Consider the following 105,764-nt stretch of genomic DNA (forward strand, 5'->3'; position numbering starts at 1 on the left):
GAGCCCGGAATCCAAAACCACAGGCGGATGTGGCAGCCGTTCACTATCAGCGTGCCCGTTGCCACGGCCTGTGGTGATGGATTCCGGGCTCGGCGCTTTGCGCCGCCCCGGAATGACGGCGGGAAATGTGTTTGGAGAAGGATGGGTCCCGGCTCTGCGCGCGCTTGGGGCGCGCTTGTCCGGGACGACAGCTGTTATGTGGCGATTGCTACTTCTTGAAAAAATGATCCGCCGCATCGCGCGAGGCGCGCTTTTTGGTGGCGGCTTCCTCCAGTCGGCCGATCTCGGTCTTGAGCAGCGTCACGCGCTCGGCCAGCTCCTCCACGGACAACAGTGAGAGATCCTGACCGATTTCGTGGCTGATCTTCTTGCGCGGGCGGTCGTCGTCTTCCGTCGCCATCCTCGTTCCTCCTCTCGTCCGCGGACCGGACCATACGGCTGAGGCAGTTGCCAGTCCGGACCACGCTGGCTAAGCAAGGGCCTCGTTCATCCCGCACCTTTGCTCAAGGACACATCATGGACAAGCTGCCCGCGCAAATGACCGTGGTCGCCATCTCCAAGCCCGGCGGACCGGAGGTGCTGGTTCCGGAACAGCGCAGCGTTCCGCAGCCCGGTCCCGACGAGATCCTGGTCAAGGTGATGGCGGCCGGCGTCAACCGGCCCGACGTCGCGCAGCGCTCCGGCGCCTATCCGCCGCCGCCCGGCGCCAGCGACCTGCCGGGCCTCGAGATCGCAGGCGAAGTGGTGGCGGTCGGCAGCAATGCCAAGCGGCACAAGATCGGCGACAAAGTGATGTCGCTGGTCGCCGGCGGCGGCTATGCGCAGTACTGCATCGCCCAGGACGCCCAGGCCATGAGCGTGCCGCCGGCGCTGTCGATCAAGGAAGCCGGCGCGCTTCCGGAAACCCTGATGACGGTCTGGCACAATGTGTTCGAGCGCGGCGGCCTCAAGGCCGGCGAGACGCTGCTGATCCATGGTGGCTCCTCCGGCATCGGCACCATGGCGATCCAGCTCGCGAAGGCATTCGGCGCGAAGGTGTTCGTCACCGTGGGATCGCAGGACAAGATCGATGCTTGCCTCAAGCTCGGGGCCGACCGCGCCATCAACTACAAGACCGAAGATTTCGTCGCCGTGGTCAAGGAAGCGACCAACAAGGAAGGCGTCAACCTGATCCTCGACATGGTCGCCGGCGAGTATGTCGACCGCAATTATGATGCCGCCGCGGTCGATGGCCGCATCGTGCAGATCGCGACGCTCAACGGGCCCAAAGTGAGCGTCAACATCGCCAAGGTGATGGTCAAGCGCCTCACCCATACCGGCTCGACGCTGCGCCCCCGTAGTAATGCGGACAAGGCGGCGATGGTGGCCGCGATCGAAGCGAAAGTGATGCCGCTGTTGCGCGAAGGCCGGGTCAAACCGCTGATGGACAGCACTTTCCCGCTGGAAAAGGCAGCGGACGCGCACCGGCGCATGGAGACCAGCGCACATATTGGCAAAATTGTGTTGGAGGTCTAGGCCGCTGACCCACAGGGCGAGGCGGAAACCCTTTGATTTTCCTCGCTTTCGTGGCATCTATCGCGACGCACCGAACCACTTCCGTTCGGTCTGAAATCGTCTTCACCGAAGAGTTTGCGTCGAACGCGGAGAACTGACCTTGCGTCTGATCAGGTGCCTCGCGCCCATCGCGCTGGGCCTCATGATTCTCGTCGCCGCGTATCCCGCGCGCGCGCTCGACGCCGTCAGCGTCCGCAGTGACGCGCCCGCGATCGACCTCACCGGCGTGCTCGAGCATCAGCGCAGCGATGCCGACCGCATCCAGGTCTCCACCGCGCCCGGCACCGACGGCATCGTCCGTCGCATCGAGGTGCGCGCCCGCGAAGGCGGCCAGAACTGGGTGGTGTTCGCGCTCGCCAACAACACCGACGACCAGCTCGACCGTTTGATCGTCGCCCCGCATTACCGCATCGTTTCCTCGGGGCTGTTGTGGCCCGACCTCGGCCTGTCGCGCATCGCGACCATCACGCCCTCGACCGGCGACCGGCCGGAGCGGCAGGAAAGCCCGACCGCCGACGTGTTCCGCGTCACACTCGATCCCGGCGCCGTCATCACCTTCGTCGCGGAGCTGCGCACCGACAAGCTGCCGCAGCTCTATCTGTGGGAACCGGAAGCCTACAAGGACAAGGTCAACTCGTTCACGCTGTACCAGGGCATCGTGATCGGCATCTCCGGTCTTCTCGCCCTCGTGCTCACCATTCTCTTCGTCGTGAAGGGCAGCATCATGTTCCCGGCCGCCGCGGCGCTGGCCTGGGCGGTGCTGGTCTATATCGGCGTCGATTTCGGCTTCTGGGGCAAGGTGCTCGACATGTCGAACAACGCCGAGCGCATCTGGCGCGCGGCGGGTGAGGCGATCCTGGCGGCGACGCTGCTGGTGTTCCTGTTCGCCTATCTCAATCTCAGTCGATGGCACGTCCGCTATTCGCACATCACGGTGGGCTGGCTCGCCTTCCTGGGCTCGCTGGTGGCGCTGGCTCTGTTCGATCCGGCTGTGGCCTCCGGCATCGCGCGCATTTCGCTGGTGCTGATCGCCTTCGCCGGCTTTGCGCTGATCGTCTATCTCTCCACCCACGGCTTCGACCGCGCCGTGCTGCTGATTCCGACCTGGTTCCTGCTCGTGGTCTGGGTGGTCGCGGCCGGCATGACGGTCGCCGGCTCGGTCACCAACGACATCGTCGGCCCTGCTTTGCTCGGCGGGCTCGTGCTGATCGTGATGCTGATCGGCTTCACCGTTATGCAGCACGCCTTTGCCGGCGGCGGTGCCACCACCGGCGTCGTCTCCGACATCGAGCGGCGCGCGCTGGCGCTGGCCGGCTCCGGTGATTTGATCTGGGACTGGGACGTCTCCGCCGACAAGGTTTTCACCAGCCCCGAGACCGAGGCCCTGCTCGGCCTCAAGCGCGGCACGCTGGAAGGCCCGGCCGCCTCGTGGCTCGAGGTGCTGCATCCGCTCGACCAGGACCGTTTCCGGGCCGCGCTCGACAGCGTGCTCGACCAGCGCCGCGGCCGGCTGGTGCAGGATTTCCGCCTGCGCACCCCCGACGGCCATTTCATGTGGTTCGCGCTGAAGGCGCGCCCGGTGGTCGGCTCCGACGGCGAGGTCTCGCGCGTGGTCGGCACGCTCACCGACGTCACCGAGCTGCGCAACGCCGAGGAGCGCCTGCTGCACGATTCCGTGCATGACAATCTCACCGGCCTGCCCAACCGCAAGCTGTTCATGGACCGGCTGGGCGCCGTCGCGCATTTCGCCAAGACCATGCCGACGCTGCGGCCGACGCTGATGGTGATCGATCTCGACCGCTTCAAGCAGGTCAACGATTCCGTCGGGATCGCGGTCGGCGATTCCATCCTGCTGACGCTGGCGCGCCGCCTCACCCGCATCCTGAAACCGCAGGACACGCTGGCGCGCATGGCCGGCGACCAGTTCGGCCTGATCCTGCTGTCGGAGCAGGACCCGGCGCGGATCACCAATTTCGCCGAGACCATCCGCAAGACCATCCGCGCGCCGATCGCCTTCAACGACCGCGAGATCTTCCTCACGGCCTCGATCGGTCTCGCGCTGTCCGATCCGCAGACCCAGCTCACGGACGAGATCATCAAGGACGCCGAGCTTGCGATGTATCATTCCAAGCGCATCGGCGGCGACCGCATCGACGTCTACAAGCCCGCGATGCGGGCGCGGAAGACCGACCGCCTGACGCTGGAGAGCGAGCTGCGCCGCGCCATCGAGCGCCAGGAGCTCACCATCCTGTACCAGCCGATCGTGCGGCTGGAGGATCGCTCCGTCGCCGGCTTCGAAGCACTGGTGCGCTGGGATCATCCGAAGCTCGGCCGCATGGCGCCGTCGGAATTCATCTCCATCGCGGAAGAGACCGGCCTGATCGTGGATCTCGGCATGTTCGTGCTCGACCAGACCGCAAAGCAGCTCTCGGTGTGGCAGCGCGCGATGCGCTCGCGCGAGCCGATCTTCGCCTCCGTCAACGTCTCCTCGCGGCAGTTGCTGCGCCACGACCTCATCCACGACATCCGCACCGTGCTGTCGCGCTCCTCGGTGGCGCGCGGCACGCTCAAGCTCGAGCTGACGGAATCGCTGGTGATGGAGAATCCGGAGCACGCGGCGCAGATGCTGACGCGGATCCGCGAGCTCGGCACCGGACTCTCGCTCGACGATTTCGGCACCGGCCATTCCTCGCTGGCCTATCTGCAGCGCTTCCCGTTCGACACCATCAAGATCGACCAGTCCTTCGTGCGCACCACCAACCGCGGCACGCGTCCGGTGATCCTGAAATCGATCATCGCGCTCGCGCACGACCTCGGCATGGACGTGGTGGCCGAAGGCGCCGAGACGGATTCGGATGCGGTCGAGCTCTACCAGATGGGCTGCGAATACGCGCAGGGCTTCGCCTTCGGCGAGCCGATGGACGCGGACGCGGCGATGCGGCTGCTCACGGAAGTGCGGCTGGAAGCGGCGAGCTAGCCTCTTACCCTCCCTGGAGGGTGGCAGCGTGCCGCTGCACTACCGCCGCCGCTCGTTCTTCTGCTTCGTGAACCGCACGGTCTGGCCGTCGGGCATCCGCGTCGCCTTGAAACCCGCCGCGATACAGGCTTCGCGCTGCGGCATCTGGATATCCGGACTACGCGAAGTGTCCCACCATGAGGCACGGTTGGCGGCACGCGGCAGGGCCGCGCCGATGATCTCCTCGATCTGCTCGAAGGTCAGCACGAATTCGGCCTGCTTGTGCCGCAGCAGATAGTCCCGCAACGCGTCGTAGTCGTTCACATCAATCCTCTTGTCCGAAACCGGATCAGCTCCCGCAAGGCCCGGCCAAAACCGGGAGCGATGTAAACCGATCCTTAACTCATTGCGGCAGCGCCGTCCTGCCTTAAACACTACTCAAGATTTCGGGCGCATCCACTAGGGGTCGGAGCAAACGATGCTTTCTGGATGGCGCGACATCACGGCCCGCCGGCCGTGGCGGATTTCGGCGAAGCTGCTGATCATCTCGTCCGTGGTGACGGTGATCGGCTTTTCCGCCATTTGCGTCAACGTGATGCTCGACATGCGCCGGGGCGAGGAGGCGCTCGCGCGCCAGACGCTGGAGAACCTCGCGACGACCATTCAGTCCGACGTCAGCCGCAACGTCGAGATCTACGATCTGTCGCTGAAGGCGGTCGCCAGCAACATGCTGCTGCCCGAGCTCGTGACAGTCTCCAAGGCGATCCGCCACCTGATCCTGTTCGACCATGCGACAACGGCCAGGCATTTCGGCGCGATCCAGGTGTTCGATTCCGAGGGCAGGCTCGCCATCGACGCCTCGACGCTCGACCCGCTGCCGGAGAACCGCAGCGAGGAGGAGTACTTCAAGGTCCATCGCGACAATCCCTCGGCCGGCCTGTTCATCAGCCGCCCGATGCTGTTCCGCGGCGCCTATTCCATCGTGCTGAGCCGGCGCATCAGCGACACCGACGGCGGCTTCCTCGGCGTCGTCGCCGGATCGATCCGCTTCAGCTATTTCCACGAATTGTTCGAGCGGCTCAACCTCGATCCTGAAGACACCATTACCGTGCTCAAGCGCGACCGCACCATCATGATGCGGCGCCCGTTCGATCTCGACATCATCGGCACGAACCTCAACGACCGCCGGGCCTGGAAACCCGAGAATCTCCCGATCGGCGCCGCCTATTCGGGACAGGGCCCGGTCGATCCGACGCCGCGGCTTTATGTCCGCAGCGGCGACAGCGGTCCGCTGTTCGTGGTGGCGGGCAAGCCGCTGGCCGCCGTGTTCGCGCTCTGGCAGAAGGAGGCATTCCGCATCGGCGCCGTGGTGCTGGTGCTCGCGCTGTTCGTGCTGGGATCGACCCTCGTGCTCGCGCGCGAGATCGGCCGGCGCGCCGAGGCCGAGCGCAAGCTCGAGGAGATGGCGACGACCGACGCCCTCACCGGGCTGAAGAACCGCCGCAAGTTCGATTCCGTCATCGACGTCGAATGGCGGCGCGCCATGCGCCAGAAGGCGCCGGTCGCGCTGCTGATGATCGATGCCGATCACTTCAAGGCCTATAACGACACGTTCGGCCATCAGGCCGGCGACCAGGTGCTGGTCGGCATCGCCATCTGCATTTCCGATTCGGTGAGCCGGGCCGGCGACTGCGCCGCGCGTTATGGCGGCGAGGAGTTCGCCGTGCTGCTGCCGAACATTTCGGCCACCGACGCGTTCAAGGTCGCCGAGGCGATCCGCACCAAGGTGCAAGGCTGGTCGGACGAGGAGGTGATCTCGACGGTGTCCTGCGGCGTCGCCAGCCTCGTTCCCAGCGCCGGCATGGACTGGACGGTCCTGGTCGCCGCCGCCGACAAGGCGCTCTACGCGGCGAAAGCGGGCGGCCGCAACCAGTCGGTGGTTGCGAGCCTGCCGAAGCTGTCGCTGGTGGCGTGAGTTTGGTCATCGTCGCCAGGCGCGACGCAATCTGCCACAGCATCGCTGTCGTCCCTGCGAACGCAGGGACCCATACCGCGGAATCTATCGATCGTGGGAGGTAGCAGTACCGAACTCATGATCTTCGCCAAACTACTCCCTGGGGTTATGGGTCCCTGCGTTCGCAGGGACGACAGCGGCGACTACTGCCCCAGATACTTCTTCATCTCCGCGATCAGCCCCTCGCGCAACTCCGGGCGCTTCAGGCCGTAGGCGATGTTGGCGCGCAGGAAGCCGGGCTTGGAGCCGCAATCATGGCGCTCGCCCTCGAACTCGACGCCGTAGAACTTCTGCGACTTGGCGAGGCCGATCATGGCGTCGGTGAGCTGGATCTCGCCGCCGGCGCCGCGCTCCTGGGTCTCCAGGATCTTGAAGATCTCGGGCTGCAGGATGTAGCGGCCGGTGATCGAGAGGTTGGAGGGCGCGGTGCCCTTGGCCGGTTTCTCGACCATGCCGTCGACCTCGAACATCTTGCCGCTGCGCTTGCCGACGCCGCAGATGCCGTATTGATGAGTGAGATGGTCCGGCACGGCCTCGACCGCGACCAGATTGGATTTCTCGCCGAGTGAGGATGCCATCTCGATCATCTGCTTGAGGCAGCCCGGCGTGTTGAGCACGAGCTCGTCGGGCAGCACCACGGCGAACGGCTCGTTGCCGACGATGTCGCGCGCGCACCAGACGGCGTGACCGAGACCGAGCGGCGCCTGCTGGCGGGTGAAGCTGACGGCGCCGGCTTCGGGCTGGTTCTGCGCCAGGATCTCCTGCTCGGCCTTCTTGCCGCGCTGGCTGAGCGTCGCATCGAGCTCGTACATCCGGTCGAAATGATCTTCGATGACGTTCTTATTACGGCCGGTGACGAAGATGAAGTGCTCGATGCCGGCCTCCCTCGCCTCGTCATAGACGTACTGGATCAGCGGCTTGTCGACGATGGTCAGCATTTCCTTCGGCATCGCCTTGGTGGCGGGCAGGACACGGGTGCCGAGGCCGGCGACGGGGAATACGGCTTTGCGAATTTTCATGGCAGCGATCGAATACCTGAGGAGATACGTGAAGGGAGCAATGGCATCTTGCTAGCCTGTTTGCAGCCGCCAACAAAGGCGGATGTGGGGCCTCATCCGCGCAGAGTTAAGAAAAAGGCCGCCACCAAAATTTCACCTTTGTTAAGCTATTGGCAACCGTAACCAGGCCTCCTGATGGCGGATTCTTGGAGCCGGCGGATAGGGCATGATGCAATCGGTAGCAGGGCGGGCAAGACGGACGGTATTTGCGACCGCGATGGTGATGGCGGCCGCGCTGCTGTTGCCCGGCGATGCGCATGCCCAGGCGCAGAACGGCCTGTCCAACCTGTTCGGCGGCATCTTCTCGGGTCCGAACGCCGCGCCTCCGCAAGCCCCGCCCGGCCCCGGGGGCGCTCTGCCCTGGAGCGGCGAGGACGGCGCCTCCGGCCATCCCCTGATGACGGCCGCAGCGATCCGCGAGGCCGCCTCAAACTTCAACAATTGCGTCGCCGGGATGTGGCCCGATGCCGCGCGGCGCGGCGTCACGCAGGACAATTTCCAGCGCTTCACGGCCGGGCTCTCGCCCGACCTGCGCATCATGGACCTGATGGACTCGCAGCCGGAGTTCACGAAGTCGATCTGGGACTATCTCGACATCCTCGTGAACGACAACCGCCTCGCCAAGGGGCGCGAGGTGCTCGCCAAGTACAAGGCGCAGTTCGACGCCACCGAGAAGGCCACCGGCGTCGACCGCTACATCATCGCCTCGATCTGGGGCATCGAGTCCAACTACTCGACGCAGATGGGCGACCGCAGCGTGCTGCAATCGACGGCGACGCTCGCCTGCATCGGCCGCCGCCAGGCCTATTTCAAGGACGAGTTCCTGTCAGCACTGGAGATCCTCAACCGCGGCGATCTCAGGCCGGAGCAGATGCGCGGCTCCTGGGCCGGCGCGTTCGGTCCGACCCAGTTCATGCCGACCGCGTTCAAGCGCTTTGCGGTCGACGGCGACGGTGACGGACGGCGCGACGTCGTCGACAATCCCACCGATCTGATCGCCTCGACCGCCAACAATCTGAAGAAGGACGGCTGGCAGGCCGGCCAGACCTGGGGCTTCGAGGTCGTGGTGCCCCAGGGCTTCAACTACATGCTGGCCGACCGCGCCAAGGCGATGCCGATCGCGCAATGGGAGAAGCTCGGGCTGAAGCGGGCGAGCGGCCAGCCGTTCCCGCACCCGGCGGAGAAGGCCTATTTGCTGGCGCCCGCCGGCGCGCAAGGACCGGGCTTCCTGATGCTGCAGAATTACCGCGTCATCATGAAGTACAACCCGGCCGAGGCCTATGCGCTCGCGATCGGTCATTTCGCCGACCGCCTGCGCGGCGGACAGCCCTTCGTGCAGCCCTGGCCGCGTCAGGAGCGCGAGCTGTCGCGCAGCGAGCGGCTGGAACTGCAGCAGCTCCTGGCCCAGCGCGGCTTCTACAAGGGCACCCCGGACGGCCAGTTTGGCGGCCAGACCCGGGAGGCGCTGCGCAATTTCCAGGCCTCGATCGGGGTCCCCGCCGACGGCTTTGCCTCGTCCGACGTACTGGACCGGCTGCGCGGACGGTAAAATCGGCCCGAAAGTAACCCTGAACAGGGATTTTGCCTGATAACCTTGACGGAGGCGGCTGTTCCCCGGTGTATGGGCTTAAGAATCTGCAACGGAATTTGCCCGTTTGGCGCCCGATTCCGTTATTATATTCAGACCACTCCCGATCCCCATTGCGCGTGCCCGAGATCGCATGTCGAAGCCAAAGTCTTTCTTCAAGGCGCTGACCGAGACCGGCCCGTTGATCGCGCTGGGGACGGCGCTTGCGATTCTGGTCTCGGTCGCGGGACCCGCTTCGGCGCAGTTCTTCAACTTCCCCGGCTTCGGCGGTCCGCCGCAGCGCTCGGCGCCGCCGCCTCGCCATGGCGGAGGAGGTGGCGGCGGCGGCTGGTTCGGCGGCGACTTCTTCGCGCCGTTCCAGCAGCAACAGCCGCAGGCGCCGCGCCAGGATTTTTCGCGCGCGCCGGGGCCGGCCAAGCGCGACACCGTCCCCGAGAAGAACGTGCTGGTGCTCGGCGATGCCATGGCCGACTGGCTCGCTTACGGCCTGGAAGACGCCTACGCCGAGCAGCCCGACATGGGCGTGATCCGCAAGCACAAAACCGTTTCAGGCCTGATCAAGTACCAGCCGAAGGGTGAGCCCTCGGACTGGGCGGCGGCAGCCAAGGGCATCCTCGAGACCGAAAAGCCCGACGTGATCGTCGTCATGCTCGGCCTCAACGACCGTGCCGCGATCCGCGAGCCGGCGGCGGAGAAGCCTGCGGACAAGGACAAGAAGAACGACAAGGGCGCGCGCGCCAAACAGCCAGCGAAGCCGGGCGACGCCAAGCCCGGTAACGACACGGCCGCCAAGCCCGACGACAAGCCTGCCGATGCCGACCTGCCGCAGGACGACGCCGACAATGCCGACACGCCTGCGGCCGCGCCCGAAAAGACGGCCCGCCATCCGAACGGCCTCTACGAATTCCGCGACGAGCGCTGGGTCGAGCTCTACGGCAAGAAGATCGAGGAGCTCGCCAATGTCCTGAAGTCCAAGGGCGTGCCGGTGCTCTGGGTGGGCCTGCCCGCGGTTCGCGGCCCCAAGGGCACCGCCGACACGTTGTTCCTGGACTCGCTCTATCGCGAAGGCGCGGCCAAGGCCGGCATCACCTATGTCGACGTCTGGGACGGGTTTGTCGATGAAGCCGGCCGCTTCCTGCAGAAGGGCCCGGACTTCGAAGGCCAGATCCGCCAGCTCCGTAGCTCTGACGGCGTCTATTTCACCAAACCCGGCGCGCGCAAGCTCGCGCACTACGTCGAGCGCGAGATCACGCGCCTTTTGGCCGGCCGCTCCGGCCCGATCGCGCTGCCGAGCGAGCCTGCGACGCCGGACACCAGCGCCGAGCCGGGCAAGCCCGCGCCGCGGCCGCTGGCGGGACCGATCGTGCCGCTAATCGCGGCCTCGATCTCGACCGATCAATTGCTGGGCGGTCCGGGCTCGCGGCCCGCCGCCGTCGATGCGCTCGCGGCAAGGACGATGGTGAAGGGCGAGCCGCTGGCCGCTCCAGCCGGCCGCGCCGACGATTATGCCTGGCCGCGCCGCGAAGTCGGCCGCGAGCAGGCCAAGGGCGATACGCCGATGGCCGCGACGACGCCTGACGGCAACGTCGCCTCTCCCGGCGTACCGGGAGCGGCTGCCGCGATCGCGCCGCCGAAGCCGAAGAAGCCGCCCGCACCGCCGCAGCAGCCCGCACAGGCCACCCCGTCATTGCGTGATTTCTTCGGCTTCGGCTCTCCGCAACCAGCGCCGCCGAGACAACTGGCGCCGGCGCCCGGGCCGCGCAATCCGAATTCCAATCCAGGGGTTCCGCGTCCGCCAGGTAACGTCGGACGCTCAGCGGAAGTGCTCCGGTAATTGCTGACGTGTCCCGGACGCGGCGCAGCACCTTGCAGAGCCGGGACCCAGCTCTCTCACTCCAACTCGCCTACAAAACAATGGGCCCCGGCTCTCCGCAGCAGCGCTCTGGCACTGCTGCGCGTCCGGGGCACAAGATGAGTATTTGTCGCGTGGACGTCAATAACGCCAGCGCGGCGGCGGACGGCGTGCGGGGCGCGACATCAGCAGCGCCAGCGCGAAGCCGATACCGCCGGCGACCATCAGCGCGCCGAGCGGATTGTCCTGCACCTTCTTCGACAGCGCCTGCGTGCCATCACGGAAGGTGTCGCCGCTGTTGTCATAGGCGTCCTTGGCGTAGCTCGTCGCGGTGTCCGCGGCATCACGCACGGCGTCCTTGGCCTGACCGTAGAGATTCTGCACCGTACCTGCAGCTTCGCGCGCCTTGCCTGAAGCCTGCGTCTTGGAATCGCCTGCCATGTCTCCGATCGCGCTTTCCGCCTTACCTGCGTAGTCCTTGGCCGCGCCAACAATCCGATCCGTATCCATGATGCTCCTCCTCGGGTGTCAGCCCAAGTAACCGATCAGGAGCGGCGCAGTTCCAACCCATGACGAAAGTGTAGTCCTACAAAATCAGCCCGCCATCGACGACCAGCGTCTGGCCGATGATGTAGGAGGACAGCGGCGAGGCCAGGAACAGCGCGGCGCCCGCCATGTCGGCCGGCGTGCCCAACCGTCGCAGCGGGATGCGGGCAAGCGCGCCTTCGAGCCGCTTCGGATTGTCGGTCGTCACTTTCGTCATCTTGGTGTCGACGAGCCCAGGCGCGATGCCGTTGACGCGGATGCCGTCCTCGGCCCAGGCCTCGCCCAGGGTCCGCGTCAATCCGACCGCTCCGGTCTTCGAGGCGTTGTAGGCGGGATTGCCCATGGTGGAATGATAGGCCGCGGTCGAGGACACCATGATCAGCGCGCCCCTGGAATCCCGCAACATGGCATGAAACCGCGTCGCGCAGGCCATCAGGCTCATCAGATTGACCTCGACCACCTTGCGGAAGCCGGTCATCTCGAACTCGCCGCGGCGATAGAGCACCGCGCCCTGCGCGAGCACGAGCACGTCGAGCCGGTCGAAGGTCGGCTTGAAGACTTCGATCGCAGCGGGGTTACTGACATCGAGCTGCGCGTAGGCGAGGCCGTTGAGATCGGAGCCCTCCTCCGCCGAATATTCCGTTGCGTGAGCCCGCGTGCCGCACACCGCAACCTGGGCGCCCCTGGTGCGAAACGCCTGCGCGATGCCGTTGCCGATCCCGCTCGATCCGCCGACGACCAGCACCTGCCTGCCTGAGAAATCGAGCTCGTTCGCCATCGCGGCCTCCCTTTTGTTTTGCTTGTTTGACCTGTCTGCGGATCGGTGCCAGCCTTGTCAATCATAACAAGAACAAGCAGCCTCCGAGGAAACAGCATGTCCGAGTTCAAACAGCTCAGCCGGTCCGTCACGGGCCTGACCGTTCTCGTTACCGGCGCGGCGAGCGGCATGGGGCGCGCGACCGCCCGCGTGTTCGCGAACGAAGGCGCAAACGTTGCCGTCACGGATTACGACGAGCAGGGCGCACATGCGGTTGCGAAGGAGATCGCGGCGAGCGGCGGAGCGGCGAAGGCGTGGAAGCTTGATGTTGCCGACGGCGATGAGATCAAGCGCGTCGTGGCTGAAATTGCCGCGCATTTCGGCGGCCTCGACATCGTCGTCAACAATGCCGGCATCTCCGTGCGCGTGGCAATCGACGACGAGACTTACGAGGACGCGTGGGCCAGGGGCATTGCCGTGATGCTGACGGCGCATCCGCGCATCATCCGCGCCGCGCTGCCGCATCTGCGCAAGTCGAAGTCCCCGCGCATCGTCAACATCGCCTCCACCGAGGCGCTCGGCGCCACCGCGTTGCACAGCCCCTATTCGGCAGCGAAGGGTGGCGTTGCCAGCCTCACCCGCTCGCTCGCCGTGGAGCTCGGCCGCGAGGGCATTACGGTCAACTGCATCTGCCCCGGTCCGATCCGCACCGCGATCACCGACCGCATCTCGGAGGAGCACAAGACGATCTACGCCAAGCGCCGCACCGCACTCGGCCGCTACGGCGACCCCGAAGAGGTCGCACATATGACGCTGAGCCTGTGCCTGCCCGCAGCGTCGTTCCTCACCGGCGCGGTGATTCCGGTCGACGGCGGCTTGATGGCGCGGAACGCGTGAGGGGCATGCGTTCGAAGCGTTGACAAGCACGAGCGCGGGAGTAGCTTTTTCGCCGACAGAGCGGACCAACCGCTCGCGACCTGTGGGAGAAACGCCATGACGATTGCCATCCGGCAGCTTCAGAAGCATTTTGTCGGCGAGGTTTCCGGCCTCGACTTGCGAAAGCCCCTCACCGAGGCCGAGGCGCGCGAGGTCGAGGCCGCCATGGACAAATATGCGGTGCTGGTCTTCCACGACCAGGACATCACCGACGAGCAGCAGATGGCCTTCGCGTTGAACTTCGGTCAGCGCGAGGACGCGCGCGGCGGCAACATCACCAAGGCCAATGAATACCGCCTCACCTCGGGCCTGAACGACGTCTCCAACCTCGGCAAGGACGGCAAGCCGCTGCCGAAGGACAGCCGCGCCAATCTGTTCAACCTCGGCAACTGCCTGTGGCATTCCGACAGCTCGTTCCGGCCCATCCCCGCGAAATTCTCGCTGCTGTCGGCGCGGGTGGTGAACCCGAAGGGCGGCAACACCGAATTCGCCGACATGCGCGCGGCCTATGACGCGCTCGACGACGAGACCAAGGCGGAGATCGAGGATCTCGTCTGCGAGCACTCGCTGATGTATTCGCGCGGATCGCTCGGCTTCACCGAATACACCGACGAGGAGAAGGCGATGTTCAAGCCGGTGCTGCAGCGGCTGGTGCGGACGCACCCCGTGCATCGGCGCAAGTCGCTCTATCTTTCATCGCATGCCGGCAAGATCGTCGGCATGAGCATGCCCGAGGGACGGCTCATGCTGCGTGATCTCAACGAGCATGCGACGCAGCCGGAGTTCGTCTACGTCCACAAATGGAAGCTGCATGACCTCGTGATGTGGGACAACCGCCAGACCATGCACCGCGTCCGCCGCTACGACCAGTCCCAGCCGCGCGACATGCGCCGGGCGACGGTGGCGGGCACGGAGCCGACAGTGCAGCAGCAGGCGGCGGAGTAGCGGCATCGGCTTAGCCAAGAATTCCGCTGTCGTCCCGGACAAGCGCAGCGCTGGGCAGCGCGTAGCGTTGTCCGGCGCGAAGCGCCGATCCGGGACCCATAACCACAGGGAGTGGTTTGGCGAAGACTCGTGGTGACCGGCCTGCCTCGAACTCCTCCCTGGGGTTATGGGTCCCGGATCTACGCGCGCTTACGGCGCGCTTGTCCGGGACGACAGCGGAGGATAACCCACGGCAGTGGAGAGTGTGGCAATAGCGGCGGATGACGCTACGCGTGCCCGGCCTCGTTCGAGAGCATGCCGGGATCGATACCGATCTTCTGCAGGGCGCGGTTGTATTTGTCGTCGACGTCGTCGCCGAAAATCAGATCCGCATCCGCATCGCAATGCAGCCAGCCGTTGCTCTGGATCTCGGTCTCGAGCTGGCCCGGCGCCCAGCCGGCATAGCCGAGCGCGAGGATGGCGTGCTTGGGGCCGGAGCCGTTGGCGATGGCGCGCAGGATGTCGACGGTCGCGGTGAGGCAGACGCCGTCGTCGATCCGCAGCGTGGCATTCTCGATGTAGAAATCGCTGGAATGCAGCACGAAGCCGCGGCCGGTGTCGACCGGGCCGCCGCGCAGCACCTTCATGCTTTCGGCATTCTCCGGCAGCTTGATGTGCTCGCCCTTCTTGATGATGCCGAGCTGCTGCAACAGCTCGGGAAAGTCGATACTGCCAGCCGGATGGTTCACGATGATACCCATCGCGCCCTCCGCCGAATGGGCACAGAGATAGATCACCGAACGTTCAAAGCGGGAATCGCCCATCACAGGCATGGCGATCAACAGCCGGCCGTCGAGATAACCGGCCGAATTGGGGAGCGCGGGGCCCGCTCTGCGGGTGCTTTCGCCCGTTCTCTTTCCTGTGGGAGCCATCGGTGAAGCACTCCGGTTTCAATTCCTATCCTGATGTCGGCCCGAGCCGCTGTCAAATCAAGGCTTGCAGAGACTCGATTCAAGTGCATCCATCACAAGCAATTCAATGGTTTGCCCCGGGGCGACCCTGTAAAGACGTGCCATGCTGACAAGAGTTCCCCTGCGTGCGGCGATTGGCGTCGCGACAACCCTGTTTGCGTCGTCTCTGGCCATCGCAGCCCACGCCGATGACGCTTCGCCGTGGCAGCGCGACGGGCATTCCGCAGTGCGGCTGTTGGCGGGATCGCGCAGCGGCGCCGTGCTGCTCGGCGGTATCGCCTTCCAGCTCCAGCAGGGGTGGAAGACCTACTGGCGCATCCCCGGCGACTCCGGCGTTCCGCCGCGGTTCGACTTTTCGAAGTCGGACAATGTCGAGGCGGTGACGGTGATGTGGCCGGCGCCGCTGAAATTCGACGACGGCGCGGGCGGCCATTCGATCGGCTATCACGACCAGATCGTGCTGCCCTTGCGCATCGTCGCCAAGGCGGCCGACAAGCCCGTGACCTTGCGCGCCGAGATCAATTACGCGGTGTGCGAGAAGCTCTGTATTCCGGTCGACGCCAGAATCGAGCTTGGCTTCAACAACGTCGCCTCGACCGAGGATGCGAACCTGCGTGCCGCGCTCGACACCGTGCCCAAGCCCGCCAATATCGGCGATCCCAATCCGCTCACCATCCGCGACGTCAAACGCGACGGCCCGAAGAATGTGGTGGTCGACGTGGTCACGCCCGACAGAAGCAATGTCAATTTGTACGTGGAAGGGCCAACGCCCGACTGGGCGCTGCCGATTCCGGAGCCGGTCAAAGACAGCCCGGCCGGCGTGAAGCGCTTTTCCTTCGAGCTCGACGGCCTGCCGCCCGGCGCCAAGCCCGACGGTGCAGCACTGAAATTCACGCTGGTCGGGCCCGAGAAGTCGTACGAGTTCAATACGAATCTCGAGTGATGGTCGACCCGAACGGCGAATGAGTTGCGCTGCCGGCACTCCACATTCCGCTGTCGTCCCGGACAAGCGCCGCGCAGCGGCGTGCAGATCCGGGACCCATAGCCACAGGGAGCAGTTTGGCGAACACTCGAGTGACCAGCTCGCGTAGCTTCTACGCCCTGTGGTTATGGGTCCCTGCTTTCGCAGGGACGACATTGCGATTGAGGCGACAGCTCCTCTCATCCAACCGAATCTTAACGAATGGTTGCTAAGCCCCAAGGCCACCGCAGCAAACCTGCGGCGGGCGGAAGACTGGGGACTCGTCGTGGCCGTGATGGATGCACAACCCGCAACGACCGGACCGGCCGGGCTGATCGCGCGGCTGCGGGCCAGGATGACGGGCGGCACGAGCGAGGCTTCGCTGACGCGGCGGCTCGCCGGCACCATCTTCGTCATCCGCGTGATCAGCGCAGGCATGGCCTACGTCTCGCAGGTGCTGCTGGCGCGCTGGATGGGCACCTCCGATTACGGCATCTACGTCTATGTCTGGACCTGGGTGCTGCTGCTCGGCAGCATGATGGATTTCGGCATCTCGGCCTCCGCGCAAAAGATCATTCCTGAATATCGCGCCAGCGGCGACCAAGCACTCTTGCGAGGCTTCCTCGCCGGCAGCCGCTGGCTCACCTTCGCGGTCTCGACGCTGATGTCGCTCGGGCTTGCCGGCATCGTCAAGCTGCTCTCGCCATGGCTCGATCCGTCCGAGGTGCTGCCGCTCTATATCGGTTGCATGACACTGCCTGCCTTCGTCGTCGCCAATACCCAGGACGGCATCGCACGCTCGCATGACTGGATGCAGCTCGGCCTGATGCCGCAATTCATCATCCGCCAGGCGCTGATCATCGGCATCACGGGCGCTGCCTTCCTGCTCGGCTATCATCTCGGCGCGGTCGCCGCGATGGCCGCGAGCGCGGGCGCGGTGTGGATCGCGATGACGGGGCAGATGGCGGTGCTCAACCGCAAGCTCGCCGATCATATTCCGTCCGGCCCCAAGACATACGACATCCGCGGCTGGCTCGCGGTCTCACTGCCGATCCTGCTGGTCGAGAGCTTCTACCTGCTCTTGTCCTACACCGACGTGCTGGTGCTGCAGCAGTTCCGCCCCTCCGACGAGGTCGGCGTCTATTTCGCTGTCGTGAAGACGCTGGCGCTGGTCTCGTTCATCCACTACGCGATGTCGGCGACGACCGCGCATCGCTTCGCCGAATATAACGCCAGCGGCGACAAGGCGCGGCTATCGGCCTATGTCGCGCATGCCATCAGCTGGACGTTCTGGCCGTCGCTGGCGGCGACGATCGTATTGCTCGCGCTCGGCAAGCCGCTGCTCTGGCTGTTCGGGCCGCAATTTGTGGTCGGCTACGACATCATGTTCGTCGCCGCGATCGGGCTCGTGGTGCGCGCCGCGATCGGGCCGGTCGAGCGGCTGCTCAACATGCTCGGTCAGCAGAAGATCTGCGCGCTGGCCTATGCACTGGCCTTCGTGATGAACGTCGTGCTCTGCATCGCGCTGGTGCCGCACTACGGCGGCCACGGCGCCGCAGCCGCGACATCGATCTCCCTCACCTTCGAGACGGTGCTGTTGTTCTGGATCGTGCGGCAGCGTCTCGGCCTGCACGTGCTGGCATTTGGCAAATAGGCGCTCCGCGCGCCTCGATGCTTGCTGCCGTTGGGGAAGGGCTCTGTCAGCGCAGCCCCGGGAACGAGGTAAAAAGCCTCCGCCTCCTCAACCTGCGGCAAAATTTTTCTTATTCTGCCCAAGTGGTTGCGTGTTAGGGGAACTTTATTCTACGTCGTATTGCCTAACCGACGAGATCAACCTAAGATTCCCCTGACATGTTTGATCCACTCTACGTCGCCTCCGGATTTGGCGTCGGCCTGCTTGTCGGAATGACCGGCGTGGGCGGCGGCTCGCTGATGACGCCGCTCTTGATCCTGCTGTTCGGCGTGCATCCCTCGACCGCGGTCGGAACCGACTTGCTCTATGCCGCCGCCACCAAGACCGGCGGCAGCCTGGTGCATGGCTGGTCGCGCAGCGTGCACTGGCCGGCAGTGCTGCGGCTGGCCTGCGGTAGCATTCCCGCGAGCGCAATGACCCTGCTGGTGCTGTGGAAGCTCGACCTCAAGAGCGATTCCGAGCGCAGCCTGGTCAATCTGGTGCTGTGCTTCGCGCTGCTGCTGACTGCGACCTCGCTGATCTTCCGCAAGTCGATCATGGAGCGTTACCGCGGCAGGCTGGAGCGTCTCGACGATCGCACCACCGTGATTGCAACCGTGATCACCGGGATCGTGCTCGGCGTGCTGGTGTCGATCTCGTCGGTCGGCGCCGGTGCGGTCGGCGTCACCGTGCTGCTGCTGCTCTATCCGCGTCTGCCGATGGTGAGCATCGTCGGCTCCGATATCGCCCATGCGGTACCATTGACACTGGTCGCCGGCATTGGGCACTGGGCACTCGGCGACGTCGACTGGGCACTGATGGGCGTGCTGCTGATGGGTTCACTCCCCGGCATCATCATCGGCAGCTACAGCGCGACCCGCGTCCCCGAGACGGTGTTGCGGCTGACGCTGGCCTGCGTGCTGTTCCTGGTCGCCGGCAAGATCATGTTTGCCGAACTCAGCCTGTCGTCGGCGTTCGCGACGGCGCTGGCCTGGGGGCATTAGCGGGAAGCTGCCGCCTCACTTTCGATGCCGTAGGGTGGGCAAAGCGAAGCGTGCCCACCTTCTCTCAATCGCGAAAAACGGTGGGCACGGCGCTACGCGCCTTTGCCCACCCTACGGCTACGGCCGCGCCGCCTTACGCCGCGGTCCAGCCGCCGTCGATCGACAGATTGGTGCCGGTGATCTGCGCGGCGTCGTCGCTGCACAGGAACAGCGCCAGCGATGCGACCTGCTCGGAGGTGACGAACTCCTTGGTCGGCTGCGCAGCCAGCAGCACGTCGTTGATGACCTGCTCGCGCGTCAGGCTCCGTGCCTTCATGGTGTCGGGGATCTGCTTCTCCACCAGCGGCGTCCAGACATAGCCCGGGCTGATGCAATTGCAGGTGATCTTGTGGGTCGCAACCTCCAGCGCCACGGTCTTGGTGAGGCCGGCGATGCCGTGCTTGGCCGAGACATAGGCCGACTTGAAGGGCGAAGCGACCAGCGAATGCGCGGACGCCGTATTGATGATGCGGCCCCAGCCCCGCTTCTTCATGCCGGGCACGACGGCGCGGATGCCATGGAAGGCCGAGGACAGGTTGATCGCGATGATCTGGTCCCACTTCTCGATCGGGAACTCCTCGACCGGCGAGACGAACTGGATGCCGGCATTGTTGACGAGGATGTCGACCGAGCCGAACGTCGTCTCGCCGAGCGCGATCATGCCGGCGATCTCGGCGGGCTTGGTCATGTCGGCCGGCGAATAGATCGCCTTCACCTTGAAGTCCTGCTCGATCTTGGCACGCTCCTTCTCGATGTCCTCGGGCGCGCCGAAGCCGTTGATGACGACGTTGGCGCCGGCGCCGGCGAACGCGCGTGCATAAGCGAGTCCAATGCCGCTGGTGGACCCGGTCACGACGGCGTTCTTGCCTGACAGACTACCCATTTGATTCGCTCCTTTTTGCCGGGGGCGCGGAGACGTCCCCCGTGAGATCGTAGGTCACCATGGTCTCGCCGGACTGCGGCCGCTCGAGCCAGTCCTTGTGGCGCATCGACAGATGCACGTCGTTCACGCCGGCCCCCCAATGCTCGACCATGGCGACGTGCGAGAAATCGTAATCCTTCGACGAGGATTCGTAGTTCTTGCTGCGGTAGATCAGATGCACCACGGTGACGGTGCTTTCGCGCGACACTTTCGCGAGGAATTCGACGGAAGGATCGTTTTTCAGATAGTCCGGCAATTTGCCGATCAGGTCGCGCACCGCCCTGCGGGCGTTGTGCAACTGCTTGTTCTTGTCGGTGTTCATTCGCGTGCGACTGGAATAGCGAATGTCCTTCTCGCGCTCGGCTGCCTCCAGCAGCGAGGTCGGCAGGTCGCCGCGTGCGGAAAACAGGTCGACCTGGAAGATCAGCATGTCGCGATCGACCTCGGCGTCGAGCACGTAGTCGAGCGGCGTGTTGGAGGCAATGCCGCCGTCCCAATAATGCTCGCCGTCGATCATCACCGAGGGAAAGCCGGGCGGCAGCGCGCCGGAGGCCATGATGTGTTCGGGGCCGATTGTCTTGCCGAGCTTCTTGAACTCGTAATTGTCGAAATATTTGAAGTTGCCGGAGGTGACGCCGACCGCGCCGACCGACAGGCGCGTCTTCAAATCGTTGATACGGTCGAAATCGACCAGGCGCTCCAGCGTCTTCTTCAACGGTGCGGTGTCGTAATAGCTCTCGGCCTCGGGATGCCCCGGCGGCCAAAGCGGTGCCGGCGGGACACGGGGCACGAAGAAGCCGGGCACGCCGAAGGTGGCGATCAGCGCGGCACTGGTCGAGTTGAAGAGCTCGCGGCTGTGGTCGCTTTTGCCGATCGGTTTCCATGGCACCGGCGCCGACACCATCTCCCAGAATTCTTTCAGCCGCTTGACCCGGATCTGCCCCTCGTTGCCGGCGATGATGGCGGCGTTGACTGCGCCGATCGAGATGCCGGCGACCCATTCCGGCTCGAAGCCGTGGCCGCACAGCGCCTGATAGGCGCCAGCCTGGTAGGAGCCGAGCGCACCACCGCCCTGCAGAACCAGGACGCGTTGCGCATTCGCGGGGATGCTGGCGGATTCCGGGCTACGATCGGTCATGGGGGAACAATAGCAATGGCGCGCCACCGTGGCGACACTCTGCCGCGGCGTCAATGCATGCCGAGATCAAGTCTGGCTTATCGCTCGGTCGAGGCCAGGATCATGGTCCAGAACACCTTGTATTTGGTGCCGGGAGCATAGCTCGCCGCGATGCCCAATTTTGTGACACCGCTCTTGAGCATGTTGGCACGGTGCGGGGGCGAGTCGCGCCAGCCGGAAAACGCTTCCGCCAGCGTATGATAGCCGGCCGAGATGTTCTCGACCGCGACGGTCGCGGGATAGCCGCCGGCGGCAAGGCGCTTGGCCAGGGGGGCGCGCACGTCATGGTCCATCTTGTTGGCCGCCGCCATGGCATTGGACTGGGATTCGGCGAGCCGCATCAGATCGGGGTCGACCACGACGGTGCCGAGCATGTTGTTCTGGCGGTATTGCGAGATCATGATCGCGGCCGCCTGCGCATCGAGCTTGGAGCCCGGGGCGGCCATGTCGGTATACATCGACGGCTGCTGGACCGGCGCTTCGTTGCCGGCGCAGCCGGCAAGCAGCAAAGTCATGAGAATTGCGGCCGCAGCGCGCATGTTTGGAGGCCCCCGAATGAGGGGCCGTTGTTGCATACCAACAATGGCTGAAAGGTGAATTTTGAAGAAAATTCGACCTGTCAGGGTAGCTCAGGCACCCGCAAATATCCGGTAACGGCGCGGCTGAAGGCCGATGGTGTCGCCGACGCGCAGTTCCTTGTCGCGGGGGGCGTCGATCTCGATGGTCTTGCCGCCCGACAGGGCGATCTCGGCCCGCTGCACGGGACCGAAATTGCGAACGTGCTGCACGGCGCCCTCGAAGGCGCCGCTGCCGGGCGGTCCGACCAGCATGTCATGTCGCCGCACGAACAGCTTTGACGCGCCAGGCGCAGCCCCGCCTGCCGCAAGCGCGAGTGGCCGGTCGCCGAGCCTGACCGCACCCCCTTCGACCTGAACCGGCAACTCGATGGATTCACCGATGAAGCCGTGAACGAACGCGCTTGCCGGGGTCTCGTAGACGTCGTCGGGCGAGCCGATCTGCTCGATCCGTCCCTTGTCCATCACGACGACGCGGTTGGCGACTTCCAGCGCCTCCTCCTGGTCGTGGGTGACGAAGATCGAGGTCAAGTTGATCTCGTGATGCAGCGAGCGCAGCCATTTGCGCAGCTCCTTGCGCACCTTGGCATCGAGCGCGCCGAAGGGCTCGTCGAGCAGGAGGATGCGCGGCTCGATCGCAAGTGCGCGGGCGAGCGCGATGCGCTGGCGCTGGCCGCCGGACAGTTGGCTCGGATAGCGGTCGGAAAGCCAGTCGAGCTGCACGAGATCGAGCAGCTCCTTGACGCGCGCGCGGATGGCCGCTTCGTCCTTGCGGATTGCGCGCGGCTGCACGCGCAGACCGAAGGCGACGTTCTCGAACACGCTCATGTGGCGGAACAGCGCGTAGTGCTGGAACACGAAGCCGACATGGCGTTCGCGCGCGCCCTGCGCCAGCGCATCCTCGCCGTTGATGAGGACTTCACCGGAGTCGGGCCAGTCGAGGCCGGCGACGATCCGCAGCAGCGTGGTCTTTCCGGACCCGGAAGGTCCGAGCAGTGCCACGAGCTCGCCGCTGTCGACCTTGAGGTCGACGCCGTCGAGGGCCTTGAAGCTGCCGAACGTCTTGACGAGATTTTTGACTTCAATGGTCACTTGCCTGTCCCTCGTCCAGATGCCGTTCCAGAACGGTCTTGGCGATCAGCGTGATCAGCGCCAGCATCGCGAGCAGCGATGCGATCGCGAAGGCGGCGACAAACTGATATTCGTTGTAGAGGATCTCGACCAAGAGCGGCATCGTGTTGGTCTCGCCGCGGATGTGGCCGGAGACGACGGAGACCGCGCCGAACTCGCCCATCGCCCGCGCGTTGCAGAGCAGCACGCCGTAGAGCACGCCCCATTTGATGTTGGGCAGCGTGACGCGGAAGAAGGTCTGAAGACCCGAGGCGCCGAGCGAGATCGCGGCTTCCTCCTCCTGGGTGCCCTGCTCCTGCATCAAGGGGATCAGCGCGCGCGCCACGAAGGGGAAGGTGACGAAGGTGGTGGCGAGCGCGATGCCGGGCACCGCGAACAGGATCTGGATGTCGTGGTCGCGCAGCCAGCTGCCGAAATAGCCCTGCGCGCCGAACAGCAGCACGAAGACGAGACCGGAGATCACCGGGCTGACCGAGAACGGCAGGTCGATCAGCGTGATCAGGAAGGTCTTGCCCGGGAAATCGAATTTCGCAATCGCCCAGGCCGCGACGAGACCGAACACCAGATTGAGACCGACCGAGATCGCCGCAACCAGCAGCGTCAGCCTGATCGCAGCCAGCGCCTCGGGCTCCGCGAGCGCGGCGAGATAGGCGGCGATCCCTTTCGAGAACGCGTGGGCGAACACCACGACAAGTGGCAGCACGACGAAGACGGTAAGAAACGTGATCGCGATCGTGATGACGGCAATGCGCACGGCCTTCGGCTCGGTGCGGAGATTGTCCCGCGCGAAGGCTTCACGTGCGCGGGTCTTCTCGTTGGACGAGGTGACCGGGCCCGAATGGACAATCTGCATCGTCATGGTCCGCCCCTCAGCGCGCCGGGATCCGGCTCTGCGCCCAGCGCTGGAGCCGGTTGACGGCGAAGATGATGACGAAGGAGACGACGAGCATGACCACCGCGATGGCGGTCGCATCGGCGTAGCGGAACTCGGAGAGGCGGATCACGATCAGGAGCGGGGCGATCTCGGAGACGTTGGGCAGATTGCCGGCGATGAAAATCACCGAGCCGTACTCGCCGACCGCGCGGGCGAAGGCGAGCGCGAGCCCGGTGAGCAACGCCGGCGCCAGCGAGGGCAGGATCACGCGAATAATGGTCTGCCAGCGGCTGGCGCCCAGGCTGCCCGCGGCCTCCTCGATCTCGGGATCGAGGTCCTGCAGTACCGGCTGCACCGTGCGCACCACGAAGGGAATACCGATGAAGATCATGGCGACGAAGATGCCGACGGGCGTAAACGCCACCTTGATGCCGAGCGCCGCGAGCGGCGCGCCCAGCCAGCCCTTTTCGGCGAACAGCGCGGTGAGCGCGACACCCGCAACTGCCGTCGGCAGCGCGAAGGGCACGTCGACGATGGCGTCGAACAGCCGGCGGCCGGGGAAGCGGTAGCGCACCAGCGCCCAGACGATGACGCTGCCCATGACGAGATTGACAGAGGCCGCCGCAAAGGCGAGGCCGAAGGAGACGCGCAGCGCATTCAGGGTGCGCCGACTGGTGAGGATGTCCCAGAACTGCTCGGGGCTGAGCTCGAGCGACTTCAGGAACAGCCCGGCGAGCGGAATGAGGATGATGACGGACAGCCAGGACAGCGTCAGTCCCATCGTGAGACCGAAGCCCGGCAATGTCCGGCGTCGTGCTGCGAGTACGCTCACCAGGTTCCCTGCTAAGCCTCTTAAGACTGCGCCCGATCAGTTCTTGTAGATCTGATCAAAGACGCCGCCATCTGCGAAATGTTCTTTCTGCGCCTTGGTCCAACCACCGAAAACGTCATCGATCGTAAACAATTCGACCTTGGCGAAGGCGTTTTCATGTCTCTTGGCGATCTCGGCGTCGCGCGGGCGGTAGAAATTGCGCGCGGCGATCTCCTGACCTTCCTTCGTGTACCAATATTGCAGATACGCGTCGGCGGTGTTGCGGGTGCCTTTCTTGTCGGCCACCTTGTCGACGATCGCGACCGGCGGCTCGGCGAGGATCGACTGCGGCGGTGCCACGATCTCGAGCTTGTTCGCGCCGAACTCCTTCAGCGCGAGGAAAGCCTCGTTCTCCCAGGCAAGCAGCACGTCGCCGACGCCGCGCTCGACGAAGGTCACGGTCGCGCCGCGTGCGCCGGTATCCAGAACCGGCACCTGCTGATAGAGCTTTCCGATGAAATCCTTGGCCTTCTCCGCCGACCCGTATTTCTTCTGCGCAAAGCCCCAGGCCGCAAGATAATTCCAGCGCGCACCGCCTGACGTCTTCGGGTTCGGCGTGATCACCGCGACATCAGGCTTGATCAGATCATCCCAGTCCTTGACCGCCTTGGGATTGCCCTTGCGCACCAGGAACACGATCGTGGAGGTGTAGGGTGATGAATTATTCGGCAGCCGCTTCTGCCAGTCGGCCGCGGTGAGACCCTTGCTCGCGATCGCATCGATGTCGTAGGCGAGCGCAAGCGTCACCACGTCGGCCTGCAATCCATCGATCACGGCGCGCGCCTGCGAACCGCTGCCGCCATGCGACTGCTTGATCTCGACGCTCTTGCCGGTCTCCTTCTGATAGGCGTTCGCAAATGCCTTGTTGAACTCGACATAGAGCTCACGCGTCGGATCGTACGACACATTCAAGAGGCTGATGTCAGCGGCGAGAGCCGAGCTTGCCAAGAAACCCGTCAAGAGGAATCCTGCAGCGAGCGGAACGATACGGCGCATCATGTCCATCTCCATTCACTTCGCCGACGTCGTTGTCAGCGAAGACATGCAGGCGAAACTCGCGGCGAAACGCGCTCAAGTCAACGAAACCGGATTTTCTTGTTCGCTAGCTCGCAGCGCGGCTGTGCTACGAAGTCTTCATCGTATGGATGCCGCATTCTGTCTTGGCTCGGCCGCGCCAGCGACCGGCGCGCTCATCCTCGTCGTCGGACGTTCTGCTCGTGCAAGGCATACACCCAACCGACCGGAATCCGGAGGCGACCAGAGGGTGACGCGGCAATTTGGCGCGGACGAAGATCGCCTCGAGTTCCTTTCGCGAGACGTTGGCGAAGGGGTTGAACTTCAACCGCGCACCGTCGTCCTCGACGACGGCAATGTCGGCACGCGCGTTGCCCTGAAAGCGCTTGCGGCCGTTGAGCCAGCCCGAGAACGGCTTGAGCGCACGCGCCAGCGGTTCCACCTTGCGGATGCGGCAGCAGGCGTCTGGATCGGAGAACCAAAGCTCGCGATCGGGATCTTGGCGCAACAAGGCTTCCTCGGCAGGCTTGATCGAGCGGACGTCTTTCAGGCCCAGCGTCGCGATCAGTGTGTCGCGATAGGCGAGCGTCTCCTCGAACAGCCAGCCGGTATCGAGGAAGATCACGGGGATCGCCGGGTCGACGTCCGCCATGACCTTCAGCAGCGTCGCCGATTCCGTGCCGAAGGATGACACCAGCGCCAGCTTCTCGCGCCCGACCGTCTTCAGCGCTGCAGCGATGATCTCGGCGGGCGAGGCATCGCGTAGGCTCCGATCGAGCTCCTTCGCCGAAGGCAGCGCAGAACCAGATACCGGAGTGAGCTGGGACGCAACGACGTTCACGTGCCGACACCCTCGGAATGACGCAGCTGCATGCGCCGGTGCAGCGCGGTGATGCGGCCGTCGCCGGTCGGCTGGTAGAACACCGAATAGCGCTTGGCGGTCTGCATGAACGCTTCCGCGTCCGCCTGCTTCTTGACCTCGAAGGCATCGAAGCCGGCACGCAGCATGAACACGAACTGGTCACGCAGCACTTGGCCGGTCGCGCGCAACTCGCCGCGATAATTGTAGCGCTCGCGCAGCAGGCGGGCCTGGCTGTAGGCGCGCCCGTCGCGGAAGGTCGGGAAGACCAACGCGACGGCGGCGATCTTGCCGAGATAGGGCGCGATCTCGGCGATGTCGCGATTGTTCGGCCAGATCACGCCGACCTTGCCCGAACGCCTGAGCAGCACGTCGGCTTCACCGATGAAGCGCTCGGCCGGCACCAGGATGTCGCCGCCCTCGGGCAGCGGTGTGTCGACGGCCAGCTTGACGAAGCTGTCGTCGGCGATCTTTCCGCCGTTAACGAGTGGCATAGACGCGCTCCTTGAAGGGTTCGACGCCGAGGCGCTTCACCGTGTCCATGAACAATTCCTCGGGCCGCTCGCGCAGCGCCAGATAAGCTTCCACGACGTCCTCGATGACGTCGGCGACCTCGTCGAACTTCACGCCGGGCCCGATCAGGGTGCCGAGTGCGGCGTTCTCGTCGGCGCGGCCGCCGATGGTGATTTGGTAGACTTCCTCACCGTTCTTCTCGACGCCGAGAATGCCGATATGGCCGACATGGTGATGGCCGCAGGCATTGATGCAGCCGGAGATGTTGATGTGCAGCCGGCCGATCAGATTGGCGAGCTCGTGATTGGCGAAGCGCCGCGTCAGCTCCTGCGCGATCGGGATCGAGCGCGCATTCGCCAGCGAGCAATAGTCGAGACCCGGGCAGGCGATGATGTCGGTGATCAGGTTGACGTTGGGCGTCGCGAGGCCGAGCTTTTCGAGTGCCTTCCACAGCGCCGGCAGGTCGCGCTTTGCGACGTGGGGCAGCGCCAGGTTCTGCTCGTGGCCGACGCGGATCTCGCCGAAGGAGTATTTGTCGGCGAGGTCGGCCAGCGCATCCATCTGCTCGGCGGTGGCATCGCCCGGAGGCGCGCCGATCGGCTTCAGCGAGATCGTGACGATCGAATAGCCCTGCACCTTGTGCGGAGCCACCGAGTTCTTGCGCCACGCCTCGAACTCGGGATCGGCCGCGGCCTGCCGCAGTTCGTCGGGCATGTGCGGCAGCTTCTCGTAGGCCGGATAGGTGAAGCGTGAGCGGATGTCCTCGATCACCTCGTCGTCGATCTGGAGCGAGGAATTGCGGATATGCTGCCACTCCTCCTCGACCTCGCGCGAGAATTTCTCGATGCCGAGCTCGTGCACCAGGATCTTGATGCGCGCCTTGTAGATGTTGTCGCGGCGGCCATACTGGTTGTAGACGCGCAGGATCGCCTCGATGTAGCTGAGGATATCGCGACCGTGCACGAAGTGCTTGATGGTCTTGGCGATGAACGGCGTGCGGCCGAGACCGCCGCCGACCAGCACCTCGAAGCCGGTCTCGCCCTTCTCGTTCTTGATCAGGCGCAGGCCGATGTCGTGGATCTTGATCGCGGCGCGGTCGTGATCCGAAGCGGTGATCGCGATCTTGAATTTGCGCGGCAGGAACGAGAATTCCGGATGCAGCGTCGTGTGCTGACGGATCAGCTCGGACCAGATGCGCGGATCCTCGATCTCGCCCGGCGCGACGCCGGCCCACTGATCCGAGGTGACGTTGCGCATGTTGTTGCCGGAGGTCTGCATCGCATGGATGCCGACCTTGGCGAGATCCTCCAGCGCGTCCGGCAGCTCGGCGAGCTTGATCCAGTTGAACTGGATGTTCTGCCGCGTGGTGAAATGGCCGTAGCCGCGGTCGTACTTTCGTGCGACGTGCGCGAGCGCCCGGAGCTGGTTCGTCGCCAGCGTGCCGTAGGGGATCGCGACGCGGAACATGTAGGCGTGCAGCTGCAGATAGACGCCGTTCTGCAGGCGCAGGATCTTGAACTCGTCCTCGGTGAGCTCGCCGGAGAGGCGGCGCTTCACCTGGTCGCGGAACTCCGAGACGCGCTCGTTGACGAGCGTGCGATCGATTTCGTCGTAAGCGTACATGGGTAAAGTGCCTTAAGCCTGGGCCGACTGTCCGATGGTGACACCGGTGCGACGGATCTGTTCGCGCAGATTGCCTGGTTCGATCTTGCCGTGCGCGCCGACCTGCACCGGGGCGATATAGGGTCCGATCGCGCCGACGTCATCGGCGACGGACTCCGCTAGCAACGCCTTGGCCTCGTCGGAGTTGCGCACGATTGCGGCTTCCGACAGGTCCGCAGACCAGCTCTTGGCGGCAGTGCGATAGACCACGATGCCATCCCAGGTCCGGTTGGCGGTCACGATCGAGGGGCCGGCGATCTTGATCTTCTTCTGTTCGAGCGGAGAGGTCATTCGGCTGCATCCAATAGGTCAGAGATGATTTGGTGGGGTGTCTGGCGGCGAAGCGAGCCGGCATGCCGGACCACCTCGCCGATGATGAGAATGGCGGGACCGCCATCGGCCCGCCGGGCGAGCTCGGGCAGGTCACCGAGCGTACCGATGGCGCCTTGCGCATCGGGCCGCGTGACGCGGGCGAACACGCCGACCGGCGTCTCCGGCGGACGGCCGGCAGCGAGCAGGCCCGCACGCACGGCAGGAGCAGCTGATACGCCCATGTAGACGACGATGGTCATCCGCGTGTCGGTCAGCGTCGACCAGTCCACGGCTTCGGCGTCGCGCGCCTTGTGCGCGGTGAGGAAAGTGATGCGGGTTGCTTCGTGACGGTAGGTGAGCGGCACCTCGAAATCGGCGGCACCGCCAAGCCCTGCGGTGATGCCGGGAATGATGGAATAGGCAACGCCGGCGGCGCGCAGCGCTTCGATCTCTTCACCGCCGCGGCCGAATACGAAGGGATCGCCGCCCTTCAACCGCACAACACGCAGGCCGGCTTGCGCGGCCTCGACCATGCGCTGGTTGATGGCGTCCTGGCCGATGCCGGGCTTGCCGACACGGCGACCGACGGCAACGCGCGTGGTGTCGCGCCGGATGCGGTCGAGAATCTCGGACGAGACCAGCTCGTCGTGGAAGACGATGTCGGCGTCCTGCAAGGCACGCAGCGCCTTGATGGTGAGAAGATCGGGATCGCCGGGGCCGGCGCCGACCAGCGCGACGGAACCTTGCGGCTTGTCCGCGCGCGCGAAGTCGGCGGGATCGGAAATGGCCTTCAGGGCCGCGTCAGCTTCGCTCCTGCGTCCCGAGAGCACGGCGGCGCCGATCGGGCCGTCGATCACACGCTCCCAGAAGCGCCGGCGCAGCGGAAACTCGGCGATGCGCTCGTTGATGGCTTTGCGGAAGCCGCCGATGAACTCGGCGAGCTCGCCGATGCGAGCGGGCAGCAGCGCCTCGATCTTCTCGCGCACGCGCCGCGCCACCACCGGCGACGTGCCGCCGGTGCCGACCGCGACCACGACATCGCCGCGGTCGACAATCGCCGGGAAGATGAAGCTGGAGTGCTCGAGATCGTCCATGACGTTGACGGGAAGGCCGAGCGACTTGGCCCGAACCGACATCGCTACACCGACGTCCCCGGCGCCTGCGCAGACGACGGCAATGACGCCCGAGAGATCGGCCGTGAGCGGATCGGCCGTCGCGATCTCGATATGCGCCGCGCTCTCCGTGCTGAGACCCAAATCCTGATTGCCGTCGATCGCATGCACGCGGATGCGCGCGCCGGCGGCGGCGAGCACGCGCAACTTGGCGCGCAAAAGCTCGCCCGTGCCGATGAGAACCACCGGACCGGCCTTGAGATCGAGAAATACCGGCAAGAACCGCATGCGATACTCGCTTCCCCACATCCGGGGTTGACTGGAATTATTTTCTATATATGTGTCATTTCTGGCGCGCAAAGAGAAATTTTTTCTTCTCTTCCGCGTCGCGACTATAGAATTTTCGCCTCCAAACGCAAAGTGGCAGAGATGCATCTTCTCAGGGACGATTCCGCAGCTATCGGAATGAGCAGCAAGGCCCCCCTCGCACGCGCGGGCTCGGAAGAATTTTCCGCCGATGTTGCGCCGAGCATGGACCATCTCGACCAGCTCGAGGCGCAGAGCATCTACATCTTCCGCGAGGCCTTTGCCCGCCTGAAGAAGATCGCGCTGCTGTGGTCGCTCGGCAAGGACTCCAACGTCATGATCTGGCTGGCGCGGAAAGCGTTCTTCGGCCGCATGCCGTTCCCGGCGCTCCATGTCGACACCGGCAAGAAGTTTCCGGAGATGTATCGCTTCCGCGACCACTACGGCAAAGAGTGGGATCTCGATCTGCGCGTCGAGCCCTGCCCGCCCATCGATGCCGTCGATCCGACGCTGCCGCCGGCGGCCCGTTCCGCCGCGCGCAAGACCGAAGGTCTCAAGATGGCGCTCGCCAAATACGGCTTCGACGGCCTGATCGCCGGCATCCGCCGCGACGAGGAGGCGACGCGCGCCAAGGAACGCGTGTTCTCGCCGCGCGGCCTTGAGGGCAATTGGGACGTGCGCGACCAGCCGCCGGAGTTCTGGGACCATTTCAACGCCTCGCCGCCGCAAGGCGCGCATTTGCGCATCCATCCGATCCTGCATTGGACCGAGGCCGATATCTGGGCCTACACCAAGCGCGAGAACATCCCGATCATCCCGCTTTATCTCTCGCAGAACGGCAAGCGCTATCGCTCGCTCGGAGATCAGGACATCACCAACCCCGTGAATTCGACGGCGTCGACCATCGACGAGATCCTGATCGAGCTCGAACAGACCAAGGTGCCGGAGCGCGCAGGGCGCGCGCTCGACCACGAGACCGAGGACGCCTTCGAGCGCCTTCGCGTCGCCGGCTATCTCTGATCCTCAAGGACGCGAGCGCGACATGAACATGATCGTCACCCCAACCTCGCCCGCCACGCCGAACGGCACCACCCGTCCGCAGGTCCGCATCGTCATCGTCGGCCACGTCGACCACGGCAAGTCGACGCTGGTCGGCCGCCTGTTGCACGAGACCGGCAGCCTGCCCGACGGCAAGCTGGAAATGCTGAAAGCCGTCAGCGCCCGGCGCGGCATGCCGTTCGAATGGTCGTTCCTGCTCGACGCGCTGCAGACCGAGCGCGACCAGGGCATCACCATCGACACTACCCAGATCCGCTTCCGCACCAATTCGCGCGACATCGTGCTGATCGACGCGCCGGGCCACGCCGAATTCCTGCGCAACATGATCACCGGCGCTTCACAGGCCGACGGCGCGGTGCTGATCATCGACGCGCTCGAAGGCGTGCGCGACCAGACACGGCGGCACGGCTATCTGCTGCATCTGCTCGGCGTGAAGCAGGTCGCCGTCGTCGTCAACAAGATGGATCGGGTCGATTTTTCCGCTGACCGCTTCAAGGCGATCAGCGACGAGATTTCCGCCCATCTCAACGGCCTCGGCGTGACGCCCACGGCGGTGATTCCGATTTCGGCGCGCGATGGCGATGGCGTCGCCGAGCATACCGATCGGATCGGCTGGTACAAGGGGCCCACCGTGGTCGAGGCGCTCGACGCCCTCGAACCGGCGCGGCCGCTGGAATCGCTGGCGCTGCGTCTACCGGTGCAGGCGATCTACAAGTTCGACGACCGCCGCATCGTCGCGGGGCGCATCGAGTCCGGCAGCCTCGTCGCCGGCGACGAGATCGTGATCATGCCGGCCGGCAAGATCGCCAAGATCAAGACGGTCGAGAGCTGGCCGGTGACGCCGGTCGCGGGACGGCAAGGTGCCGGACGCTCGGTCGGCATCACGCTCGACCGCGAATTGTTCATCGAGCGCGGTGACATCGTCGCGCATGCCGCCACCGCCCCGCGCGAGACGCGGCGGCTGCGCGCGCGCATCTTCTGGCTGCATGACAAGCCGCTCGCCAAGGGCGACCAGTTGCTGGTCCGCTGCGGGCCGAAGGAAAGCCGCGCGACCGTCGTCGCCATCGAGAAGGCTGTCGATCCCGGCGAGCTCGCGAGCAGCGAGAACAAGGCGATCGGCCGCAACCATGTCGGCGAGATCGACATTTCTTTGTCGAACCCGATTGCCACCGATCCCTACACGGAAAACCCGCGCACCGGGCGCCTGGTGATCGAAGTGTCCGGGCGTATCGCAGGCGGCGGCCTCGTTCTGTCGGTCGACGCCGGCCAGCGCGCCGTGCCCGTCGACATCGTGCCGGTGGAATCAGCGCTGCGTCCCGACGAGCGCTCCGCGCGCTATCAGCACAACGGCGCCGTGGTCTGGCTCACCGGCCTGCCCGCTTCGGGCAAGTCGACGCTGGCCAAGGCACTGGAGCGGCGCCTCTTCACCAATGGCGGCTCGCCGATCCTGCTCGACGGCGACACGTTGCGCGCCGGCCTCAACGGCGATCTCGGCTTCTCCGCAGCCGATCGCAGCGAGAACATCCGCCGCCTCGCCGAAGTCGCGACGCATCTCGCCCGCAACGGCCACATCGCCATCGTCGCCGCGGTCTCGCCCGCGCGCGAAGACCGCGCCACCGCGCGCCGCATCGCCGACACCACCTTCCGCGAGATCCATGTCGCAACGCCGGCCGAGGTGTGCGAGGAGCGCGATCCCAAGGGCCACTACAAGAAGGCGCGCGCCGGCGCGCTGGCCTCGTTCACCGGCATCGGCAACGATTACGAAGCGCCGCAGGCGGCCGAGCTCGTGATCGACACCTCGACACGGACGGTCGCCGAGGCCGCCGACGAGATCGAGCGCATGCTGAAGACATCAGGCGTGCTGTTCGACGAGGTCGTGGACCTCGCCGCGAATATCTAGCGCGTACTTCGCGGGTTCACGCGCCGCCGCCGCACAGGCAGTACGTTCCCTCCCCTCTTGCGGGGGAGGGTTAGGGAGAGGGGTCCACCCGGGGATTCTCTCCACCAGAAGCATTCCGCTCCGTCGATCTCAAACACACCTTTTCCTGGGCTACCCCTCTCCCTCGCCTTCCCCCGCAAGGGGGGAGCGCAGCGGTGTGCGCGGCGGCGAGCCGGGCCTAACCGCTTGTAAAAGGCGTCAGTCCCGCCCCCTCTCCTTGACATTTTGACAACTTATGGAGGTCTTCTCACCGCCCCGGTTTTGGGGCTAATAGGGCCCCGAAAGCCGCCCTCGATGGGCGCATTTTGCTGCTGTTGGGTCAAAAGCAGCCAAAAAACAGCCATTTCCAACAAGAAAGCCCATCATGAAACGCGTCGATGCCCACGGATTGAAGATCGCCCCCGTCCTGTTTGACTTCATCGCCAAGGAAGCGGCCCCGAAAACGGGGATCGCGCCGGACGCGTTCTGGGCCGGGGTTGCAGGCATCATCAAGGATCTGGGACCGAAGAACCGCGCGCTGCTGGCGGTGCGCGACACGCTGCAGGCCAAGATCGACGACTGGCACCGCGCCAATAAGGGCAAGGCGTTCGATCTCAACGCCTATACCGCCTTCCTCAAGGAGATCAGCTATCTCGTCCCGGAGCCGGCGACGCAGAAGGTCGAGACCGCTAATGTGGACGAGGAAATCGGCAAGATCTGCGGTCCGCAGCTCGTCGTGCCCCTCACCAATGCGCGCTATGCGCTGAACGCTGCGAACGCGCGCTGGGGTTCGCTGTACGACGCCTTCTACGGCACCGATGCGATCCCGCACGATCCGTCCGAGGGCGGCAAGGGTTACAACAAGGCACGCGGCGACAAGGTGATCGCCAAGGCCAAGGCGTTCCTCGATGCCGCCGCGCCGCTCGCCACCGGCAGCCACACCGACGTCACCGCCTATAGCGTCGTCGCGGGCCATCTCGCGGTGAAGCTGAAGAGCGGCAACGCCACCGCGCTGAAGGAAGCCGCGCAGTTCGCGGGCTTCCAGGGCGATGCGGCTTCCCCGTCCGCCGTGCTGTTCGTCAACAACGGCCTGCATGTCGAGGTGAAGATCGACCGCAGCAGCGCGATCGGCAAGGACGATCCGGCCGGCGTCGCCGACATGATCATGGAATCCGCGGTCTCGACCATTCTCGACATGGAAGACTCGGTCGCCGCCGTCGATGCCGAGGACAAGGTGCTGGTCTACCGCAATACCCTCGGCCTGATGAACGGCACGCTGTCGGCTGACTTCGAGAAGGGCGGCAAGACGCTGACGCGCTCGCTCAACGCCGACCGCAGCTACAAGACTCCCGACGGCAAGGGCGAAGTGAAGCTGCACGGCCGCAGCCTGCTGCTGATGCGCAATTGCGGTCACCACATGTTCACCGACGCGGTGCTGGACGAAAAGGGCGAAGAGGCCCCCGAGGGTTTGCTCGATGCCGCCGTCTCGGGCCTGCTCGCGATCCACGACCTCAAGGGCAACTCCAAGGTCAAGAACAGCCGCACCGGATCGGCCTATATCGTCAAGCCGAAGATGCACGGCCCGGACGAGGTGTCGCTGACCTGCGAGATCTTCGACCGCGTCGAGAAGATGCTCTCGCTGCCCGAGAACACGCTGAAGGTCGGCATCATGGACGAGGAGCGCCGCACCACCGTCAACCTCAAGGCCTGCATCCAGCGCGCCTCCAAGCGCATCATGTTCATCAACACCGGCTTCCTCGACCGCACCGGCGACGAGATCCACACCTCGATGGAAGCGGGCCCGATGATCCGCAAGAACGAGATGAAGGCGCAGGCCTGGATCAAGGCCTATGAGGACTGGAACGTCGACATGGGCCTCATCGACGGCCTTCCCGGCCACGCCCAGATCGGCAAGGGCATGTGGGCCGCACCCGACAAGATGGCAGACATGCTTGCCCAGAAGCTCGGCCACCCGCAGGCCGGCGCCACCACCGCCTGGGTGCCTTCGCCGACCGCGGCAACGCTGCACGCGCTGCACTACCATCAGGTCAACGTGACCGCGCGCCAGCAGGAGCTGACCAAGGGCGGCCCGCGCGCAAAGCTCTCGGACATCCTCACCATTCCGGTGTCGAAGTCGAACTGGGCGCCTGATGACGTCAAGCAGGAGATCGACAACAACTGCCAGGGCATCCTCGGCTACGTGGTACGCTGGATCGACCAGGGCGTCGGCTGCTCCAAGGTGCCCGACATCCACGACGTCGGCCTGATGGAAGACCGCGCGACCTTGCGCATCTCCAGCCAGCATCTCGCCAACTGGCTGCATCAGGGCGTCATCACCGAAGCGCAGGTGATGGAATCGCTGAAGCGCATGGCGGTCGTCGTCGACAAGCAAAACGCCGGCGATGCCATCTACAAGCCGATGGCGCCCGCCTTTGACGGCGTTGCCTTCAAGGCCGCCTGCGACCTCATCTTCAAGGGCCGCGAGCAGCCGAACGGCTACACCGAGTACATCCTCACCGCACGCCGCCGCGAGGCCAAGGCGCTTGGCTGAGGCCAGTCACGGCAATGTCAAAAGCCCCGGCGCGAGCCGGGGCTTTTTTGTTTGAGGAGTAACCCGGATAGGCGGAGCGAAATCCGGGACCTTTGTTGCTGCTCACGGATATCGCTTCGCTCGTCTGGGCTACGATACCTTCACTAGAACACCGCGAGATATTTCAGCAACGACACGATGCCAATAATGATGACGATCACGCGCGCGATCTGCTTGGCGCGCCCGTCCATCGGCAGCATGTTGATGAGATAGAGAACGAGAATAACGACGAGAAAAGTAACGAGCACGCCCACCAGCATCGCGGGACCCCCTTCAGGCAAATTGCGATCCCTTCTCTAACGCCCGTCACTCGCGCTGGTTCCACGCAGGCAACCCGTTGCAACTTCTGGTAATTCCGTATTTCTACAGGCACACGGGCTGCCTAAAACTTTACCCTTTTGCTCTCAGATGCCGAGACCATGCGGGTCTTGCGCCCGAATGGCATGCGATTGCCGACCTGCCGCGCCCAATGTCTCGATGTTTGCCGGGCGTCTTTTTACTTTGGACATGGGACTTGAGGGGACTTCGATGCTCAATCGTCTGACCGTATCCGCGCTGCTCAAGGCGGTGATCGCGATCACGTCGGCCTGTGTGGTGATCGCCCTCTCGCTCACCGCCTATGAGTCCTGGGATCGGTTGAGGACCGCCACCCGCATCTCCCAGATCACGGATGCGTCCGCGGATTTGTTCAAGGCGATGCACAATCTGCGCACCGACCGTTCGACCACCAACCGGCTCCTCAACTCGACCGAGCCGATGGATGCCGAGATCGAGAAATATCTGCGTGCGATCCGCGACGCCGAGATGCCCGCGATGGCGCACGCGCTGGAGCTGCTGCCGGCGATGGACTTTCCGCAATCCGCCACGCTGGTGCCGGAGTTCGCGCGCCTCTACAAATCGGCGACCGAGCAGCAGAAGCAGTTCTGGGAGGACGTCGCCAAACCGAAGGACCAGCGGCGCGCCGGCCTGCCGAAGGCCTATATGGAGACGACGCAGGGCCTGCTCGACACGCTCGACAAGCTTTCGAACGCCCTCGCCGCCACCGTCAACCACCAGGACGCCACGATCGACCAGCTGCTGTCGATCAAGCAGAATGCCTGGCTGCTCCGCAACACCGGCGGTGAAGCCTCGCTGGTCGTCTCGACCGGGCTCAACGCCGGCCGCGTCGCGCCGGAGGCCCGCCTCGCCTACACCCAATTCGTCGGCGGGACGGCCGCGACATGGAAGGCGCTGGAATTGTCGACTTCGGGCATGCAGCTGCCGCAGGCGCTGTCGTCGGCCATGGCCGCGGCCAAGACCGCCTATTTCGATCCGCAATATCTGGCCCTGCGCGATCGCCTGGTGGGCGCGCTGGCCAATGGCGAAAAGGCCGAAATGACCGCGAACCAGTGGACCCCCGTGACCGTGGGCCGCCTGTCGAGCGCAGTTGCCGTCGCCGAGGCGGCACTCGACGCCGCCAAGAACCATACGCTGGAGCAGCGCAGTGCCGCGCTGCGCGCGCTGATCGTGCAGCTCGTGCTGCTTGCGCTTGCCCTCGGGCTTGCCGCGGGCGCGATCATGCTGGTCAGCCGCCGCGTGATCCGTCCCCTCAACACCATCCGCGACGCCATGCTCAAGGTCGCGGGCGGCGACCTTGCCGTCGACAGCGGTTATCTCGATCGCCAGGATGAGATCGGCGCACTTGCCGGTGCGCTGGAAACCTTCAAGCAGCAGGCCACCGACAAGCTCAGGATCGAACAGCAGGAGCGCGAGCGCAACGCGGGCGCCGCCGCACGCCAGCGCGCCGTCGAGGCCTATGTCGGCGAGTTCGAGGGCGCCGTGCGCAAGACGCTCGGCGAATTGGGCGAGGCCTCCGGCGAGATGCGCAAGACATCCGGCGACCTCTCCGCCGTGTCGCGCCAGACCAACGACCGGGTGCAGATCGCCGGCAAGGCGTCCAACGACGCCTCGATGAGCGTCGACAGCGTGGCCGCCGCCGCCGAGGAGCTCTCGGCCTCGATCAACGACATCAGCCAGCAGGCGGCCCATGCCGCCGGCATCGCCGGCCGCGCCGTCACGCAGGCGCGCGAGACCGACGGCACCGTTCAGGGCCTGGCGAAGTCGGCGGGCCGCATCGGCGAAGTCGTCGGCCTCATCAACACCATCGCGGCCCAGACCAACCTGCTTGCGCTCAACGCCACCATCGAGGCCGCGCGCGCCGGCGAGGCCGGCCGCGGCTTTGCCGTGGTCGCCTCCGAGGTGAAATCGCTGGCAAGCCAGACGGCGAAGGCGACCGAGGAAATCTCCGAGCAGATCGCCGACATCCAGAAGGTCGCGGGCGATGCCATCAACGCGATCCAGACCATCGGCGGCATCATCGGCGAAGTGAACGAGGTGGCCACCGCGATCGCCGCCGCCGTGCAGGAGCAGGGCGCGGCGACCCAGGAGATCACTCGCAGCACCCAATATGCGGCTCAGGGTACCAAGAACGTGTCGGACAACATTACCGGCGTCAAAGCCGACGCGGATGCCGCCGCCGCGGCCGCCGACAATGTGAAGCAGGCTTCCGAAATGCTGGAAACCCAGAGCCGCCAACTCGGCCACGAGGTCAGCGACTTCCTCGGCAAGATTCGCGCGGCGTAAGCACGGATCGCGGAGCACTTCGCCCCCCGTAATTTTACGGCGGGAACACTGCCTAAGTCTTTACCCTTTTCGGGCCAAATGCGTCTCACGCGCTCGCCTCCGGCGGGCGCGTCTGTCGCGTGCATCCCCTGGTCTTTCGAACTTCGTGGGCTGCCGTTCAGGGCCACGAACTCGAACTGCGTATCTTGGGGTCTCCGATGCTCAACCGCTTGACCGTATCCGCGCTGCTGAAGACGGTGATCCTCTCCACCGCACTCGTCGTCGTCATCGGCTTCTCGATCAACGCTTGGAGCTCATGGGGCCGGCTGCAGCAGGCCAACCGGATCGTCGCGGTTTCGACCGCCTCGGCCGAAGTGTTCAAGGCGATGGCCAACATCCGGGCCGACCGCTCGACCAGCAACCGCCAGCTCACCTCCGATGTCGCGATGGACAAGGACATCGAGAAATACATCCGCGAGATTCGCGGCGCCTTGATGCCGGCGCTGGCCAGCACGCTCGAGATCCTGCCCACGACCGATGTCGCCCAACGCGAGGCGTTCATCGCTGATCTTGGCAAGCTGAACAAGACGCTGCTGGCCGCACAGGCCGAGTTCTGGACCGAGGTCGTGAAGCCCAAGGCCGAGCGCCGCGCAGGCCTCGCCAAGGAATATGTCGCGACCGAAGACGCGCTGATGGCGCAGCTCGAAAAGCTCTCGGGCGGGCTCGCCGCCAGCGTCAACCACCAGGACGCCACCATCGACCAGCTCCTGACCATCAAGCAGATGGCCTGGCTGCTGCGCAACACCGCCGGCGAGTCCTCGCAGCTCGTCGGCAACGCAATCAACGCCGGCAAGATCGCGCCCGAGGTGCAGCTCGCCTATACCAAATTCGTCGGCGGCACAGACGCCGCCTGGACCGCGATCGAGCTGGCCGCCTCCGGCATGCAATTGCCGCCGGCGCTGGCGGCGGCGATGACCGAAACCAAGTCGACCTATTTCGATCCGCAATACGCCGCCACACGCGACGGCATCATCACGACGGTCGCCAAGGGCGAGAAGCCGTCCATGACCGCCAACCAGTGGAGCCCCTATTCGGTGCCCCGCATGATGACGGCAGTGAGGCTGGCCGACGCCGCCCTGCAGACCGCCAAGGACCACTCCGCCGCGCAGCGGGCGGCCGCCGTGCAGTCACTGATCGTCAATACCGCGCTGCTCATCGCCGCGATCGTCCTGACCGGCGCTACCATGCTGGCCGTCAGCCGCCGCGTGATCACGCCGCTGCACCGGATTCGCGACGCCATGCTCGAGGTTGCCGGCGGCGACCTTGCCGTCGACAGCGGCTATCTCGACCGTCACGACGAGATCGGCTCGCTCGCCGGCGCGCTCGAAACCTTCAAGCAGCAGGCCATCGACAAGCTCAAGATCGAAGAGCAGGAGCGCGAGCGCAACGCCGGCGCCGCCGCGCGCCAGCGCGCGATGGAAGCCTATGTCGGCGAGTTCGAAGGCGTGGTGCGCAAATCACTCGGCGAGCTGAGCGAAGCCTCCGACGAAATGCGCAAGACCTCGGGCGATCTGTCCGCCGTATCGCGCCAGACCAATGAACGTGTCGAGATCGCCGGCAAGGCGTCGCACGAGGCTTCGACGAGCGTCGACAGCGTCGCGGCTGCCGCCGAGGAGCTCTCGGCCTCGATCAACGACATCAGCCAGCAGGCCGCCCACGCCGCAGGCATCGCCAGCCGCGCCGTCAATCAGGCGCGCGAGACCGACGGCACCGTGCAGGGGCTGGCGCAATCGGCGGGGCGTATCGGCGAAGTCGTCGGGCTGATCAACACCATCGCGGCACAGACCAACCTGTTGGCCTTGAACGCCACCATCGAGGCCGCACGTGCCGGCGAAGCCGGGCGCGGCTTTGCGGTCGTCGCCTCCGAGGTGAAGTCACTGGCGAGCCAGACCGCGAAGGCGACCGAGGAGATCTCCGAGCAGATCGCCGACATCCAGAAGGTCGCGGGCGATGCCATCAACGCCATCCAGGCCATCGGCGGCATCATCGGCGAAGTCAACGAGGTCGCCACCGCGATTGCCGCCGCCGTGCAGGAACAGGGCGCGGCGACCCAGGAGATCACCCGCAGCACGCAATATGCGGCCCAGGGCACCAAGAACGTCTCGGACAACATCACCGGCGTGAAGGCCGACGCCGACACGGCCGCAGGTGCTGCGGAGAACGTCAAGCAGGCGTCCGAGACGCTGGAGACCCAGAGCCGCCAGCTCGGCCACCAGGTCAGCGACTTCCTGGGCAAGATCCGCGCGGCGTAAGGGCTGCGGGTTGGAGAGAAGGCTGTCGCCACAATCTCCCTGTCATCCCCGCGAACGCGGGAATCCATAACCACAGGGAGTGGCTTGGCGCGAGCCGATCGCTCCGAGTCTTCGCCAAATGCCCGCCCGTGGCTATGGGTCCCGGATCTACGCGCGCCTTTCGAGGCGCGCTTGTCCGGGACGACGGCGGAGATAGGACGAAAGCTTTCCGCCCCTACTCCTTCGCCACCACCGGGACCTGACGGAACTTCGCGCGCACCGAGTCCGGCAGCGGAGAGAAATTCATCGCGACGCCGCGGCGGTCGTTGGCATTGCGGTTGGCAACCACGAGGCCGTCGGCGCCCGCGACGATGTCGCCCTTGCGCATGGTGGGATCGTCCTCGACCTTGACCTGAGCAAGCCCGACCGGGTCCTTGCCGTTGCAGGTGCAGCCCGCGACGATCTCGTTGCGATAGCGATACGCGTTGGGCAATTCGGAATAGGATTTTCCCTTATCCGAGGTGGCGTCGTCGATGTTGCCGCCATAGACCAGCGAGGTCTCCGACGCCGGGCAGAAGCTCTTGCAGGATTGCGCCTTGCTCTCGGCATCGTTGCCTTGCGCCGGGAAGTAGCGGCCGTCGCAGCCGCGCACGCAATAGGCGGTGCCGCCGCCATAAGACGCCCGCTGGCGCGGCGTGTCGTATCGCTGCATGTCGTCATTGGGGAACGGCACCCGGATTTCCGGGGGCGGCCGCATGCGGAAGCCGCCAAACAGAGCCGAGAAGAAATCCTCCGCATGTGCCGCGGGCGCCAATGCCAGCCCGGCGGAGGCGACAACCAGGATCGCCGTTCCGCCAGCCACTTTGCCAATCAGGCCTCTGCTCATGTGACCTCACTCGATCCGACTTAGTTCACGGCCGATGGCGCCGAAATATTCAGCACCTGCCGCCCCGAGGGCAGCGTCGTCACGGCCGGACGCTTGCGCACGGGGTCGCCGCCTCTGGCCATCAGCGGGGCGTTCTTCGGCAGCACCACGACCTTGGCGCCGACATTGACGCGGCCGAACAGGTCGATGACGTCCTCGTTGGTCATGCGGATGCAGCCGGAGGAAACGAATTTTCCGATCGTGGAGGGATCGTTGGTGCCATGGATCCGGTATTCGCTGGAGCCGAGATACATCGCACGCGCACCGAGCGGGTTGCCGGGACCGCCGGCGACGAAGCGCGGCAGATAGGGCTGCCGCGCGATCATTTCTGCCGGCGGATGCCAGTCCGGCCATTCCGCCTTGCGGCTGACGCTCTGCACGCCGGACCAGGTGAACCCTTCGCGGCCGACACCGACGCCGTAGCGAATGGCACGGCCGTTGCCGAGCACGTAGTAGAGATAGGTGCTGTTGGTGTCGATCACGATGGTGCCGGCCGGCTCGCTGCGATCGAAGCCGACGATCTGCTTGCGCAGGCGATCGGGCAGCTGGGCATCCTCGTCGACCGCTTGCGGTGCCTCGTTGACCGTGCCCTGCGAATACGCCTGGTCCTGCGGGTAGGCCTGTGGCTGCATCGGCGCATAGCCGAACGTCTGCGCGCTCGCGCCGCCGAACGGCACCGCGAGAAGAGCGGTTGCAAAAGCGAATGCGGTGACGACGCGCGGCGAAAAGCTGCGACGGACTGCAGAGAACTTTGTCATGTGCTGCCCCGTGAAGTGTGTGCATCAGGGTGATGCGCTGCCCAATGAACTCCGAAAGGGCGCCCCAAGTTCCGGTGCAGCGAGCGGCAGCCATGTCACAGTCAAGCGAGCACGGCTTCACGATGCCGCGATGGAACCGCAGCGGGGCTCGCGCATTATCGGTCGTCAAATGGGCGCGCGGACGAGGCCTCCGTGCGGGAGAGAGATTGTGCGCGTCCTTCCGAGTGAACGTCTGAGTCCCGGCAATAGCGAAGGCGACCCGCTTCCCGACAGCCGTAGTGAGCTGCCGCCGGTCATCCGCCGCACGGAGTTCGTCGCCTTCGCGCTTGCAGGCCTGCTGCTGATTGCCTTCGTCACCGTGCTCTACGTTGGAAGGGCCTTCTTCCTGCCCGTGGTGATGGCCTTTGTCACCGGCACCATGCTGTCGCCGGCGGCGGGCTTTCTGGAGCGGTACAAGGTGCCGCGCGGACTGGGCGCCGCTCTGATCGTGGTCGCGGGGACCGCGGTGGTCGCTTTCGTGGTGGCGCTGATCGCCTCCCCGGTGATGGAGTGGAGCACGCGCCTGCCGGAGCTGGGCGCGCAACTCAAGGACAAGATGCATGTGTTCGACCGGCCGCTTGCGCTGTGGCGCGAGACGCAAGCCATGATCGGCGGCTCGGAAGGGTTGCCGAGCTTCCAGATGCCCAAGGTCGAGTGGGTGCAGCCGACCTTGGAATTCCTGTCACCGACCTTTACCGAATTCCTGCTGTTCTTCGTCACCCTGATCCTGTTCATCGCCAGCTGGCGCGACCTGCGGCGCGCCATGATCATGACCTTCAGCGATCATGACGCGCGGCTTCGCACGCTCCGGATACTCAACGAGATCGAGGTGCATCTCGGCAATTATCTCCTGACGGTGACGCTCATCAACGTCGGCGTCGGTGTCGGCACCGGTCTCATCTGCGCGCTCACCGGAATGCCCAATCCGGCCGGGCTCGGCGCGCTCGCAGCAACGCTCAACTTCATCCCGATCATCGGGCCGGTCGCGATGTTCGCGGTGCTGGTCGTGGTGGGTTTGGTCGCCTTTCCGACCATCAGCGGCGGCCTGATGGCGGCACTTGCCTTCGGCGGTCTTACTTTTCTGGAGGGGCACTTCATCACTCCGACCATCATCGGCAGGCGGCTCGCGCTGAATGCCCTCGCAGTCCTGCTTGCGCTGGCGTTCTGGACCTGGATGTGGGGCCCGATGGGTGCCTTTCTGTCGTCGCCGCTCTTGATCGTGGCCCTGATCGTCAAAGAGCATCTGTTGCCGGCGAATTCGCCGCAGCTGCCGCGAGCCTGACCGGTTTCCACGAACGGAACTTCCCCGACCACGAAACGTTCTCCGGCTATCTCAGCCGTCAACAGTTTGGAGCTCCCGATGTCCGCGACCAGCACCGAAGCCGGGATGAGAGACTGGACCGACAAAGCCACCAGAGAACGCCTCGAAAAGGATGTAGCAGCCGTGAAAAGCGATATCGCCGCCCTCACCGACCAGATCACCGACGCGCTCAACACCTTTGCCAATTCCACGAGCAGGCAGGCCCGCCGCGGCTACCGCCAGGCCCGCGAGAACATGGACACCGCGATGGACGACATGTCGGAGCGCGGCAGCGCGATGATGGGCGCGGCCCAGGAAGCCTACGGATCGATCGAAGAGACGCTCGAAGACGCCATCACCCAGCGGCCGCTTGCGACGGTCGGCCTCGCGCTCGGGATCGGCTTTTTGATCGGCGCCGCCTGGCGCCGGTAGGACGCACAAACTGATGTTGAGACGGCGGCGCGGCCTGCGCCGCCGATACGGCTTGTTGGGGATCCGAGGAGCAAGGCCATGTTTCAGCGCATCATCGATGGACTCAGTGCATCCACCGGAACGACTGTGCGCCTGACTTCCTTGGCCGCAGGTGCGGCGTTCGCCTTGTTCATCACCACCTGCTTCCTTTGTGCGGCAGCCTTCATCTCCGTGCTCGACAAATATGGTCCGGTGCAAGCTTGCCTCGCCGGCGCAGGCGTCTTCTTTCTCCTGACCTTGGCCGCAGCTGTGAGCTATTGGGCCTACAAGCGGGAGCTGCGCAAGCAAGCCCAGATCGCGGCCGAGCGTGCCGCGAAGTCGGCGGCGCAGAGCATGCTCGCGGACCCCATGCTGCTCGCCACCGGGCTCCAGATCGCGCGCGCCATCGGGATCAAGCGGCTGCTGCCGATCCTGGCGATCGGCGGCGTTGCCCTCGGCATCATGGCGAGCCGTGCCGGCGTGTCCGACGAGGTATCGGCCGAACCGGCCGAGTAAGGGCCGGGTCGCGTTAAGAAAATTTCGTCCGCAAGACCAGCGCGGCGCGTGGGGGTAATCATTGGCCGCTCTTGCGCAATTTTGAGAACACGGCCTCCCCTCACGCAAACGCTACTCGGATGGGCAGGCGGTTGCCGCTAAAAGCAGCATCCTGATTCTCAAAGCTATTTTACTCAATGAAACCGTCCGTCCAGGCGAATCTTGCCGCATTCCACCATGACGCCAGGCTCTATTTGACGCTCGGCATCGCCAATTGGTCGGTGTTCGTCGACCACATCCCGAACAACGTCGTCAACCTGCTGACGCTGCGTAACTTCGGCTTCAGCGGCGCCGCCGACCTGTTCGTGTTCGTGGTAGGTTACGGCGTCGCGATCATCCACGGCCGGATCGCACTGGAGCGCGGCTATCTTGTCGCCGCGACGCGCATCTTCCGCCGCGTCTGGCGGCTCTATGCCGCCTATGTCGTGCTGTTCGTGATCTACATCGACACCATCGCCTACGTCGCCTCGCAGTCGATGGCTCCGGAAATCATCCACGAGTACAATATTTCCGGGATTCTCGAGCATCCGCTGCGCATCCTTGTCCGCGGCCTCATGCTCCAGGAGGAGCCGCTGAATCTCGATCTCCTGCAATTGATGATCCCGCTGATGGCGTTTTTCCCATTCGCACTGTGGGGCCTGTTGCGGCGGCCGAACGTGACGCTGGCGGCGTCGGTCGCGCTCTATCTCGCCGCGCGCTGGTTCGACTGGAATTTTCGGGTCTACCCGGACCAGGAATGGACCTTCAATCCGCTGTGCTGGCAGATGCTGATGGTGCTCGGCGGCTGGTTCGCCGTGACAGGCGCATCGGGACGCGTGCTGCGCGAGATGAGCTGGCTGCGGATACTTGCGGGGACCTATCTCATCTTCGCGATGGCCGTCACCTTGTTGCGCCATTCGCCCGAATTGTCCGCCTACCTGCCGGATTTTCTACTCGGCAGCATAGCGCCGACCGACAAGGAAAACCTCGCGCCCTATCGCGTGGTCCACTTCCTCGCGCTTGCGCTGCTGGCGACCCATCTGATCCCGGCCGATCACCCCGGCCTGCGGCTGAAGCCGCTCCAGGCAGTCATCAAATGCGGCGAGGAATGGCTCGCCGTGTTCTGCGTCGGCGTGTTCCTGTCCTTCGCCGGCCACCTCATCCTGATCACCAGCGCCAATCTGGTGGTGATGCAGATCGTGGTGAGCCTCGTCGGCTTCGCGGCAATGACCGCGGTGGCCTACTATATCGCCTGGTCGAAATGGCAGGACCTGCCCGCGGCCTTGCGGCAGCAGGCCTAGCGAACGATCGAATTCCCTAGGCCGGCCGCCGCGGCTACGCTATCCCGGAGTGGAAGCGGGTTGCGCGAGGAGACCGGGCGTGGTGATGGCAAATGGCGGGGGTGAAGGGGCGGAGGGTGCCCCCCGGCGCGGCCGGCCGCGATCGGTCGAGACCAGCAACGCCATTCTCGAAAGCGCCTATGTGCTGATGGCCTCCACGGGCCTTGCCGCCACCACCATCGACGCGGTCGCCCGCCATTCCAGCGTCTCCAAGATGACGATCTACAAATGGTGGCCGTCCCGCGAGGCGCTTCTGATCGACGCCTTTCTTCAGCATGCCGCGCAGATGCTGCCGCTGCCGCCGGAGAGCTCCGGCAGCCCGGCTGCGCGCGCCCGCCGTCACGCCACGGCCTATGCCGAGGCGCTGCAGGGCGAGTTCGGCAAGGTCCAGCTCGCCGTCATCTCCGAATGCATCTCCAAGACCGGATCCGCCGAACTGTTCTATGCCCGCTATCTGCAATTCCGCCGCGACGCCCTGGTGGAGATGATCGCGGCGGGCCAGCACGACGGCAGCATTTTGGCCGAAGGGCCGGCCGAGGATCTCTACGACGCAATCTATGGCGGCTTGTTCTATCGTTACGTCTTCGGCATCGCGCCGATCACGCCCGGCTACGCCCGCAATCTGGTCGACCTGGTGCTGCGGCCGAAGGGATAGCTATCGCGCTGGCCGCACCGGCGCCGAGATCTTGTCCGTGCGATCGCGTTCGGTCATGTCGACCACCGTCTCCATCGGCGCAGTCAGTTCATAGACGTAGGAGACGTCGGTGAAATAGCGCTTGGCGGTGCCCCCCAACGCCTCGGGGGCAACACGGTCGAGCAGGATCAGGCCGAAATCGGAATCGGGACGGCGGGTCGCCTCGCTGGTGTTGAACTCCTCCCAGCGGAACTGGAAGACCTCGTCGGGCTCCTCACCCGTCACCGTCCAGCTTGCGGTGATGTGCGGATGCTTTCCGACCAGCGACAGGCCCTCGTCGGAATGCGAGGCGAGTTCGAAGAACAGCAGCGAGAGGCTCTGCGCCGCGCGTGCGCTGACCGCGATATCGGGCCCGGTGACGGCGATGCGGTCAGCATGCGGGATGGCCCGCGCCTCGAACAGGCCTTTCAACTTGACGCCCTGCCACTGGCTCTCGCTGAGCAGCGAGACCACGTTGGACATGGCATGGATGCGCCCGATCAGAAGCTCGCGGGCGACATCGATGTCCGCGCCGTGGCGCAAGGTGCGCGTCACGATCGACTGGATCACCGCCAGGATGTTCTTGACCCGGTGGTTGAGCTCGTCGATCACGGCGGTCAAGCGGCGCTCGAAGCCGATTCGGACCTGGATTTCCCGGCTGAGCCGCAGATTGTTGTAGGCGACATAGCCGAACAGGCCGCACACCATCGCCGTGATCGCAAAACCGATCGCCGCCACGATGATCGCGGTCTGCTCCGCGCGTCGCACCGAGTTGGTCTTGGCGTAGTAGCCGAGCTGCCAATCACGGCCACCGAAGCTCACCGTGCGCGTCGCCGACGGCGCCGGCCCGTCCGCCGCCACCCTGCGCGTCGAGACCACGCCCTGGTCGTTGGCGATCAGCTCGCCACCTTCCTTGCGGGGATCCCTGAGCGCGACCGAGAACAGCGACATGTCGTCATTGGTCAGCATCAGCGAGGCGAGCTCGTAGGAAAACGTGACGAAGCCGGCCGGCTCGGTTGCCCCCTCGGGAATGACGGGCGCAGCCACGATGACGCCGATGGGCCCGTTCTCCCGCAACAACGGAATCGGGTCCGAGGCGACCGATCTCTTCTCGACCCGGGCGCGCGTCAGCATGGCGCTGCGAACCGGGTCCTGGTCGTAACTCCGGCCCGGCAGAGTCTTGGTCTCGTCGCTGCGCGGCTCGAGATCCAACAGCACGTCGATCGGCTCGGTGATGTCAGCGGGATTGATCGACTTGTCGTCAAAGGTGCGGATCTTCGGGTTCGGGAAGCCGGCGCCCCCGATGGCAGCCTGCGCCGCAGTCAGTTCGTTCGGCTTCAGCCGGGCGATCCAGCCGGCCACCACGAAATCCGTCTTGAACGCGTAGATGGCCGAGCGCAGCGGCTCCAGCATGTTCGGCTTGATCACGGATGGCGCGCGGAACAGGCCTGAGGCGACACGGGCGAGCAGTTCGCGCTCCGTGAGCCGATCCTGGACCAGGCTGGCGTGAACGTCGATCGCACGGGCGAGCGCGATCCGGTCCAGCGCCAGCTCCTGGTCGTGGACGCGATAGGCCGCAAGCCCGGAGAGCAAGGCCCCGAGCAGAGCGATGAAACCGATGATGAAACCCAGCCGGACCACGCGACTACTCAGGCGAAGGCAGGAGGTCGGCAATAAACAGGGAGCATATGAACGCCGCTCGAACGGCCATGTGCCGAAACAGGGTGGACCCCAGTGGCAGAGATAATGGAGGAGGAGGCATCAGTACGCAACTTGGGTCGCCCGAAAAGCTTAATCCGCCCGGCCAATGGTCTGGCCGGGATGATTTGCCCGGGCACCGGAGGTAATCAATCGCCGTGTCCGAAATTTGTTCCGTCGTCGCGGCCCGGACCCCAAGGTTAATGGCGAAAAACGCATGCGCCAGTTCGTCGCGCCGTCAGCCCGCCCGTTTCAAGCCGCCTTTGGCCTCGATGAAGCCGACGATGCGGTCGAGCCCCTCGCTTTTCTTCAGGTTGGTCATGACGAAAGGACGCTCGCCGCGCATGCGCCGGGCGTCCGTGTCCATCTTCTCTAGGGAGGCGCCGACATGGGGCGCAAGGTCGATCTTGTTGATGACCAGAAGATCGGACCGGGTGATGCCGGGGCCGCCCTTGGACGGGATCTTGTCGCCGGCGGCCACGTCGATCACATAGATGGTGAGGTCGGCCAGCTCCGGGGAAAAAGTGGCAGCAAGATTGTCGCCGCCGGACTCGATCAGCACGAGGTCGAGCCCGGGAAACTTGGCGCGCATGTCCGCGACCGCGGCGAGATTCATTGAGGCATCCTCGCGGATGGCGGTGTGCGGACAGCCGCCGGTCTCGACGCCGGCAATGCGGTCCGGCGTCAGCGAGCCCGACCGCACCAGGAATTCGGCATCCCATTTCGTGTAGATGTCGTTGGTAATCGCGGCGATGTCATAGCGCTCACGCATGGTCTTGCAGAGCAAATCCATCAGCGCGGTCTTGCCCGATCCGACCGGGCCGCCGACGCCGACACGCAAAGGGCCGTGAGATTTCGACATGTGATTCGCTCGCTCTCGATGGGTTGAGGGCCGCCTCGCTCTCACGAGCGGAACAGCCGCGTATATTGTGTCTCGTGCCGCAGGCTGGCGAGGTCGGCGCGGAAGGTCGCGCTGCCGAGATCGTCCAGTGTCGCATGCAGCGCACGGTCGGCGGTGGCAGCCACAGCAGCCTCCAGCCTCACCAGCACGCGCTGGCTGTCGGTCTGGCCGAGCGGAATGAGGCGGCTTGCCGCGGAAATCCAGTTCGAGACGACGGCATGCAGGAAGGCGTGCAGCGTCGGCGCCAGCGGCACACCGTGCAAGGCAGCGACGACACCGACCGCGACCGGATAAACCAGTGGCGTGTGGCACGCCGAAACCATGGCATCCAGTCCGTCGGCATCCCACGCGGCGCGGGCGATGTCGATGAAGGCGCGGCCCTGCGAACTCGTCTCCAGCTGCCGCTCGCGCGACGGCACGAAGGCGGTGGCAAGCTCGGCGATCTCGCTCAAGGTCGTCTTCTCGTCCACCTCCGCAGCGCGATAGGCGTGGACTAGAAACGTCGCGTCACAAAAACCGGAACCGTCGCCGAGCATCGCGTCGAGCCAGTCGGCCAGCGTGGTCGTATCGACGATGTCGCCCGCCTCGACCGCCCATTCGATGCCGCTGGAATAGGAGAAGCCGCCGACCGGAAATGCTGGCGACAGCCAGGTCATCAGCCGGTACAGCGCCGCCGCCTCGCCCTCGTCGAGACCGTCGGCGCTGACCGACTCACTTGTGGTCATGAGCATGCTTGTGGCCGTGGTGATGGTCGGGATGGTCGCAATGCTCGTCATGGTGATGGTGATGATCATGCCCATGGTCATGTGAGGCATGGTCATGGTGGTGATGATCGTGGTCGTGGTGATCATGATGATCGTGACCGTGGCGATCGTGGCCATGATCATGATGATGCCCGTGATCGTGATGGGCATGATCGTCGTGCCCATGGGCATGGCCCGCATCGGCATAGGCACCGCCTTCGGGATCGAACGGCGCCTCGATCTCGATCACGCGCGCCCCGAGGCCCTTCACCATGGCCTCGATGACGTGATCGCGGCGAATGCGCAGGGCCTTTGCCATGATCTGGGTCGGCAGATGGCGGTTGCCGAGATGCCAGCCGACGCGGATCAGGTGGTGTGGATCGCGGCCGCGGATTTCGAGCAGCGGCTCGGGCGCCGCGACCACCTCGACCAGCCGGCCGTCCTCCAGCACCAGCGCATCTCCGCCGCGGAGCGCGACGGCATTCTCGAGGTCGAGCAGGAATTCGAGCCCCCGCGTCCCCGTCATCGCCATGCGACGGCGGTGCCGATCATCGAAATCGAGCACGACCGTATCCGCCGGCGCTTCCGCGAAGCGGTGCTGTCCCTTGACCTGCGTCGCCCGGATCATGCTCTACCTCGTTACCTTGTCTCGACCTTCTCGGGCGTGATCACCTCGATCTTCGGCGGCGCCGTGAAGCACTTCACGGCGACACGGCCGAACGTCTTCATATGCTCCATGGCGCGATGCGGCACCAGCGCCTCGGCGTTTTCCCACTGCTCGACGAACACCATCTTGGCGGGATCCGTGACGCTCTCATGCAGGTCATAGGCGATATTGCCGGGCTCTTTCCGCGTCTCCTTGATGCAGGCGGTGGCCGCTGCAATGAATTCAGCGCGCGTTTCGGGCTTGATGGTCAAGGTGGCAACGACGTAGATCACGAGAAATCCTCCCGGCTTTTCTTCTAAAGGGTTCAATACCGGGCGGGACATTAGACCAGGCGGGACCGAACGCAAAACCGCAAAAGGCCGTCCCCGGACCGCGCCGGGGACATGCGTCAAGGCGCTATTTCAGTACATGAAATATCGCTGCGCCATGGGCAGCACCTCCGCCGGAGCGCAGGTCAGTAGCTCGCCGTCGGCGCGCACCTCGTAGGTCTCAGGATCGACCTCGATATTGGGCGTCGCGTCGTTATGAATCATGCTCTTCTTCGAGATCTTGCCGCGGGTGTTCTGCACCGCATAGAGCTTCTTCTCGATGCCGAGCTTGCGCGCGAGACCGCCGGTGATCGCGGCCTTCGAGGTGAACACCACGGAGGATGCCGTGCGCGCCTTGCCGAAGGCGCCGAACATCGGCTGGTAATGCACTGGCTGCGGCGTCGGGATCGAGGCATTGGGATCGCCCATGGGCGCTGCGACAATCGTGCCGCCCTTGACGATGCAGTCCGGCTTGACGCCGAAGAAGGCCGGCGACCACAGCACGAGATCGGCCATCTTGCCCTTCTCCACCGAGCCGATCAGCTTCGACACGCCGTGGGCGATCGCGGGGTTGATGGTGTATTTGGCGATGTAGCGCTTGACCCGGAAATTGTCGTTGTCTTTGCCCTTGTCCTGCGGCAGCGACCCGCGCTGCTTCTTCATCTTGTCCGCGGTCTGCCAGGTCCGGATGATGACCTCGCCGAGGCGGCCCATCGCCTGCGAGTCCGACGACATCATCGAGAGCGCGCCGAGATCGTGCAGGATGTCCTCGGCCGCGATGGTCTCTTTCCGGATGCGGCTTTCGGCGAAGGCGAGGTCCTCCGCAATGGAGGGATCGAGGTGGTGGCACACCATCAGCATGTCCAGATGCTCGTCGATGGTGTTGCGCGTGAAGGGCCGCGTCGGATTGGTCGAGGACGGCAGCACGTTCTTCAGGCCCGCGACCTTGATGATGTCAGGCGCGTGACCGCCGCCGGCGCCTTCGGTGTGAAAAGCGTGGATGGTGCGGCCCTTGAAGGCCTTGATAGTGTCCTCGACGAAGCCGGATTCATTCAGCGTGTCGGTGTGGATCATCACCTGGATGTCGTGGGCGTCTGCCACCGACAGGCAATTGTCGATCGCGGCCGGTGTCGTGCCCCAATCTTCATGCAGCTTCAGCGCGCAGGCGCCACCCTTGATCATCTCGATCAGGGCTGCGGGCCGCGAGGCGTTGCCTTTGCCGGAAATGCCGAGATTGACCGGGAACGCGTCGAAGGACTGGATCATCCGCCCCATGTGCCACGGCCCCGGCGTACAGGTGGTTGCAAAGGTGCCATGCGAGGGGCCGGTGCCGCCGCCGAGCATCGAGGTGACGCCTGACATCAGCGCGTGCTCGATCTGCTGCGGACAGATGAAATGGATGTGGCTGTCGAAGCCGCCCGCGGTGAGGATCTTGCCCTCACCCGCGATCACGTCCGTGCCCGGGCCAATGATGATGGTGACGCCCGGCTGAATGTCGGGATTGCCGGCCTTGCCGATCGCGGAGATCATGCCGTCCTTGATAGCGACGTCGGCCTTGACGATGCCCCAGTGATCGACGATCAGCGCGTTGGTGATGACCGTGTCGGCCGCGCCCTGCTTGTTGGTCACCTGCGACTGCCCCATGCCGTCGCGGATCACCTTGCCGCCGCCGAACTTCACCTCCTCGCCATAGATGGTGAAATCCTTCTCCACCTCGATGATGAGATCGGTGTCGGCCAGCCGCACCTTGTCCCCGGTGGTCGGACCGAACATGTCGGCATAGACGGAACGCTTAATTTTGACGGACATCACAAGCCCCGTTTGCGTTTGAATTTCTGACTGTTCACAGCGAAGCCCTCGCTGCCCTCACGGCATCGTCGAATTTCGTATCGAGCCACCGATTGCCGCCGCGGCAACCGGCAACGACCTGCTCGGCCCAGCCGGTATAGTCGGCGAGATCGCCGCGCTCCTCAGTGGTCGGGTCGGCATGAACGCGCGCACCGATATTGCTGATCTTGTCGGCGATCTTGATCAGCTTGGCGCCCGGCGATTTGTGCGGAGCGTCCTCGATCTGTTTCTGCCGCCGCGTTGCCCTCGGCAGGCTCATGTCGTCGGTACATTCGACGACGAGCGAAGCCACACGCTCGGAGAACTTCTGCGCGAGTTCCTCGCGCGTGGTGTCGGTGTCCTCGATCGTATCGTGCAGCCATCCGGCCGCGACCAGCTCGGCATCGGCGCCATCGGTCGCGGTAGCCAGCAGGTTCGCGACTTCCGCGAGGTGATTGATGTAGGGCTCGTTACCGCGCCCCTTCCGCGCCATGCCATTGTGCCGGCGCGCGGCCAGCCCGGCGGCTTCGGAGATGAGGTGGACGGCAGGCAGCATGCTTCACGCCTCCTCGATGCGGCTGGACGCGTCGTTCACTGCGCGAGCGCGATCGTCGTCGAAAGTCATCGTTGAGCCCCTGTCCCGCCTGAGGTGCCAGTGATGGCGGGCTGCAGGCATTGCGCCTGAAATTCGGCAACTTTCTTCAAGCCGGACTTCGCGATCGGATCCTTTCCATAGTCTGCGACCACGGATCCAAACTTGAATCCGATCCGGCCAGTTTGCTTGAACTTGTTGAACCAAGCGCCGTCGGCACTCATCCGAAAACGATATTCCCAGCCGCCGGCCTCCGAAAACGACGGCTCGACGATCGACGCTCCACCTTCGAATTCCACCTTCGGATAGGTGTTCGATCGAACGAAGTCGGCGAGGACCTTGCGCTCCTTGTCGTTGGCCGCCCCAAAAACGTCGACCATGCCGGACGCCGGCCGACAGTAGAACCACACCGTTCCCAATTCGTCGGTAGCCTCAGTCTCAGTGAAAGCGAGCAGCAGCCGTCCGTCGCTGACCTTGTTCACTCGCCACTGCCAGCCGTCTTCGCTGTAGCCAATGGATGGGAAGGAGAGAACAAGGACGATGGCGGCGAGGCCTCGATGGACCGGCCAAGCGGACGCCCGGCTCACCGCCGTTGGCGCTGCTCGTCCTTGGGGCTCCGCACGCTTCGAAAACATCGCTTCACAGCTTGCCCATGACGTCGCCGCGAAAGCCGTAGATCGTCTTCTTGCCACCAAGCGCGACGAGCTGGATGTCGCGGGTCTGGCCGGGCTCGAAGCGGACGGCGGTGCCGGCGGCAATGTCGAGGCGCATGCCGCGGGACTTCTTGCGGTCGAACTTCAGCGCGGGGTTGGTCTCGAAGAAGTGGTAGTGCGAGCCGACCTGGATCGGGCGGTCGCCGGTGTTCGCCACCGTCAGCGTCACGGTCTTGCGGCCGGCATTGAGCTCGATCTCGCCGTCCTGGATGAAGAGTTCGCCGGGGATCATGTGCTACCTCGTCTTGCTCCGCTGCGTCATGGCCGGGCTTGTCCCGGCCATCCACGTGGTGCCACTTGGTTCGAAGGTCGTGGATGCCCGGGTCAAGCCCGGGCATGACAGTGGTGATGTAGTGTCGTGCTTCACCGGATCGGTTCGTGCACGGTGACGAGCTTGGTGCCATCCGGAAAAGTCGCCTCGACCTGGATGTCGTGGATCATCTCGGGGATGCCCGCCATCACCTGATCGCGGGTGAGCACCTGCGCGCCGGATTGCATCAGCTCGGCGACGGTGCGGCCGTCACGCGCGCCTTCGAGGATGAAATCGGAGATGATCGCGATCGCCTCGGGGTGGTTGAGCTTGACGCCGCGATCAAGCCGCCGCCGCGCCACGATCGCCGCCATCGAGATCAGAAGCTTGTCCTTTTCGCGGGGAGACAGGTTCATGCGAAATCTCTTCCGTTCAGCACGTCAATTCAGCCGGTCAGTTCAACCAGAGCCGCGGCAGCGCGGCACCGGTGCGCGCCAGCACGGCCATCATGTCGGCGCGCAGGCGCGCCGCATCTTGGGCACAGAACCGCGCCATTGCAAAGCCATTCCACGCGGAGATTCCGACCTCGCCGGAGAAGGACTCCGACGCCTCGCGAATGCGCTCCACCAGGGCCTCGTCGCCGGGCACGATCAGGGCCGTGCCGATCGCGGCTCCGCCCTTGGCAACGGCGGATCGCCCAAGCTTTGCGCCGATATTGCCGTCGAGCCGGACGGTCTCGGCGAATACGAGCTTGCCGCCACGGCGCAGCCGCCAGCGGTCGACGAATTCGCCCTGCTCCATCCGCTCGCCCATCGCGGTGCGGCCGAACACGACGATCTCGCAAAGCAGGAGCGAGGCGGCCTCATCGAGCTCGATATCGAAGCGGCGGTGGACCCGGGCGCGATCGAACAGGATCGTTTCCTGGGGCAGCCATGCGAGATGCGCGCCTGCGGCAACCTTCAGGTCGATATTGAGCTGCGCCGCGGCGCCGGGCGCACGGTAGACCTTTTCGGCAGCCGCCGTCGTCAGGGTCAGGCGTGCGCCCTCGGCCGCCGCGATCCCGATATCGAAATTGTCCCCGCCGGCGACGCCACCTGCCGTGTTGACGAACACGCCGGACAGGCCCTGATCTTCCGGCGAGGGAAAGCGGACACGGAGCGAGCCGGATTCATGCAAGGTCCCGCGCCGCGTCACGCCATCGCGCGCATGCACGTCGAAGCGCACCGCGCCACGGGCACGGTTCGCCTCGAAAATCGTCGACTCAAGGTCGGTAGAATTAGCTGATCGTTCGCTGCGCATCCGCCTCCCCAGCCGGTCGCGGCAAAATGGCTTACAGCGCCATCTGGCGGCTGATCTCGCTCGCGTCGAGATTGGCGCGGTCGCAGGTGAACTTCACCGCGCCGCGATCCATCACCGCGAAACTGTCGCCGAGTTCGCAGGCAAAGTCGAGATATTGTTCGACCAGCACGATGGCGATGTTGCCGAGATTGCGCAAATAGGAGATGGCGCGGCCGATGTCCTTGATGATGGAGGGCTGGATGCCCTCGGTCGGCTCGTCGAGCAGGAGAAGCTTCGGCCGCATCACCAGCGCGCGGCCGATCGCGAGCTGCTGCTGCTGGCCGCCGGAGAGATCGCCGCCGCGCCGCCCGAGCATGGATTGCAGCACCGGAAACAGCGAGAACACGTCGTCCGGAATGTGCTTGTCCTCGCGCTTGAGCGGACCGAAGCCGGTCTTGAGGTTCTCCTCCACCGTCAGCAGCGGAAAAATCTCGCGGCCCTGCGGCACGAAGCCGATGCCCTTGCGCGCCCGCTCGTAGGGCTTCAAGCCCGTGATGTCGCTGCCGTCGAGCACGATCGCGCCCGACGAGATCGGGTATTGCCCGACCATGGCGCGCAGAAGCGAGGTCTTGCCGACGCCGTTGCGACCGAGCACGCACGTCACCTTGCCGGGCTCCGCCGCGATGGAGACACCGCGCAGCGCCTGCGCCGCGCCGTAGAACAGGTTGATATCTTTGACTTCAAGCATCGGAAACACCTTTGCGGGCGAATAGCGAATGGCGAGTAGCGAATAAGAGAAACGGCCAATCCATTCGCCACTCCCTATTCACCACTCGCTACCTACCCAGATAGACTTCGATGACCCGCTCGTTGGACGAGACCTGGTCGATGGTTCCTTCCGCGAGCACCGTGCCTTCGTGCAGGCAGGTGACCTTGACGCCGAGCTCGCGCACGAACGTCATGTCGTGCTCGACCACCATCACGGTGTGGGTCTTGTTGATCTCTTTCAAGAGCTCGGCGGTGAGATGCGTCTCGACGTCGGTCATGCCGGCGACGGGCTCGTCGACCAGCAGCAGCTTCGGGTCCTGTGCCAGCAGCATGCCGATCTCGAGCCACTGCTTCTGGCCATGGCTGAGGCTGCCGGCGAGGCGGTTGCGGGCCTCCGTGAGCCGGATCGTCTCCAGCACCTTGTCGATGCGCTCGGACTCGGCCTTGCTGCCGCGCCAGAACAGCGTGCCCTTGACGCTGTGGTCGACATTGAGCGCGAGCAGCAGATTGTCCTGCACGGTCTGGCTCTCGAATACGGTCGGCTTCTGGAATTTGCGGCCGATGCCGAGCTCGGCGATGCGGGTCTCGTCGAGGCGCGTCAGATCCGTGACGCCGTCGAACAGCACGGTGCCTTCGTCCGGCTTGGTCTTGCCGGTGATGATGTCCATCATCGTGGTCTTGCCGGCGCCGTTCGGGCCGATGATGGCGCGCATCTCGCCGGGCTCGAGCGTCAGAGACAGATTGTTGATGGCGTGGAAGCCGTCGAACGAGACGTGCACGCCGTCAAGATAGAGCATTGCGGAGGTTGCGCGGTTGTCCATGACGTTCATGACCGCCTACTCCGCCATCTTCGGTTGGGTGACGCCGTCTTCGGCGGCAGCGCTCACCGAGGCAGCGGCGCGCTTCTCCTTCAAGGAATCCCACCAGGCATTGAAGGTGCCGACGATGCCCTTCGGCAGCAGCAGCGTCACCAGGATGAACAATGCACCCAGCATGAACAGCCAGTACGGCGCCAGCACGCCCGAGGTGAAGAACGTCTTGGCGTAGTTGACGACGATGGCCCCGAGCGCGGCGCCGACCAGCGTGCCGCGGCCGCCGACCGCGACCCAGATCACTGCCTCGATCGAATTGCCCGGCGCGAACTCGGATGGGTTGATGATGCCGACCTGCGGCACGTAGAGCGCGCCGGCAACGCCGGCCATGCAGGCCGACACCGTGAACACGAACAGCTTGTAGGATTCGACGCGGTAGCCGAGGAAGCGCGTGCGCGATTCCGCGTCACGCACCGCGATCAGCACCTTGCCGAGCTTGGACGAGACGATGGAGCGGCAGATCAGGAAACCGAGGATCAGCGCCAGGCAGCTCAGCGCGAACAGCGCTGCGCGGGTGCCCTCGGCCTGGACGTTGAAGCCGAGGATGTCCTTGAAGTCGGTCAGGCCGTTGTTGCCGCCGAAGCCGAAATCGTTGCGGAAGAAGGCAAGCAGCAGCGCATAGGTCATCGCCTGCGTGATGATCGAGAGGTACACGCCGGTGACGCGGGAGCGGAAGGCGAGCCAGCCGAAGCAGAAGGCGAGCAGGCCCGGCACGACCAGCACCATCAACGCAGCGAACCAGAACATGTCGAAGCCGTACCAGTACCAGGGCAGCTTCGAATAGTTCAGGAACACCATGAAGTCCGGCAGAACAGGATTGCCGTAGACGCCGCGGCTGCCGATCTGCCGCATCAGATACATGCCCATGGCATAGCCGCCGAGCGCGAAGAAGGCACCGTGGCCGAGCGAGAGGATGCCGCAATAGCCCCAGATCAGGTCGATCGCGAGCGCGAGGATCGCGTAGCAGACATATTTGCCCCAGAGCGCGACCAGATAGGTCGGCACCTGCAGGAACGAGCCCGCGGGCAGCAGCAGGTTCGAGAGCGGGATGAGGATGCCGCAGGCCGCGACGACGGCAAGGAAGATCGTCGCGCTGCGGTCCAGCGATCGGGTCAGCATGTGAGGGGTCATGCTTCCACCGCACGGCCCTTGAGCGCGAACAGGCCGCGCGGGCGTTTTTGAATGAACAGGATGATGAGAACGAGGATCGCGATCTTGCCGAGCACGGCGCCGGCGACCGGCTCCAGGAACTTGTTGGCGATGCCGAGCGTGAAGGCGCCGACCAGCGTGCCCCACAGATTACCCACACCGCCGAACACCACGACCATGAAACTGTCGATGATGTAGCTCTGGCCGAGATTGGGGCTGACATTGTCGATCTGCGACAACGCCACGCCGGCGATGCCGGCAATGCCCGAGCCGAGGCCAAAGGTCAGCGCGTCGACGCGCGAGGTGGCGATGCCCATCGACGCCGCCATGCGGCGGTTCTGCGTCACCGCGCGCATCTCGAGACCGAGCGCGGTGTAGCGCAGCATCGCGAGCAGGATCGCGAACACCGCGAGCGTGAAGACAAGGATCCAGAGCCTGTTGTAGGTGATGGTGATCTGACCGAGTTCGAACGCGCCGCTCATCCAGGAGGGATTGCCGACCTCGCGGTTTGTCGGGCCGAACATGGTGCGCACTGCCTGCTGCAGCACCAGCGACAGGCCCCAGGTCGCCAGCAGCGTCTCCAGCGGACGGCCGTAGAGGAAGCGGATGATGCTGCGCTCGATCAACACGCCGATGGCGCCGGCGACGAGGAAGGCGAGCGGCACCGCGATCAGCAACGAGTAGTCGAACAGAGCGGGGTAGCGGGTGCGGATCACCTCCTGCACCACGAAGGTGGTGTAGGCCCCGATCATCACCATCTCGCCATGGGCCATATTGATGACCCCCATCACGCCGAAGGTGATGGCGAGCCCGATGGCGGCGAGCAGCAGCACCGAGCCGAGCGAGAGGCCGTACCAGGCGTTCTGCACGCCGGACCAGACCGCGAGCGAGGACTGGATCGAGCTGATGGCACTGGCCGCAGCCTTGGTCACCGAGGCCGGCTGGTCGCCCATGCCGGTGAGCAGCGCCATCGCTTCCTGGTCGCCGCGCGCCTTGAGGGTCGCGACCGCCTCGAGCTTCTCGACCTCGGTGGCGTCGGACTTGAACAGCAGGATGGCGGCGCGGGCGTCGCCGAGCGCAGCCTTGACGGACCTGTTGGTTTCCTTGGCGAGCGCGGCGTCGACGGCCTCGAGCGCAGTCTCCTCATGCGACTTGAACACGGACTGCGCAGCTTGCAGGCGCGTTCCGACATCCGGCGACTGCAGCGTCAGGCTGCCGAGCGCGGCATCGACGCTGCGGCGCAGGCGGTTGTTGAGGCGGACCGCGCTCGCGCTGTCGGGAACGCTGGCGACCGCCTCGCCGGTCGCGGCATCGATCGACTTGCCGTCGGTGCCGGTGACGTAAACCTTCTTGCTGTCGGGGTCGGCCATGAGGCGGCCGTCCTGAAGCGCGCTGATGATGGGGAAAGCCAGCTTGTTGCCGCTGCTCGCGACTACGCCGATCGCCTCTTCGGTGTCGGAGAAATCGTCATTGGCAAATTTGGCGACCCCGTCCTCGAACGGACCGGCGAAGGCCGGCAGCGCGAACGCGATCAGGAGTAACGAGAGCGCAAGCGCACAGAGGCGCGCGGACAAATGGGCTGGCACTGTGAAAGACCCCGGCAGAAATGGGCGGAGAAGGCGGCGGGATCGCCGCCTTCTCCGATCGTGCAATGGAGCGTCAGATCGAGATCAGGAACCCGAACCGAGGCACTTGTTGGTCTTGGTGTTGAAGTTGCCGCACTTCTTGCCGACCCAGTCGCCGATCAGGTCCTTGGAGCCGTCGAGTTCCTTCGACCAGGCGTCGCCCGGAACGAGGCTCGGGGTCTTCCAGACCACGTCGAACTGGCCGTTCGCCTTGATCTCGCCGATGAACACCGGCTTGGTGATGTGGTGGTTCGGCAGCATCTTCGACACGCCACCGGTCAGGTTCGGCGCCTCGATGCCGGGAAGCGCATCGATCACCTTGTCCGGATCGGTCGACTTCACCTTCTCGACCGCCTTTACCCACATGTTGAAGCCGATCACGTGCGCTTCCATCGGATCGTTGGTCACGCGCTTCGGATTCTTGGTGTAGGCCTGCCAGTCCTTGATGAACTTCTCGTTCGCCGGGTTCTTGATCGACTCGAAGTAGTTCCACGCGGCGAGATGGCCGACCAGCGGCTTGGTGTCGATGCCGGCGAGTTCTTCTTCGCCGACCGAGAACGCCACCACCGGGATGTCCTTCGCCTTGATGCCCTGGTTGCCGAGTTCCTTGTAGAAGGGAACGTTGGCGTCGCCGTTGATGGTCGAGACCACCGCGGTCTTCTTGCCGGCCGAGCCGAACTTCTTGATGTCGGCGACGATCGTCTGCCAGTCGGAGTGACCGAACGGCGTGTAGTTGATCATGATGTCTTCCTGGGCGACACCCTTGGACTTCAGATAGGCTTCCAGGATCTTGTTGGTGGTGCGCGGATAGACGTAGTCGGTGCCGGCGAGCACCCAGCGCTTCACCTTCTCTTCCTTCATCAGATAGTCGACGGCGGGGATCGCCTGCTGGTTCGGCGCAGCACCCGTGTAGAACACGTTACGCTCGCTCTCCTCACCCTCGTACTGCACGGGATAGAACAGGATGCTGTTCAGCTCCTTGAACACCGGCAGCACGGACTTGCGCGACACCGAGGTCCAGCAGCCGAACACGACCGAGACCTTGTCCTTGGTGATGAGTTCGCGGGCCTTCTCGGCGAATAGCGGCCAGTTCGAGGCGGGGTCGACGACGACGGCTTCGAGCTTCTTGCCGTTCACGCCGCCCTTCTTGTTCTGCTCGTCGATCAGGAAGAGGATGGTGTCCTTCAGCGTGGTTTCGCTGATGGCCATGGTGCCGGAAAGGGAGTGCAGCACGCCGACCTTGATGGTGTCGTCGGCAGCCTTCGCGCCAGTGAATGAAGCCAGACCGAGCATCAGACCGGCGGTCGCGGCGAGCACGCCGCGGCGGCTCAATGACGCCGCTATATCGTGAGTAGATTTGCTAAACATGAGTGTCTCATCTCCCTGACGCAGACGTGAAAAACGCTGCGAAACGGCCCCACGGCCGCCTGCGATTAACGGATTCGCAAGAACCGTGCCATGCAATGAGCACCCATCAAGTCATTGATTGTCCTCAAGTAATCCGCCGAAAACAAAGTTTCGCCGCAGCGGCGGAGCCCAAATCTTAGGCATATGAAATGTATGCCAAAGCGGCAGGCGGGTTAGTTTTTGAGCAAATCGTCTCCTCTGGCTAAATTTCCGGCATAACTATTTTTGCACTGCGATCGCCAATTGGCGCGCGTGTGCCTTGAAAGCGCCCCCTCGATGTTCCATATGAACGGCCGAGACCTCTTGCGAATCAAGGGGTCGTAGCGAGCCGCGTGTTCTTAAGCCCTCTACGGGCCTCTGGCTTGCCCCATATCTCCCAAGCCATCCGACACCCCAAACACGCAGGTGTCTTCACGACACCCTTTTGCGCGCGCCGCGCTGATGCGCCGGGCGCTCGCTTTTGACATGGAAAGAACCCCTCTTTTGACTTCGTTTCAGGACTTCGGCCTCGCCGAACCCATCGCGCGCGCTCTTCAGGAAGAGAATTACGTCACCCCCACCCCGATCCAGGCCCAGACCATCCCGCTGGCACTGACCGGCCGCGACGTCGTCGGCATCGCTCAGACCGGCACCGGCAAGACCGCGTCCTTCGCCCTGCCGATCCTGCACCGCCTGCTCGAGAACCGTATCAAGCCGCAGCCCAAGACCTGCCGCGTGCTCGTGCTCTCCCCGACCCGCGAGCTGTCCGGCCAGATCCTCGACAGCTTCAACGCCTATGGCCGCCATATCCGCCTGTCCTCGACGCTGGCCATCGGCGGCGTGCCGATGGGCCGCCAGGTCCGCGCCCTGATGCAGGGTGTGGACGTGCTGGTCGCCACCCCCGGCCGACTGCTCGACCTCGTGCAAAGCAACGGGCTGAAGCTCTCGAGCGTGGAGTTCCTCGTGCTCGACGAGGCCGACCGCATGCTCGACATGGGCTTCATCAACGACATCCGCAAAATCGTCGCGAAGCTCCCGATCAAGCGCCAGACGCTGTTCTTCTCGGCCACCATGCCGAAGGACATCGCCGAGCTCGCCGACGCCATGCTGCGCGACCCCGCCCGCGTCGCGGTGACCCCGGTCTCCTCGACCGCCGAGCGGATCAACCAGCGCATCGTCCAGGTCGACTTCTCGGCCAAGCCCGCCTTCCTGACCAAGATCCTGAAGGACGAGCCGATCAACCGCGCGCTGGTCTTCACCCGCACCAAGCACGGCGCCGACAAGGTGGTGAAGACGCTGGCCAAGGCCGGCATCGCCGCCAACGCCATCCACGGCAACAAGTCGCAGAACCACCGCGAGCGCACGCTCGCCCAGTTCCGCACCGGCGAGATCCGCACCCTTGTTGCCACCGACATTGCCGCCCGCGGCATCGACGTTGACGGCATCAGCCACGTCATCAATTTCGACCTGCCCAACGTCCCCGAGACCTATGTGCACCGCATCGGCCGCACCGCCCGCGCCGGCGCCGACGGCACCGCGATCTCGCTGGTCGCCGGTGGCGAGGAGCTCAGCTATCTCCGCGACATCGAGCGGCTGATCCGCGTGGCCCTGCCGCGTGAAGATCACCGCACCGACGCCGGCCGACGCGATGCCGGTCCGCCGCCGCAACAGCAGCGCCAGGGTCGGCCGGGCGGTCGCCCGGGCCAGCGTCCGCAGGGCGCCCGGCACGGCGACGGACGGCGTGGCGACGACAGGCATGCCGACGGACGGCATCATAGCGCCGGCAGGCAGGGTGACGGACGGCATGCTGACGGAAGGCATGCTGACGGAAGGCATGGCGAAGGACGCCAATTCGAGGGCAGACCTGTTGATGGCCGCCCCGGTGAAGGCCACAAGGCCTCCAAGGGGTCTCGCCGCCGCCGCGGTAACGGTGGTAAGGTGAACTCCTCACCAGCCGATCGGTCGGAACAGCGTCCCGCGCATAGCGCCGGCAAGCCTGATGGAATACAAGGCGTTGCCTTTTTGCGTCGCGAGAGTCGCCCCAACGGCCGACCGAACCGCAATCCTCATTCGAACTAACAGTCCACGACTGGAGACACCCACATGGCTAAGGAAGAGCTGATCCAGTTCGAAGGACTGGTCACCGAAATCCTCCCCGACGCCCGCTACCGCGTGCAGCTCGACGCCGGACACGAGATCGTCGCCTATACCGCCGGCAAGATGAAGAAGAACCGCATCAAGACGCTGGCGGGCGACCGCGTGACGGTGGAGATGTCGCCCTACGACCTCGAGAAGGGCCGGCTGATTTTCCGTCACAAGGACGAACGTCCCAGCGGCGTGGGCGGACCGCCCCGTCCCGGTCAGCGCGGCGGCCAGTTCCGTCGTCGCTAACCCATCGCTGGCGGGCAGGCGGCAGCTGGAATTCCGACCTGGATGCGGATCCGCCGTGGAACGCCACGGCGGATCAAAAAATCGTGTGCGTCCGGATTGTTTTGAGGCCCCAATTCCGATAAAAGGAAATTATCGATTTTCGGCCGGACGACATTAGCATCCACCGGTACAGCCGGTTCAGACACGCTGACGACCCTTCCAAAAATTCGATCCAACCGGCCCGCGCGAGCGGGCTCTGACACTGTGTTATCTGAGAAGGGACTACCCCCGTGAGCATGGGAACCGTGAAGTGGTTTAACGCAACCAAGGGCTTCGGCTTCATTCAGCCCGACGATGGCGGCCAGGACGTGTTCGTCCACATCAGCGCCGTCGAGCGTGCTGGCCTCGGCACGCTGCGTGAAGGCCAGAAGATCTCCTACGAGGTCGTGGCCGACCGCCGCTCCGGCAAGTCGGCAGCGGACAACCTCCGCGCCGCAGGCTGAACCTGTCGGGCCCCTGGCCCGATCGGCTCGCGAGAAAGCAAGAAGGCCGTGCGCAACGCACGGCCTTTTTCATTTCAGGTCCGGACCATGGGCCTCAGCACGAGGACGGCACGCCGTTATAGGGCACGCAGGCAACCTGACGCGGCCGCGTGTAGGACAGATCGCTCAACTGGATACTCGACTTCAACACGTAGCCCACGGTCGGCTTGTAAGTGTAGCTCGCCTCGCTGAGGATCAGGTAGGTCGAGGGAACGAGCAGGGTCGCAGGAATCTCGCTGGTCACCTTGTCCCCGGCCTTGCGACCCGAGGTCGCCAGCGTCGCTTGCGTGGCGCCGCTGGCGATGGTGCCGGCCTTGCTCCACTGCACCGTGGCGATCTTGTCGGCATCGATATAGATCTGGGAGATCGAGCCTTTCACGAGAGACGCATCGTAAGGCATGATGATCGAGATGCTCGCCGTGAATGAGTTCTGCATGTCGGAATCGGCAAGCGTCGTCGACTGCGACGTCAGATCGGACAGCGTTCGCGCAATCAGCGTGACCTTGCGATCGATCGCAATGGCCGACGAGAATTCGACCGTGCCGAAGAACATCACCAGCATCAGCGGGACGATGACCGCGAATTCGGTCGCCGCGAGCGCGCGCTTGTCGGCGAGGAAGTCGCGCACCGAGCGACGGGCCTTCCTCGAGAAATTTGCAATGGCCTGCATTGGTGCGCCCGGATCCATCTGCGTCAGAACGGTTCGTTCTTGAAGGCCGCGGTCGCCACCAGCAGCCGCTTGCTGCTGCAACCGATGTTGTAACCGAGGCCGGTGACGAAGAGCGGCCACTGATAGAACATCCGGACCACGACGACCTGGCTGGCGCTGCCGGGATTGTATTGCACGCCGGCCGGGTTGAAGCTGCAGGAATCGCCGTAACTGGGCAGGCTCAGCGTCGTGAAGGACGTGGTGCTCACCACGTCGACGTAAAGCTTGCTGCAATCGAACAGCGCCGGGATCTGGGTGCAGACATAGGCCTTGAACGTCGTCTGGTCGCACGCCGAAATCACATTGGGCGTGGTCTGGCAGGCCGCCACCGAACCTCCTTGCGCTTGCGCCTGGCCGGTCAAAATGGCGCGCGCGGAATTCTGCGTGACGGTTTCGAGCACCTGGCCGGCGAAGAACACCATTGCCGTCTCGATGATGGCGAACAGCAGCCCGAAGAAGATCGGAGCGACCAGCGCGAACTCGACCGCCGCGGAGCCGCGGCGGCTGCCGCGAAACCGCCATAGCGCTTTGCGGAGCGTGAACCTGGTCGATGGAGGCGATGGCATCGCGTCAATTCCTGAAGCAGCGGCGATTATCTGCGATCAATAGCTAAAACTGATTGTTTAAGTGTTGCAGGCGATTCACGCTCCCCTGACCGCACCGTTAAGGATGCGTTAACCGCGCAGACCGCGAGACTACGGGAGAACGCGCGCAAACAGACGTCGCCCTGGCGTCCGAAACGCCAAGGCGCGATCAGGTGCAGACGATCCGGCTAATTGGTCTTGGCGCCCGCTCCGGCATTGCCGCTGGCATTGTTGCTCAGCGAACCGGCCTGGCTCATCGTGTTGTTGAAGTAGGCGTCGCTGTCGCCCAGCGTCACGCGCCGCTGGCAAATCGGCACGCAGCTGTAGGACTCGCGCTCGACCCCACGATAGACCGTCACGAGCCGGTCGCTCGGACCTTCGACCTGGATCTGGCGGTCGACCAGGATCTCGCCGGCCCGGTCCAAAGCGATGAAATTGGTGGCCCCGTAGCCCTTGCCGGTCACGACGATCATGCCGCCGGGCTGGAGCGTGACGTCGGCGATCAGGGGATTGCCGACCACGATGGTCGCCACCTTGCCGGGCAGCCGCACCAGCTTGGCCTGGTCGACGCTGACGGCGATGGTATCGACTGTAGGTTCGGCCAGGCCGGCCGCCGGCGATGCCAGCACAGCGGCGGCAACCAGAAGACAGACGCGCGCCTGACGGCGCAGCAACTCTTTACGCATACTCTTACCCCCGGGACGTCACAAACCGGCAGAAGCGAACAGATGACAGCGGAGCCGGTGCCCGACCCGGCTAACCTGCCTTTAATTCATGAACGTTCCGCAAATTCGCCGGCGATTGTTTGAACGGACCGGCTATTTGCGGCCCCAAATTCCGCCCTATTGGCGGAACGGATAGGCCAACTGGCCCCCGAACTCCCTCGGCATGGTCGCTTCGTCCTTGCCGTAGTCCTGAGGCAATTGCCCTTCCGGCATGCGGAAGGTGCCGAACAGCACATCCCAGATCGGAAACGTGCCGGCGAAATTGGTGTCACCGCCCTCCTGGAGCGAGGTGTGGTGCCAGCGGTGAAACACCGGCGTCGCCAGCAGGTATTTGAAGGGTCCGAAGGTCCAGTTCAGGTTGGCGTGCACGAAGGCCGAATGGAAGGTGGTGAACGGGCCGACCCAGATCATGACGTTCGGGGAAATGCCGGCCATCAGCAGCACCACGTCGACGCTGATCGTGCCGAGCACGAGATTGACGGGATGGAAACGGGCCGCCGAAATCCAGCCGATCTCCACCGACGAATGATGGACGGCGTGATACTTCCAGAAGCCGCCGCCGTGAAACAGCCGGTGCACCCAATAGAGCATGAAATCGGACAGCACCAGGAACAGCGCGCCCTGCACCCACAGCGGCAGCTCCGACAGCGGACCGTGGCCGTTATCGTAGAAGGCGATGAGCCCGTCGGCGTCATGGATGTTGAACACGACGCCGGCGCCGACGATCAGAAGTCCGATCCGCATCGTCCGGGCGAACACCGGAACAAAGAACCAGTAGCAGATATCGGTGATGATCTCCCGCTTGCGCCACCACGGTGCGCCGGGATTGCAGGCCCAGAAATGCTCGAGCACGGTGAAGACTGCCGCGAGCACGAAGGTGACGGGGATCACCTTGATGATGGTCTCGCCAATCATCAGAGCGACTAGCATGGGCAGGCTCGACATCGTCGCCTCTCTCCGCGGATTCCGTGCTCTTATGCGTACTCCGCTAAATTTAAGGGAGGATGAAGCCGCCGCCGCGCCGACGCTGCATCTGGAACCGGGACGATTTGCAGGTGCCGTCTTAAGGCGAAATTCACTCTGCGCCAAAGCATCGCCCCAGAACCGGGTTTGCTCGATCGAATTAACCCCGCCGAAAGAGCTCGGCTCTCATGGTCATCGGGTCAAAGACGGCGCCGAACGAGGCGATCTCACCCCAGATGGAGTTTTGTTCATGAAGAACTTGATTGCGCGTTTCGCGAAGGATGAATCCGGCGCCACCGCTATCGAATACGGTCTGATCGCCGCCGGCATCGCGCTGGCCATCATCACCGTCGTCAACAATCTCGGCACCACGCTGAACACCAAGTTCACCTCGATCAGCTCTTCGCTGAAGTAAGCAGGTCAACGAACGACGGCAAAAGCCCCGGACCTCCGGGGCCTTTGTTTTTCTGAAGACGGCGAGTTCCAGTGGCGTTGCGCAAGTACAGTACCGATGCCGCAGTCGCGGCGAACGAGGCAGGAGCGCAGGCCGCATCGCCGGTCTATTGGGTCTGCCTTGCCTTGCTGCTTGCAACGGTCGCGCTCGCCGCACGCATTGCCAGCCTCTGGTGAACACGCGTTCCGCCGGCTTCGGCCCCCGCACGTCCCTTCGGCCCGTTGTCGGTTTGTTTAGCACTGCGGGCTAGCATTCGCCGACGCCAGTTCCCGCGGCAAACCCAGGCCTCAAGACGCAGCCCATGATCCTCGACCTTGCGCGCCTTCTGCTCTTCCCGGCCCTGATGGCGTTCGCCGCCGCGAGCGATCTCTTCACCATGACGATCTCGAACCGCGTCTCGCTGGCGCTGGTCGCAGGCTTCTTCGCCCTCGCCTTCGCCGGAGGCATGCCACCTTACGAGATGCTGAGCCATGTCGGTGCCGGCGCGCTCCTGCTGGTCGTGGCCTTCACCTGCTTTGCGATGGGCTGGATGGGCGGCGGCGACGCCAAGGTCGCGGCCTCCGTCGCGCTGTGGTTCGGCTTTACCCCCTTGATGGACTTCCTGCTCTACGCCTCGCTGTTCGGCGGCGCGCTGACCCTGCTCCTGCTCCAGTTCCGGCAGTGGCCGCTGCCCTACGGACTGGCGGGCCAGGCCTGGCTCGCACGGCTGCACGACAAGCAGAGCGGTATCCCCTACGGCATCGCGCTCACGCTCGGCGCGCTGGTGGTCTACCCGGAGACCGAATGGGTGAAGGCGATCGACCTCGCCCACCTCGCACTGCGCTGAACGCACGGGTAACCCTGCGTTAAGGCGATTTAGATACGCCTCATTAACCATGCTTTGACGAATAGCTGGTCAACTGCCGATTACGGCGGCGGCAGCGTCGCGGCGTCTTGTGGAAAGTGAAGCGTATGAATAGGGCACGCATTGTCGTCCTGACGGTCGCCATCTGCGCCGGCGGCGTCGCCGCGTACCTGGCGAGCGGCTCGGACAATTCTGCGCCGCCCCCAGTGGCTCCGGTCGCGCAGCTTCCCACCGTCGACGTTCTCGTGGCCAAGAACGACATCGGCCTCGGCCAGACCGTGAAGCCGGAAGACGTGCAATGGCAGACCTGGCCGGCCGCGACCGCCAGCGCCACCTTCATCCGCCGCAACGAGCGTCCCGAGGGAGCGACCCAGGTCACCGGTTCGATCGCGCGCGCCCCCTTCATTCAGGGTGAGCCGATCCGCGACCAGAAGCTGGTCAAGCCTGAGGGTTCCGGCTTCATGGCGGCGATCCTGCCTACCGGCATGCGGGCGATCTCGACCGAGATCTCGCCGGAGACCGGTGCGGGGGGCTTCATCCTGCCCAACGATCGCGTCGACGTTCTCCTCACGCGCCGGCTGAAGAATCCGGACCAGGCCAACGGCGCCCCCGACATCGTCACCTCCGAGATCATCCTGTCCAATATCCGAGTCCTGGCCATCGACCAGGCGCCGAAGGAGAAGGACGGCCAGAACGCGGTGGTCGGCAAGACCGTCACCCTCGAGCTCAATCCCGCGCAGACCGCAACGCTTTCCGCGGCCCGCCAGAGCGGCACGCTGTCGCTGGCGCTACGCAGCATCGTCGATATTAAGATGAGCGAAGTCACGCCCGATGAGTCCGCACAGAAGCGGGACGGCATTTCGATCATTCGCTACGGCATTCCAAGTCAGACGGCGAAAGCACGATGAAGACAGTCGATATGAAAAACAGGGTGAATCTGGCGACGCTGCGAACCTCCATGGTTCGCGCCCTGTCGTTTTCGGCCGCTCTCGCGCTGGCGCTCAACCCGGTGCTGACCCCCGTGGTCGCTGCCGATTACCGCCCCATGGCGCCGGCCGTGTCGGACGGCCAGATGAACGCGCGATTCCTCTCGCTCGGCGTCGGCAAGTCCATCGTGATCGACCTGCCGCGCGACATCAAGGACGTGCTCGTCGCCGATCCCAAGATCGCCAATGCGGTGGTCCGCTCGGCCCAGCGCGCCTACATCATCGGCGCCACGGTGGGCCAGACCAACATCGTGTTCTTCGATTCCGCCGGTCAGCAGATTGCGGCCTATGACATCGCGGTCAAGCGCGACCTCAACGGCGTGCGGGCTGCGCTGAAGCAGGTCCTGCCCAATTCGGACATTCAGATCGACGGACTGGGCGAAGGCGTCGTCCTGACCGGCACGGCGGCGAACCCGCTGGAGGCGCAGCAGGCCAACGATCTCGCGGCGCGCCTGGCCGGCGGCTCCGACAAGGTGCTGAATTCGATCGTCGTGCGTGGCCGCGACCAGGTCATGCTCAAGGTGACGGTGGCGGAAGTCCAGCGCAGCATCATCAAGCAGCTCGGCATCGATCTCACCGCTAACCTGAACTACGGCACGTCGGTGGTGAGCTTCACCAACTCCAACCCGTTCACCGCACTCGGCAAGAACCTCGTCGATGGCAACAACCTGACGACGAAGTTCGGCGGCGCGCCGACAGTGCAGGCCACGCTGCGCGCGATGGAAACCGCGGGCGTGATCCGCACGCTGGCCGAACCGAACCTGACCGCGATCTCCGGCGAGTCGGCGACGTTCATTGCCGGCGGTGAATTCCCGGTTCCCGCAGGCTATGCGTGCGACCCCACCACGCATGTCTGTACCACCCAGATCAGCTTCAAGAAATTCGGCATCTCGCTCAACTTCACGCCCGTCGTGCTGAGCGAGGGCAAGATCAGCCTGCGCGTGATGACCGAGGTCTCCGAGCTGTCGAACGAGAACGCGATCACCCTGTCGCAGGCCGTGACCTCGAGCTCGGTGAACTCGCTGACGGTTCCCTCGATCCGGACCCGCCGCGCGGAGACCTCGCTGGAAATTCCCTCCGGCGGCGCGATGGCGATGGCCGGCCTGATCCAGCAGCAGACCAAGCAGGCCGTCAGCGGACTGCCGGGACTGATGCAGCTTCCGATCCTCGGCACGCTGTTCCGCAGCCGCGACTTCGTCAACAACGCGACCGAGCTGGTCGTGATCGTGACGCCTTATGTCGTTCGCGCGGTGGCGCCAAAGGACCTGTCGCGGCCCGATGACGGCTTCACGCCGCCAGCGGATCCGCAGGCCCAGCTGATCGGCAACATCAACCGTATCTACGGCGTGCCGGGCCGGACCGAACCGGTCAAGAACTACCGCGGCACCTACGGCTTCATTACCGACTGAGGCGGAACGGGGACTTCAAGATGATCACAAGACCACCCCAGCTTCGCAAACGCGCCGTCCGCCTCGGTGGCGCGCTCGTCGGCATGGCGCTCGCGCTCGGCGGCTGCCAGCACAACGAAGTCGTCACCGCCTCCATTCCCGACGACTACAAGCAGCGCCATCCCATCGCGATCGAGGAGCAGAACCGCTCGATCGTCGTCTTCGTCGGCCATGCACGCGGCGGATTGACCGCCGCCCAGCGTGCGGACGTGATGGGCGTCGCATCGGCATGGTTGCACGAAGGCACGGGAGCCATCCGCATCGACGTACCGTCCGGCACGCCCAATGCGCGTCCGGTCGCGGATACGATGCGTGAAATCCAGGCGATGCTGGCGGGCGCAGGCGTTCCGCCGCGTGGCGTCAACGTTCGCCCCTACCAGCCCGACGACAAGCGCTTCCTGCCGCCGATCCGGCTCACGTATTCCAAGATCGCCGCGGTCGCGGGTCCCTGCGGACTGTGGCCGGAGGACATCGGTCCTTCGATGAAGAACAAGAGCTGGTTCGAGAACAAGGACTATTACAATTACGGTTGCGCCTATCAGCGCAACCTCGCCGCCATGGTCGACAATCCGTCGGACCTCGAGCAGCCTCGGCCCGAGACACCTTCCTACACGATACGGCGCACGGCAGCCTTCGAGAAGTATCGCAAGGGAACATCGACGGCAGTCACCTATCCTGAGGCCGACAAGGCCAAACTCAGCGACACCGGCAAATGATCAGCTACGCCCGCCAGACACACGAAGAGCAGCCGGATGCAGCGCCTCCGCCGGTCGAGGAGCATATTGCGCCCGCGCCGCGCGTCTCGGTCCAGGCTTTCTGCGAGACCGTGGAGACCGCGGCCGCAGTCCAGTCGGCCGGCGAGGATCGCCGCCTCGGCAAGGCCCATCTGAAGATCCAGATGGGCGGCATGGCGGCCGCGATCGAAGCCTACCGCTCGGCGCCCACGCCGAACGTCATCGTGCTCGAGAGCGACGGTCGCAACGACCTGTTGAGCGGGCTCGACCAGCTCGCCACCGTCTGCGACGCCGGCACGCGCGTGGTCGTGATCGGCCGCATCAACGACGTCATGCTTTACCGCGAGCTGGTGCGCCGCGGCGTCAGCGACTACGTGCTCGCGCCGGTCGGCGCGATCGACGTCGTGCGCTCGATCTGCAACCTGTTCTCGGCACCGGAAGCCAAGGCGGTCGGCCGCATCATCGCCGTGGTCGGCGCCAAGGGCGGCGTCGGGGCATCCACCATCTCGCACAATGTCGCCTGGGCGATCGCCCGCGACCTGGCGATGGATGCCGTCGTCGCCGATCTCGACCTCGCCTTCGGCACCGCCGGGCTCGACTACAACCAGGATCCGCCACAGGGCATCGCCGACGCGGTGTTCTCGCCCGATCGCGTCGATACCGCCTTCGTCGACCGCCTGCTGTCGAAATGCACCGACCATCTCAGCCTGCTGGCCGCGCCGGCGACGCTCGACCGCGTTTATGATTTCGGCACCGACGCCTTCGACGCCGTATTCGATACGCTGCGCTCCACCATGCCCTGCATCGTGCTCGACATTCCCCATCAATGGTCGGGCTGGACCAAGCGCGCCCTGATCGGGGCGGACGACATCCTGATCGTGGCTGCCCCTGACCTTGCCAATCTGCGCAATGCCAAGAACCTGTTCGATCTGTTGAAGGCCGCGCGGCCCAACGATCGGCCGCCGCTCTACTGCCTGAATCAGGTCGGCGTGCCGAAACGGCCCGAAATCGCCGCCACGGAGTTCGCCAAGGCGATCGAGAGCCAGCCGATCGTCTCCATCCCGTTCGAGCCCCAGATCTTCGGCTCGGCCGCCAACAACGGCCAGATGATCGCGGAGATCTCCGCCAACCACAAGTCGATCGAGATGTTTCTTCAGATCGCCCAGCGGCTGACCGGCCGCAGCGAGACCAAGAAGCAAAAGTCGTCCCTGCTTTCACCCCTGATTGACAAGTTGCGGGGAAAATAGGCCCCCGCGTGGAGTTGTTAAGTGTTCGGTAAGCGTAGCGGAACAGACACCGACCTTCGGGCGCCCAAGCCCGGCGCCGTGTCGCCCGAGCCTGCCCAGGCTCCGGCGCCGACGGTGTCGCGCGCCCCGCCGCCGCCGGCCGTCGCCTCGCCGCCGCTTGCCCCCGCCAAGGCTCCGCCGCCGCCCCCGGCGATGGAGAGCCGGCGCTCGGACAATTACTACGAGGTCAAGGCCACCATCTTCGGCGCGCTGATCGAGGCGATCGACCTCGCCCAGCTGGCCAAGCTGGACTCCGAATCCGCGCGCGAGGAAATCCGCGACATCGTCAACGAGATCATCGCGATCAAGAACATCGTGATGTCGATCGCCGAGCAGGAAGAGCTGCTCGACGACATCTGCAACGACGTTCTGGGTTACGGTCCGCTCGAGCCGCTGCTGGCGCGCGACGACATCGCCGACATCATGGTCAACGGTGCCAACACCGTCTACATCGAAGTCGCCGGCAAGATCCAGCGTACCGGTATCCGTTTCCGCGACAACCAGCAGCTCCTCAACATCTGCCAGCGCATCGTCAGCCAGGTCGGCCGGCGCGTCGACGAATCCTCGCCGATCTGCGACGCGCGTCTTGCCGACGGCTCCCGCGTCAACGCCATCGTGCCGCCGCTGGCCATCGACGGCCCGACGCTCACGATTCGTAAGTTCAAGAAGGACAAGCTGACGCTCGATCAGCTCGTCAAGTTCGGCGCGATCTCGCCCGAAGGCGCCGAGATCCTCCAGATCATCGGCCGCGTTCGCTGCAACGTTCTGATCTCCGGCGGTACCGGTTCGGGCAAGACCACGCTGCTGAACTGCCTGACCAATTACATCGAGCACGACGAGCGCGTCATCACCTGCGAAGACGCGGCCGAGCTCCAGCTCCAGCAGCCTCACGTGGTGCGGCTGGAAACCCGCCCTCCCAACATCGAGGGCGAGGGCCAGGTCACCATGCGCGAGCTGGTGCGCAACTGTCTGCGTATGCGCCCCGAACGCATCATCGTCGGCGAAGTCCGCGGACCCGAGGCGTTCGACCTGCTGCAGGCCATGAACACCGGCCATGACGGCTCGATGGGCACGCTGCACGCCAACAACCCGCGCGAAGCCCTGTCGCGCTGCGAATCCATGATCACGATGGGCGGCTTTTCGCTTCCCTCGCGGACCATCCGCGAGATGATCTGCGCCTCGATCGACGTCATCGTCCAGGCGGCGCGCCTGCGCGACGGCTCGCGCCGCATCACCCACATCACCGAGGTGATGGGCATGGAAGGCGACACCATCATCACCCAGGACATCTTCCTCTACGACATGGTCGGAGAGGACGCCAACGGCAAGATCATCGGTCGTCACCGCTCGACCGGCATCGGCCGTCCCAGGTTCTGGGAACGCGCCCGCTATTACGGCGACGAAAAACGCCTTGCCGCTGCGCTGGACGCGGCGGAAGTCGCGCCGAAGACGTGAGCAGATCGCCATGAAGATGCAGGTCCTCGCCCTCGCATTCCTCGCCACCGCAGCGGTCGGCGGCATCGCCTGGGTCTTCCTCTACCCATTGCTGTCGGGGGAGCGAAAGGCGGAAAACCGCCGCGCCTCCATCTCGCGCGCCGAGGCGCCCACGACGCGTCAAGCCGAGAAGACCCAGCGCTCACGCCGCGAGCAGGTCGAGACCACGCTGAAGGATCTGGAGGCGCGACGCCTGCAGGAGAAGAGCGTGCCGCTCACCGTCCGCCTGTCGCAGGCGGGGCTCGACTGGACGCCGCAGAAATTCTGGATCGTGTCGGCTGTCGTTGCCGCCGCCTTCTTCGCGGTCGCCCTGTTCGCCGGTGGCGGCCTGTTGGGCGCTGCCGGTCTCGCCTTTGCCGGCGGCTTCGGCCTGCCGCGCTGGGCGCTGAGCTTCCTGAAGAAGCGGCGCGAGACAAAGTTCCTGGCCGCGCTGCCGGACGCCGTCGACGTCATCGTCCGCGGTATCAAGGCGGGCCTGCCGCTGTTCGAATCGATCAAGGTCGTCGCGGCCGATTCGCCGGAGCCGCTGCGCAGCGAGTTCCTGGCCATCATCGAGACGCAGGCCATCGGCATGCCGCTCGGCGAGGCCTGCTCGCGGCTCTATGAACGCATGCCGCTGCCGGAGGCCAATTTCTTCGGCATCGTGGTCTCGATCCAGCAGAAGTCGGGCGGCAATCTCTCCGAAGCGCTCGGCAACCTCTCCAAGGTGCTGCGCGACCGCAAGAAGATGAGGGAAAAGATCCAGGCGATGTCGATGGAAGCCAAGGCCTCGGCCGGCATCATCGGCTCACTGCCGCCGATCGTGATGTTCCTCGTCTATCTCACGACGCCTCAATACATCTCGCTGCTTTGGACTCACCCCACCGGCCAGCTGATGCTGGTCGGCTGCGTCGTCTGGATGTCAGTCGGCATCATGGTGATGAAGAAGATGATCAATTTCGATTTTTGACGGTGCCGTATGGTCGAGTTTCTCGTTGCGAAGCTACATGACGTCCGCTTCATGACCATGATGCTGGCGGCGATCGCTGCCAGCGCCACCGTCTATACGCTGGTGATGCCGCTGTTCGCCGGCGAAGGCCTCTCCAAGCGTATGAAGGCGGTAGCGAGCGAGCGCGAGCGCATCCGCCAGCGCGAGCGTGAGCGCCTGCACAAGAACGAAAAGGTCTCGCTGCGCCAGACGCCGAAGCAGATCGTCTCCAAGGTCGTGGAGGACTTCAACCTCACCAAATGGCTCGCGCAGGAAGCGGCGCGCGACAAGCTCATCATGGCGGGCTACCGCGGCCAGGCGCCCTACATCACCTTCCTGTTCGCCCGCTTGGTCGCCCCGATCGTGCTGTTCATCGGCTCGATCGTATACGTGTTCCTGATCGCGCACATGGAGCAGGCGATGCCGGTCAAGATCGGCATCTGCGTCGGCGCCGCCTATCTCGGCCTGCAGGCGCCGATGCTGTTCCTGCGGAATGCGATCTCCAAGCGCCAGCTCTCGATCAAGCGCGCCTTTCCCGACGCGCTCGACCTGCTGCTGATCTGCATCGAGTCAGGCATGTCGGTCGAGATGGCGTTCCGGCGGGTCGCCACCGAGATCGTGGGCCAGTCGATCGCGCTGTCGGAGGAGTTCGCGCTCACCACGGCCGAATTGTCCTATCTGCAGGATCGCAAGGTCGCCTACGAAAATCTCGCCCGGCGTACCGGGCTCGAAGGCGTCAAGTCGGTGTGTCTGGCGCTTCAGCAGGCGGAACGCTACGGCACCCCGCTCGGTCATTCCCTGCGCGTCATGGCGCAGGAGAACCGCGACATGCGCATGACGGAAGCCGAGAAGAAGGCCGCCGCCCTGCCGCCGAAGCTGACGGTGCCGATGATCCTGTTCTTCCTGCCCGTGCTGTTCGTGGTCATTCTCGGGCCGACCGGCATCAAGATCAGCGAGATGCAGTAGCGGGAACGCAAGGCGTGAGCCGCGCGAGACCCGCGCGCGGCTGCAGGAATGCAAGATGAAGCTTGATCAGTCGTGCTGGTTGAGCGAGGCGACAGGCGTCCGCTTCGGCGCGCCACGCTGACTGTCGTTGCGGTTCAGCATGTCCTTGAGGTAGGCGACATTGGCCGCAGCCTGATCCGGCGGCAGATCTGCCTTGACGATGGTCTCGGCTTCCGCGAAGCGGCCCTGGAGACCGACGACCAGGCCGAGATTCTGCCGCACCCGGCCGCTCGCACGCGGAGACGCATAGGCCTGCCGCAGTGCTTCTTCGGCCTTCGGCAGGTCTCTCGAGAGCATGTAGGACAGGCCGAGATTGGAGAGCACGCCAGGATCACCCGGCGCGATCTTGAGGGCGGTCGTGTAATAGGAACGCGCCTCCTCGTGACGGCCCATCTGGTCCAGCGCCGTGCCCTGCACCGAGAGCAGGCGCCAGTCCGGATTGTCGGGCGAATGCGCCTTCGACAGGACGTCGTAAGCCTGCTGGAAATTGCCGTTGTCGGCGAGTGCGCGGCCAAATTGGGCGAGCAGCGCCTTGTTGCCGGGATTGGCGATGGTCGCCTGCTCGAGCACGGCGACGGCCTGGGCCCGCTGGCCGTTGGCGCGCAGCGCCTGACCATAGGCGAGCGCGGTGTCGGCATCCTTGGGATTGGCGCGGTAGCGCTCGCCATAGACCTCGACGGCGCGCACCGGATCGGTTGGCGCACGATCGGCCGCAGGCGCCTCGGCGCGGGGTCCGCCGATCGAACCTGTGACATCGGAGAGTTTCGACATGGCCGTGCAGCCGCCGAGGCCCATGGCCACCGCCGCGACCAAGGAGGTGGACGCAAGAAGCCGGGCAAGACTGAACCGTTGACGCATGACGCTTTGACTCTCGAGCCGATTGATCGAGCCGAACGCGTCAGCAATAGACTGTTAACCCTAACGGCCGGTTAACGCCCCCGAGCCGCACCTCTCGCGGCGACGCTTGCGGCGATGCCCGCTGCCGAAGCCGCGGTCGAGGCGAGCACCCTCACCTGCTCATTTGGATGCCTCGGCAATTCCGGCCTCAGTACTCGATGGCGAGCCGCTTGCGGATTTCGTCGATACGCCTGTCGAGCGCATCGAACCGCGCGTGGACGGAGCGGTCGTGGAGATAGAACACGTAGCCACCGGCAAGGAACGCGAAGATCCAATGGTGATGCTCGACATAGCCGAAGATCACCTCGATGGCCTGGCCGATGAAAGTGGCCACGCTCCACACAAATTCCATTGCATGTCCTCCCGGCGCGCTTTGTCGTCGGCCGCCCGAATTCTCATCCTTGGCGGCCGTTACCGGAACCTAGCATGGGCGCCTTGCTGCGAGTAGCGGCTCGCCGAACGGTGACAGCAAAGCCGATTGCAGCCACGGCGAAACTCTGCGAAGTCTCGTCCGTTCGCATGCCCCGTTTGATCCGACGATCCGGACCCGCCAATGCCTTCTGTCTTCGAGACTTCATCCACCGCCATCCCGATCCTTTTCGTCACCAAATCGAGCTGGGATCATGTCGCCGAGCAGCTGCCGCCGCAGCAGCGGCAGTTCGCCACGGCATGTGCCTTTACCGCCAAGCCCGGCGCCTATCTGGCTCTGCCCGCGCCCGACGGCGCGGTAGCGCAGGTGCTGTTCGGCCTCGAAGACGAGGGCGCGCGGTCGCGTGATCTGTTCCGGCCCGGCGCCCTGCCCGCGCTGCTGCCGCCGGGCACTTATCGCTTTGCCAATGCACCGCACGATGTGCGGCTGGCGGCGCTCGCTTTTGCACTAGGGTGCTACCGCTTCGCGCGCTACCGCAAGGCGGACAGGCCGGACGTCCGGCTGGTCCCGCCCAATGGCGTCGATGCAACCGAGCTCGAGCGGATCGCCGACGCCGCAATGCTCGCGCGCGACCTCATCAACACCCCGTCCAACGACATGGGTCCGGAAGAGCTCGCCGCTGCCGCGCAAGCGCTGGCCGCCGAATTCGGAGCAAGCTTTGCCTGCACCATCGGCGACGAGCTGGAGAAACACTTCCCGCTGATCCACGCCGTCGGCATGGCCTCCAGCCGCGCACCGCGGCTGATCGACATCGGCTGGGGTGATCCTGCGCATCCCAAGGTGACGCTGGTCGGCAAGGGCGTCTGCTTCGACACCGGCGGGCTCGACCTGAAGCCGTCGAGCGGCATGCTGATCATGAAGAAGGACATGGGCGGTGCCGCCAACGTGCTGGCGCTGGCGCGCATGGTGATGGATGCGAAGCTGAAGGTGCGGCTGCGCGTGCTGATCCCGGCGGTGGAGAACGCGGTTGCCGGCAACGCCTTCCGCCCGCTCGATATCTTCACCTCGCGCAAGGGCATCACAGTGGAGATCGGCAATACGGATGCGGAAGGCCGCCTGGTGCTGGCCGACGCGCTGGCGCTGGCCGACGAGGAAAAGCCCGACCTGCTGATCGATCTGGGCACGCTCACCGGTGCTGCGCGCGTCGCGCTGGGGCCGGATTTACCGCCCTTTTACACCAATGATGAGACGCTGGCCGCCGATGTCGCGCGTTGCGCGGCGAAGGAGAACGATCCGTTGTGGCGCATGCCGCTGTGGCCGCCTTACGATGCGTGGCTGGACTCCAAGACCGCCAACATAACCAACGCGCCGTCCGGCGGCTTTGCCGGCTCGATCACCTGCGCACTGTTCCTGCAACGCTTCGTCGAGCATGCCGGGAGCTGGCTGCATGTCGACATCTACGGCTGGACGCCGTCGGCCAAGCCTGCACGTCCCGAGGGCGGCGAGTGCCAGGCCGCGCGTGCCATCTATACAATGCTGAGCGAGCGCTATGCATGATCCAGGATACGATCCGCGAATAACGCCGGCACGGGGCGACCTCGCCGCGAAATATCTCGAAGGCCAAGTGCAGGCGGACCGCTTCGTCACCGGCGAGGAATTCGAGGTGGCCGAGCCGGTCGCGCCCGTGCGCGAGCAGCCGTCCTCGAACGCGATGCTGATGACGGAAGCGCTGCGCGGCGAGCGCGTCACGGTCTACGACCGCAACGGCGAGGGCTGGGCATGGGGCCAGCTCCATGGCGACGGCTATGTCGGCTGGCTGCCGGAAGCAGCGCTCGTGACGCCATCGGCTGCGCCAACTCACGTGATCAGCGCGCTCAGGACGTTTGCCTTCCCCGGCCCCTCCATCAAGCTGCCGCCGGCCGAGACGCTCGTGATGGGATCGAAGCTCGCGGTGGCGCGCGAAGACGGCAGCTTCGCCATAACGCGCCACGGCAGATATCTGCCGAAGGCACATCTCGCCCCGCTCGATCATCGCGAACCGGATTTCGTCGCAGTCGCCGAGCGCTTCGTCGGCACGCCCTATCTCTGGGGCGGCAAGAGCAGTTTTGGCATCGATTGCTCGGGCCTGGTCCAGGTGTCGCTGACAGCTGCCGGGATCGGCTGCCCGCGCGACAGCGACATGCAGCTGACCGGACTCGGCCGCACACTGGAGCCTCATGAGCGAGGCAGCTTGCGGCGCGGCGATCTGATCTTCTGGAAGGGCCATGTCGCCATCGTGCGCGACGCCAGCACCATGGTCCACGCCAACGCGCATCACATGGCGACCGTGGTCGAGCCGATCGAGCCGGCCATTGCACGGATCAGGCAGGCTGGCAGCGAGGTTGTCGCGATCAAGCGGTTGTAGCGGGGCTTACGTCGCCACCGAGCCGTTGCCCGCCGTCTCCAGCCGGAACGCCGCCGCAAACAATGCCCGCGTGTAATCCGTCTTCGGATTCTTGAACAGCTCGGCGGCCTGCCCCTCTTCGACGACCTTGCCGCCGCGCATCACGATCAGATGGCTCGCGAGCGAGGCGACGACGCGTAAGTCGTGCGAGATGAACATGTAGGTGAGCTCGCGCTTGCGCTGGAGCTCGCGGAGCAGATCGACCATCTGCGCCTGGAACAGCATGTCGAGCGCGCTGGTCGGCTCGTCCAGCACGACGAAGTCCGGCTCCAGCACCACCGCGCGCGCGATCGAGATGCGCTGGCGCTGGCCGCCGGAGAACTCGTGGGGATAGCGGTGGCGGGTATCCGGCTTCAGCCCGACGTCTTCCAGCGCCTTGACGACGCGCGCCTCACGTTCCTCGCGCGACAGTTTTGGCTGATGCACGGAGAGCCCCTCGGCGATGATGTCGGCGACAGACATGCGCGGTGAGAGCGAGCCGAACGGGTCCTGAAACACGATTTGCATGTCGCGCCGGAACGGGCGCATCTCCTTGAAGCGCAGGCCCTGGATGTCCTTGCCCAGGAACACGATGCGGCCGTTCGAAGAGATCAGGCGCAGCAGCGCGAGGCCCAGCGTGGTCTTGCCCGAGCCGGATTCGCCGACGACACCCAGTGTCTCGCCCTTGCGCACGGCGACGCTGACGCCGTCGACCGCCTTGATGTGGCCAACCGTCTTGCGCATCAGGCCGCGCTTGATCGGAAACCACACTTTCAGATCATTGGCCGACATCACGACCGGCGCATCCGGTTGCGGTGGCGCCGGATCGGGTTTCGGCTCCGCCGCAAGCAGGTCGCGCGTATAGGGATGTTTCGGGGTCTTGAAGACCTGCTCGACCGGCCCCTGCTCCACGATCACGCCGCCCTTCATGACGCAGACGGTGTCGGCAATGCGGCGCACGATGCCGAGATCGTGGGTGATGAAAAGCAGGCTCATGCCGAGCCGCGAGCGGATCTCGGCGAGCAGCGCCAGGATCTGCGCCTGCACGGTGACGTCGAGGGCCGTGGTCGGCTCGTCCGCGATCAACAGGTCCGGCTCGTTGGCGAGCGCCATCGCGATCATCACGCGCTGGCGCTGACCGCCGGACAGCTGATGCGGATAGCTGCTCAGCCGGGTCTCGGGCTCGGGAATGCCGACCTGCGTCAAGAGCTCCAGCGTCCGCTTGCGCGCCTGCGCATTGCTGGTCGGATTGTGCAGCTGGATGATCTCGCCGATCTGCGCCTCGATCGTGTGCAGCGGATTGAGCGAGGTCATCGGCTCCTGGAAGATGATGGAGATGTCGCTGCCTCTGATCTCCCGCATCTCCTGCTCGGAGCGGTCGATCAGCTCCTGCCCCTTGAAGCGGATGCTGCCCGAGGGATGCGAGGCATTCGGATAGGGCAGCAGCTTGAGGATGGAGAGCGCGCTGACGGATTTTCCGGAGCCGGACTCGCCGACCAGCGCCAGGCATTCGCCGCGCTTGATCTGGAACGAGACCTTGTCGACCGCGAGCGTCGTGGCGCCGCCCTGGTGGAAGGCGACCGAGAGATCGCGAACGGCAAGCAGAGGCTGGTTGATCGCGTCCATGACCTTACCTGAACGTCTTGCGCGGATCGAAGGCGTCGCGCACCGCTTCGCCGATGAAGATCAGCAGCGACAGCATGATCGCGACCGAGAAGAATCCGGTGAAGCCGAGCCACGGCGCCTGCACATTGGCCTTGGCCTGCGACAGGAGCTCGCCGAGCGAGGGCGAGCCCGGCGGCAGGCCGAAACCGAGGAAGTCCAGCGCCGTCAGGGTCATCACCGATGAGGAGATGATGAACGGCAGGAAAGTCATGGTCGCGACCATCGCGTTCGGCAGGAGATGCCGGAACATGATGACCTTGTTCGACACGCCCAGCGCGCGTGCAGCCTGGATGTACTCGAAATTCCGCCCGCGCAGGAATTCCGCGCGAACGACCCCGACGAGAGAGACCCAGGAAAACAGCAGCATGATGCCGAGCAGGACGAAGAAGCCCGGCACCAGCACCGACGAAATGATGAGAAGCAGATAGAGATACGGAATCGCGCCCCAGATCTCGATGAAGCGCTGGAAGATGAGATCGACCCAGCCGCCGAAATAGCCCTGGATGCCCCCGGCAGCAACACCGACAATCGAAGACACGATGGTGAGGCAGAGGCCGAACAGCACCGAGATGCGGAAGCCGTAGATCAGCCGCGCCACCACGTCGCGGCCCTGATCGTCGGTCCCGAGCCAGTTATATTCGAGGTCGCGGCAGCTCTTCAGCCCCTTCTTCTCCACCACCGGCTTGCACTGCGCTTCCGTCAGCATCCAGGTCGGCCGCGACGGCGCCGGCGTCGGCAGGTCGAGATTATGGGTGTCGTAGGAATAGCGGATCAAAGGCCAGACGATGGTGCCGTTCTTGTCCTTGATCAGCTTCTGCAGATAGGGGTCGCGGTAGTCGGCCGCGGTTTCGAAGTCGCCGCCGAAGGTGGTTTCCGAATAGGTCACGAAGGCGGGCCAATAGAGGCGGCCGTCGAACTTGATCAGGAAGGGCCGATCGTTGGCGATCAGCTCGGCGAACAGCGACACCACGAACAGGAGAATGAAGATCCAGAACGACCAGTAGCCGCGGCGGTTCGCCTTGAAGTTCTGCCAGCGCCGCTTGTTGAGCGGCGACGGCGCGAACGGCTTGCGCGTGATCGGCGCGGTCGCACCGAGCGGCGAGCTGGTGGTGGTTTCGATCGGGGTCGGAGCGGTCAGCGTCATCAGACCTCCCGCGCCGCGAAATCGATCCGCGGATCGATCCACATATAGGTGAGATCCGAGATCAGGTTCATGATGAGGCCGATGAGCGCATAGATATAGAGCGTGCCGAACACCACGGGATAGTCGCGATTGAGCACGCTCTCGAAGCCGAGCAGGCCGAGCCCATCGAGGGAAAAGATGGTTTCGATCAGCAGCGAGCCCGAGATGAAGGCATGAACGAAGGCGCCCGGGAAGCCGGCCACGACGATCAGCATCGCGTTGCGAAAGACATGGCCGTACAGCACCTGCCGCTCGCTGCAGCCCTTGGCACGTGCGGTCATGACATATTGTTTGCGTATCTCGTCCAGGAACGAGTTCTTGGTGAGAAGCGTCATGGTCGCGAAAGCGCCGAGGGCCATCGACAACAGCGGCAGCGTGATGTGCCAGAAATAGTCGAGGATCTTCCAGTACCAGGGGAATTGCGACCAGCCGTCCGAGGTCAGCCCCCGCAGCGGGAACCAGTTGAGGAAGGAGCCGCCAGCAAACAGAATGATCAGGAGGATCGCGAACAGAAACCCGGGAATGGCGTAGCCGACGATGATGATCGCCGAGGTCCAGGTGTCGAAGCGCGTCCCGTCCTTCACGGCCTTGCGGATGCCGAGCGGAATCGAGATCAGGTAGGTGAGCAAGGTCAGCCATAGCCCGAGCGAGATCGAGACCGGCAGCTTCTCCTTCATGAGCTGAAGCACGCTGACATCGCGGAAATAGCTCTTGCCGAAATCGAAGCGGGCGAAATTCCACACCATCAGCGCGAAGCGCTCGGGTGCCGGCTTGTCGAAGCCGAACTGCACCTCGAGCTTCTTGATGAAATCAGGATCGAGCCCCTGCGCGCCGCGATATTTCGAGTTGACGGCGTCCCCGCCGGCGCCGACTTGTCCCGGCGCGCGCTGCGCAAAGTCGCCGCCGCCCGAAATGCGCGAGGTGCCGCCGGTGTCGGCGCCCGAGAGCTGCGCGATCACGCGTTCGACCGGGCCGCCCGGCGCGAATTGCACCACGACGAAGGAGACGAAGAGGATCCCGAGCAGGGTTGGGATCATCAGGAGGAGACGGCGGGCGATATAGGCGCTCATGATTATTTCGCCCGCTCGAGCTTGGCCGCCTTGGCGCGGTCGGACCACCAGATTTCGGGGGCGCCGACGCCATTGGCGTAACGCGGCAGCTTCTCCGGACGGCCGAACTGGTCCCAGTAGGCCAGCCGGTGCGTCTTGGCGTACCACTGCGGCACCCAATAGCGGCCGGCGCGGAACAGACGGTCGAAGGCGCGGCAGGCCGTGGTCAATTCTTCGCGGCTGTCGGCCGCCATGATCTTCTCGATCATGGCATCGATCGCCGGGCTTGCGACGCCGGCCAGATTGTACGAGCCCTTGGTGGCCGCGACCTGCGACGAGAAGAACGCGCGCATGGCATCGCCGGGCGTTGCCGACATGCTGAAGCGCTGGATCGTCATGTCGAAGTCGAAATCTTCCACGCGCGCGCGATATTGCACGGCATCGACGAGGCGGAGGCTTGCCTCGATGCCGAGCGTGCCCAGATTCTTGATATACGGCGCGTGATGCGGCTGAAGCGAGGGCTCCTCCGCCAGGAATTCGATCTTGAACACCTCTCCGCTCGGCAGCATTCGCTTGCCATCCTTGATCGGAAAGCCGGCGTCGTTGAGCAGCTGCTGCGACTTGCGCAAGAGAGCGCGGTCCTGCCCCGACCCGTCGGAAACCGGGGGCGTGAAGGGCGCAGCGAACACTTCGTCGGGAATCTGGCCACGGAAGGGCTCGAGCAGCTTCAGCTCCTCCGGTGACGGAGGCCCGCCGCTCGCCATCAGATCAGAATTCTGGAACGGCGACACCGTACGGGCATAAGCGCCGTACATGATGGTCTTGTTGGTCCACTCGAAGTCGAAGGCATTGATCAAGGCCTCGCGTACGCGGGGGTCTTTGAATTTGTCTCGCCGCGTGTTGATGAACCAGCCCTGCGCGCCGGAGGGCGTATCGTCGGGCACGACCTCCATCTTGACACGACCGTCCTTCACAGCCGCGAAGTCATAGCGCGTCGCCCAAATGCGGGAGGTGAACTCCTCGCGATAAAGATAGTTCTTGCCGGTGAACCCCTCGAAAGCGACATCGCGGTCGCGATAGAACTCATAGCGCACGACATCGAAATTATAGGTACCGCGGCAGGGCGGCAGATCGGCGGCCCACCAGTCCTTCACCCGCTCATACTCGATGTAGCGATTGACTTCGAACTTGCCGACTTTGTAGGGACCCGAGCCCAACGGGGTCTCAAGAGACGATTCATCGAAGGGCCGGGTCGCATAATACGCCTTGGAGAAGATCGGCAAGCTCGCGGCATAGAGCGGCACATCGCGCGCCCGCCCCTTGGCGAAGGTGACAACGAGCGTCGCATCGTCGAGAGCCTCGGCGCTGACCATGTCGCGCAGCTGCACGATGATCAGCGGATGTCCCTTGGTCTTCAGCGCGGTCAGCGAAAACGCCGCATCGCGGGCGGTGAGCTTCGTACCGTCGTGGAATTTCGCCTCCGGCCGCATCGTGAAGCGATAGACCAGCTTGTCCGGCGATATCCGCACCGATTTGGCGGCAAGCCCGTATATCGCATCGGGCTCGTCGTTCGCGCGCACCATCAGCGGCGCGAAAGTCATATCCATGCCCTGCGCGCCGTCCCCCTTCAGGATGAAGGCGTTGAGCGAGTTGAAAGTCTGGTAGGACTGGTTATAGGCGCGCACCGAGGGGATCAGCGAGAACGCACCGCCCTTCGGCGCATCGAGATTGACGTAGTCGAAGTGGTGGAAGTCGGCGGGATATTTCAGATCGCCGAACGCCGAAATGCCGTGAGCCTCGCTTCCGGCCTCCGATGCATGCGCGACACGTAACGACTGCACGCCCAGCGACACCCCAAGGGTGCCGCCGGCACCGAGGGCCAGCACATGGCGGCGTGACATCTGCGTCATGCGGGGACTATCCTTCACGACTTCTTTGCGATCCGCGCCGCCTTGTCTGCGTCGTACCACCAGATGAACGGGAAACCGGACTGACCGTATTTGGGCAATTCGGCCGGCCGACCGAAGCGATCCCAGCGCGCGGTGCGCACCTTGTTGTAGGTCCACTGCGGCACGACGTAGTGATTCCACAGCAGCACACGGTCCAGCGCCCTGGTGGCCGCGACGAGATCATCTCGATCGGTCGCGTAGATCAACCGCTCGATCAGCTTGTCGACGGCCGGATTCTTGATGCCGGCAATGTTGCGCGAGCCGGCGATATCCGCTGTCTTGGACGACCAGAACTCGCGCTGCTCGTTGCCCGGCGACTGCGACTCGCCCCACGAGTTGGTGACGATGTCGAAATCCCACTCGCGCGTCCTGTTCTCATACTGGGTCGGGTCGACCGACCGCACGCTGACGGCAATGCCGAGCCGCTCCAGGGACGGCTTGTAGAACAGCGTGATCCGCTCGAAGCTCGGATCCGAATTGAGCAATTCGAGGGAGAACTGGGTGCCGGTCTTGACGTCGGTCAGCTTGCGGTCGCGCACCTCATAGCCGGCCTCCTTGAACAGGCGCAGCGCCTCGCGCAGATTGTCGCGCACGGCTTCCGGGCTGCCGCCGACCGGATTGCTGTAGGGTGTGGTGAAGACTTCGGGCGGGACCTGGGCGCGGACGGTCTCGAGGATCTCGAGCTCCTTGCCCTGCGGCAAGCCGGTGGCCATGAGCTCGTCGATGCCGTCGAAATAGCTGCTGATGCGCTTGTACTGGCCGAAGAAGATCTGCTTGTTCATCTCCTCGAAGTCGAACGCATAGTTGAGCGCACGCCGCACGCGGGGATCACTGAACTTGGCACGGCGCAAATTCGGCACGAAGGCCTGCATCACGCCCGAGCTGCGATTGGCGAACTCCTCGAGGATCACGCGCTTTTCGCTCACGGCCGGGAAGTCGTAGGCGGTCGCCCAGCTCTTCGCGCTGTTCTCGGTACGCCAATCGACCTGGTCGGCCTTGAAAGCCTCGATCGCCACGGTGGCGTCGCGGAAATATTCGTAGCGCAGCTCGTCGAAATTGTTGCGGCCGACATTGGCAGGCAGGTCGCGGCCCCAATAGTCCTTGACGCGCTCCAGCGCGATCGAGCGTCCTGCAACGAAGTCCTTGATCTTGTAGGGGCCCGAGCCCAGCGGCACTTCGAGCGTGGTGGTGGAGACATCGCGCTTGCGGCCCTGCGCGTCCGTCCCTTCCCACCAGTGCTTCGGCAGCACGATGAGCTGCCCGACGATCTGCGGCAGTTCGCGATTGCCCGGCGCGTCGAACACGAACTTCACCTCGCGCTCACCGACCTTCTCGGCCTTCACCACATGGCTGTAATAGGCCGAGTACATCGGGTGGTGCTTCTTGAAGGAATCGAGCGAGAAGATCACGTCATCCGCAGTGACCGGCTTGCCGTCGTGCCATTTGGCTTGCGGCCGCAAGCGGTAAGTCACGAAGGAGAAATCATCCGGATGGCTGACGGCCTCGGCCAGCGCGCCGTACTCGGTCGAGACCTCGTCGAGCGCGGCCGTCGTGAGAGATTCGTAAATGAAGGCGACCGCACCGGCGACCTGCCCCTTCACGCCTGACACCACGATGTTGAAATTGTCGAAGGTGCCGACGGCGATCTGGCGGGCGACGCCGCCTTTGGGCGCGTCCGGATTGACGTAGTCGAAGCGCTTGAAGTCGGCGGGATATTTGACCTTGCCGAACAGCGACAGCGCATGGCGCCACGGCAGCTCATTGGCTGATTGCGCCTGCGCCGCACCGACGATGGGGAGCCCCGCTACGGAACCGAGGACGGGAAGCGCTGCGACAGCAGTGCCGGTGAGCAGGAGATCGCGTCGGGTAATGGCCAAATCAACATCCCTGTCTGGAAGGAGGGTCACTCCTTTAAGTTCCCAATATAGGCGAGGTTTCGACCGAATATGTTGCTTTTTCCTCATCTTGGAAGGCCGGCTAGCCTGTCGGATGCGGCCAAACGCCCCGATAACGTCATCGCGAGGCCCGGATAAGGAAACGGCCAGGCTTCTCAGCCTGGCCGCATATTCCAAGACAGGTTCTTGAAGCCTTACTTCGACGCGGTCGGCAACGGCTGCGGATGCTCCGACAGCGAGTTCAGATAGGCAATGACGTCGGCACGCTCGGAATCCTTGGGGATACCGGCGAAGCCCATCGCGGTGCCCGGGATGAAGCCCTTCGGATTGGCGATGAACTTGTTGAGGTCGTCGAACGACCAGGTGCCGCCCTTGGCCTTCATGGCAGCCGAGAAGTTGAAGCCGTTGCGGCCTTCACCCCTTGCCTCGCCGACGACGCCATAGAGGTTCGGACCGACGCGATTCGGGCCGCCCTTTTCGAAGGTGTGGCAAGCGCCGCACTTCTTGGCGGCCGCAGCACCCTTCTCGACGGAGGCGGTCTGGAGCAGCTTTTCGATGGGCTCGGAGGGGGCGGCAGCGGCAGCGCCTTCCTTGCCGTGGCCGGCCTCTTCCTTGACGGCGATCTCGAAGCCCGGCTTTTCCGGCATCTTGGGCGAGAACAGCGCGCTCGCGGTGAAGCTCGTCACCAGCAGAATGAGACAGGTGCCGAGCACGGCACCGAGAATTTTATTGAGTTCGAAAGAGTCCATTTCCGGCCAGGCCCCACACCGCAAGAAGGATCGAGCGGCCGGGCGGCCGCCAGGACGAGCCTCGGGAGAATCAATCGTTCCCTATTGTTTCCCCGAGTTTTGCCATTGAGATATCGGTTTGCCCGGGGTCTGGCAACCCGTATAAGCGACCCCGCTTGCGGCCCGTCCCCACTCCATTTCTCGGCGCGGAAAACGCCCTGTTTCCAGGCTCTTGACCCCAGACCTTTGGACCCAATGATCGATCCTCGCATCCTGGTGCTGATCCCGGCCCGCATGGCCGCCACCCGCCTGCCCGGCAAGCCGCTCGCCGATATCGCGGGCCTGCCGATGATCGTCCATGTGATGCGCCGCGCCGAGGCTGCCGCCATCGGCCGGGTCGCGGTTGCGACCGACACGCCTGAGATCGCCTCGGTCGTGACGGCCCATGGCGGCGAAGCCGTGATGACCAGATCCGACCATCCGTCGGGCTCAGATCGCATCCACGAGGCCATGCAGAAGCTCGACCCCGAGGGCAAGGCCGAGATCGTGATCAACCTGCAGGGCGACTTTCCAACCATCACGCCGCAGACCATCCGCGAGGTGCTGCCGCCGTTCGACGACCCTGGCGTCGACATCGTGACGCTGGCCTCGCAGATCCACACCGAGGAGGAGGATCTTGCGCCCAGCGTCGTGAAGGCCGTGGGTTCACCGATCGGGCCGCGGCGGCTGCGGGCACTTTATTTTACCCGCGCCACGGCGCCTTACGGCAACGGACCGCGTTACCATCACATCGGCCTCTATGCTTACCGCCGTGCCGCGCTGGAGCGATTCGTGTCGCTGCCGCCCTCGCCCCTGGAACGCCAGGAAAGCCTGGAGCAATTGCGGGCGGTCGAAGCCGGCATGCGCATCGACATCATGATTGTCGACAGCGTGCCCCGCGGCGTCGACACGCCGCCCGATCTCGAAACCGCCCGCAGCATCCTTTCCAAATCCTGAGCGGCTGCTACAAGGCGCCGCAGGAGCCATTCGAGACATGACCAAGCTGAAGATCGCATTCCAGGGCGAGCCCGGAGCCAATTCCCACATCGCCATCGTAGAGGCCTATCCCGACGCCGAGCCGATGCCCTGCGCCACCTTCGAGGACGCGCTGTCGGCGATCTCGTCGGGCGAGGCCGATCTCGGCATGATCCCGATCGAGAATTCGGTCGCCGGCCGCGTCGCCGACATCCATCATCTGTTGCCGGCCTCCGGCCTCTTCATCATCGGCGAATGGTTTCTCCCCGTCCGGCATCAACTGATGGCGATCAAGGGGACCAAGCTCGAAGACATCAAGAGCGTCGAGAGCCATGTGCACGCGCTCGGCCAGTGCCGCCGCATCATCCGCAAGCTCGGCATCAAGGGAATCGTGCATGCCGACACCGCCGGCAGCGCCCGCGATATCTCGGAACGCAATGACAAGACGGTGGCCGCGATCGCCTCGCGCCTTGCTGCCAAGATCTATGGCCTCGACATTCTCGCCGAGGACATCGAGGACGAGTCGCACAACACCACGCGCTTCGTGGTGCTGGCGCGCGAGCCGAAATGGGCGGCGCAAGGCTCCGGCCCGCTGGTCACCACGTTTGTCTTCCGCGTGCGCAATTTGCCGGCCGCCCTCTACAAGGCCCTCGGCGGCTTTGCCACCAATGGCGTCAACATGACCAAGCTCGAGAGCTACATGGTCGACGGCAATTTCTTCGCCACGCAGTTTTATGCCGACGTCGACGGCCACCCCGAGGACAAGGGCCTTGCGTTTGCGATTGAGGAGCTGAAGTTCTTCTCGCGCGAATTCCGCATCGTCGGCGTCTATCCTGGCCATCCCTTCCGCGCGACGTTCAGCGAGTCGCAGCAGGATTGATTGCCACCCTCCCCGGAGGGGGAGGGTAAGCTAAGCCGCCGCTCTAAGCCCAAACGCCTCCGCCAGCAGCGAATACGACTTCTTCCGTGCCGCGTGATCATACACCGCGGTGATCACCATCAGTTCGTCCGGCCTGCTCGCATCGATCAGCGGCTGCAGCTTCCTCTGCACCGTCGCGGGATTGCCGACGAACAGGCGGGAGCGGTTGCGCAGGATCGAGGTGCGCTCGGCGTCGGAATAGGGATAGGCCAGTGCCTCCTCGACGCTCGGCAGCGGCAGGTACTGACCGCGGTCGCGGCGCAGCCGGTTGAGATCGAACGACGAGGCGAGCCGTTCGGCCTCCTCATCGGTATCGGCCGCGATGGCGGCAACCGCGAGGATTGCATGCGGGGCAGCTCGCCACGCCGAGGGCTGGAAGCGATTGCGATAGTGCACCATCGCATCGACCGCGTCGTGGGAGGCGAAGTGATGGGCGAAGGCGAAGCCCATGCCGACCTGGGCGGCGAGCTCCGAGGAATAATCGCTGGAGCCGAGCAGCCAGATCGGCGGCAGGGCGGTGTCGTCGGGCATGGCAACGACGTTGTTATAGGGGTGGCCCGCGGGGAATTCGCGGGTCTGCCACAGGATCAATTCGTGCAGCCGCTCCAGGAAATCGTCGCCCTCGCGGCGGTCGAGCCGGCTGCGCAGCGCGTAGGCCGTCGCGCCGTCGGTGCCGGGGGCGCGGCCGAGACCGAGATCGATGCGGCCGGGAAACAGCGCCTCCAGCATCTTGAAGCGCTCGGCAACGACCAGCGGGGCGTGGTTGGGCAGCATCACCCCGCCGGAGCCGACGCGGATATGCTTCGTGACGGCCGCGATCTGGCCGATCATGACGTCGGGCGCGGGGCTCGCGACCGAGGCGAGGTTGTGGTGCTCGGCGAGCCAGTAGCGGACATAGCCGAGGCCATCGACATGGCGCGCCAGATCGATGCTGTTGCGCAGCGCCGCGGCGGGCTTGGTGCCCGATGTGACGACCGAGAGATCGAGGACGGAAAGCGGGATCATGGCGGCGTAACCTAATGGAGAGCCGGGCGGCGACAATGGGCCCGCTGCGCAGGTCTGACGTGTGCTGGCCACGAGCCGAGGCGCCCGACGAACCAAGCCGATGGGCCAATTAACGCCTCGATAACTTATGTCTTGTCTTGCCCACTCGAAATATCGGAACAATTACAGCCCTAGATTTCATATTCGCATTGATATTGCTTATATTATAAATGGACGCCAATTTCCCACTCAATCCATAAAATGACCGATAATTCTATATATCACACCGGAAGTGGGCTACTTCCCATCTCCGATGGGCTGTCGATTGACGGGCCTTTAGCTTATTCTGCGCCTCCAAGCCAAACCTGACCGTCGGCCGCCGAAACCCGGCGACAAATCTGGAGTGAGTGGTGCCATGACCGATCTGACGATCCCTGCCCGCGCCGACGGGCAAGACGGGCACCTGAAGCGGCCTGCGATCTCCTTCGAGTTCTTCCCGCCCAAGACGGAAGACATGGAGCGCAATCTCTGGGAGACCATCAACCGGCTCGCCCCGCTCGACCCGAAATTCGTCTCGGTGACCTACGGCGCCGGCGGCTCGACCCGCGAGCGAACCCATTCGACCATCGCCCGCATCCTGAAGGAAACCTCGCTGCTGCCGGCCGCGCATCTGACCTGCGTCGGCGCCTCGCGCGGCGAGATCGACGAGATCGTCGACCGCTATCACGAGGTCGGCGTCCGCCATATCGTCGGCCTGCGCGGCGACCCGGCCGGCGGCATCGGCACGCCCTATTCCAGCCATCCCGACGGCTACCAGAGCTCGGCCGAGCTCGTCGCCGGGATCAAGAAGCGGCACGCCGATATCGAAGTGTCCGTCTCGGCCTACCCCGAGAAGCACCCCGAGGCGCGCGACTTCGACGCCGACATCGACACGCTGAAGGCCAAGGTGGATGCCGGCGCGACCCGCGCGATCACGCAGGTGTTCTTCGATAACGACCTCTACTTCCGCTATCTCGACCGCGTCCGTGCGCGCGGCATCGACATTCCGGTCGTGCCGGGCATCATGCCCATGCATAATTTCAAGCAGGCCCGCAATTTCGTGACGCGCGCCGGCACCACCGTGCCGGACTGGTTCGCCGCGAAGTTCGAAGGCCTCGATGAAGACGCCGAGACCCGCAAGCTGGTGGCTGCGACCGTCGCCGCCGGCCAGGTGCAGAAGCTCGCCAAGCACGGCGTCGACACCTTCCATTTCTACACCATGAACCGCGCCGATCTCGTGTTCGCGATCAGCCATTTGCTCGGCATCCGCGCCAAGAGCACCCAGAAAGCTGCGTAAAAGACAATGACCGTTCCCGTTTCCGCCAAGCGAACTGCCCTGCTCAACGCCGCGCGCGAGCGCATCCTGGTGCTCGACGGCGCCATGGGCACGATGATCCAGAATTTGCAGTTCGACGAGGCCGCCTTCCGCGGCGAGCGTTTCAAGGATTTCCATCGCGACCTCCGCGGCAACAACGATTTGCTGATCCTGACCCAGCCGCAGGCGATCGAGGACATCCACGCCGCGTACTTGCGCGCCGGCGCCGACATCGTCGCGACCAACACCTTCTCGACGACCTCGATCGCGCAGGCTGATTACGAGCTGACCGACATCGTCTACGAGATGGCGCGTGAAGGCGCCCGCCTCGCCGGCAATGCCGCCCGCCGCGTCGAGGCCGAGGACGGCAAGCCGCGCTTCGTTGCCGGCGCCATCGGACCGACCAACCGCACCGCCTCGATCTCGCCCGACGTCTCCAATCCCGGCTACCGCGCCGTCACCTTCGACGACCTGCGCAAATCCTATGGCGAGCAGATCAACGGCATGCTCGACGGCGGCGTCGACCTCCTCTTGGTCGAGACCATCTTCGACACGCTGAACGCCAAGGCGGCGCTTTATGCCATCGCCGAGATCACCGAAGAGCGCGGCATCGACATGCCCGTGATGGTGTCGGGCACCATCACCGACAAATCCGGCCGCTTGCTGTCGGGCCAGATGCCGGAGGCGTTCTGGAATTCGGTGCGGCATGCCAAGCCCGTGACGATCGGCTTCAACTGCGCGCTCGGCGCCGAGGATCTGCGCGCGCACATCGCCGACATCGGCCGCGTCGCCGACACGCTGGTCTGCGCCTATCCCAACGCCGGATTGCCCAACGAATTCGGCCAGTATGACGAAACGCCGGAATACATGGCGCGTCTCGTCGGCGAGTTCGCGCGTGACGGCCTCGTCAACATCGTCGGCGGCTGCTGCGGCACCACGCCGGAGCATATCGCGGCGATCGCCGCGGCCGTTGCCCCGCACAAGCCGCGCATCGTGCCGGAGATCGAACCGCGCCTGAAGCTGTCCGGCCTCGAGCCGTTCATTCTGACCGACGCCATTCCGTTCGTGAACGTCGGCGAGCGCACCAACGTCACCGGCTCCGCCCGCTTCCGCAAGCTGATCACCGCCGGCGATTACACCGCGGCTCTCCAGGTCGCACGCGACCAGGTCGAGAACGGCGCGCAGATCATCGACGTCAACATGGACGAGGGCCTGCTCGATTCCGAAGCGGCGATGGTGACTTTCCTCAACCTCGTTGCCGCCGAGCCCGACATCGCCCGCGTCCCCGTGATGGTGGACTCGTCGAAATTCTCGGTGATCGAAGCCGGCCTGAAATGCGTGCAGGGCAAGCCGGTCGTCAACTCGATCTCGATGAAGGAAGGCGAGGAGAAGTTCGTCTTTGAGGCCAGGATCGCGCGGCGCCACGGCGCTGCCGTCGTGGTCATGGCGTTCGACGAGGTCGGCCAGGCCGACACGTTCGCGCGCAAGACCGAGATCTGCAAGCGCGCCTACGACATCCTGGTGAACACGGTCGGCTTCCCGCCGGAAGACATCATCTTCGATCCCAACATCTTCGCGATCGCGACCGGCATCGAGGAGCACAACAATTACGGCGTCGACTTCATCGAGGCGACGCGCTGGATCCGCCAGAACCTGCCGGGGGCGCATATCTCGGGCGGCGTCTCGAACCTGTCGTTCTCGTTCCGCGGCAACGAGCCGGTGCGCGAGGCCATGCACTCGGTGTTCCTGTATCATGCCATCAAGGCCGGCATGGACATGGGCATCGTCAATGCCGGACAGATGATCGTCTATGACGACATCGATCCCGAGCTGCGCCAGACCTGCGAGGACGTCGTCCTCAACCGCGACGCCGGCGCATCCGAGCGCCTGCTGGCGCTCGCGGAGAAATTCCGCGGCAACAAGACCCAAACCAAGGAGGCCGATCTCGCCTGGCGCGAATGGCCGGTCGAGAAGCGGCTGTCGCATTCGCTGGTGCATGGGATTACCGAGTTCATCGAGCAGGACACGGAAGAGGCCCGCAAGAACTCCTCGCGCCCGCTCGACGTGATCGAGGGCCCGCTGATGGCCGGCATGAACGTGGTCGGCGACCTCTTCGGCGACGGCAAGATGTTCCTGCCGCAGGTGGTGAAATCAGCCCGCGTGATGAAGCAGGCGGTGGCCTGGCTTATGCCGTTCATGGAGGAGGAGAAGGCCCGCAACCTCGCCAGCGGCATCGGCACCGAGGGCTCCTCGTCCGCCGGCAAGATCGTGCTCGCGACGGTGAAGGGCGACGTCCACGACATCGGCAAGAACATCGTCGGCATCGTGCTCCAGTGCAACAATTTCGAGGTCATCGACCTCGGCGTGATGGTGCCGGCGGCCAAGATCGTCGAGACCGTCAAAGCGGAGAAGGCCGACATTGTCGGTCTCTCCGGCCTGATCACGCCCTCGCTCGACGAGATGGCGTTCTTCGCCGGCGAATTGCAGCGCGAAGGGCTGAAACTGCCGCTGCTGATCGGCGGCGCTACCACGAGCCGCGTGCACACGGCGGTGAAGATCGATCCGAGCTATCGCGCCGGCCCCGTCGTCCACGTCAACGACGCCAGCCGCGCCGTCGGCGTCGCCTCCTCGCTGCTCTCGCCCGAGAAGCGCGAGACCTATGCCGCCGAGGTCCGGGCTGAATATGCCAAGATCTCGGAGGCGCATCTGCGTGCGCAGGCCGACAAGAAGCGGCTGAAGCTGGAAGCCGCGCGCGCCAACCGCGTGCCGGTAGATTTCGCCAAGAACAAGCCGGTGAAGCCGACTTTCCTCGGCATCCGCAGCTTCGACGATTACGATCTCGCCGAGCTCGTCGACTGCATCGACTGGACGCCGTTCTTCCAGACCTGGGAGCTTGCCGGCCGCTTCCCCGCCATCCTCGACGACGCCAAGGTCGGCGAGGTCGCGCGCTCGCTCTATGACGACGCGCGCAAGATGCTCGACACCATCGTCAGGGAGAAATGGTTCCGGGCACGTGCGACGATCGGCTTCTGGCCGGCGAACGCCGAAGGCGACGACATCGCGCTCTATGCCGACGAGAGCCGCACGAAGAAGATCGCGACGCTGCACACACTGCGTCAGCAGCTCGAGAAGCGCGAGGGCCGTTTCAACGCCGCGCTCGCCGACTTCGTCGCGCCCGCGGGCGTGCCCGATTATGTCGGCGGCTTCGTCGTCACCGCCGGGATCGGCGAGGATGCGGTTGCCGATCGCTTCAAGATGGCCAACGACGATTACTCCTCGATCCTGTGCAAGGCGCTGGCCGACCGCCTGGCCGAAGCCTTTGCCGAGCGCATGCATGCCCGCGTGCGCCGCGAGTTCTGGGCCTACGCGCCGGACGAGGCGCTCTCCAACGACGAGATGATCCTGGAGAAGTATCAGGGCATCCGTCCCGCGCCGGGCTATCCCGCCCAGCCCGACCACACCGAGAAGGCAACGCTGTTCGAGCTGCTCGATGCGGAAGCCACCGCCGGCGTGAAGCTGACCGAGAGCTTTGCGATGTGGCCGGGCTCGAGCGTGTCGGGGCTCTACTTCGCTGCGCCTGAGAGCTATTATTTCGGCGTCGGCAAGATCGAGCGCGACCAGGTCGAGGACTATGCCGCGCGCAAAGGCATGAGCGTCGCGGAGGCTGAGCGCTGGCTGGCGCCGGTGCTGAACTACATTCCGTCGCAACAAGGCAAGGCCTTTGCGGCAACGCCGGCGAACGACGAGACCCCGGCGGACCTCGCCTCGCACCCGCCGGGCTGCACCTGCGCGGTGCATCTGGTCTGGCAGAAGAAGCGCGCGGGGGCGGGATAGGCGCCCCCCAAAGCAAATTTTGCGAAAACAACCCCATGCACAGTAGAGATGGGGTTGAAAGGCTTGAACAATTTCTGCCTTACCGAAGCTGCTTGCAGCGTCGGGCAAAACACCCCTAACATTCGACCATCGCGGCCGCCGTGTCGCAGGCTTTCGCGCGGAAGCGGCATCAGGATTCCGGTGAAATGCCGTTAACGTCCTGCAAGGCGCAGGGACGAGCGATTGCGCGGCCGGCGCGAAGTATCGGCAAGATAGTTCTGAGATCTCGAAGGTGTGCATGCTGTCGTGCATTTGGACGCGACAACACGGCGCAGCCGACCCGTGGAACTACGGCCCGTCCTTTTTACGGTCATTGAAGCGCATCCGTATAATTTCGGCAGCGGCAGTGAGCCGTCATTCGATGCGGGCACGGTCCAACAATCAACAATTCAATGCGGATTTGCCGCGCTTCGAGGACCGAGACCATGCCCTTCGCTTCGTTCCGCCCCAGGATGACCATCGGCAGCAGAATCTATGCGCTGATCGGCCTCAGCTTCATCGGCCTGGTGGGAATCGCCTACCTGGATTCGCGCGAGCTCGGCTCGAGCCTGGCACAGCAGAAGCAGCTCGAACTCCGTCACGTCGCCGAAGTGGCGCTCGGGATCATCAAGGAGGAGCATGAGGCCGCGCAGAAGCGGGAGGTGAGCGAGGCCGACGCACAGAAGCGCGCGCTGTCGCGCGTCGCGACACTTCGCTATGGCAACAACGATTACTTCTTCATCATGGATATGCGCGGCCGGCTCTTGATGAACCCGGTCTCGGAAAAGCTCATCGGGCAGAACCTGTCGGACTTCAAGGACGAGACCGGCAAGCACTTTTTCGCCGAGATGATCGAGAAGGTGCGGACCAATAACCGCGGCTATGTCGATTATTACTGGCCCAAGGTCGGCTCCGAACGGGCCCAGCCCAAGCTCAGCTATGTCGAAGGCTTTGCTCCCTGGACCTGGGCAATCGGCACCGGCGTCTATGTCGACGATCTCGAGGCACAGAAATGGACTTCGACCAAGCGCTCCCTGATGATCCTGGCCGTGCTGCTGCCGATCGTGCTCGCAATTTCCGCACTCGTCGCCCGGCGCATCACGCGGCCGCTGCAATTGATGACGGCCGCGATGAAGGACATAGCGGGCGGCAAGCTCGACGCCACGGTACCCGGAATCGGCAGGGCCGACGAGGTCGGCGAGATGGCTGCCGCCGTCGAGGTGTTCAAGAGCAACGCCGTGACGCGCCTGAAGCTCGAGGCCGAGCAGAAGGAAGCCGAGGCAAGGGCCGCGGCTCAGCGCAAGACGGACATGCTCAAGATGGCCGACGATTTCGAAGCGGCGGTCGGTCTGATCATCGAAACCGTTTCCACCCATTCGTCGCAGCTCGAATCGTCCGCCGGCGTGCTGACGTCCACCGCCGAACGGGCCGAGACACTCGCCACGACCGTCGCGGCAGCCTCCGAGGAGGCTTCGACCAACGTGCAGTCGGTGGCTTCCGCGACGGAAGAGCTGTCCTCCTCGGTCAACGAGATCAGCCGCCAGGTCCAGGATTCCGCCCGGATGGCCGGAGACGCCGTAAATCAGGCCCGCACCACCACCGATCGGGTCAGCGAACTGTCGAACGCCGCGGCCCGGATCGGCGACGTCATCGAGCTGATCAACACCATCGCCAGCCAGACCAATCTGCTGGCGTTGAACGCGACCATCGAGGCCGCTCGCGCCGGCGACGCAGGTCGCGGCTTTGCCGTGGTCGCCTCCGAGGTGAAGGCGCTTGCGGCCCAGACCGCCAAGGCGACCGACGAGATCGGCCAACACATCGCGGGCATTCAGTCCGCGACCCACGAGTCCGTGAATGCGATCGGGCAGATCAGCGGCACCATCGAGAAGCTCTCCGAGGTCTCGTCGGCGATCGCCTCCGCAGTGGAAGAACAGGGTGCCGCGACGCAGGAAATCGCGCGCAACGTCCAGCAGGCCGCGCACGGGACACAGGAGGTCTCCTCCAACATCACCGACGTGCAGCGCGGCGCGACCGAGACCGGCTCGTCCTCGGCGGAGGTGCTGACGGCGGCCAAATCACTGGCGGCGGAGAGCGGCCGCCTCAAGCGCGAGGTCAGCAAGTTCCTCGGAACGGTGCGAGCGGCCTGACCGCCGGCTGCGCGGCAGCCCGTCCCGGGCTGCCCCGCGCTTCTCCGCCGCGAGGCCTGCCGTGGGGCAAAGCGTTCACCCCTTCGGCGGGGCCAGCGGCTGCACGATCTCCTGGAACGGCGGCAACGCCTCGCAGCGCTCGGCATGCGCCGCCAGCGCCGGATAGCGCGCGGCGTCGAACAGAGGCGGATGCGCCTCGCGGGTAAAGCGGACGACGCAGGCGACGGCGACGTCGGCGTGGCCGATGCGGTCACCGAGCCAGTACGGCGTCGTCACCCCGGCGCGCTCGGCCTCCAGCACCGCGAGCACATCGCTAATCTGCGCCTGACAGCGCTCGACCCACAATGCGAGCTGCTCCTTCCGCAGCACGCGCTCATAGAGCAGGCTCACCGCCTTGTCGCCGAGACCGGAGGCAAGCGCACAGATGCGCAAATGTTTGCGTCGCCCGGCGCCGCTGCGCGGCAGCATCGCCTTGTCCGCGCCGACGCGCTCGTCGAGATAGTCGAGGATGATCATGCTCTCGATCAGCGCCTCGCCGTCGTCGAGCACCAGCGTCGGCACGCGGCGGAGCGGATTATACGGCGCGATCTTGTCGGCATCGCCGAAGGTCGACCACGGCTTGTGCTCGAACGCGAACCCGTAAAGCCGCAGCGCAATCGCGACGCGGCGGACGAAGGGGGAATCATATTGGCCGATCAGGAACATGGTTCTCGCTCTTCTCAGTCGTTGGACCAGGCAGGGCCGATCAGTCTCCACGACCGGCTCGGTGCGGCGCAACAACCATCTTGGAACAAGAGCATTGCGCGCGACGCAACAAAGCGGGATCAATGCGAGCCGAACCGCCGAGGGCTCTCGTCATGTATCTGCGATCGATCACGATCCTCGCCCTGCTTTCTGCAGCAAGCCCAGCCCAGGCGCAGGACCGCCCGATCGGCTTCCTGACGCCGTCGAAGAACATCGTCTGCCAGTTCTATGCCGATAACGGCCAGGGCGTGCTCCGTTGCGACATCATGAACATGGAGACCCGTCCGCGCCGGCCCGCCGACTGCGAGCTCGACTACGGGCACGCCTTCGAGATGAGCGCGAAGGGCAACGCGGGACGCATCTGTGCCGGCGACACCGTGATGGACCGGTCATTGCCGGTGCTGGCCTATGGCGAGATCTGGCAGCGCGGCGGATTTACGTGCCGGTCGGAGCAAACGGGGCTGACGTGCTTCAACGCGATGCAGCGCGGGTTTTCGCTGGCGCGGGGGAAGCAGGAGGTGTTTTGACGGGGCGCACCGGGTAGCCCGCATGAACGAAGCGACATGCGGGACTCTTTCCGGGCGCTGTCCCGGATGTCGCTACGCTCATCCAGGTTACGATCCCCCGCGTTGATCTGCCAGCTGGAAGATGAACAGCAGCACAGCATTCCGTCATTGCGAGCGCAGCGAAGCAATCCAGAAACGGCCCGCAGAGACATTCTGGATTGCTTCGTCGCAAGGGCTCCTCGCAATGACCGTGTGGAGACAGCCCGTGCTACCCGATGATCGGCACGTGCTTCGCCGCATCACGCGGCGCCGTGCCATCGAGGCGCGGATCGTCGGCGATCTCGATCTGGCGGCGGAAGGGGCGGAAGCCGGAGCGCTGGTAGAAGGCGACGGCAGAGGGATGGTCGAGGGTGCAGGTGTGCACCCAGACGCGGCGGACGTCGCGCGACCACGCCAGCTCCAGCGCGCGGTTCATCAGGAAGCGGGCGGCGCCGGTGCCGATCAAGGGCGCGGTGACGCCGAAATAGACCAGCTCGCACTGGCCGGGCTCGCGGAAATCGAGTTCGAGCAGGCCTTCGTCGCGGCCGTCTGCGACCAGGGCACAGACCTCGATGCCGGGCGCGTGGATGATCGCCGCGAGCTCAGCACCGCTCATGCGGGCGCGCGAGAACCACAGCCACTCCTCGCCGACGCGGCGGAAGATGTCGCGATACCAGGCAACCGCGGGCGTGTCGACCTTGCGCAAGGTCCAGGCGCCGGGCGGATCGTTGCGGCGCGGCGGCGGCGCGGTCATCTCCAGATGGGTGACGACGGCGGCGATCTTGCCGGCGGGGACGTCGGAATAGCCGTCGGGGAGGATCATGGTTGGTTGCTCTGCTTCATCAAGGGAGGCTCCAAAGCTGGCGCTTCGCACTCCGATGTCGTCCCGGACAAGCGCGCCTCAAGCGCGCGCAGATCCGGGATCCATAGCCACAGGGCGCAGTTTTGCGAAGACCGATCGTTCGGTATTGCCATCGTTCGCGACTCGATAGATCACGCGGTATGGGTCCCGGCGTTCGCCGGGACGACAGCCTGCTTGGGGATGCACCTCGTTCACGTCAGCCTTAGCAAGATAGTCTTGGCAGACTGCGCCTACCCCTCCCCCTCGTCGCTCGCCAGCACGCCCTTCACCGCCCGCGCCCAGCCGGCGAGCTTCCGCTCGCGCGTGGCCTGGCTCATGTTCGGCTTGAAACGGTGCTCGAGGCGCCAATTGTCGGCGAATTTCGCCGGCTCGGGATAGACGCCGGCATTGAGGCCGGCGAGGTAGGCGGCGCCGAGGGCCGTGGTCTCCTGGATCACGGGGCGATCGACCGGAGCGTCCAGCAGATCGGCGAGGCGCTGCATGGTCCAGTCGGACGCCGTCATGCCGCCGTCGACGCGGAGCACGACGCTGGCCGTCTCCGAGCTCGGCCAGTCCGCGCGCATCGCGGCCCAGAGGTCAAAGGTCTGGTAGCAGACGCTCTCAAGCGCGGCATGCGCAAGCTCGGCCGGTCCGGTGTTGCGGGTGAGGCCGAACAGCGCGCCGCGCACCCTGGGATTCCAGTAGGGCGCGCCCATGCCGACGAACGCGGGGACGAGATAGACGCTCTGCATGGAATCGGATTGATCGGCGAGCGGACCGGTCTCGGCGGCATGCTTGATGATGCCGAGGCCGTCGCGCAGCCATTGCACTGCGCTGCCGGCGACGAAGATCGAGCCTTCCAGCGCGTAGGTGCGTTTTCCCTCGAGCTGATAGGCGACGGTGGTGAGCAGCTTGTTCTTCGACACGACCGGCGTGGTGCCGGTGTTGAGCAAAGCAAAACAGCCGGTGCCGTAGGTGGACTTCATCATGCCCGGGCGGAAGCAGGCCTGGCCGATGGTGGCGGCCTGCTGGTCGCCGGCAATGCCTGAGATCGCGATGGCGCCGCCGAACAGATCCGGCGTGGTCTCGCCGAAGCGGGCGGAAGAATCCTTCACCTCGGGCAGCATCGAGCGCGGCACGCCGATGATCTCGAGCAGTTCGTCGTCCCACTGTCCGGTGTGGATGTTGAACAGCAGCGTGCGCGAGGCATTGGTCGCGTCGGTGGCGTGCACCTTGCCGCCGGTGAGGCGCCAGAGCAGGTAGCAATCGACGGTGCCGAACATCAATTCGCCGCGCGCGGCACGGGCCCGGGCGCCGGGGACATGGTCGAGTATCCAGGCGACCTTGGTGCCGGAGAAATAGGGATCGATGATCAGGCCGGTCTTCTGCGAGATCACGCCCTCGCGGCCGTCGGCCTTCAGTTTCGCGCAGATATCGGCGGTGCGACGGTCCTGCCAGACGATGGCGCGGTGCACGGCCTGCCCCGTCGCGCGATCCCACACCACGGTGGTCTCGCGCTGGTTGGTGATGCCGATCGCGGCGATGTCCTTTGCACTGATCCCGGCCTGCTCGATCGCCTCGCGACAGACCATCACGGTCGAGGTCCAGATGTCCTCCGGCTCGTGCTCGACCCAGCCCGAGGCCGGAAAATGCTGCGGAAACTCCGCTTGCGCCTTCGCCGCAATGGAAATATCGCCGCGAAACACGATCGCGCGCGAGGAGGTGGTGCCCTGGTCGATGGCGAGGACGAAAGACATGGCGGCTTACCTTGGCGTTTAGCTTGGCGTTTCCTTGGAGGAAGTCATTGTGTCGCGCCAAAGGGAGCGGATTAGGGCGCCAAGGTCAAGATTGGTCTCGCTTACCCTCCCCTGGAGGGGGAGGGTCGGCTCACATGAAGCGCAGCGACATGTGAGACGGGGTGGGGTGACGGTCTCTCGCCAGCCAACAGTGCCCGTGGGGAGAGATCACCCCGCCCCGCTCGCGCTGCGCGCGATCGACCACGGGCGAGCTACGCTCGTCCCGGACCCCTCCAGGGGAGGGTAAAGGAGAGCGCGGCTTGATTCAGGTTGATGTCTTCCGCTTGCGCTGGTGCTCAAGGTGCACGGCCGCCGCTTCACGCGAGCCGTAAAGCTCGACATAGATGCGCTCGACCACGGCGATCAGATCGGCCGTGATCTCCGAATTCCAGAATCGGATGACGTGATACCCTTCATCCTCTAGCCAACGTTGTCGTTCGGCATCGCGTTTGGCCATGGCGTCCTCATTGTGGTGCCCACCATCAAGCTCGATGATGAGACGCTTGGCCGGGCAGAAGAAATCGACGACGTAGGGACCGATCGGCGCCTGGCGGCGAAAGTGCGAGCCGTCCATGGGAAGATCTTTGAGAGCACGCCACAATACCCGCTCGTGCGGAGTCGTGTTTGCTCTCAACCTCTTTGCGGCGGCGCGTCGGATCGATGTTGAGACCATTGCCGCGGCTTCCCCCCCCCCCGCTTCGCGTTGCGCTTTGCGCAACACGAAGCGACCCTCCCCCTCCAGGGGAGGGTAAGTGAAGCGGCGCTTCGATGCAACTAAACGCTGTGTCGCCTTCACACCGCCGCCGTCGTGACGCCGCCGTCGATGACGATGGTCTGGCCGGTCATGAAGCTCGAGGCGTCGGAGGCGAGGTAGGCGACGGCGCCGGCGATTTCGTCGGGTTCGCCGATGCGGCGCAGCGGCGTGGTGGCGGTGCGGCGCTTCAGCATGGCTTCGTCCTCCCACAGCGCGCGGGCGAAGTCGGTCTTGACGAGACCGGGCGCGATGCAGTTGACGCGGACGCCTTTCGGACCCCATTCGCCGGCCAGCGAGCGGCACAGCGCGAAGTCGGCCGCCTTCGAGATGCCGTAGGCGCCGATCACGGTGGAGCCGCGCAGGCCTCCGATCGAGGAGATGATGACGACAGAACCGCCTCCGCGCTCCGCCATCTGCGGGATCGCCAGCGCGGAGAGCCAGATGTTGCTCTTGACGTTCGAGCCCATGATCTTGTCGAAGGCTTCGTCGGTGATGTCGAGCAGCGGGCCGTAATAGGGATTCACCGCGGCGTTGCAGACGAGGATGTCGATCTTGCCGTAGTGCCTGGTCGCGCCCGCGATCAGCGCCTCGACCTCGGCCTTGCGCGCGATGTTACAGGGGATGACGATGGCATCGCCGCCGGACGCATTGATGCCGTCGGCGACTTCCTTGCAGGCGTCGGCCTTGCGGGAGGAGACGACGACCTTGGCGCCGAGCTTTGCGAGCAGTTCGGCGGAGGAGCGACCGATGCCGCGGCTGGAGCCGGTGACGACCGCGACCTTGCCGGTGAGATCGAACGGGGTGTTTTTCATTGTTGTTGGGCTCCCTGTCTTGTCGTCATTCCGGGACACGCGCATCGCGCGTGAACCCGGAATCCAGAGGTTGTGGCGCGAGATCCCGGGTTCGCGCTACGCGCGCCCCGGGATGACGCCAAGGCGTCAGATCAACCCGCCCGCATCGGCGACGCGGCGCTGGTGGTAGTCGGTGTCGCCGAACGAGTTCTCGATCATGGTGAGGCGCTTGAAATAGTGGCCGATCTTCGCCTCCATGGTCATGCCGATGCCGCCGTGAAGCTGGATCGCCTGCTGTCCCACGAACTTCAGCGACTTGCCGATCTGCACCTTGGCCGCGGCGATGGCATTGCTGCGCTCCTTGGCGTTCTCGAAATCGCTCGCCATGGTGGCAAACATCGACATCGAGCGGGCCTGCTCGGCCGCGACGAACATGTCGGAGGCGCGATGCTGCAGCGACTGGAATGAGCCGATCGCGACACCGAACTGCTTTCGGGTCTTGATGTACTCGACGGTCGTCTTCAGCGATTCATCCATCAGGCCGACCGCCTCGGCGCAGAGCGCGACGCGGGCCTCGTCCACCACGCGCTCGATCAGCGCGAGTGAATCGTCGGGATTGCCGATTGCAGCATCAGCGCCGACTTCGACGCCGGTGAAGGTGATGTCGGCGGCGTGCAGGCCGTCCTGGGTCGGGTAGGATTTCTTCGCGACGCCCTTGGCATTCGCCGGGACCAGGAACACGCCGATGCCGGACTTGTCGCGGCGGTCACCCTTGGTGCGTGCGGTGACGACCAGCGTGTCGGCATTCTCGCCATTGAGCACGACGAACTTCTCGCCGTCGATGACGTAAGCGTCGCCCTTCTTCTTCGCGGTGGTCGAGACGTCGAACAAATCGTAGCGCGAGTTCTTCTCGAGCTGGGCGAACGCCAGCGTCTTGCTGCCGTCGATGATGCCGGGCACGTGCGCGGCCTTTTGCGCGTCGCTGCCCGCGTGGCGCAGGAAGCCGCCGCCGAGCACGACCGTTGCCAGATAGGGCTCCAGCACCAGCGCCTTGCCGAGCGCTTCCATCACGATCATGGTCTCGACGCCGCCGCCGCCGAAGCCGCCATCGGCCTCGCTGAAGGGCAGGCCCAGCAGACCCTGCTCGGCGAGCTTGCCCCAGACGGCTTTGCTCCAGCCGCCCTTCTCCTTCATGTACTTCTTGCGCTGCTCGAAATCGTAGGAATCGGTCAGCAGGCCGTCGATGCTTTCCTTGAGAAGCCGCTGCTCCTCGTTCAGGTCAAAATCCATTTCTGTGGTTCCTCGTACCCGGAATTTCTGTTTCGTCATCCCGGGGCGC

97 protein-coding genes are annotated in these 105,764 nt (G+C 64.8%); 41 read left to right on the forward strand and 56 right to left on the reverse strand.

Translation table 11 applies throughout. From position 1 onward, the window contains the following. Positions 1 to 208 precede the first annotated feature (208 nt). Entirely contained in the window at positions 209 to 400 is a 192-nt protein-coding gene (locus Q0743_RS28865) for a DUF1192 domain-containing protein (RefSeq protein ID WP_298244854.1), read from the reverse strand. 116 nt (positions 401 to 516) lie between these two features. Here Q0743_RS28865 and Q0743_RS28870 point away from each other — a divergent pair, with 116 nt between their 5' ends. Together Q0743_RS28870 and Q0743_RS28875 are read left to right on the forward strand one after the other, a co-directional pair. Next, positions 517 to 1,515 (forward strand): NAD(P)H-quinone oxidoreductase, encoded by a 999-nt coding sequence (locus Q0743_RS28870; protein ID WP_298244855.1) that lies wholly within the window; start codon positions 517 to 519, stop codon positions 1,513 to 1,515. A gap of 139 nt (positions 1,516 to 1,654) precedes the next feature. Next, positions 1,655 to 4,531 (forward strand): EAL domain-containing protein, encoded by a 2,877-nt coding sequence (locus Q0743_RS28875; protein WP_298244856.1) that lies wholly within the window; start codon positions 1,655 to 1,657, stop codon positions 4,529 to 4,531. A gap of 39 nt (positions 4,532 to 4,570) precedes the next feature. Here the strand turns inward: Q0743_RS28875 and Q0743_RS28880 are convergent, their stop codons facing one another. Continuing rightward, positions 4,571 to 4,834 (reverse strand): hypothetical protein, encoded by a 264-nt coding sequence (locus Q0743_RS28880; protein WP_298244857.1) that lies wholly within the window; start codon positions 4,832 to 4,834, stop codon positions 4,571 to 4,573. Positions 4,835 to 4,988: 154 nt separating this feature from the next. Between Q0743_RS28880 and Q0743_RS28885 the strand changes: the two genes are divergently transcribed. After that, positions 4,989 to 6,485, forward strand: a complete 1,497-nt coding sequence (locus Q0743_RS28885; protein ID WP_298244858.1) for a diguanylate cyclase — start codon at positions 4,989 to 4,991, stop codon at positions 6,483 to 6,485. A 182-nt stretch (positions 6,486 to 6,667) separates the two neighbouring features. Here the strand turns inward: Q0743_RS28885 and galU are convergent, their stop codons facing one another. Beyond that, positions 6,668 to 7,543 (reverse strand): UTP--glucose-1-phosphate uridylyltransferase GalU, encoded by an 876-nt coding sequence (gene galU, locus Q0743_RS28890; protein ID WP_097659929.1) that lies wholly within the window; start codon positions 7,541 to 7,543, stop codon positions 6,668 to 6,670. A gap of 205 nt (positions 7,544 to 7,748) precedes the next feature. Here galU and Q0743_RS28895 point away from each other — a divergent pair, with 205 nt between their 5' ends. Continuing rightward, positions 7,749 to 9,131, forward strand: a complete 1,383-nt coding sequence (locus Q0743_RS28895; RefSeq protein WP_298244859.1) for a lytic murein transglycosylase — start codon at positions 7,749 to 7,751, stop codon at positions 9,129 to 9,131. Positions 9,132 to 9,303: 172 nt separating this feature from the next. After that, entirely contained in the window at positions 9,304 to 11,004 is a 1,701-nt protein-coding gene (locus Q0743_RS28900; protein ID WP_298244860.1) for a DUF459 domain-containing protein, read from the forward strand. 159 nt (positions 11,005 to 11,163) lie between these two features. Here Q0743_RS28900 and Q0743_RS28905 read toward each other — a convergent pair whose 3' ends face one another. After that, positions 11,164 to 11,532 carry a CsbD family protein gene (locus Q0743_RS28905; protein ID WP_298244861.1) on the reverse strand — a complete coding sequence of 123 codons (369 nt, stop codon included), beginning with the start codon at positions 11,530 to 11,532 and terminating at the stop codon, positions 11,164 to 11,166. 76 nt (positions 11,533 to 11,608) lie between these two features. Then, positions 11,609 to 12,346, reverse strand: coding sequence for an SDR family NAD(P)-dependent oxidoreductase (locus Q0743_RS28910; RefSeq protein ID WP_298244862.1), 738 nt, complete (start codon positions 12,344 to 12,346; stop codon positions 11,609 to 11,611). 96 nt (positions 12,347 to 12,442) lie between these two features. Here Q0743_RS28910 and Q0743_RS28915 point away from each other — a divergent pair, with 96 nt between their 5' ends. Together Q0743_RS28915 and Q0743_RS28920 are read left to right on the forward strand one after the other, a co-directional pair. Next, the gene (locus tag Q0743_RS28915; RefSeq protein ID WP_298244863.1) at positions 12,443 to 13,222 is read left to right on the forward strand and encodes an SDR family NAD(P)-dependent oxidoreductase; all 780 of its coding nucleotides are present in this window, start codon (positions 12,443 to 12,445) and stop codon (positions 13,220 to 13,222) included. Between the two features lie 96 nt (positions 13,223 to 13,318). Further along, on the forward strand, positions 13,319 to 14,206 hold the full coding sequence (locus Q0743_RS28920) for a TauD/TfdA family dioxygenase (protein WP_298244864.1): 888 nt from the start codon (positions 13,319 to 13,321) through the stop codon (positions 14,204 to 14,206). Positions 14,207 to 14,472: 266 nt separating this feature from the next. On the opposite strand, the gene Q0743_RS28925 is transcribed toward Q0743_RS28920, so the two are convergent. Then, complete coding sequence (locus tag Q0743_RS28925) at positions 14,473 to 15,117, reverse strand: YqgE/AlgH family protein (protein ID WP_298244865.1); 645 nt, start codon at positions 15,115 to 15,117, stop codon at positions 14,473 to 14,475. Between the two features lie 142 nt (positions 15,118 to 15,259). Here Q0743_RS28925 and Q0743_RS28930 point away from each other — a divergent pair, with 142 nt between their 5' ends. The 3 genes from Q0743_RS28930 to Q0743_RS28940 all read left to right on the forward strand — a co-directional run bounded on the left by Q0743_RS28930 (position 15,260) and on the right by Q0743_RS28940 (position 18,793). Beyond that, positions 15,260 to 16,099 carry a protein-disulfide reductase DsbD domain-containing protein gene (locus Q0743_RS28930; protein ID WP_298244866.1) on the forward strand — a complete coding sequence of 280 codons (840 nt, stop codon included), beginning with the start codon at positions 15,260 to 15,262 and terminating at the stop codon, positions 16,097 to 16,099. 304 nt (positions 16,100 to 16,403) lie between these two features. Next, entirely contained in the window at positions 16,404 to 17,771 is a 1,368-nt protein-coding gene (locus tag Q0743_RS28935; RefSeq protein WP_298244867.1) for a flippase, read from the forward strand. Between the two features lie 197 nt (positions 17,772 to 17,968). After that, positions 17,969 to 18,793: a sulfite exporter TauE/SafE family protein gene (locus Q0743_RS28940; protein WP_298244868.1), complete on the forward strand. Its 825-nt coding sequence runs from the start codon at positions 17,969 to 17,971 to the stop codon at positions 18,791 to 18,793. A gap of 133 nt (positions 18,794 to 18,926) precedes the next feature. On the opposite strand, the gene Q0743_RS28945 is transcribed toward Q0743_RS28940, so the two are convergent. The 12 genes from Q0743_RS28945 to cysG form a co-directional block, all read right to left on the reverse strand. Continuing rightward, positions 18,927 to 19,715 (reverse strand): 3-hydroxybutyrate dehydrogenase, encoded by a 789-nt coding sequence (locus Q0743_RS28945; RefSeq protein ID WP_298244869.1) that lies wholly within the window; start codon positions 19,713 to 19,715, stop codon positions 18,927 to 18,929. Beyond that, a complete protein-coding gene (locus tag Q0743_RS28950; protein ID WP_298244870.1) occupies positions 19,708 to 20,892 on the reverse strand; it encodes a patatin-like phospholipase family protein in 1,185 nt (394 codons plus the stop codon). Before Q0743_RS28950 ends, Q0743_RS28945 begins: the two co-directional genes overlap by 8 nt. 77 nt (positions 20,893 to 20,969) lie before the next feature. After that, a complete protein-coding gene (locus Q0743_RS28955; protein WP_298244871.1) occupies positions 20,970 to 21,470 on the reverse strand; it encodes a CAP domain-containing protein in 501 nt (166 codons plus the stop codon). 90 nt (positions 21,471 to 21,560) lie between these two features. Beyond that, the gene (locus Q0743_RS28960) at positions 21,561 to 22,598 is read right to left on the reverse strand and encodes a sulfate/molybdate ABC transporter ATP-binding protein (RefSeq protein ID WP_298244872.1); all 1,038 of its coding nucleotides are present in this window, start codon (positions 22,596 to 22,598) and stop codon (positions 21,561 to 21,563) included. Then, positions 22,588 to 23,496, reverse strand: coding sequence for a sulfate ABC transporter permease subunit CysW (gene cysW, locus Q0743_RS28965; protein WP_298244873.1), 909 nt, complete (start codon positions 23,494 to 23,496; stop codon positions 22,588 to 22,590). Before cysW ends, Q0743_RS28960 begins: the two co-directional genes overlap by 11 nt. A gap of 10 nt (positions 23,497 to 23,506) precedes the next feature. Continuing rightward, positions 23,507 to 24,343: a sulfate ABC transporter permease subunit CysT gene (gene cysT, locus Q0743_RS28970; protein WP_298244874.1), complete on the reverse strand. Its 837-nt coding sequence runs from the start codon at positions 24,341 to 24,343 to the stop codon at positions 23,507 to 23,509. Positions 24,344 to 24,379: 36 nt separating this feature from the next. Next, positions 24,380 to 25,393 (reverse strand): sulfate ABC transporter substrate-binding protein, encoded by a 1,014-nt coding sequence (locus Q0743_RS28975; protein WP_298244875.1) that lies wholly within the window; start codon positions 25,391 to 25,393, stop codon positions 24,380 to 24,382. Between the two features lie 112 nt (positions 25,394 to 25,505). Beyond that, positions 25,506 to 26,237: a phosphoadenylyl-sulfate reductase gene (locus Q0743_RS28980; RefSeq protein ID WP_298244876.1), complete on the reverse strand. Its 732-nt coding sequence runs from the start codon at positions 26,235 to 26,237 to the stop codon at positions 25,506 to 25,508. Beyond that, the gene (locus Q0743_RS28985; RefSeq protein WP_298244877.1) at positions 26,234 to 26,749 is read right to left on the reverse strand and encodes a DUF934 domain-containing protein; all 516 of its coding nucleotides are present in this window, start codon (positions 26,747 to 26,749) and stop codon (positions 26,234 to 26,236) included. The genes Q0743_RS28980 and Q0743_RS28985 overlap by 4 nt, the downstream gene beginning before the upstream one ends. Continuing rightward, complete coding sequence (locus Q0743_RS28990) at positions 26,736 to 28,391, reverse strand: nitrite/sulfite reductase (RefSeq protein WP_298244878.1); 1,656 nt, start codon at positions 28,389 to 28,391, stop codon at positions 26,736 to 26,738. Before Q0743_RS28990 ends, Q0743_RS28985 begins: the two co-directional genes overlap by 14 nt. Positions 28,392 to 28,403: 12 nt before the next feature. Continuing rightward, the gene (locus tag Q0743_RS28995; protein ID WP_298244879.1) at positions 28,404 to 28,721 is read right to left on the reverse strand and encodes a DUF2849 domain-containing protein; all 318 of its coding nucleotides are present in this window, start codon (positions 28,719 to 28,721) and stop codon (positions 28,404 to 28,406) included. Beyond that, positions 28,718 to 30,142, reverse strand: coding sequence for a siroheme synthase CysG (gene cysG, locus Q0743_RS29000; protein ID WP_298244880.1), 1,425 nt, complete (start codon positions 30,140 to 30,142; stop codon positions 28,718 to 28,720). The genes Q0743_RS28995 and cysG overlap by 4 nt, the downstream gene beginning before the upstream one ends. A 243-nt stretch (positions 30,143 to 30,385) precedes the next feature. On the opposite strand from cysG, the gene cysD reads away from it, so the two are divergent. The 3 genes from cysD to Q0743_RS29015 all read left to right on the forward strand — a co-directional run bounded on the left by cysD (position 30,386) and on the right by Q0743_RS29015 (position 35,688). Continuing rightward, complete coding sequence (gene cysD, locus Q0743_RS29005; RefSeq protein ID WP_080134972.1) at positions 30,386 to 31,180, forward strand: sulfate adenylyltransferase subunit CysD; 795 nt, start codon at positions 30,386 to 30,388, stop codon at positions 31,178 to 31,180. 22 nt (positions 31,181 to 31,202) lie between these two features. Continuing rightward, on the forward strand, positions 31,203 to 33,119 hold the full coding sequence (gene cysC / locus Q0743_RS29010; protein WP_298244881.1) for an adenylyl-sulfate kinase: 1,917 nt from the start codon (positions 31,203 to 31,205) through the stop codon (positions 33,117 to 33,119). 403 nt (positions 33,120 to 33,522) lie between these two features. After that, complete coding sequence (locus Q0743_RS29015; RefSeq protein ID WP_298244882.1) at positions 33,523 to 35,688, forward strand: malate synthase G; 2,166 nt, start codon at positions 33,523 to 33,525, stop codon at positions 35,686 to 35,688. Between the two features lie 143 nt (positions 35,689 to 35,831). On the opposite strand, the gene Q0743_RS29020 is transcribed toward Q0743_RS29015, so the two are convergent. Next, on the reverse strand, positions 35,832 to 35,987 hold the full coding sequence (locus Q0743_RS29020) for a Thivi_2564 family membrane protein (protein WP_008546817.1): 156 nt from the start codon (positions 35,985 to 35,987) through the stop codon (positions 35,832 to 35,834). 268 nt (positions 35,988 to 36,255) lie between these two features. On the opposite strand from Q0743_RS29020, the gene Q0743_RS29025 reads away from it, so the two are divergent. Beyond that, positions 36,256 to 38,349 carry a methyl-accepting chemotaxis protein gene (locus Q0743_RS29025; RefSeq protein ID WP_298244883.1) on the forward strand — a complete coding sequence of 698 codons (2,094 nt, stop codon included), beginning with the start codon at positions 36,256 to 36,258 and terminating at the stop codon, positions 38,347 to 38,349. 197 nt (positions 38,350 to 38,546) lie between these two features. After that, the gene (locus tag Q0743_RS29030) at positions 38,547 to 40,640 is read left to right on the forward strand and encodes a methyl-accepting chemotaxis protein (RefSeq protein ID WP_298244884.1); all 2,094 of its coding nucleotides are present in this window, start codon (positions 38,547 to 38,549) and stop codon (positions 40,638 to 40,640) included. Positions 40,641 to 40,854: 214 nt separating this feature from the next. On the opposite strand, the gene Q0743_RS29035 is transcribed toward Q0743_RS29030, so the two are convergent. Then, on the reverse strand, positions 40,855 to 41,505 hold the full coding sequence (locus tag Q0743_RS29035; protein ID WP_298244885.1) for a DUF2865 domain-containing protein: 651 nt from the start codon (positions 41,503 to 41,505) through the stop codon (positions 40,855 to 40,857). Positions 41,506 to 41,525: 20 nt separating this feature from the next. Further along, entirely contained in the window at positions 41,526 to 42,302 is a 777-nt protein-coding gene (locus tag Q0743_RS29040; protein ID WP_298244886.1) for a L,D-transpeptidase, read from the reverse strand. A 208-nt stretch (positions 42,303 to 42,510) separates the two neighbouring features. On the opposite strand from Q0743_RS29040, the gene Q0743_RS29045 reads away from it, so the two are divergent. From Q0743_RS29045 to Q0743_RS29065, 5 genes are all read left to right on the forward strand, one after another. Further along, positions 42,511 to 43,623 (forward strand): AI-2E family transporter, encoded by a 1,113-nt coding sequence (locus Q0743_RS29045; protein WP_298244887.1) that lies wholly within the window; start codon positions 42,511 to 42,513, stop codon positions 43,621 to 43,623. Between the two features lie 78 nt (positions 43,624 to 43,701). Then, positions 43,702 to 44,073, forward strand: coding sequence for a YqjD family protein (locus tag Q0743_RS29050; RefSeq protein ID WP_298244888.1), 372 nt, complete (start codon positions 43,702 to 43,704; stop codon positions 44,071 to 44,073). Between the two features lie 78 nt (positions 44,074 to 44,151). Next, a complete protein-coding gene (locus Q0743_RS29055; protein ID WP_298244889.1) occupies positions 44,152 to 44,607 on the forward strand; it encodes a hypothetical protein in 456 nt (151 codons plus the stop codon). Positions 44,608 to 44,783: 176 nt separating this feature from the next. Then, positions 44,784 to 45,926 carry an OpgC domain-containing protein gene (locus tag Q0743_RS29060; protein WP_298244890.1) on the forward strand — a complete coding sequence of 381 codons (1,143 nt, stop codon included), beginning with the start codon at positions 44,784 to 44,786 and terminating at the stop codon, positions 45,924 to 45,926. 85 nt (positions 45,927 to 46,011) lie between these two features. Then, positions 46,012 to 46,620 carry a TetR/AcrR family transcriptional regulator gene (locus Q0743_RS29065; protein WP_298244935.1) on the forward strand — a complete coding sequence of 203 codons (609 nt, stop codon included), beginning with the start codon at positions 46,012 to 46,014 and terminating at the stop codon, positions 46,618 to 46,620. Here the strand turns inward: Q0743_RS29065 and Q0743_RS29070 are convergent, their stop codons facing one another. The 16 genes from Q0743_RS29070 to urtA all read right to left on the reverse strand — a co-directional run bounded on the left by Q0743_RS29070 (position 46,621) and on the right by urtA (position 61,397). After that, positions 46,621 to 48,279, reverse strand: coding sequence for an HWE histidine kinase domain-containing protein (locus tag Q0743_RS29070; protein WP_298244891.1), 1,659 nt, complete (start codon positions 48,277 to 48,279; stop codon positions 46,621 to 46,623). Positions 48,280 to 48,574: 295 nt separating this feature from the next. Continuing rightward, complete coding sequence (gene ureG, locus Q0743_RS29075; protein ID WP_008131868.1) at positions 48,575 to 49,198, reverse strand: urease accessory protein UreG; 624 nt, start codon at positions 49,196 to 49,198, stop codon at positions 48,575 to 48,577. Positions 49,199 to 49,239: 41 nt separating this feature from the next. Continuing rightward, on the reverse strand, positions 49,240 to 49,968 hold the full coding sequence (locus tag Q0743_RS29080; protein ID WP_367184949.1) for an urease accessory protein UreF: 729 nt from the start codon (positions 49,966 to 49,968) through the stop codon (positions 49,240 to 49,242). Next, complete coding sequence (locus Q0743_RS29085) at positions 49,949 to 50,608, reverse strand: urease accessory protein UreE (protein ID WP_298244892.1); 660 nt, start codon at positions 50,606 to 50,608, stop codon at positions 49,949 to 49,951. Before Q0743_RS29085 ends, Q0743_RS29080 begins: the two co-directional genes overlap by 20 nt. An 11-nt stretch (positions 50,609 to 50,619) precedes the next feature. Next, on the reverse strand, positions 50,620 to 50,919 hold the full coding sequence (locus Q0743_RS29090) for a putative quinol monooxygenase (RefSeq protein ID WP_007599815.1): 300 nt from the start codon (positions 50,917 to 50,919) through the stop codon (positions 50,620 to 50,622). A gap of 129 nt (positions 50,920 to 51,048) precedes the next feature. Further along, complete coding sequence (gene ureC / locus Q0743_RS29095) at positions 51,049 to 52,764, reverse strand: urease subunit alpha (RefSeq protein ID WP_298244893.1); 1,716 nt, start codon at positions 52,762 to 52,764, stop codon at positions 51,049 to 51,051. A 34-nt stretch (positions 52,765 to 52,798) separates the two neighbouring features. After that, positions 52,799 to 53,338 carry an HD domain-containing protein gene (locus Q0743_RS29100; RefSeq protein ID WP_298244894.1) on the reverse strand — a complete coding sequence of 180 codons (540 nt, stop codon included), beginning with the start codon at positions 53,336 to 53,338 and terminating at the stop codon, positions 52,799 to 52,801. Positions 53,339 to 53,403: 65 nt separating this feature from the next. After that, positions 53,404 to 53,856 (reverse strand): hypothetical protein, encoded by a 453-nt coding sequence (locus Q0743_RS29105; RefSeq protein ID WP_298244895.1) that lies wholly within the window; start codon positions 53,854 to 53,856, stop codon positions 53,404 to 53,406. A gap of 157 nt (positions 53,857 to 54,013) precedes the next feature. Continuing rightward, complete coding sequence (locus Q0743_RS29110; RefSeq protein WP_298244896.1) at positions 54,014 to 54,319, reverse strand: urease subunit beta; 306 nt, start codon at positions 54,317 to 54,319, stop codon at positions 54,014 to 54,016. A 131-nt stretch (positions 54,320 to 54,450) separates the two neighbouring features. Next, entirely contained in the window at positions 54,451 to 54,753 is a 303-nt protein-coding gene (locus Q0743_RS29115; RefSeq protein ID WP_298244897.1) for an urease subunit gamma, read from the reverse strand. Between the two features lie 37 nt (positions 54,754 to 54,790). Beyond that, on the reverse strand, positions 54,791 to 55,636 hold the full coding sequence (locus Q0743_RS29120; RefSeq protein WP_298244898.1) for an urease accessory protein UreD: 846 nt from the start codon (positions 55,634 to 55,636) through the stop codon (positions 54,791 to 54,793). Positions 55,637 to 55,667: 31 nt separating this feature from the next. Further along, the gene (urtE, locus tag Q0743_RS29125) at positions 55,668 to 56,363 is read right to left on the reverse strand and encodes an urea ABC transporter ATP-binding subunit UrtE (protein ID WP_298244899.1); all 696 of its coding nucleotides are present in this window, start codon (positions 56,361 to 56,363) and stop codon (positions 55,668 to 55,670) included. Between the two features lie 88 nt (positions 56,364 to 56,451). Further along, on the reverse strand, positions 56,452 to 57,213 hold the full coding sequence (gene urtD, locus Q0743_RS29130) for an urea ABC transporter ATP-binding protein UrtD (RefSeq protein WP_018318771.1): 762 nt from the start codon (positions 57,211 to 57,213) through the stop codon (positions 56,452 to 56,454). 6 nt (positions 57,214 to 57,219) lie between these two features. After that, positions 57,220 to 58,386: an urea ABC transporter permease subunit UrtC gene (gene urtC / locus Q0743_RS29135; RefSeq protein ID WP_298244900.1), complete on the reverse strand. Its 1,167-nt coding sequence runs from the start codon at positions 58,384 to 58,386 to the stop codon at positions 57,220 to 57,222. Then, complete coding sequence (gene urtB / locus Q0743_RS29140) at positions 58,383 to 59,990, reverse strand: urea ABC transporter permease subunit UrtB (protein WP_298244901.1); 1,608 nt, start codon at positions 59,988 to 59,990, stop codon at positions 58,383 to 58,385. Before urtB ends, urtC begins: the two co-directional genes overlap by 4 nt. Before the next feature lie 84 nt (positions 59,991 to 60,074). Continuing rightward, entirely contained in the window at positions 60,075 to 61,397 is a 1,323-nt protein-coding gene (gene urtA / locus Q0743_RS29145) for an urea ABC transporter substrate-binding protein (RefSeq protein ID WP_298244902.1), read from the reverse strand. 480 nt (positions 61,398 to 61,877) lie between these two features. Here urtA and Q0743_RS29150 point away from each other — a divergent pair, with 480 nt between their 5' ends. The 3 genes from Q0743_RS29150 to Q0743_RS29160 all read left to right on the forward strand — a co-directional run bounded on the left by Q0743_RS29150 (position 61,878) and on the right by Q0743_RS29160 (position 64,288). After that, on the forward strand, positions 61,878 to 63,494 hold the full coding sequence (locus Q0743_RS29150; protein ID WP_298244937.1) for a DEAD/DEAH box helicase: 1,617 nt from the start codon (positions 61,878 to 61,880) through the stop codon (positions 63,492 to 63,494). A 24-nt stretch (positions 63,495 to 63,518) separates the two neighbouring features. Continuing rightward, a complete protein-coding gene (infA, locus tag Q0743_RS29155) occupies positions 63,519 to 63,806 on the forward strand; it encodes a translation initiation factor IF-1 (protein ID WP_008131890.1) in 288 nt (95 codons plus the stop codon). A gap of 269 nt (positions 63,807 to 64,075) precedes the next feature. Continuing rightward, entirely contained in the window at positions 64,076 to 64,288 is a 213-nt protein-coding gene (locus Q0743_RS29160) for a cold-shock protein (RefSeq protein WP_097659975.1), read from the forward strand. 94 nt (positions 64,289 to 64,382) lie between these two features. Here Q0743_RS29160 and Q0743_RS29165 read toward each other — a convergent pair whose 3' ends face one another. The 4 genes from Q0743_RS29165 to Q0743_RS29180 form a co-directional block, all read right to left on the reverse strand. Beyond that, on the reverse strand, positions 64,383 to 64,997 hold the full coding sequence (locus Q0743_RS29165) for a TadE/TadG family type IV pilus assembly protein (protein WP_298244903.1): 615 nt from the start codon (positions 64,995 to 64,997) through the stop codon (positions 64,383 to 64,385). Positions 64,998 to 65,020: 23 nt separating this feature from the next. Next, positions 65,021 to 65,602, reverse strand: coding sequence for a TadE/TadG family type IV pilus assembly protein (locus Q0743_RS29170; RefSeq protein WP_298244904.1), 582 nt, complete (start codon positions 65,600 to 65,602; stop codon positions 65,021 to 65,023). A gap of 206 nt (positions 65,603 to 65,808) precedes the next feature. Further along, on the reverse strand, positions 65,809 to 66,306 hold the full coding sequence (locus tag Q0743_RS29175; protein ID WP_298244905.1) for a pilus assembly protein N-terminal domain-containing protein: 498 nt from the start codon (positions 66,304 to 66,306) through the stop codon (positions 65,809 to 65,811). Positions 66,307 to 66,462: 156 nt separating this feature from the next. After that, entirely contained in the window at positions 66,463 to 67,290 is an 828-nt protein-coding gene (locus Q0743_RS29180) for a sterol desaturase family protein (RefSeq protein ID WP_100176099.1), read from the reverse strand. A 268-nt stretch (positions 67,291 to 67,558) separates the two neighbouring features. Here Q0743_RS29180 and Q0743_RS29185 point away from each other — a divergent pair, with 268 nt between their 5' ends. The 10 genes from Q0743_RS29185 (at position 67,559) to Q0743_RS29230 (ending at position 76,487) form a co-directional block, all read left to right on the forward strand. Beyond that, positions 67,559 to 67,723, forward strand: a complete 165-nt coding sequence (locus Q0743_RS29185) for a Flp family type IVb pilin (protein ID WP_097660093.1) — start codon at positions 67,559 to 67,561, stop codon at positions 67,721 to 67,723. A 77-nt stretch (positions 67,724 to 67,800) separates the two neighbouring features. Next, positions 67,801 to 67,938 carry a hypothetical protein gene (locus Q0743_RS29190; protein ID WP_174718668.1) on the forward strand — a complete coding sequence of 46 codons (138 nt, stop codon included), beginning with the start codon at positions 67,801 to 67,803 and terminating at the stop codon, positions 67,936 to 67,938. Positions 67,939 to 68,063: 125 nt separating this feature from the next. Continuing rightward, positions 68,064 to 68,588, forward strand: coding sequence for a prepilin peptidase (locus Q0743_RS29195; RefSeq protein WP_298244906.1), 525 nt, complete (start codon positions 68,064 to 68,066; stop codon positions 68,586 to 68,588). A 125-nt stretch (positions 68,589 to 68,713) separates the two neighbouring features. Further along, positions 68,714 to 69,514, forward strand: a complete 801-nt coding sequence (cpaB, locus tag Q0743_RS29200) for a Flp pilus assembly protein CpaB (protein ID WP_298244907.1) — start codon at positions 68,714 to 68,716, stop codon at positions 69,512 to 69,514. An 11-nt stretch (positions 69,515 to 69,525) separates the two neighbouring features. After that, complete coding sequence (locus Q0743_RS29205; protein WP_298244908.1) at positions 69,526 to 71,001, forward strand: type II and III secretion system protein family protein; 1,476 nt, start codon at positions 69,526 to 69,528, stop codon at positions 70,999 to 71,001. Between the two features lie 20 nt (positions 71,002 to 71,021). Further along, positions 71,022 to 71,756, forward strand: coding sequence for a CpaD family pilus assembly protein (locus tag Q0743_RS29210; protein WP_298244909.1), 735 nt, complete (start codon positions 71,022 to 71,024; stop codon positions 71,754 to 71,756). Then, positions 71,753 to 73,021 (forward strand): AAA family ATPase, encoded by a 1,269-nt coding sequence (locus Q0743_RS29215; protein ID WP_298244910.1) that lies wholly within the window; start codon positions 71,753 to 71,755, stop codon positions 73,019 to 73,021. Before Q0743_RS29210 ends, Q0743_RS29215 begins: the two co-directional genes overlap by 4 nt. A gap of 21 nt (positions 73,022 to 73,042) precedes the next feature. Continuing rightward, the gene (locus tag Q0743_RS29220) at positions 73,043 to 74,515 is read left to right on the forward strand and encodes a CpaF family protein (RefSeq protein ID WP_298244911.1); all 1,473 of its coding nucleotides are present in this window, start codon (positions 73,043 to 73,045) and stop codon (positions 74,513 to 74,515) included. Between the two features lie 10 nt (positions 74,516 to 74,525). Then, a complete protein-coding gene (locus Q0743_RS29225; protein WP_298244912.1) occupies positions 74,526 to 75,503 on the forward strand; it encodes a type II secretion system F family protein in 978 nt (325 codons plus the stop codon). Positions 75,504 to 75,512: 9 nt separating this feature from the next. Next, a complete protein-coding gene (locus Q0743_RS29230; protein WP_298244913.1) occupies positions 75,513 to 76,487 on the forward strand; it encodes a type II secretion system F family protein in 975 nt (324 codons plus the stop codon). Positions 76,488 to 76,553: 66 nt separating this feature from the next. Here Q0743_RS29230 and Q0743_RS29235 read toward each other — a convergent pair whose 3' ends face one another. Then, entirely contained in the window at positions 76,554 to 77,384 is an 831-nt protein-coding gene (locus Q0743_RS29235) for a tetratricopeptide repeat protein (protein ID WP_298244914.1), read from the reverse strand. A gap of 187 nt (positions 77,385 to 77,571) precedes the next feature. Further along, positions 77,572 to 77,775 carry a hypothetical protein gene (locus Q0743_RS29240; protein WP_097659989.1) on the reverse strand — a complete coding sequence of 68 codons (204 nt, stop codon included), beginning with the start codon at positions 77,773 to 77,775 and terminating at the stop codon, positions 77,572 to 77,574. A gap of 201 nt (positions 77,776 to 77,976) precedes the next feature. On the opposite strand from Q0743_RS29240, the gene Q0743_RS29245 reads away from it, so the two are divergent. Next, on the forward strand, positions 77,977 to 79,350 hold the full coding sequence (locus Q0743_RS29245) for a M17 family metallopeptidase (protein WP_298244915.1): 1,374 nt from the start codon (positions 77,977 to 77,979) through the stop codon (positions 79,348 to 79,350). Beyond that, complete coding sequence (locus Q0743_RS29250; RefSeq protein WP_298244916.1) at positions 79,343 to 80,197, forward strand: NlpC/P60 family protein; 855 nt, start codon at positions 79,343 to 79,345, stop codon at positions 80,195 to 80,197. The genes Q0743_RS29245 and Q0743_RS29250 overlap by 8 nt, the downstream gene beginning before the upstream one ends. A gap of 6 nt (positions 80,198 to 80,203) precedes the next feature. On the opposite strand, the gene Q0743_RS29255 is transcribed toward Q0743_RS29250, so the two are convergent. The 6 genes from Q0743_RS29255 to Q0743_RS29280 all read right to left on the reverse strand — a co-directional run bounded on the left by Q0743_RS29255 (position 80,204) and on the right by Q0743_RS29280 (position 88,705). Continuing rightward, positions 80,204 to 81,841 carry an ABC transporter ATP-binding protein gene (locus Q0743_RS29255; protein ID WP_298244917.1) on the reverse strand — a complete coding sequence of 546 codons (1,638 nt, stop codon included), beginning with the start codon at positions 81,839 to 81,841 and terminating at the stop codon, positions 80,204 to 80,206. A 4-nt stretch (positions 81,842 to 81,845) separates the two neighbouring features. Further along, positions 81,846 to 83,024: an ABC transporter permease gene (locus Q0743_RS29260; protein ID WP_298244918.1), complete on the reverse strand. Its 1,179-nt coding sequence runs from the start codon at positions 83,022 to 83,024 to the stop codon at positions 81,846 to 81,848. Further along, positions 83,024 to 84,133 carry a microcin C ABC transporter permease YejB gene (locus Q0743_RS29265; protein WP_298244919.1) on the reverse strand — a complete coding sequence of 370 codons (1,110 nt, stop codon included), beginning with the start codon at positions 84,131 to 84,133 and terminating at the stop codon, positions 83,024 to 83,026. The genes Q0743_RS29260 and Q0743_RS29265 overlap by 1 nt, the downstream gene beginning before the upstream one ends. 2 nt (positions 84,134 to 84,135) lie before the next feature. Beyond that, positions 84,136 to 86,022 carry an extracellular solute-binding protein gene (locus Q0743_RS29270; protein WP_298244920.1) on the reverse strand — a complete coding sequence of 629 codons (1,887 nt, stop codon included), beginning with the start codon at positions 86,020 to 86,022 and terminating at the stop codon, positions 84,136 to 84,138. 14 nt (positions 86,023 to 86,036) lie between these two features. After that, the gene (locus Q0743_RS29275) at positions 86,037 to 87,938 is read right to left on the reverse strand and encodes an extracellular solute-binding protein (RefSeq protein WP_298244921.1); all 1,902 of its coding nucleotides are present in this window, start codon (positions 87,936 to 87,938) and stop codon (positions 86,037 to 86,039) included. Between the two features lie 212 nt (positions 87,939 to 88,150). After that, entirely contained in the window at positions 88,151 to 88,705 is a 555-nt protein-coding gene (locus Q0743_RS29280) for a c-type cytochrome (protein ID WP_298244922.1), read from the reverse strand. A 234-nt stretch (positions 88,706 to 88,939) separates the two neighbouring features. Between Q0743_RS29280 and Q0743_RS29285 the strand changes: the two genes are divergently transcribed. Both Q0743_RS29285 and Q0743_RS29290 read left to right on the forward strand, forming a co-directional pair. After that, positions 88,940 to 89,680, forward strand: a complete 741-nt coding sequence (locus tag Q0743_RS29285) for a 3-deoxy-manno-octulosonate cytidylyltransferase (RefSeq protein WP_298244923.1) — start codon at positions 88,940 to 88,942, stop codon at positions 89,678 to 89,680. 37 nt (positions 89,681 to 89,717) lie between these two features. Then, on the forward strand, positions 89,718 to 90,578 hold the full coding sequence (locus Q0743_RS29290) for a prephenate dehydratase (protein WP_298244924.1): 861 nt from the start codon (positions 89,718 to 89,720) through the stop codon (positions 90,576 to 90,578). Positions 90,579 to 90,608: 30 nt separating this feature from the next. Here the strand turns inward: Q0743_RS29290 and Q0743_RS29295 are convergent, their stop codons facing one another. Then, positions 90,609 to 91,622: an LLM class flavin-dependent oxidoreductase gene (locus Q0743_RS29295; protein WP_298244925.1), complete on the reverse strand. Its 1,014-nt coding sequence runs from the start codon at positions 91,620 to 91,622 to the stop codon at positions 90,609 to 90,611. A gap of 394 nt (positions 91,623 to 92,016) precedes the next feature. Here Q0743_RS29295 and metF point away from each other — a divergent pair, with 394 nt between their 5' ends. From metF to Q0743_RS29310, 3 genes are all read left to right on the forward strand, one after another. Further along, on the forward strand, positions 92,017 to 92,937 hold the full coding sequence (metF, locus tag Q0743_RS29300; RefSeq protein ID WP_298244926.1) for a methylenetetrahydrofolate reductase [NAD(P)H]: 921 nt from the start codon (positions 92,017 to 92,019) through the stop codon (positions 92,935 to 92,937). Between the two features lie 6 nt (positions 92,938 to 92,943). After that, a complete protein-coding gene (gene metH, locus Q0743_RS29305) occupies positions 92,944 to 96,789 on the forward strand; it encodes a methionine synthase (RefSeq protein WP_298244927.1) in 3,846 nt (1,281 codons plus the stop codon). 464 nt (positions 96,790 to 97,253) lie between these two features. After that, the gene (locus Q0743_RS29310) at positions 97,254 to 98,954 is read left to right on the forward strand and encodes a methyl-accepting chemotaxis protein (RefSeq protein WP_298244928.1); all 1,701 of its coding nucleotides are present in this window, start codon (positions 97,254 to 97,256) and stop codon (positions 98,952 to 98,954) included. A gap of 75 nt (positions 98,955 to 99,029) precedes the next feature. Here the strand turns inward: Q0743_RS29310 and Q0743_RS29315 are convergent, their stop codons facing one another. After that, a complete protein-coding gene (locus Q0743_RS29315) occupies positions 99,030 to 99,659 on the reverse strand; it encodes a glutathione S-transferase family protein (RefSeq protein WP_298244929.1) in 630 nt (209 codons plus the stop codon). Positions 99,660 to 99,811: 152 nt separating this feature from the next. Between Q0743_RS29315 and Q0743_RS29320 the strand changes: the two genes are divergently transcribed. Next, on the forward strand, positions 99,812 to 100,225 hold the full coding sequence (locus Q0743_RS29320) for a DUF6636 domain-containing protein (protein ID WP_298244930.1): 414 nt from the start codon (positions 99,812 to 99,814) through the stop codon (positions 100,223 to 100,225). Positions 100,226 to 100,472: 247 nt separating this feature from the next. Here the strand turns inward: Q0743_RS29320 and Q0743_RS29325 are convergent, their stop codons facing one another. From Q0743_RS29325 to pimD, 5 genes are all read right to left on the reverse strand, one after another. After that, entirely contained in the window at positions 100,473 to 101,066 is a 594-nt protein-coding gene (locus Q0743_RS29325) for an N-acetyltransferase (protein WP_298244931.1), read from the reverse strand. 269 nt (positions 101,067 to 101,335) lie between these two features. Continuing rightward, entirely contained in the window at positions 101,336 to 102,841 is a 1,506-nt protein-coding gene (glpK, locus tag Q0743_RS29330; protein WP_298244932.1) for a glycerol kinase GlpK, read from the reverse strand. 304 nt (positions 102,842 to 103,145) lie between these two features. After that, a complete protein-coding gene (locus tag Q0743_RS29335; protein WP_298244938.1) occupies positions 103,146 to 103,553 on the reverse strand; it encodes an endonuclease domain-containing protein in 408 nt (135 codons plus the stop codon). Between the two features lie 119 nt (positions 103,554 to 103,672). Next, the gene (locus Q0743_RS29340; protein WP_298244933.1) at positions 103,673 to 104,446 is read right to left on the reverse strand and encodes an SDR family NAD(P)-dependent oxidoreductase; all 774 of its coding nucleotides are present in this window, start codon (positions 104,444 to 104,446) and stop codon (positions 103,673 to 103,675) included. Positions 104,447 to 104,572: 126 nt separating this feature from the next. Beyond that, positions 104,573 to 105,715 carry a pimeloyl-CoA dehydrogenase small subunit gene (gene pimD, locus Q0743_RS29345; protein WP_298244934.1) on the reverse strand — a complete coding sequence of 381 codons (1,143 nt, stop codon included), beginning with the start codon at positions 105,713 to 105,715 and terminating at the stop codon, positions 104,573 to 104,575. Positions 105,716 to 105,764: the final 49 nt, after the last annotated feature.

The organism is uncultured Bradyrhizobium sp., from assembly GCF_936943645.1.
Taxonomy (GTDB): domain Bacteria; phylum Pseudomonadota; class Alphaproteobacteria; order Rhizobiales; family Xanthobacteraceae; genus Bradyrhizobium.

What these genes read in the sequence shown, in the direction of transcription:
- Q0743_RS28865 (WP_298244854.1), bottom strand. Translation starts at nt 400, where the DNA reads ATGGCGACGGAAGACGACGACCGCCCGCGCAAGAAGATCAGCCACGAA.
- Q0743_RS28870 (WP_298244855.1), top strand. Translation starts at nt 517, where the DNA reads ATGGACAAGCTGCCCGCGCAAATGACCGTGGTCGCCATCTCCAAGCCC.
- Q0743_RS28885 (WP_298244858.1), top strand. Translation starts at nt 4,989, where the DNA reads ATGCTTTCTGGATGGCGCGACATCACGGCCCGCCGGCCGTGGCGGATT.
- galU (WP_097659929.1), bottom strand. Translation starts at nt 7,543, where the DNA reads ATGAAAATTCGCAAAGCCGTATTCCCCGTCGCCGGCCTCGGCACCCGT.
- Q0743_RS28895 (WP_298244859.1), top strand. Translation starts at nt 7,749, where the DNA reads ATGATGCAATCGGTAGCAGGGCGGGCAAGACGGACGGTATTTGCGACC.
- Q0743_RS28900 (WP_298244860.1), top strand. Translation starts at nt 9,304, where the DNA reads ATGTCGAAGCCAAAGTCTTTCTTCAAGGCGCTGACCGAGACCGGCCCG.
- Q0743_RS28905 (WP_298244861.1), bottom strand. Translation starts at nt 11,532, where the DNA reads ATGGATACGGATCGGATTGTTGGCGCGGCCAAGGACTACGCAGGTAAG.
- Q0743_RS28910 (WP_298244862.1), bottom strand. Translation starts at nt 12,346, where the DNA reads ATGGCGAACGAGCTCGATTTCTCAGGCAGGCAGGTGCTGGTCGTCGGC.
- Q0743_RS28915 (WP_298244863.1), top strand. Translation starts at nt 12,443, where the DNA reads ATGTCCGAGTTCAAACAGCTCAGCCGGTCCGTCACGGGCCTGACCGTT.
- Q0743_RS28920 (WP_298244864.1), top strand. Translation starts at nt 13,319, where the DNA reads ATGACGATTGCCATCCGGCAGCTTCAGAAGCATTTTGTCGGCGAGGTT.
- Q0743_RS28925 (WP_298244865.1), bottom strand. Translation starts at nt 15,117, where the DNA reads ATGGCTCCCACAGGAAAGAGAACGGGCGAAAGCACCCGCAGAGCGGGC.
- Q0743_RS28930 (WP_298244866.1), top strand. Translation starts at nt 15,260, where the DNA reads ATGCTGACAAGAGTTCCCCTGCGTGCGGCGATTGGCGTCGCGACAACC.
- Q0743_RS28940 (WP_298244868.1), top strand. Translation starts at nt 17,969, where the DNA reads ATGTTTGATCCACTCTACGTCGCCTCCGGATTTGGCGTCGGCCTGCTT.
- Q0743_RS28945 (WP_298244869.1), bottom strand. Translation starts at nt 19,715, where the DNA reads ATGGGTAGTCTGTCAGGCAAGAACGCCGTCGTGACCGGGTCCACCAGC.
- Q0743_RS28950 (WP_298244870.1), bottom strand. Translation starts at nt 20,892, where the DNA reads ATGACCGATCGTAGCCCGGAATCCGCCAGCATCCCCGCGAATGCGCAA.
- Q0743_RS28955 (WP_298244871.1), bottom strand. Translation starts at nt 21,470, where the DNA reads ATGCGCGCTGCGGCCGCAATTCTCATGACTTTGCTGCTTGCCGGCTGC.
- cysW (WP_298244873.1), bottom strand. Translation starts at nt 23,496, where the DNA reads ATGACGATGCAGATTGTCCATTCGGGCCCGGTCACCTCGTCCAACGAG.
- Q0743_RS28975 (WP_298244875.1), bottom strand. Translation starts at nt 25,393, where the DNA reads ATGGAGATGGACATGATGCGCCGTATCGTTCCGCTCGCTGCAGGATTC.
- Q0743_RS28985 (WP_298244877.1), bottom strand. Translation starts at nt 26,749, where the DNA reads ATGCCACTCGTTAACGGCGGAAAGATCGCCGACGACAGCTTCGTCAAG.
- Q0743_RS28990 (WP_298244878.1), bottom strand. Translation starts at nt 28,391, where the DNA reads ATGTACGCTTACGACGAAATCGATCGCACGCTCGTCAACGAGCGCGTC.
- Q0743_RS28995 (WP_298244879.1), bottom strand. Translation starts at nt 28,721, where the DNA reads ATGACCTCTCCGCTCGAACAGAAGAAGATCAAGATCGCCGGCCCCTCG.
- cysG (WP_298244880.1), bottom strand. Translation starts at nt 30,142, where the DNA reads ATGCGGTTCTTGCCGGTATTTCTCGATCTCAAGGCCGGTCCGGTGGTT.
- cysD (WP_080134972.1), top strand. Translation starts at nt 30,386, where the DNA reads ATGGACCATCTCGACCAGCTCGAGGCGCAGAGCATCTACATCTTCCGC.
- cysC (WP_298244881.1), top strand. Translation starts at nt 31,203, where the DNA reads ATGAACATGATCGTCACCCCAACCTCGCCCGCCACGCCGAACGGCACC.
- Q0743_RS29015 (WP_298244882.1), top strand. Translation starts at nt 33,523, where the DNA reads ATGAAACGCGTCGATGCCCACGGATTGAAGATCGCCCCCGTCCTGTTT.
- Q0743_RS29020 (WP_008546817.1), bottom strand. Translation starts at nt 35,987, where the DNA reads ATGCTGGTGGGCGTGCTCGTTACTTTTCTCGTCGTTATTCTCGTTCTC.
- Q0743_RS29025 (WP_298244883.1), top strand. Translation starts at nt 36,256, where the DNA reads ATGCTCAATCGTCTGACCGTATCCGCGCTGCTCAAGGCGGTGATCGCG.
- Q0743_RS29030 (WP_298244884.1), top strand. Translation starts at nt 38,547, where the DNA reads ATGCTCAACCGCTTGACCGTATCCGCGCTGCTGAAGACGGTGATCCTC.
- Q0743_RS29035 (WP_298244885.1), bottom strand. Translation starts at nt 41,505, where the DNA reads ATGAGCAGAGGCCTGATTGGCAAAGTGGCTGGCGGAACGGCGATCCTG.
- Q0743_RS29040 (WP_298244886.1), bottom strand. Translation starts at nt 42,302, where the DNA reads ATGACAAAGTTCTCTGCAGTCCGTCGCAGCTTTTCGCCGCGCGTCGTC.
- Q0743_RS29050 (WP_298244888.1), top strand. Translation starts at nt 43,702, where the DNA reads ATGTCCGCGACCAGCACCGAAGCCGGGATGAGAGACTGGACCGACAAA.
- Q0743_RS29055 (WP_298244889.1), top strand. Translation starts at nt 44,152, where the DNA reads ATGTTTCAGCGCATCATCGATGGACTCAGTGCATCCACCGGAACGACT.
- Q0743_RS29060 (WP_298244890.1), top strand. Translation starts at nt 44,784, where the DNA reads ATGAAACCGTCCGTCCAGGCGAATCTTGCCGCATTCCACCATGACGCC.
- Q0743_RS29065 (WP_298244935.1), top strand. Translation starts at nt 46,012, where the DNA reads ATGGCAAATGGCGGGGGTGAAGGGGCGGAGGGTGCCCCCCGGCGCGGC.
- ureG (WP_008131868.1), bottom strand. Translation starts at nt 49,198, where the DNA reads ATGTCGAAATCTCACGGCCCTTTGCGTGTCGGCGTCGGCGGCCCGGTC.
- Q0743_RS29080 (WP_367184949.1), bottom strand. Translation starts at nt 49,968, where the DNA reads ATGCTCATGACCACAAGTGAGTCGGTCAGCGCCGACGGTCTCGACGAG.
- Q0743_RS29085 (WP_298244892.1), bottom strand. Translation starts at nt 50,608, where the DNA reads ATGATCCGGGCGACGCAGGTCAAGGGACAGCACCGCTTCGCGGAAGCG.
- ureC (WP_298244893.1), bottom strand. Translation starts at nt 52,764, where the DNA reads ATGTCCGTCAAAATTAAGCGTTCCGTCTATGCCGACATGTTCGGTCCG.
- Q0743_RS29100 (WP_298244894.1), bottom strand. Translation starts at nt 53,338, where the DNA reads ATGCTGCCTGCCGTCCACCTCATCTCCGAAGCCGCCGGGCTGGCCGCG.
- Q0743_RS29110 (WP_298244896.1), bottom strand. Translation starts at nt 54,319, where the DNA reads ATGATCCCCGGCGAACTCTTCATCCAGGACGGCGAGATCGAGCTCAAT.
- Q0743_RS29115 (WP_298244897.1), bottom strand. Translation starts at nt 54,753, where the DNA reads ATGAACCTGTCTCCCCGCGAAAAGGACAAGCTTCTGATCTCGATGGCG.
- Q0743_RS29120 (WP_298244898.1), bottom strand. Translation starts at nt 55,636, where the DNA reads ATGCGCAGCGAACGATCAGCTAATTCTACCGACCTTGAGTCGACGATT.
- urtE (WP_298244899.1), bottom strand. Translation starts at nt 56,363, where the DNA reads ATGCTTGAAGTCAAAGATATCAACCTGTTCTACGGCGCGGCGCAGGCG.
- urtD (WP_018318771.1), bottom strand. Translation starts at nt 57,213, where the DNA reads ATGAACGTCATGGACAACCGCGCAACCTCCGCAATGCTCTATCTTGAC.
- urtC (WP_298244900.1), bottom strand. Translation starts at nt 58,386, where the DNA reads ATGACCCCTCACATGCTGACCCGATCGCTGGACCGCAGCGCGACGATC.
- urtA (WP_298244902.1), bottom strand. Translation starts at nt 61,397, where the DNA reads ATGTTTAGCAAATCTACTCACGATATAGCGGCGTCATTGAGCCGCCGC.
- Q0743_RS29150 (WP_298244937.1), top strand. Translation starts at nt 61,878, where the DNA reads ATGCGCCGGGCGCTCGCTTTTGACATGGAAAGAACCCCTCTTTTGACT.
- infA (WP_008131890.1), top strand. Translation starts at nt 63,519, where the DNA reads ATGGCTAAGGAAGAGCTGATCCAGTTCGAAGGACTGGTCACCGAAATC.
- Q0743_RS29165 (WP_298244903.1), bottom strand. Translation starts at nt 64,997, where the DNA reads ATGCAGGCCATTGCAAATTTCTCGAGGAAGGCCCGTCGCTCGGTGCGC.
- Q0743_RS29170 (WP_298244904.1), bottom strand. Translation starts at nt 65,602, where the DNA reads ATGCCATCGCCTCCATCGACCAGGTTCACGCTCCGCAAAGCGCTATGG.
- Q0743_RS29175 (WP_298244905.1), bottom strand. Translation starts at nt 66,306, where the DNA reads ATGCGTAAAGAGTTGCTGCGCCGTCAGGCGCGCGTCTGTCTTCTGGTT.
- Q0743_RS29180 (WP_100176099.1), bottom strand. Translation starts at nt 67,290, where the DNA reads ATGTCGAGCCTGCCCATGCTAGTCGCTCTGATGATTGGCGAGACCATC.
- Q0743_RS29185 (WP_097660093.1), top strand. Translation starts at nt 67,559, where the DNA reads ATGAAGAACTTGATTGCGCGTTTCGCGAAGGATGAATCCGGCGCCACC.
- Q0743_RS29195 (WP_298244906.1), top strand. Translation starts at nt 68,064, where the DNA reads ATGATCCTCGACCTTGCGCGCCTTCTGCTCTTCCCGGCCCTGATGGCG.
- cpaB (WP_298244907.1), top strand. Translation starts at nt 68,714, where the DNA reads ATGAATAGGGCACGCATTGTCGTCCTGACGGTCGCCATCTGCGCCGGC.
- Q0743_RS29205 (WP_298244908.1), top strand. Translation starts at nt 69,526, where the DNA reads ATGAAAAACAGGGTGAATCTGGCGACGCTGCGAACCTCCATGGTTCGC.
- Q0743_RS29210 (WP_298244909.1), top strand. Translation starts at nt 71,022, where the DNA reads ATGATCACAAGACCACCCCAGCTTCGCAAACGCGCCGTCCGCCTCGGT.
- Q0743_RS29215 (WP_298244910.1), top strand. Translation starts at nt 71,753, where the DNA reads ATGATCAGCTACGCCCGCCAGACACACGAAGAGCAGCCGGATGCAGCG.
- Q0743_RS29225 (WP_298244912.1), top strand. Translation starts at nt 74,526, where the DNA reads ATGAAGATGCAGGTCCTCGCCCTCGCATTCCTCGCCACCGCAGCGGTC.
- Q0743_RS29230 (WP_298244913.1), top strand. Translation starts at nt 75,513, where the DNA reads ATGGTCGAGTTTCTCGTTGCGAAGCTACATGACGTCCGCTTCATGACC.
- Q0743_RS29235 (WP_298244914.1), bottom strand. Translation starts at nt 77,384, where the DNA reads ATGCGTCAACGGTTCAGTCTTGCCCGGCTTCTTGCGTCCACCTCCTTG.
- Q0743_RS29240 (WP_097659989.1), bottom strand. Translation starts at nt 77,775, where the DNA reads ATGGAATTTGTGTGGAGCGTGGCCACTTTCATCGGCCAGGCCATCGAG.
- Q0743_RS29245 (WP_298244915.1), top strand. Translation starts at nt 77,977, where the DNA reads ATGCCTTCTGTCTTCGAGACTTCATCCACCGCCATCCCGATCCTTTTC.
- Q0743_RS29250 (WP_298244916.1), top strand. Translation starts at nt 79,343, where the DNA reads ATGCATGATCCAGGATACGATCCGCGAATAACGCCGGCACGGGGCGAC.
- Q0743_RS29255 (WP_298244917.1), bottom strand. Translation starts at nt 81,841, where the DNA reads ATGGACGCGATCAACCAGCCTCTGCTTGCCGTTCGCGATCTCTCGGTC.
- Q0743_RS29260 (WP_298244918.1), bottom strand. Translation starts at nt 83,024, where the DNA reads ATGACGCTGACCGCTCCGACCCCGATCGAAACCACCACCAGCTCGCCG.
- Q0743_RS29265 (WP_298244919.1), bottom strand. Translation starts at nt 84,133, where the DNA reads ATGAGCGCCTATATCGCCCGCCGTCTCCTCCTGATGATCCCAACCCTG.
- Q0743_RS29270 (WP_298244920.1), bottom strand. Translation starts at nt 86,022, where the DNA reads ATGACGCAGATGTCACGCCGCCATGTGCTGGCCCTCGGTGCCGGCGGC.
- Q0743_RS29280 (WP_298244922.1), bottom strand. Translation starts at nt 88,705, where the DNA reads ATGGACTCTTTCGAACTCAATAAAATTCTCGGTGCCGTGCTCGGCACC.
- Q0743_RS29285 (WP_298244923.1), top strand. Translation starts at nt 88,940, where the DNA reads ATGATCGATCCTCGCATCCTGGTGCTGATCCCGGCCCGCATGGCCGCC.
- Q0743_RS29290 (WP_298244924.1), top strand. Translation starts at nt 89,718, where the DNA reads ATGACCAAGCTGAAGATCGCATTCCAGGGCGAGCCCGGAGCCAATTCC.
- Q0743_RS29295 (WP_298244925.1), bottom strand. Translation starts at nt 91,622, where the DNA reads ATGATCCCGCTTTCCGTCCTCGATCTCTCGGTCGTCACATCGGGCACC.
- metF (WP_298244926.1), top strand. Translation starts at nt 92,017, where the DNA reads ATGACCGATCTGACGATCCCTGCCCGCGCCGACGGGCAAGACGGGCAC.
- metH (WP_298244927.1), top strand. Translation starts at nt 92,944, where the DNA reads ATGACCGTTCCCGTTTCCGCCAAGCGAACTGCCCTGCTCAACGCCGCG.
- Q0743_RS29310 (WP_298244928.1), top strand. Translation starts at nt 97,254, where the DNA reads ATGCCCTTCGCTTCGTTCCGCCCCAGGATGACCATCGGCAGCAGAATC.
- Q0743_RS29315 (WP_298244929.1), bottom strand. Translation starts at nt 99,659, where the DNA reads ATGTTCCTGATCGGCCAATATGATTCCCCCTTCGTCCGCCGCGTCGCG.
- Q0743_RS29320 (WP_298244930.1), top strand. Translation starts at nt 99,812, where the DNA reads ATGTATCTGCGATCGATCACGATCCTCGCCCTGCTTTCTGCAGCAAGC.
- Q0743_RS29325 (WP_298244931.1), bottom strand. Translation starts at nt 101,066, where the DNA reads ATGATCCTCCCCGACGGCTATTCCGACGTCCCCGCCGGCAAGATCGCC.
- glpK (WP_298244932.1), bottom strand. Translation starts at nt 102,841, where the DNA reads ATGTCTTTCGTCCTCGCCATCGACCAGGGCACCACCTCCTCGCGCGCG.
- Q0743_RS29335 (WP_298244938.1), bottom strand. Translation starts at nt 103,553, where the DNA reads ATGGTCTCAACATCGATCCGACGCGCCGCCGCAAAGAGGTTGAGAGCA.
- Q0743_RS29340 (WP_298244933.1), bottom strand. Translation starts at nt 104,446, where the DNA reads ATGAAAAACACCCCGTTCGATCTCACCGGCAAGGTCGCGGTCGTCACC.
- pimD (WP_298244934.1), bottom strand. Translation starts at nt 105,715, where the DNA reads ATGGATTTTGACCTGAACGAGGAGCAGCGGCTTCTCAAGGAAAGCATC.